The sequence below is a fragment of the Aeromonas sp. 1805 genome (genome assembly GCF_013085525.1).
Classification (GTDB): Bacteria; Pseudomonadota; Gammaproteobacteria; order Enterobacterales; family Aeromonadaceae; genus Aeromonas; species Aeromonas hydrophila.
In genome coordinates this window covers 2,317,501-2,431,802 of record NZ_CP038515.1, presented here as the reverse complement: position 1 = coordinate 2,431,802, position 114,302 = coordinate 2,317,501, and the positions used below count along the sequence as shown (strand labels likewise).

General features: G+C 62.7%; 101 protein-coding genes, 2 tRNA genes and 2 rRNA genes (2 of these 105 only partly in view). 42 read left to right on the top strand and 63 right to left on the bottom strand.

From position 1 onward, the window contains the following. Nucleotides 1-244, bottom strand: the 5' portion of a protein-coding gene (locus E5E96_RS11545; protein WP_024946196.1) for an FxsA family protein. It extends 233 nt beyond the left edge of the window; 244 of the gene's 477 nt are visible here — the first part of the coding sequence; its start codon is at nt 242-244; its stop codon lies beyond the left edge, outside the window. 449 nt (nt 245-693) lie between these two features. Here E5E96_RS11545 and aspA point away from each other — a divergent pair, with 449 nt between their 5' ends. The 3 genes from aspA to E5E96_RS11530 all read left to right on the top strand — a co-directional run bounded on the left by aspA (nt 694) and on the right by E5E96_RS11530 (nt 4,875). Then, nucleotides 694-2,136: an aspartate ammonia-lyase gene (gene aspA / locus E5E96_RS11540; protein WP_016349560.1), complete on the top strand. Its 1,443-nt coding sequence runs from the start codon at nt 694-696 to the stop codon at nt 2,134-2,136. Nucleotides 2,137-2,263: 127 nt separating this feature from the next. Beyond that, nucleotides 2,264-3,583, top strand: coding sequence for an anaerobic C4-dicarboxylate transporter (locus E5E96_RS11535; RefSeq protein ID WP_011704800.1), 1,320 nt, complete (start codon nt 2,264-2,266; stop codon nt 3,581-3,583). Between the two features lie 200 nt (nt 3,584-3,783). Further along, on the top strand, nt 3,784-4,875 hold the full coding sequence (locus E5E96_RS11530) for a porin (RefSeq protein ID WP_016349559.1): 1,092 nt from the start codon (nt 3,784-3,786) through the stop codon (nt 4,873-4,875). Between the two features lie 64 nt (nt 4,876-4,939). Here the strand turns inward: E5E96_RS11530 and mdtH are convergent, their stop codons facing one another. Further along, complete coding sequence (gene mdtH, locus E5E96_RS11525; RefSeq protein ID WP_011704798.1) at nt 4,940-6,133, bottom strand: multidrug efflux MFS transporter MdtH; 1,194 nt, start codon at nt 6,131-6,133, stop codon at nt 4,940-4,942. A 208-nt stretch (nt 6,134-6,341) separates the two neighbouring features. Between mdtH and E5E96_RS11520 the strand changes: the two genes are divergently transcribed. Further along, entirely contained in the window at nt 6,342-7,241 is a 900-nt protein-coding gene (locus E5E96_RS11520) for a LysR family transcriptional regulator (protein ID WP_024946193.1), read from the top strand. Between the two features lie 52 nt (nt 7,242-7,293). Here the strand turns inward: E5E96_RS11520 and E5E96_RS11515 are convergent, their stop codons facing one another. After that, nucleotides 7,294-9,063 (bottom strand): M4 family metallopeptidase, encoded by a 1,770-nt coding sequence (locus tag E5E96_RS11515; protein WP_171282190.1) that lies wholly within the window; start codon nt 9,061-9,063, stop codon nt 7,294-7,296. Nucleotides 9,064-9,414: 351 nt separating this feature from the next. Here E5E96_RS11515 and E5E96_RS11510 point away from each other — a divergent pair, with 351 nt between their 5' ends. Both E5E96_RS11510 and rimJ read left to right on the top strand, forming a co-directional pair. Beyond that, nucleotides 9,415-9,969: a GNAT family N-acetyltransferase gene (locus E5E96_RS11510; protein ID WP_017410624.1), complete on the top strand. Its 555-nt coding sequence runs from the start codon at nt 9,415-9,417 to the stop codon at nt 9,967-9,969. After that, on the top strand, nt 9,969-10,520 hold the full coding sequence (gene rimJ / locus E5E96_RS11505; RefSeq protein ID WP_024946191.1) for a ribosomal protein S5-alanine N-acetyltransferase: 552 nt from the start codon (nt 9,969-9,971) through the stop codon (nt 10,518-10,520). Before E5E96_RS11510 ends, rimJ begins: the two co-directional genes overlap by 1 nt. Nucleotides 10,521-10,621: 101 nt before the next feature. Here the strand turns inward: rimJ and E5E96_RS11500 are convergent, their stop codons facing one another. The 3 genes from E5E96_RS11500 to E5E96_RS11490 form a co-directional block, all read right to left on the bottom strand. Beyond that, nucleotides 10,622-10,867, bottom strand: coding sequence for a hypothetical protein (locus E5E96_RS11500; RefSeq protein WP_005309486.1), 246 nt, complete (start codon nt 10,865-10,867; stop codon nt 10,622-10,624). A gap of 309 nt (nt 10,868-11,176) precedes the next feature. Continuing rightward, nucleotides 11,177-12,226 (bottom strand): oxidoreductase, encoded by a 1,050-nt coding sequence (locus tag E5E96_RS11495; protein ID WP_171282189.1) that lies wholly within the window; start codon nt 12,224-12,226, stop codon nt 11,177-11,179. Between the two features lie 108 nt (nt 12,227-12,334). Beyond that, the gene (locus E5E96_RS11490; protein ID WP_024946189.1) at nt 12,335-13,498 is read right to left on the bottom strand and encodes a multidrug effflux MFS transporter; all 1,164 of its coding nucleotides are present in this window, start codon (nt 13,496-13,498) and stop codon (nt 12,335-12,337) included. A gap of 222 nt (nt 13,499-13,720) precedes the next feature. Here E5E96_RS11490 and E5E96_RS11485 point away from each other — a divergent pair, with 222 nt between their 5' ends. Then, nucleotides 13,721-14,317 carry an XTP/dITP diphosphatase gene (locus E5E96_RS11485; protein ID WP_011704791.1) on the top strand — a complete coding sequence of 199 codons (597 nt, stop codon included), beginning with the start codon at nt 13,721-13,723 and terminating at the stop codon, nt 14,315-14,317. Between the two features lie 134 nt (nt 14,318-14,451). Next, nucleotides 14,452-15,597, top strand: coding sequence for a radical SAM family heme chaperone HemW (gene hemW / locus E5E96_RS11480; RefSeq protein ID WP_171282188.1), 1,146 nt, complete (start codon nt 14,452-14,454; stop codon nt 15,595-15,597). Nucleotides 15,598-15,822: 225 nt separating this feature from the next. Here hemW and E5E96_RS11475 read toward each other — a convergent pair whose 3' ends face one another. The 3 genes from E5E96_RS11475 to zntR form a co-directional block, all read right to left on the bottom strand. Next, on the bottom strand, nt 15,823-16,041 hold the full coding sequence (locus tag E5E96_RS11475) for an alternative ribosome-rescue factor A (protein WP_017410628.1): 219 nt from the start codon (nt 16,039-16,041) through the stop codon (nt 15,823-15,825). Between the two features lie 127 nt (nt 16,042-16,168). Then, nucleotides 16,169-16,705 (bottom strand): dihydrofolate reductase family protein, encoded by a 537-nt coding sequence (locus tag E5E96_RS11470; RefSeq protein WP_171282187.1) that lies wholly within the window; start codon nt 16,703-16,705, stop codon nt 16,169-16,171. After that, nucleotides 16,695-17,132: a Zn(2+)-responsive transcriptional regulator gene (zntR, locus tag E5E96_RS11465; RefSeq protein ID WP_005309469.1), complete on the bottom strand. Its 438-nt coding sequence runs from the start codon at nt 17,130-17,132 to the stop codon at nt 16,695-16,697. Before zntR ends, E5E96_RS11470 begins: the two co-directional genes overlap by 11 nt. A 411-nt stretch (nt 17,133-17,543) precedes the next feature. Here zntR and purH point away from each other — a divergent pair, with 411 nt between their 5' ends. The 5 genes from purH (at nt 17,544) to E5E96_RS11440 (ending at nt 24,560) form a co-directional block, all read left to right on the top strand. After that, nucleotides 17,544-19,136 (top strand): bifunctional phosphoribosylaminoimidazolecarboxamide formyltransferase/IMP cyclohydrolase, encoded by a 1,593-nt coding sequence (gene purH, locus E5E96_RS11460; protein ID WP_011704787.1) that lies wholly within the window; start codon nt 17,544-17,546, stop codon nt 19,134-19,136. A 110-nt stretch (nt 19,137-19,246) separates the two neighbouring features. Further along, entirely contained in the window at nt 19,247-20,536 is a 1,290-nt protein-coding gene (gene purD, locus E5E96_RS11455) for a phosphoribosylamine--glycine ligase (protein ID WP_101150534.1), read from the top strand. A 263-nt stretch (nt 20,537-20,799) separates the two neighbouring features. After that, a complete protein-coding gene (locus E5E96_RS11450; protein WP_011704785.1) occupies nt 20,800-21,174 on the top strand; it encodes a cytochrome b562 in 375 nt (124 codons plus the stop codon). After that, complete coding sequence (locus E5E96_RS11445) at nt 21,155-21,709, top strand: cytochrome b/b6 domain-containing protein (RefSeq protein WP_043165776.1); 555 nt, start codon at nt 21,155-21,157, stop codon at nt 21,707-21,709. The genes E5E96_RS11450 and E5E96_RS11445 overlap by 20 nt, the downstream gene beginning before the upstream one ends. Nucleotides 21,710-21,983: 274 nt before the next feature. Beyond that, a complete protein-coding gene (locus tag E5E96_RS11440; protein ID WP_171282186.1) occupies nt 21,984-24,560 on the top strand; it encodes an alpha amylase C-terminal domain-containing protein in 2,577 nt (858 codons plus the stop codon). 461 nt (nt 24,561-25,021) lie between these two features. On the opposite strand, the gene E5E96_RS11435 is transcribed toward E5E96_RS11440, so the two are convergent. The 5 genes from E5E96_RS11435 to rpsU all read right to left on the bottom strand — a co-directional run bounded on the left by E5E96_RS11435 (nt 25,022) and on the right by rpsU (nt 29,923). Further along, nucleotides 25,022-25,098, bottom strand: a tRNA-Ile gene (locus E5E96_RS11435). Between the two features lie 195 nt (nt 25,099-25,293). Next, nucleotides 25,294-27,189 (bottom strand): RNA polymerase sigma factor RpoD, encoded by a 1,896-nt coding sequence (gene rpoD, locus E5E96_RS11430; protein ID WP_263642045.1) that lies wholly within the window; start codon nt 27,187-27,189, stop codon nt 25,294-25,296. A 183-nt stretch (nt 27,190-27,372) separates the two neighbouring features. Continuing rightward, nucleotides 27,373-29,160, bottom strand: coding sequence for a DNA primase (dnaG, locus tag E5E96_RS11425; protein ID WP_024946181.1), 1,788 nt, complete (start codon nt 29,158-29,160; stop codon nt 27,373-27,375). 88 nt (nt 29,161-29,248) lie between these two features. Then, a complete protein-coding gene (locus E5E96_RS11420; RefSeq protein WP_016349543.1) occupies nt 29,249-29,692 on the bottom strand; it encodes a GatB/YqeY domain-containing protein in 444 nt (147 codons plus the stop codon). Between the two features lie 15 nt (nt 29,693-29,707). Then, on the bottom strand, nt 29,708-29,923 hold the full coding sequence (rpsU, locus tag E5E96_RS11415) for a 30S ribosomal protein S21 (RefSeq protein WP_005309452.1): 216 nt from the start codon (nt 29,921-29,923) through the stop codon (nt 29,708-29,710). Between the two features lie 179 nt (nt 29,924-30,102). On the opposite strand from rpsU, the gene tsaD reads away from it, so the two are divergent. Then, nucleotides 30,103-31,116: a tRNA (adenosine(37)-N6)-threonylcarbamoyltransferase complex transferase subunit TsaD gene (gene tsaD / locus E5E96_RS11410; protein WP_024946180.1), complete on the top strand. Its 1,014-nt coding sequence runs from the start codon at nt 30,103-30,105 to the stop codon at nt 31,114-31,116. 84 nt (nt 31,117-31,200) lie between these two features. On the opposite strand, the gene rpoS is transcribed toward tsaD, so the two are convergent. The 14 genes from rpoS to rlmD all read right to left on the bottom strand — a co-directional run bounded on the left by rpoS (nt 31,201) and on the right by rlmD (nt 45,812). Beyond that, nucleotides 31,201-32,184, bottom strand: coding sequence for an RNA polymerase sigma factor RpoS (gene rpoS, locus E5E96_RS11405; RefSeq protein WP_011704778.1), 984 nt, complete (start codon nt 32,182-32,184; stop codon nt 31,201-31,203). Nucleotides 32,185-32,231: 47 nt separating this feature from the next. Then, nucleotides 32,232-33,272 carry a peptidoglycan DD-metalloendopeptidase family protein gene (locus tag E5E96_RS11400; protein ID WP_029302383.1) on the bottom strand — a complete coding sequence of 347 codons (1,041 nt, stop codon included), beginning with the start codon at nt 33,270-33,272 and terminating at the stop codon, nt 32,232-32,234. A 10-nt stretch (nt 33,273-33,282) separates the two neighbouring features. Continuing rightward, nucleotides 33,283-33,864 (bottom strand): YqaA family protein, encoded by a 582-nt coding sequence (locus tag E5E96_RS11395; RefSeq protein WP_016349540.1) that lies wholly within the window; start codon nt 33,862-33,864, stop codon nt 33,283-33,285. After that, nucleotides 33,861-34,478: a protein-L-isoaspartate(D-aspartate) O-methyltransferase gene (locus E5E96_RS11390; RefSeq protein WP_011704775.1), complete on the bottom strand. Its 618-nt coding sequence runs from the start codon at nt 34,476-34,478 to the stop codon at nt 33,861-33,863. The genes E5E96_RS11395 and E5E96_RS11390 overlap by 4 nt, the downstream gene beginning before the upstream one ends. Nucleotides 34,479-34,482: 4 nt before the next feature. Continuing rightward, entirely contained in the window at nt 34,483-35,229 is a 747-nt protein-coding gene (gene surE / locus E5E96_RS11385; RefSeq protein WP_017410638.1) for a 5'/3'-nucleotidase SurE, read from the bottom strand. After that, nucleotides 35,210-36,268 carry a tRNA pseudouridine(13) synthase TruD gene (truD, locus tag E5E96_RS11380; RefSeq protein ID WP_029302384.1) on the bottom strand — a complete coding sequence of 353 codons (1,059 nt, stop codon included), beginning with the start codon at nt 36,266-36,268 and terminating at the stop codon, nt 35,210-35,212. Before truD ends, surE begins: the two co-directional genes overlap by 20 nt. Next, complete coding sequence (ispF, locus tag E5E96_RS11375) at nt 36,268-36,744, bottom strand: 2-C-methyl-D-erythritol 2,4-cyclodiphosphate synthase (RefSeq protein ID WP_171282185.1); 477 nt, start codon at nt 36,742-36,744, stop codon at nt 36,268-36,270. The genes truD and ispF overlap by 1 nt, the downstream gene beginning before the upstream one ends. Continuing rightward, entirely contained in the window at nt 36,741-37,472 is a 732-nt protein-coding gene (gene ispD, locus E5E96_RS11370; protein WP_065479379.1) for a 2-C-methyl-D-erythritol 4-phosphate cytidylyltransferase, read from the bottom strand. The genes ispF and ispD overlap by 4 nt, the downstream gene beginning before the upstream one ends. After that, nucleotides 37,465-37,782 (bottom strand): cell division protein FtsB, encoded by a 318-nt coding sequence (ftsB, locus tag E5E96_RS11365; protein WP_011704770.1) that lies wholly within the window; start codon nt 37,780-37,782, stop codon nt 37,465-37,467. The genes ispD and ftsB overlap by 8 nt, the downstream gene beginning before the upstream one ends. Nucleotides 37,783-37,960: 178 nt before the next feature. Further along, on the bottom strand, nt 37,961-39,262 hold the full coding sequence (gene eno, locus E5E96_RS11360; RefSeq protein WP_011704769.1) for a phosphopyruvate hydratase: 1,302 nt from the start codon (nt 39,260-39,262) through the stop codon (nt 37,961-37,963). An 89-nt stretch (nt 39,263-39,351) separates the two neighbouring features. Further along, nucleotides 39,352-40,989, bottom strand: coding sequence for a glutamine hydrolyzing CTP synthase (pyrG, locus tag E5E96_RS11355; protein ID WP_017410643.1), 1,638 nt, complete (start codon nt 40,987-40,989; stop codon nt 39,352-39,354). 141 nt (nt 40,990-41,130) lie between these two features. Further along, nucleotides 41,131-41,928 carry a nucleoside triphosphate pyrophosphohydrolase gene (gene mazG, locus E5E96_RS11350; RefSeq protein WP_011704767.1) on the bottom strand — a complete coding sequence of 266 codons (798 nt, stop codon included), beginning with the start codon at nt 41,926-41,928 and terminating at the stop codon, nt 41,131-41,133. Between the two features lie 84 nt (nt 41,929-42,012). Next, entirely contained in the window at nt 42,013-44,223 is a 2,211-nt protein-coding gene (gene relA / locus E5E96_RS11345) for a GTP diphosphokinase (RefSeq protein WP_016349532.1), read from the bottom strand. Between the two features lie 266 nt (nt 44,224-44,489). Then, nucleotides 44,490-45,812 (bottom strand): 23S rRNA (uracil(1939)-C(5))-methyltransferase RlmD, encoded by a 1,323-nt coding sequence (gene rlmD, locus E5E96_RS11340; protein WP_171282184.1) that lies wholly within the window; start codon nt 45,810-45,812, stop codon nt 44,490-44,492. Nucleotides 45,813-45,965: 153 nt separating this feature from the next. Here rlmD and barA point away from each other — a divergent pair, with 153 nt between their 5' ends. The 3 genes from barA (at nt 45,966) to E5E96_RS11325 (ending at nt 50,153) form a co-directional block, all read left to right on the top strand. Next, nucleotides 45,966-48,677 (top strand): two-component sensor histidine kinase BarA, encoded by a 2,712-nt coding sequence (barA, locus tag E5E96_RS11335; protein ID WP_024946174.1) that lies wholly within the window; start codon nt 45,966-45,968, stop codon nt 48,675-48,677. 72 nt (nt 48,678-48,749) lie between these two features. Further along, nucleotides 48,750-49,229: a DUF1456 family protein gene (locus tag E5E96_RS11330; RefSeq protein ID WP_011704763.1), complete on the top strand. Its 480-nt coding sequence runs from the start codon at nt 48,750-48,752 to the stop codon at nt 49,227-49,229. A gap of 3 nt (nt 49,230-49,232) precedes the next feature. Beyond that, nucleotides 49,233-50,153, top strand: a complete 921-nt coding sequence (locus tag E5E96_RS11325) for an N-acetylmuramoyl-L-alanine amidase (protein ID WP_171282183.1) — start codon at nt 49,233-49,235, stop codon at nt 50,151-50,153. A 69-nt stretch (nt 50,154-50,222) separates the two neighbouring features. Here the strand turns inward: E5E96_RS11325 and E5E96_RS11320 are convergent, their stop codons facing one another. Beyond that, nucleotides 50,223-51,020 (bottom strand): DeoR family transcriptional regulator, encoded by a 798-nt coding sequence (locus E5E96_RS11320; protein WP_005309410.1) that lies wholly within the window; start codon nt 51,018-51,020, stop codon nt 50,223-50,225. A 272-nt stretch (nt 51,021-51,292) separates the two neighbouring features. Here E5E96_RS11320 and kbaZ point away from each other — a divergent pair, with 272 nt between their 5' ends. The 9 genes from kbaZ (at nt 51,293) to ast (ending at nt 60,460) form a co-directional block, all read left to right on the top strand. Next, entirely contained in the window at nt 51,293-52,606 is a 1,314-nt protein-coding gene (kbaZ, locus tag E5E96_RS11315; protein WP_171282182.1) for a tagatose-bisphosphate aldolase subunit KbaZ, read from the top strand. A 12-nt stretch (nt 52,607-52,618) separates the two neighbouring features. Continuing rightward, nucleotides 52,619-53,788: an SIS domain-containing protein gene (locus E5E96_RS11310; protein WP_171282181.1), complete on the top strand. Its 1,170-nt coding sequence runs from the start codon at nt 52,619-52,621 to the stop codon at nt 53,786-53,788. After that, a complete protein-coding gene (gene agaV, locus E5E96_RS11305; RefSeq protein WP_005309404.1) occupies nt 53,788-54,261 on the top strand; it encodes a PTS N-acetylgalactosamine transporter subunit IIB in 474 nt (157 codons plus the stop codon). Before E5E96_RS11310 ends, agaV begins: the two co-directional genes overlap by 1 nt. A 15-nt stretch (nt 54,262-54,276) precedes the next feature. Next, on the top strand, nt 54,277-55,053 hold the full coding sequence (agaW, locus tag E5E96_RS11300; protein ID WP_171282180.1) for a PTS N-acetylgalactosamine transporter subunit IIC: 777 nt from the start codon (nt 54,277-54,279) through the stop codon (nt 55,051-55,053). Then, complete coding sequence (gene agaE, locus E5E96_RS11295) at nt 55,043-55,921, top strand: PTS N-acetylgalactosamine transporter subunit IID (RefSeq protein WP_171282179.1); 879 nt, start codon at nt 55,043-55,045, stop codon at nt 55,919-55,921. The genes agaW and agaE overlap by 11 nt, the downstream gene beginning before the upstream one ends. Before the next feature lie 46 nt (nt 55,922-55,967). Next, nucleotides 55,968-56,402, top strand: coding sequence for a PTS galactosamine/N-acetylgalactosamine transporter subunit IIA (agaF, locus tag E5E96_RS11290; protein WP_171282178.1), 435 nt, complete (start codon nt 55,968-55,970; stop codon nt 56,400-56,402). Beyond that, nucleotides 56,403-57,602 (top strand): N-acetylglucosamine-6-phosphate deacetylase, encoded by a 1,200-nt coding sequence (gene nagA, locus E5E96_RS11285; RefSeq protein ID WP_171282177.1) that lies wholly within the window; start codon nt 56,403-56,405, stop codon nt 57,600-57,602. After that, nucleotides 57,593-58,447: a tagatose bisphosphate family class II aldolase gene (locus tag E5E96_RS11280; protein WP_171282176.1), complete on the top strand. Its 855-nt coding sequence runs from the start codon at nt 57,593-57,595 to the stop codon at nt 58,445-58,447. Before nagA ends, E5E96_RS11280 begins: the two co-directional genes overlap by 10 nt. Before the next feature lie 102 nt (nt 58,448-58,549). Then, a complete protein-coding gene (gene ast / locus E5E96_RS11275) occupies nt 58,550-60,460 on the top strand; it encodes a thermostable cytotonic enterotoxin Ast (protein WP_171282175.1) in 1,911 nt (636 codons plus the stop codon). 84 nt (nt 60,461-60,544) lie between these two features. Here ast and pdxJ read toward each other — a convergent pair whose 3' ends face one another. The 10 genes from pdxJ to rpoE form a co-directional block, all read right to left on the bottom strand. Further along, nucleotides 60,545-61,282, bottom strand: coding sequence for a pyridoxine 5'-phosphate synthase (gene pdxJ / locus E5E96_RS11270; RefSeq protein ID WP_011704752.1), 738 nt, complete (start codon nt 61,280-61,282; stop codon nt 60,545-60,547). A 140-nt stretch (nt 61,283-61,422) separates the two neighbouring features. Continuing rightward, entirely contained in the window at nt 61,423-62,130 is a 708-nt protein-coding gene (gene recO / locus E5E96_RS11265; RefSeq protein WP_017410656.1) for a DNA repair protein RecO, read from the bottom strand. Next, on the bottom strand, nt 62,131-63,030 hold the full coding sequence (era, locus tag E5E96_RS11260) for a GTPase Era (protein WP_011704750.1): 900 nt from the start codon (nt 63,028-63,030) through the stop codon (nt 62,131-62,133). 61 nt (nt 63,031-63,091) lie between these two features. Continuing rightward, nucleotides 63,092-63,763, bottom strand: coding sequence for a ribonuclease III (gene rnc, locus E5E96_RS11255; protein WP_011704749.1), 672 nt, complete (start codon nt 63,761-63,763; stop codon nt 63,092-63,094). Continuing rightward, nucleotides 63,764-64,687, bottom strand: a complete 924-nt coding sequence (gene lepB / locus E5E96_RS11250; protein ID WP_016349520.1) for a signal peptidase I — start codon at nt 64,685-64,687, stop codon at nt 63,764-63,766. Nucleotides 64,688-64,691: 4 nt separating this feature from the next. After that, the gene (gene lepA, locus E5E96_RS11245; RefSeq protein ID WP_016349519.1) at nt 64,692-66,485 is read right to left on the bottom strand and encodes a translation elongation factor 4; all 1,794 of its coding nucleotides are present in this window, start codon (nt 66,483-66,485) and stop codon (nt 64,692-64,694) included. 120 nt (nt 66,486-66,605) lie between these two features. Continuing rightward, entirely contained in the window at nt 66,606-67,067 is a 462-nt protein-coding gene (locus tag E5E96_RS11240; RefSeq protein ID WP_171283228.1) for a SoxR reducing system RseC family protein, read from the bottom strand. A gap of 93 nt (nt 67,068-67,160) precedes the next feature. After that, nucleotides 67,161-68,141 carry a MucB/RseB C-terminal domain-containing protein gene (locus E5E96_RS11235; protein ID WP_016349517.1) on the bottom strand — a complete coding sequence of 327 codons (981 nt, stop codon included), beginning with the start codon at nt 68,139-68,141 and terminating at the stop codon, nt 67,161-67,163. Between the two features lie 19 nt (nt 68,142-68,160). Continuing rightward, on the bottom strand, nt 68,161-68,751 hold the full coding sequence (locus E5E96_RS11230) for an RseA family anti-sigma factor (RefSeq protein ID WP_171282174.1): 591 nt from the start codon (nt 68,749-68,751) through the stop codon (nt 68,161-68,163). A 22-nt stretch (nt 68,752-68,773) separates the two neighbouring features. Further along, nucleotides 68,774-69,355 carry an RNA polymerase sigma factor RpoE gene (rpoE, locus tag E5E96_RS11225; RefSeq protein WP_005309371.1) on the bottom strand — a complete coding sequence of 194 codons (582 nt, stop codon included), beginning with the start codon at nt 69,353-69,355 and terminating at the stop codon, nt 68,774-68,776. Nucleotides 69,356-69,537: 182 nt separating this feature from the next. On the opposite strand from rpoE, the gene nadB reads away from it, so the two are divergent. After that, nucleotides 69,538-71,145 (top strand): L-aspartate oxidase, encoded by a 1,608-nt coding sequence (nadB, locus tag E5E96_RS11220; RefSeq protein WP_171282173.1) that lies wholly within the window; start codon nt 69,538-69,540, stop codon nt 71,143-71,145. Between the two features lie 78 nt (nt 71,146-71,223). Here the strand turns inward: nadB and E5E96_RS11215 are convergent, their stop codons facing one another. Further along, nucleotides 71,224-71,601 (bottom strand): protein YgfX, encoded by a 378-nt coding sequence (locus E5E96_RS11215; RefSeq protein ID WP_171280164.1) that lies wholly within the window; start codon nt 71,599-71,601, stop codon nt 71,224-71,226. A gap of 19 nt (nt 71,602-71,620) precedes the next feature. Next, nucleotides 71,621-71,890, bottom strand: coding sequence for a succinate dehydrogenase assembly factor 2 (locus E5E96_RS11210; protein ID WP_011704741.1), 270 nt, complete (start codon nt 71,888-71,890; stop codon nt 71,621-71,623). 113 nt (nt 71,891-72,003) lie between these two features. Between E5E96_RS11210 and ygfZ the strand changes: the two genes are divergently transcribed. Further along, nucleotides 72,004-72,909 carry a tRNA-modifying protein YgfZ gene (ygfZ, locus tag E5E96_RS11205; protein WP_043165812.1) on the top strand — a complete coding sequence of 302 codons (906 nt, stop codon included), beginning with the start codon at nt 72,004-72,006 and terminating at the stop codon, nt 72,907-72,909. A 13-nt stretch (nt 72,910-72,922) separates the two neighbouring features. Here ygfZ and E5E96_RS11200 read toward each other — a convergent pair whose 3' ends face one another. Next, complete coding sequence (locus E5E96_RS11200) at nt 72,923-73,801, bottom strand: LysR family transcriptional regulator (protein WP_011704739.1); 879 nt, start codon at nt 73,799-73,801, stop codon at nt 72,923-72,925. 124 nt (nt 73,802-73,925) lie between these two features. Here E5E96_RS11200 and E5E96_RS11195 point away from each other — a divergent pair, with 124 nt between their 5' ends. After that, nucleotides 73,926-74,363, top strand: coding sequence for a PACE efflux transporter (locus E5E96_RS11195; RefSeq protein WP_011704738.1), 438 nt, complete (start codon nt 73,926-73,928; stop codon nt 74,361-74,363). Nucleotides 74,364-74,458: 95 nt separating this feature from the next. Here the strand turns inward: E5E96_RS11195 and E5E96_RS11190 are convergent, their stop codons facing one another. After that, nucleotides 74,459-74,800: a hypothetical protein gene (locus E5E96_RS11190; protein WP_016349513.1), complete on the bottom strand. Its 342-nt coding sequence runs from the start codon at nt 74,798-74,800 to the stop codon at nt 74,459-74,461. Nucleotides 74,801-74,993: 193 nt separating this feature from the next. On the opposite strand from E5E96_RS11190, the gene cutA reads away from it, so the two are divergent. The 3 genes from cutA (at nt 74,994) to E5E96_RS11175 (ending at nt 77,618) form a co-directional block, all read left to right on the top strand. Further along, nucleotides 74,994-75,311, top strand: a complete 318-nt coding sequence (gene cutA, locus E5E96_RS11185; RefSeq protein WP_039214661.1) for a divalent-cation tolerance protein CutA — start codon at nt 74,994-74,996, stop codon at nt 75,309-75,311. Then, nucleotides 75,308-77,080 (top strand): protein-disulfide reductase DsbD, encoded by a 1,773-nt coding sequence (locus tag E5E96_RS11180; protein WP_171282172.1) that lies wholly within the window; start codon nt 75,308-75,310, stop codon nt 77,078-77,080. Before cutA ends, E5E96_RS11180 begins: the two co-directional genes overlap by 4 nt. Before the next feature lie 124 nt (nt 77,081-77,204). Then, on the top strand, nt 77,205-77,618 hold the full coding sequence (locus tag E5E96_RS11175) for a hypothetical protein (protein ID WP_024946158.1): 414 nt from the start codon (nt 77,205-77,207) through the stop codon (nt 77,616-77,618). Nucleotides 77,619-77,802: 184 nt separating this feature from the next. On the opposite strand, the gene E5E96_RS11170 is transcribed toward E5E96_RS11175, so the two are convergent. The 10 genes from E5E96_RS11170 to E5E96_RS11125 all read right to left on the bottom strand — a co-directional run bounded on the left by E5E96_RS11170 (nt 77,803) and on the right by E5E96_RS11125 (nt 91,124). Next, nucleotides 77,803-79,107 (bottom strand): FAD-binding oxidoreductase, encoded by a 1,305-nt coding sequence (locus tag E5E96_RS11170; RefSeq protein WP_171282171.1) that lies wholly within the window; start codon nt 79,105-79,107, stop codon nt 77,803-77,805. Between the two features lie 220 nt (nt 79,108-79,327). Beyond that, a complete protein-coding gene (gene fbaA, locus E5E96_RS11165; RefSeq protein WP_024946156.1) occupies nt 79,328-80,407 on the bottom strand; it encodes a class II fructose-bisphosphate aldolase in 1,080 nt (359 codons plus the stop codon). A 116-nt stretch (nt 80,408-80,523) separates the two neighbouring features. Continuing rightward, nucleotides 80,524-81,687 (bottom strand): phosphoglycerate kinase, encoded by a 1,164-nt coding sequence (locus E5E96_RS11160; RefSeq protein WP_011704731.1) that lies wholly within the window; start codon nt 81,685-81,687, stop codon nt 80,524-80,526. A 62-nt stretch (nt 81,688-81,749) separates the two neighbouring features. After that, complete coding sequence (gene epd / locus E5E96_RS11155; RefSeq protein WP_010635047.1) at nt 81,750-82,760, bottom strand: erythrose-4-phosphate dehydrogenase; 1,011 nt, start codon at nt 82,758-82,760, stop codon at nt 81,750-81,752. Between the two features lie 49 nt (nt 82,761-82,809). Beyond that, nucleotides 82,810-83,739, bottom strand: coding sequence for an ROK family protein (locus tag E5E96_RS11150; RefSeq protein WP_171282170.1), 930 nt, complete (start codon nt 83,737-83,739; stop codon nt 82,810-82,812). A 181-nt stretch (nt 83,740-83,920) separates the two neighbouring features. Then, nucleotides 83,921-84,988 carry a uroporphyrinogen decarboxylase gene (hemE, locus tag E5E96_RS11145; protein ID WP_041217975.1) on the bottom strand — a complete coding sequence of 356 codons (1,068 nt, stop codon included), beginning with the start codon at nt 84,986-84,988 and terminating at the stop codon, nt 83,921-83,923. Nucleotides 84,989-85,130: 142 nt separating this feature from the next. Beyond that, entirely contained in the window at nt 85,131-85,910 is a 780-nt protein-coding gene (gene nudC, locus E5E96_RS11140; protein WP_171282169.1) for an NAD(+) diphosphatase, read from the bottom strand. A 200-nt stretch (nt 85,911-86,110) separates the two neighbouring features. Then, nucleotides 86,111-89,275, bottom strand: coding sequence for a bifunctional proline dehydrogenase/L-glutamate gamma-semialdehyde dehydrogenase PutA (putA, locus tag E5E96_RS11135; RefSeq protein WP_171282168.1), 3,165 nt, complete (start codon nt 89,273-89,275; stop codon nt 86,111-86,113). Between the two features lie 269 nt (nt 89,276-89,544). Next, nucleotides 89,545-90,150 carry a TIGR04211 family SH3 domain-containing protein gene (locus E5E96_RS11130; RefSeq protein ID WP_011704726.1) on the bottom strand — a complete coding sequence of 202 codons (606 nt, stop codon included), beginning with the start codon at nt 90,148-90,150 and terminating at the stop codon, nt 89,545-89,547. Nucleotides 90,151-90,302: 152 nt separating this feature from the next. Beyond that, nucleotides 90,303-91,124, bottom strand: coding sequence for a potassium channel family protein (locus E5E96_RS11125; protein ID WP_011704725.1), 822 nt, complete (start codon nt 91,122-91,124; stop codon nt 90,303-90,305). Between the two features lie 31 nt (nt 91,125-91,155). On the opposite strand from E5E96_RS11125, the gene E5E96_RS11120 reads away from it, so the two are divergent. From E5E96_RS11120 to glnE, 3 genes are all read left to right on the top strand, one after another. Continuing rightward, nucleotides 91,156-92,406, top strand: a complete 1,251-nt coding sequence (locus tag E5E96_RS11120; RefSeq protein ID WP_029302409.1) for a methyl-accepting chemotaxis protein — start codon at nt 91,156-91,158, stop codon at nt 92,404-92,406. A gap of 76 nt (nt 92,407-92,482) precedes the next feature. Beyond that, nucleotides 92,483-92,923 carry a GNAT family N-acetyltransferase gene (locus E5E96_RS11115; protein WP_029305142.1) on the top strand — a complete coding sequence of 147 codons (441 nt, stop codon included), beginning with the start codon at nt 92,483-92,485 and terminating at the stop codon, nt 92,921-92,923. Nucleotides 92,924-93,053: 130 nt separating this feature from the next. Then, nucleotides 93,054-95,927 carry a bifunctional [glutamate--ammonia ligase]-adenylyl-L-tyrosine phosphorylase/[glutamate--ammonia-ligase] adenylyltransferase gene (gene glnE, locus E5E96_RS11110; RefSeq protein ID WP_171282167.1) on the top strand — a complete coding sequence of 958 codons (2,874 nt, stop codon included), beginning with the start codon at nt 93,054-93,056 and terminating at the stop codon, nt 95,925-95,927. A 50-nt stretch (nt 95,928-95,977) separates the two neighbouring features. Here the strand turns inward: glnE and E5E96_RS11105 are convergent, their stop codons facing one another. The 4 genes from E5E96_RS11105 to E5E96_RS11090 all read right to left on the bottom strand — a co-directional run bounded on the left by E5E96_RS11105 (nt 95,978) and on the right by E5E96_RS11090 (nt 101,990). Further along, nucleotides 95,978-96,712, bottom strand: coding sequence for an SDR family oxidoreductase (locus tag E5E96_RS11105; protein ID WP_171282166.1), 735 nt, complete (start codon nt 96,710-96,712; stop codon nt 95,978-95,980). A gap of 55 nt (nt 96,713-96,767) precedes the next feature. Further along, complete coding sequence (locus E5E96_RS11100; RefSeq protein ID WP_171282165.1) at nt 96,768-97,304, bottom strand: N-acetyltransferase; 537 nt, start codon at nt 97,302-97,304, stop codon at nt 96,768-96,770. A gap of 175 nt (nt 97,305-97,479) precedes the next feature. Continuing rightward, entirely contained in the window at nt 97,480-99,639 is a 2,160-nt protein-coding gene (locus E5E96_RS11095; protein WP_171282164.1) for an AsmA family protein, read from the bottom strand. A 203-nt stretch (nt 99,640-99,842) separates the two neighbouring features. Then, on the bottom strand, nt 99,843-101,990 hold the full coding sequence (locus E5E96_RS11090; RefSeq protein WP_171282163.1) for a prolyl oligopeptidase family protein: 2,148 nt from the start codon (nt 101,988-101,990) through the stop codon (nt 99,843-99,845). Between the two features lie 235 nt (nt 101,991-102,225). Here E5E96_RS11090 and E5E96_RS11085 point away from each other — a divergent pair, with 235 nt between their 5' ends. The 5 genes from E5E96_RS11085 (at nt 102,226) to E5E96_RS11065 (ending at nt 106,442) form a co-directional block, all read left to right on the top strand. Continuing rightward, complete coding sequence (locus tag E5E96_RS11085; protein WP_171282162.1) at nt 102,226-103,437, top strand: threonine synthase; 1,212 nt, start codon at nt 102,226-102,228, stop codon at nt 103,435-103,437. Continuing rightward, nucleotides 103,434-104,099: an amino acid ABC transporter permease gene (locus E5E96_RS11080; protein ID WP_171282161.1), complete on the top strand. Its 666-nt coding sequence runs from the start codon at nt 103,434-103,436 to the stop codon at nt 104,097-104,099. The genes E5E96_RS11085 and E5E96_RS11080 overlap by 4 nt, the downstream gene beginning before the upstream one ends. A gap of 89 nt (nt 104,100-104,188) precedes the next feature. Then, on the top strand, nt 104,189-104,851 hold the full coding sequence (locus tag E5E96_RS11075) for an amino acid ABC transporter permease (protein ID WP_171282160.1): 663 nt from the start codon (nt 104,189-104,191) through the stop codon (nt 104,849-104,851). Beyond that, entirely contained in the window at nt 104,848-105,609 is a 762-nt protein-coding gene (locus E5E96_RS11070) for an amino acid ABC transporter ATP-binding protein (protein ID WP_085734623.1), read from the top strand. Before E5E96_RS11075 ends, E5E96_RS11070 begins: the two co-directional genes overlap by 4 nt. After that, nucleotides 105,606-106,442 carry a transporter substrate-binding domain-containing protein gene (locus E5E96_RS11065; protein ID WP_171282159.1) on the top strand — a complete coding sequence of 279 codons (837 nt, stop codon included), beginning with the start codon at nt 105,606-105,608 and terminating at the stop codon, nt 106,440-106,442. Before E5E96_RS11070 ends, E5E96_RS11065 begins: the two co-directional genes overlap by 4 nt. Nucleotides 106,443-106,746: 304 nt before the next feature. On the opposite strand, the gene E5E96_RS11060 is transcribed toward E5E96_RS11065, so the two are convergent. Together E5E96_RS11060 and E5E96_RS11055 are read right to left on the bottom strand one after the other, a co-directional pair. After that, nucleotides 106,747-108,693: a MacB family efflux pump subunit gene (locus tag E5E96_RS11060; protein WP_171282158.1), complete on the bottom strand. Its 1,947-nt coding sequence runs from the start codon at nt 108,691-108,693 to the stop codon at nt 106,747-106,749. 2 nt (nt 108,694-108,695) lie between these two features. Next, nucleotides 108,696-109,856 (bottom strand): efflux RND transporter periplasmic adaptor subunit, encoded by a 1,161-nt coding sequence (locus E5E96_RS11055; protein ID WP_171282157.1) that lies wholly within the window; start codon nt 109,854-109,856, stop codon nt 108,696-108,698. A gap of 161 nt (nt 109,857-110,017) precedes the next feature. Between E5E96_RS11055 and E5E96_RS11050 the strand changes: the two genes are divergently transcribed. Beyond that, nucleotides 110,018-110,698, top strand: a complete 681-nt coding sequence (locus E5E96_RS11050; protein ID WP_171282156.1) for a response regulator transcription factor — start codon at nt 110,018-110,020, stop codon at nt 110,696-110,698. After that, on the top strand, nt 110,695-111,978 hold the full coding sequence (locus E5E96_RS11045) for an ATP-binding protein (RefSeq protein WP_171282155.1): 1,284 nt from the start codon (nt 110,695-110,697) through the stop codon (nt 111,976-111,978). The genes E5E96_RS11050 and E5E96_RS11045 overlap by 4 nt, the downstream gene beginning before the upstream one ends. Nucleotides 111,979-112,007: 29 nt before the next feature. On the opposite strand, the gene E5E96_RS11040 is transcribed toward E5E96_RS11045, so the two are convergent. The 4 genes from E5E96_RS11040 to E5E96_RS11025 form a co-directional block, all read right to left on the bottom strand. Continuing rightward, a complete protein-coding gene (locus tag E5E96_RS11040) occupies nt 112,008-112,508 on the bottom strand; it encodes an NUDIX domain-containing protein (protein ID WP_065479486.1) in 501 nt (166 codons plus the stop codon). 357 nt (nt 112,509-112,865) lie between these two features. After that, nucleotides 112,866-112,942, bottom strand: a tRNA-Asp gene (locus E5E96_RS11035). Between the two features lie 97 nt (nt 112,943-113,039). Then, nucleotides 113,040-113,154 (bottom strand): 5S ribosomal RNA (gene rrf / locus E5E96_RS11030). 108 nt (nt 113,155-113,262) lie between these two features. Next, nucleotides 113,263-114,302, bottom strand: a 23S ribosomal RNA gene (locus E5E96_RS11025); it runs 1,849 nt beyond the window's last position.

Here is a 114,302-nt window from a genome sequence, read left to right as displayed (position 1 = left end):
GACCGGCCAGCGCCAGCATCATGCCCCCCATCACCTCACGTCCCGGCATCTCCCCCTGCTGCATCTTCTGCTGCGCGTTGAACAGGGTCTTGATCCCTTCGCTGCGCACCAGCGAGGAGCCCAGCACCGCCGTCAGAATGAGCAAGCCGACGGTCGGCAAGGCACCGATCACGGAGCCGACTTCGATCATTACGGTGAGCTCAAGCACCACCAGACCGACCAACAATAGAAACAACTTGCCCATAACAACCTCAGTGCGGATGAATGTGAATGAACCGCTGGCAAAGTGCGACAACCGCTGATGCCGTTGCCAACCCGCCATGGTATCGGTTCCTGTTGATTAAAATGGGGGGTGACGCGCATTTTTCAAGTCCACAGGGTGACGAGGCGCCGGATCCACAGAAAAACCGGCTTGCCAGACTGTGATTGAAGTCATTGTTCTGTCAAAGTAAATCGGTTGATTGCAATATCTGTTTAATGACCACAAGTTATTTGAGGTTGTCTCAAATTTAGTGATCCAGGTCTAATATCAGATACCTCAATTGGGGTAATATCGACGCCAGTAATTAAGGGAGCAAAAAAGCCCCCAACCGCCCCACTCGATGTGTGGTGCTTCAGGATGAACCGTGCGTAAGGAACTCGCGACCACTCGGTGAGGATCGTTTCCATTTATCTGATTTCTGAGGCATTACAATGAGCGACATCAAGAACGTCCGCATTGAAGAAGACCTGCTGGGCACCAAAGAAGTTTCCAACGATCTCTACTACGGTGTGCATACCCTGCGCGCCGTTGAGAACTTCAAGATCAGCACTCAGAAGATTTCTGACGTTCCGGAATTCGTCCGCGGCATGGTACTGACCAAGAAGGCCGCCGCCCTGGCGAACGGCGAACTGGGTACCATCCGTCCTGAAATTGCTGACAAGATCGTAGAAGCCTGCGACCTGATGCTGAACACCGGCAAATGCTTCGACCAGTTCCCGGTCGACGTTTACCAGGGTGGTGCCGGCACCTCCGTCAACATGAACACCAACGAAGTACTGGCCAACATCGCCCTCGAAATCATGGGTCTGGCCAAGGGCCGTTACGACGTCATCAACCCCAATGACCACGTCAACAAGTGCCAGTCCACCAACGATGCCTACCCCACCGGTTTCCGCGTGGCCGTGGTCAACAGCACCGACACCACCCTGCACGCACTGGAAGCACTGATCGCCGCCTTCGATGCCAAGGCCGCCGAGTTCAAGGGCATCCTGAAGATGGGTCGTACCCAGCTGCAAGATGCGGTGCCGATGACCCTGGGTCAGGAGTTCCACGCCTTCGCCGTGACCCTGCGCGAAGAGATCAAATCCATCAAGCGTTGCCAGGAGCTGCTGCTGGAAGTGAACCTGGGCGCCACCGCCATCGGTACCGGCCTGAACACCCCGCCCGAGTACTCAGCCCTGGCCATCAAGCGCCTGGCCGAGATCACCGGTCGTGCCTATGTTCCGGCGGAAGATCTGATCGAAGCGACCTCCGACTGCGGCGCCTACGTGATGCTGCACGGCGCCATCAAGCGCCTGGCCATGAAGATGTCCAAGATCTGTAACGACCTGCGTCTGCTCTCCTCCGGCCCGCGCACTGCCCTGAAGGAAATCAACCTGCCGGAAATGCAGGCTGGCTCCTCCATCATGCCGGCCAAGGTCAACCCGGTCATTCCGGAAGTGGTCAACCAGTCCTGCTTCAAGGTATTCGGCAACGACGTCACCATCACCTTCGCCGCCGAAGCCGGTCAGCTGCAGCTGAACGTCATGGAGCCGGTGATCGGTCAGGCGATGTTCGAATCCCTGAGCCTGATGGAAAAAGCCTGCATCTCCCTGCGCGAGAAGTGCGTGGAAGGCATCACCGCCAACCCGGAAATCTGCATGAACCACGTGCTGAACTCCATCGGCATCGTGACCTACCTGAACCCCTTCATCGGCCACCACGAAGGCGACATCGTCGGCAAGATCTGTGCCCAGACCGGCAAGAACGTCCGTGAAGTCGTGCTGGAGCGCGGCCTGCTGACCGCCGAGCAGCTGGATGAAATTCTCTCCATCGAGAACCTGATGAACCCGCAATACAAAGCCAAGCGTTATACCCGCGAAGCCACCGTATAAGCGAGCAAATGGGCCGGGTTTATCCCGGCCCATAAAGTCAGTTCCCGATAGGTCTTGCCCAGCCCCATCGGGAATTGGCTTTTCTGCCAAATAAAACCTAAAAAAACTGGAAAATGGAGTGTTCGCTATGATTGGAATCGAGTTACTTGTCGTGCTCGCCGCTATCTATCTGGGGGCCCGGATAGGCAGCATCGGCATCGGCTTTGCCGGTGGTTTGGGGGTACTGGTACTGACCTGGGGTCTGGGGATGCCAATTCCCAGCGACCAGCTGGTCACCTACATCCCCTGGGACGTGATCATGATCATCGCGTCCGTCATCTGTGCCATTGCCTGTATGCAACTGGCCGGTGGCATGGACTATCTGGTCTCCCTGGCCGAGAAAGCCCTGCGCAAGAACCCCAAATACATCACCTTCGCCGCGCCGGTCGTCACCTATCTGATGACCATGCTGGCCGGTACCGGTCACACCGCCTTCTCCACCCTGCCGGTGATCGCCGAAGTGGCCAAGGAACAGGGCATTCGTCCGTCCCGTCCGCTCTCCATCGCCGTCATCGCCTCCCAGATCGCCATCACCGCCTCGCCCATCTCCGCGGCCGTGGTTGCCTTCTCCGGCATGCTTGAGCCGTTTGGCGTGGATTACCTGACCCTGCTGGCCATCTGCATCCCCTCCACCTTCATCGCCTGCATCCTCGGAGCCTTCGTCGCCAACATGCTGGGCAAGCCGCTCGACCAGGACGAAGTCTACCTGGAGCGCAAGGCCAAGGGGCTGATCAAGCTGCGCGGCACCACCAAGCTGGAGCTCAAGCCTTACGCCAAGGTGTCGGTCTGGATCTTCATCGCCGCCATCGTGGCCGTGATGGCCTACGCCACCGCCATCTCCGGTAAAGTGGGCCTGATCGCCAACCCGCCGATCCCCCGTGATGGCGCCATCATGGGCATCATGCTGGCCGCGGCCACCATCATGACCCTGGTCTGCAAGCTGGACGCCACCCAGGTCACCAACATGCCGACCTTCAAGTCCGGCATGTCCGCCTGTATCTGCGTGCTGGGCGTGGCCTGGCTGGGCAACGTCTTCGTGAAAGGCAACATGGACACCATCCAGCTGATCGCTGGCGACCTGCTCAACCAGTACTCCTGGCTGCTGGCCGTGGTGCTGTTCTTCGCCGCCATGCTGCTCTACTCACAAGGCGCCACCACCAAGGCCCTGATGCCGGCCGCTCTGGCACTGGGTGTCAGCCCGCTGACCGCCATCGCCTCCTTCGCCGCCGTGAGCGCCCTGTTCGTGCTGCCGACCTACCCGACCCTGCTGGCCGCGGTCGAAATGGATGACACCGGCTCTACCCGTATCGGCAAGGCGGTATTCAATCACCCCTTCTTCGTACCGGGCGTTGCCACCATCGCCATCGCCGTGGCGCTGGGCTTCTTCTTCGGTGGCATGATGCTCTAACCAGCATTTAATTCCACAAATACGCAAACGGCCCTGTCAGGGCCGTTTTTTATGCCTGCTTTTCAGGTCAAATCATTAATTAATCCTTGTGCGCTTCAGTTTCTATCAAGGTTCGCAGATCTACTCTGGGGCATCGGAACAGAAACCGATCAACAGGGCCGAGCACAGGTCCGACAGTGTTTACACCAGAGGAACGAACAATGAAAAAGACAGCATTGACCATGGCCATCTCCAGCGTGCTGCTGGCCGGTGGTGCGCAAGCCGCTACCGTCTACAACCAGAACGACACCAAACTCGACATCGGTGGTCGCGCTCAAGGCATGTACTACGGCACTGATGACAACGGTTCTGAAGGTGACCAGAGCTACCTGCGTCTGCATGTTGCCGGCGAAACCAAGATCGACAACGAGCTGACCGCGTTCGGCTTCGCTGAATACAACCTGCCGGTCTCCGGCTCCGACAACGACGAGCTGCGTTATGCCTACGCCGGCATCAAGCACGATCGTTTCGGTGCCTTCAGCTACGGCCGTCAGGATGGTCTGTTCACCAAAGCCGTGAACAACTACACCGACGTGCTGCCAGAGTGGGGTGGTGACGGTCTGGGCAAAGACACCGAAATATTCGGTACCGGTCGTACCAACGGCCTGGCCCAGTACATCTACACCTATCAGGGCCTGACCCTGGGTGCCCAGTTCACCGGCAACAACGATCCGCAGAACGCCGATCGCTCCAATCTGACTGGCACCAACAGCACCTGGAATCCGAAGGGTTCCGCTGAAGGCTTCGCCGTGTCCGCCAACTATGACTTCGACATGGGCCTGAGCCTGGGTACCGCCTACAACCAGGCTGGCAAGACCGACGAGCAGGCCGCCAACGCCGCCTTCGGTGGTGACCGCGACGCCAAGCTGTACGGTGTCGGTGCCAAGTACGCCGTCGGCGACCTCTACCTGGCTGCCACCTACTCCCACGGTGAAGACCACATGTACGTCAGCACCTTCAACGGCTACGCCGAGAAGATGGATGGCTACGAAGCCGTCGCCCAGTACGCCTTCGGCAAGTTCAAGCCGTCCCTGGCCTACCTGCGTACCGACGTGAAGGACAACGCTCGCGGCATCGATGACACCGCCACCGAGTACGTTTCCATCGGTGCCTGGTACAACTTCACCGACAACTTCAACGCCTACGTTGATTACAAGATCAACCTGCTGGACAACGTCAACGGTACCCACACCAACTCGCTGGGCAAGAACACCGACGACGTGGTCGCCGTGGCCCTGCAGTACAACTTCTAAGTCTTCCCTGAATTGCCTACTGTATTTTTTACCGGCCGCCCAGCGGCCGGTTTTTTATTGCCCGTCAGATGTTGACCCGCGCCAGACTCGGCTCGCGGTGAAAGCAGTTCACCAGCAGCAACAGCGTCGTCACCCCGACCGTGCCCAGCACCAGCCAGGGTAACCAGGGCTGGCCTTGCAGCATGGCGTAGTCATGCAGCGCACCGCCCCCCACGTAACCCGTCATGCCCCCCAGCGCCAGCCCCAGCCGGCTGAAGCCCATGTAGCTGCCACGTGCCCCCGGCTGCGCGAGCTTGGTCATCAGCGTCTCCCGCGCCGGTTCGGCGATGACGATCCCCAGATAGAAGCAGGCCAGCAGCATGAACACCGCAGGCAGAGTGTTGGCAAACGCCACCAGCCCGATGCCCGTGGTCATCAGCAGCACCCCGGCCATCAAGCGGCTCTCCAGCTTGAAGTGGCGCTCGCCATAGCGCGCCAGCGGATAGAGCAGCGCCAGCGAGATGGCTGTCTCCAGGGTATACATCCAGCCCACCGCTGTGGTGGTGCCTGCCATCTGCTTGACCAGGATGGGGAAGATCAGCATCACCTGGACCCAGAGAGCGTAGTAGCCGCTCAGGATCAGCACCAGCCGGCAGAACGCCTTGTCCGCCAGCACCTGGCCGAGACCGGCGCGGATCGGGGTCGGCCGCACCGAGAGCTTGTAGGCAGGCAGGATCAGCAGGTTGCACAGGGCGGCGCAGACAAACAGGCCGGCCCCCAGCAGGCAGACATATTCGAAGTCGAAGTTGAGCAGCCAGCTGCCGAGCAGGGCCCCCACCACGGCGCCGGCGCTCTCCAGCATCATCAGCAACGAGATGTAGCGCCCCCGCTGACGGGGCCGGGTGAATTTGATCACCAGTGCGGCGCGGGGTGGATCGAACAGACAGCCTCCCAGTCCCGAGATGACGCAGGAGAGGATCAGCTCCAGCCCGCTCTGGGCATAGGCCAGGCTGGCAAATCCCGCCGCCCGCAGCAGCATGCCGCCCACGATGAGCGGCCGCGCGCCGAACTTGTCCGCCAGCGAGCCACCCAAAATGCCCAGCCCCTGCTGGGTCAGCTGGCGCAATCCCAGCGCCAGCCCCACCACCCCGGCCGCCCAGCCGAGTTGATCCACGAAGCGCAGGCTGATCATGGGCATCACCACGAAGAACCCCAGGATCACCAACAGGGAATCCAACGCCAAAAACCACCGCCCCAACCGCCTCGCCCGCTCCACCATGACTACCCGTCCCCTGCTTTTCTGATGACATGCCGATTAATTCGTCTCATCGCCCGAATGACGCCGTCACCAAACGGGCTCAAGGTGCAACAAGCCCCTGAACCGATATGGCAATATGCCAAAGCACAACGATTGATACTGCTATTCTGGAAGGACGCCAGATATAGTGGTAGCCGACAACTGGCTATATTTTATATTGGATTATGTTATGGCTATGACCCTCGACGATCTGCAATTGCTGCTGGATGTGGTCAATCGCGGCAGCTTCAGCAAGGCGGCCGCCGTGCGCGGCTGGTCACAACCCATGGTGAGCCAGCGGATCGCCGTGCTGGAACAGGATCTGGGCCAGCCCCTGTTTCGCCGACATCGGCGCGGCGCCACCCCCACCCCGGCCTGCGAGCAGTTTCTGCCGGCCGCGAGTGCGGCACTGAGCGCGCTGGAAGGGGGTCGCCTGGCGATGCAGGGAGCGCCGGCGCTACCGCGCATCCGGCTGGCCTGCCTGCCCTCCCTGACGACCGTGGTATTCGGCCCCCTGCTGCTGGCACTGGTCGACGAGACCTTCGAGATCCGCTGCAACACGGATCACTCCGGCATCATCATGCAGGAGCTGCTGACCGGCGAGACCGACGTCGGCTTCATCCTCAAGTGTCCGGCCATCGCCGGCATCCAGCTCGAGCTGCTCTATCGCTCCCCCATCATAGCGGTGGCCTGCGCCACCCATCCGCTGGCCGGGCGGCAGGGCCTGACCCTGCAGGACATCGCCAACGAACGGCTGGCCCCCCAGCAGTGGGGCACCGGCTGCGACGAGCTGATCCTGCAGTTGCGCCTGCTGCGCCAGGTGGCAAGCCCGCTGCACGCCATCCAGCCCGCCAGCGCGGCGCGGGAGCTGGCGCTGGAGCACGGCTTCATCACCCTGATGCCGGCGCTCGCCATCGCTAGGGATCTGGAGTTCGGCCGGCTGGTGCAGCTGGACGTGGTGGATCTGCCGCCGGATCACTGGGATGTGATGATGGCCTGGCGCAGCGGCAAACGGCCCAATCCCGCCAAGGAGCGGGTACTGGAGGCCGCCCGTACCCTGGCCCGGCGCTGGGCGGGTAAATCCGCATAAAAAAAGCGCCGGACAAGTCCGGCGCTCCCTATCTATTTGCAGTGGCTCAGGCTCAGTAACTGGCCTTGAGGATCACCCCCGAGAAGGCGCTGTAGGCGCTCAGCTGCACGTTCCAGGTCCCCGCCTTGGGCGAGTTCAGGGTGCAGGTCTCGGCGTTGCCACTCTTGTACGGGCGGCAATCATAGCTGCTGCTGGTCGGCACGCTGCCGAACTTCACATAGAGGTCTGCATCGCCGGTACCGCCGCTGCTGGCGATCACCAGCTGGCTCTTGCCGGCCGGCACGTCGATGGTGAAGTTCAGCTTGCCACCCTTGGCAGCGGAGAGACCGCTCACCGGCACCCCGTTTTGCAGCACGCTACCCGGCTGCGGCGTGGTACCGCCACAGGAGGCATTGACCCCCACAGTGGTAAAGGCTGCCGCCACGTCGGTCACGCTGTAGCCCAGATCGGTGGCGGCCTTGGTCACCCCGCAAGCGCCCTGATCGAAGGTGGTGTTGGCGCCCCAGTAGAGGCGGTTGGCCAGCACGAACACTTCGAAGGCCTTGCGGGTGTTCCAGCCGCTGGTGTTGGCCAGCAGGTAGAAGGCGCGGTTGTAGACACCTGAGCTGTGGTGTACGTCGATGCCATCGTAGTAGTCGCTGGCATGGCCGATGGAGCTGCCGTCCCGGGTCGGATCCTCGAAGTAGCGCAGCGAGCCGTTGCCCTTGAAGATCTGGGCGCCCACCAGCCAGTCGTTGCTGCCCTTCATGAAGTTCTCGGCCGCTTCCCCCGCCATGTCGGAGAAGGCCTCGTTGATGCCGCCCGACTGACCGGAGTAGACCAGCCCGGAGTTCTGCTCGGTAAAGCCGTGGCTCACCTCGTGGGCCGCCACGTCCAGGCTCACCAGCGGATAGAAGGTGGTGGCGCCGTCACCGAAGGTCATCTGGCTGCCGTCCCAGAAGGCATTCTCGTAGTTGCGGCTGTAGTGCACCCGCATCTTCAGCTTGAAGGTCAACGGCGCCGTGTTGTACCAGTTGCGGTACATGTCGAACACCACGTTGCCGAAGTAGTGGGCGTCGTTGAGCGGCGAGTAGGCGCCGTTGATCTCCTTGACCGTGTTCTCCGGGCAGGTGAACTGATGAATGGCGCCGCCCGTGGTGGCGTGATTCATGTTGAGGGTGTCCACGTTCGGGCTGGTCATCCGGCAGTTGTCGTCCACCAGCAGCGGTCCGAAGTCGGCGCCGTAGAAATACTTGCCGGTCTTGACGTTGCCACCTGGGCCGGTGGCGTCCTTGTGGTTGATCCCTTCCCAGCGCTTGAGCTCGCTGCCGTTCTGGGCATCGATCACCACGAAGGGGCGGCTCGGCTCGTCGCTCGCCGCCAACCAGGAGACCAGATAGACCAGGCGGGCCTGACCGGACTCATCCTGCATCACGAACAGCTTGACCCGCTCGTTGCTGCCCTTGGCCCCGGCCCGCGCCTTGCTGGCGGCATCGGCCGGCGACAGGGCGGCGGTCGGACTGGCCACGTCGGCATCGATCTGGCGCAGGATCTGGCCGGAGACCTGGCTTATCTGCCCGCCGAGGGACTGCTCGGCCACCAGCACCTGGCCCCAGACCGGGATCCCGTGCCAGGTCTGCTCATAACGCACCCGCTGCTGACCGTTGGGCAGCTTGACCGCCCGCACCTGACGAAACTCGCCATCCCCTGCCAGCGCGCTTACCCCGGCAGCGCCGCTCGGCGCTCCCTGAATGCCCGCGACCTGATGCACATCCACCTGTTCTGCAGCCAGCGCTGCGCTTCCCCAGCAGGCCAATACCACGGCCAAATAGACTTTGTTCATCCGTCTTTTCCTTAAGTCGATGAAGATTACACGTCGGGTCCGTTGCCCGGCGCTCCTACACTAGTTGGCACGTTCAAGATTGCTGCCTGTCATATGTGACAGAGCAGCACAAACCCATAGCAGGATCTGCTGTTGCCCCTGTTTGGTAGCGTGAGAAAAGATCAAAATGGCGAATAACACCAAAAAAAGCCGAACAATGGCCAGGCGCTTTCTGGCCGCCACCAATCGCCCCTCCATATGGGGATGGCGGGGCGCAAGAACAGATGGAAAACCCTTGGCGTACAAGGGGTTGATTGGCTACATTGGCGGTTTGGCGGCCCGCTTCGGGCCCTGACTGGAGGGGAGGTACGGATGTTTTCATGGCAACTGGACGACGAGCTGGCGCTGCTGTTCCTGCAGCCCGACATGGCCAGTGAACTCTTTGCCCTGTGTCGGGAGAACCGCGACTACCTGACCCAGTGGCTGCCCTGGCCGCCCTACATTCAGCAGCCCGCCGACAGCGCCACCTTCATCCGCCACGCCATCGAGAAGTTTGCCCGCGGCGAGGGGCTGACCACCGCCATCGAGTATCAGGGAGAAGTGGTCGGCGTCATCGGCTACAACCAGATCGACCGAGCGCTGGCCAAGGTCAGCATCGGCTACTGGCTGGCCGAGCGCTGGCAGGGCAACGGCATCATCACCCGCGCCTGCCAGGCCCTGATCCATCACGCCTTCGAGGAGATGGGGATGGAGAAGGTGGAGATCAGCGCCGCCACCGACAACGAGCCCAGCCGGGCCGTCTGCGAGCGCCTCGGCATGCAGCAGGAGGGGATCACCCGCCGTGCCGAGCGGCTGGCCGACCGTATCGTGGATCACGTTCACTACAGCCTGCTGCGCGATGAGTGGCTCAGGCAGAGGGATCACTGATGGCGCTGCCACACCTGTGCACGGCCCGCTGCCAGCTCACCATACTGCCCCCCGAACGGGCCGATCTGATGCTGGATTTCTATCTGCGCAACCGCGCCCACCTCGCCCCCTGGGAGCCCAGCCGGGACGAGAGCTTCTACACCCTGAGCCACTGGCACGGCCGGCTGCGCGACAGCTATGGCCAGTTTTTCAATGGCAGCGGGGTGCATCTGGTGGCACTCGATCCCCATGGTGAGCAGGTGATCGCCACCTGCAACTTCACCAACATCCTGATGGGCGCCTTCAAGGCCTGCCATCTGGGTTACGCCATCGACCAGGCTCACCAGGGGCAGGGGCTGATGCAGGAGATCGTCGAGGCCGGCATCGACTACCTGTTCCGGGAACATGGCCTGCATCGCATCATGGCCGGCTACATGCCGTCGAATCTGCGCAGCGGCGCCCTGCTCGAGCGGCTCGGCTTCGAGCGGGAGGGGTACGCCAAAGACTACCTGATGATCAACGGCCGCTGGGAGGATCATATCCTCACCGCGCGCCTCAACCCGGCGCTCTAGTCGATTCTCTTGCCGGCGAGGATCCCGTCAAAGGCGGGGAACGGGCATAAAAAACGGGCCCGAAGTTGCCTTCGGGCCCGTTCTTCAGATGAGGTGCAGGCTTAGTTGGCCTTGGCATCGCTCACTGCGGCTTCTGCCTTGGTGGCTACGTCAGCGGCAGCCTTCTCAACGGTTGCAGTCGCTTCGGAAGCGGCCTTCTCTACGGTAGAGGTGGCTTCGCTAGCGGCTTTCTCAACAGTTGCAGCAACGTCGGCGGCCGGAGTAGCGGCCGGAGCGGCGGCTTCTTCTTTCTGACCACAAGCGGTCAACATCAGACCCAGGATACCGGCTACCAGTACTTTGTTCATGTGCATACCCTCAGAAAAATATGGAGAGATGGTTGGTACAACCATCACAGTGCGTCCTTTCACCCGGTGAAAAACCCATATACCGGGAGCCAAGAGGCGCGCGAAATATATCCCCATACGCGCCCAATGAAAACGAGTATCACAATGATATTTTCTCGTTGGCTGGATGAAAAGAACTACTACAACGACAAACATTAATACAAAACACTGTAAACGGCGCAGCTTTGTACAATAAAACGCCACAGGCCCCGTGGTTGCTGGCAATAAACGGCTATTGCATTGTGCCAGCAACCACGCGCGGACTGCGCCTCAATCAGACAGGATCTGACAAGCCAGTCGTTTCCCCTCGCGGGCGCTGTCGCGGGCCAGGTCCAGCAGCGCCATCACCGCCAGCGCCTCGCCGGCCGGCACCGGGTTCGCCCCCTCCCCACGGATGGCGGCGCAGACACCGCGATAGTAGGCGCCGTAGTCCCCCGCCTCGCCGGCCACGCTCTGCTGCTGCAGCTGACCGTCGCGGATCCGGCTGAGCTGGCCGGGTTCGTTGTCCACTCCCCAGTCTGCCGCCGGCGGCCGCTTGCCTAGCTTGAGCTGCTCCTCCTGCACATCCATGCCGAACTTGATGAAGGAGCCCTCGCTGCCGTGGATGACGAAACGCGGCATGGTGGCCGACACCAGGCAGCTGCCGTGCAGCACGACCCGCATCTCGCCATAGCCGAGCACCACGTGGAAGTAGTCATCCGCCAGGGCACCGGGGCGCTGCTGGGCCAGATCCGCCTGCAGCCAGTCCGGCTGACCGAACAGCTGGAGCGACTGATCGAGGATGTGGGGGCCGAGATCGAACCAGAGGCCGGAACCCGGACCGCCCGCCTCGCGCCAGCGCTGGCGCACCTCGGGACGATAGCGATCGAAGTGGGATTCGAACTGGGCAACCTGACCGAGCGCCCCCTCCGCCAGCAGGCGGCGTACGGTGAGAAAGTCACCGTCCCAGCGCCGGTTGTGGAAGATGCTGAGCAGCCGCTGCTGCTTCTCCGCCAGCTCGACCAGCGCCTTCGCCTCGGCCAGATCCAGGGCGAACGGCTTGTCGATCACCACGTGCTTGCCGGCCAGCAGGGCCTCACGGGCGATGGGGGCATGGGTGTCGTTGGGTGTGGCGATCACCACCAGGTCGACCGACGGGTCCGCCAGTACCTCGGCCAGCGAACCGACCCGGCAACCGGGCAGCTCGCTCTGCACCTTGGCGGCATCGCGGCTCACCACCCAGCCGAGGGAGAGCCCGGGCGTGCTGGTCAGAAACGGGGCGTGAAAGGTTTGGCCTGCAAAGCCGTAGCCCACCAGGGCGGCATTGATTGTGTGGCTCATCCGGTTTTCTCCACGGGTAGCTGTGTCACGGGGCGCAGGCAAACCCTTGCCTGCCAAATAGAGAAGGGGGCCCAAGGCCCCCTGAGTGTGCCCATCAGAGCACAGGATTTATTGCAAACACAAGCGCCGGCCCTGGCGGGTCATCAGCATCAGCAGGGGGGGCAGCAGCAGCCACATGTGCAGCGCCAGCTGGCTGAGCGGATCGTGCATCAGCACGCCGATGAAGCCCACCAGCGCACCGGAGCCGCTCATCTGGAACAGACCGAGCAGGGCGGCGGCGGTGCCGGCGCAGTGGCCGAACGGTGCCAGCGCCATGCCGGCGGCCGCGCCCAGGATCATGGCAAAGCCGATGCTGGAGAGGAATACCGGGCCCATCATGGCCAGCGGATGCTCGATGTGCATGGCCAGGGTCAAGGCGATGGCGGAGAGCAGCAGCACCAGCAGGCCGATGCGCAGGGTGCGTCTTGGCCCCACTCTGGCGATGAAACGGGGCGCCAGGAAGCAGGCCAGGATGTTGAGTGCCGCGTTGGCGGTGAACCAGTAGCTGAAGCCGCTCATGTCCAGCCCCAGCTTCACCATCAGCTGCACAGGCGCCGCAGTGACATAGGCCAGGATCACCGCCATCGCCAGCATGCACAGCGTCGCGTTGAACAGGAAGCTCGGGGAGCGCAGCACCGGGCTGTAGCGCGACCAGCTGATGAGCGGGCCGCTGCTGCTGGTCTCTTCCGGACGGGTCTCCGGCATCCGCCACAGCAGCCAGCTACCGACGATGACCGCATAACCGGCCATGAACCAGAAGTTGGCCGACCAGCCCGCCTTGGCGGTGAGCCAGCCACCGAGCAAGGGGGCCAGCGCCGGAATAAAGCAGATGGCACCGTTCAGGTAGGAGATCATCTGACCGCTCTTCTTGGGGCCGTAGCTGTCACGCACCACCGAGAAGGCAGCCACCGAGGTGGCACAGGCGCCAAAACCCTGCAGCACCCGCGCCAGCATCAGCTCACCCAGGCTCGCGGCAAAGCCGGCACCCAGGGCGCTCAGACCGTAGAGCAGCACACCGCCAAGGGCGATGGGCTTGCGGCCGTAGCGATCGGCCAGCGGCCCCACCAGCAGTTGTCCCAGTCCCATGCTGAACAGGAACCAGGTGATGGTGCCCTGCATCAGGGTCACCTCGGCCCCCAGCTGCTCGGCCATCTGCGGAATGGCGGGCAGGTAGATGTCGATGGCCAGCGGACTGAACAGCACCAGTAGGACAAGCAAAAGAATCAATGGCATCAGTCACCTCGTGGCATGGGGAAAATAGATTGGGGCGCGAGTCTACTGGCTCACAGTAATGAATTGAAATGGTATTTAATCACTTCTGTTATTCCATTCAGGAAACATTCATTTTATCCACATCTTGGTCTGGCCCCGGCGAGGGTGATCCAGGGCAATTGGCGCTTTTCCTGGGCGCCAGCCCCGCATAGAATGCGCAGATTATTTTTGCGGAGGTGCTCGATGAACAAGCTTGTCCTGGCAACAGGGAACCAGAAAAAGGTGAAGGAATTGGCCGCCATGCTGGCCGATATGAAGATCCAGGTGATCCCACAGAGCGAGTTTGCGGTCTCCGATGCCGAAGAAACCGGCACCACCTTCGTCGAGAATGCCATCATCAAGGCCCGCCACGCCGCCCGCATCACCGGCCTGCCGGCGGTTGCCGACGACTCCGGCCTGGAAGTGGATCTGCTGCACGGCCGTCCCGGCGTCTACTCCGCCCGCTTTGCCGGTGAAGGTGCCAGCGACAAGGACAACATCGACAAGCTGCTGGGCGAGCTGAAAGGCGCCCCCGAGTATCTCAAGAGCGCCCGTTTCTGGTGCGTGCTGGTTTACATGCGCCACGCCGACGATCCCACCCCCATCATCTGCCAGGCCAGCTGGGAAGGGATGATCATCGACGAGCCGCGCGGCCAGCACGGCTTCGGCTATGACCCTGTGTTCTTCGTGCCCGATCACGACTGCACCTCGGCCCAGATGCCGGCCGAGCTCAAGAACCAGCTCAGCCATCGCGGCCAGGCGCTGGCCAAGCTGAAAGCGGCCCTGGCGGCGGTCAACTAAAGCGCTGTCTCCCGCCGCGTTGTCATCTACAATGGGGGCCGTCGGCCCCCGTTTCGTTCGCGGCGCCCCGGCCCGTTGTCATCGACGACAAGGGCAACCCGACCCCTGATGATTTTTTGAATACTGGAAACCCCATGCTGCAACTGCCGCCCCTCTCCCTCTATATCCACGTGCCCTGGTGTGTCCAGAAGTGCCCCTACTGCGACTTCAACTCCCATGCCCAGAAGGGGGAGCTGCCCCACCTCGAGTACGTGGCCGCCCTGCTGGAGGATCTGGAGCAAGACCTGCACTGGGCCCAGGGGCGCCCCCTCTCCTCCATCTTCATCGGTGGCGGCACGCCGAGTCTGCTCTCCGTGGAGGCCATGCAGGCGCTGCTGGACGGGGTGCGTGCGCGCATCGAACTCACCGCGGACTGCGAGATCACCATGGAGGCCAACCCGGGCACGGTGGAGGCGGACAAGTTCGCCGGCTTCCAGCGGGCCGGCATCAACCGCATCTCCATCGGGGTGCAGAGTTTCCAGCAGGAGAAGCTGACCCGGCTCGGCCGCATTCACGGCCCGGAAGAGGCGCGCAAGGCCGCCGCACTGGCTCACGCCATCAAACTGCCCACCTTCAACCTGGATCTGATGCACGGCCTGCCGGATCAGAGCCTGGCGGACGCACTCTCGGATCTGCAGCAGGCCATCGACTGCGCGCCGCCGCACCTCTCCTGGTATCAGCTCACCATAGAGCCGAACACGGCGTTTGCCTCCAAGCCGCCCACCCTGCCGGAGGATGACACCCTGTGGGACATCTACGAGCAGGGCCACGCCATGCTCACCGCCCACGGCTATCAGCAGTACGAGATCTCGGCCTATGCCAAGGCGGGCTACCAGTGTCGCCACAACCTCAACTACTGGCGCTTCGGCGACTATCTGGGGATCGGCTGCGGCGCCCACGGCAAGGTGACGGATCTCGCCAACCAGCAGATCCTGCGCACCGCCAAGGTGAAGCACCCGAAAGGTTATCTGGACCCGAGCCGCCCCTATCTGGACGAACAGTGGCAAGTGAGTGCGGACGATCTGCCGCTCGAGTACTTCATGAACCGGTTCAGATTGTTTGAACCGGCCCCCAAGGCGGAGTTCAAGGCCTACACCGGGCTGCCGCTGGAGCGGGTAGAGACCATGCTGACCATCGCCCAGAGCAAGGAGCTGATCGAAGATCTCGGCGACAGCTGGCAGCTCACGTCCCTCGGCCATCGCTATCTCAACGTGCTGCTCGAGCTCTTTATGGACGAGTGAGGTAACCGCCTTTCACCAGATGAAACACAAGCGGGGCGCCATGAGCGCCCCGCTTGTTTTGGTTCCAAGAACCTGTTCACGGTCTGTCGCGAGAGGCTGTCAGCAAGGTGAAGAGCAGCGCAGGAACCGGAGTGTGTAAGTACACATGAGGATTCCGAGCAGCACATGAGCCTTGATCACGGCCTCGCAGCAAGATCGTGGACAGGTTCCAAAGCAGGAACCCGCTCAGCAGCAGACGCGTACCATCTGCTGTTGACCGGGCTCCCACCGCTTGCCGTGCTTGGCCTTGCGCTGATAGCTGCCCTTGCCTTTCTTGCTCGGTTCGACCCGGGCCTGGAACAGGGGAGAGGTCACCAGTGCCTTGAGGTGGTTGTCCTGAATGATGCCGCGCTGATGTTCGCAGGCGGGCTCGGTGGTGACCCGGGTCACCTTCTTCTTGGCCATATCGGCTCCTTGATGCAGTTGTGTGTTTGCCCATCGCGCCAGCCACCACAGTTCCGGGACTGGCGGCGAAAAAACGTGCCGATTGTGCGCCTCTCCCGGCCCGCCTGCAAGGGGGCTGGCGGGATCCTCAGGCCGATTGGTAGACGACCCGCACCAGCCCGCTCGGCAGCACGCTGCTCGACACCGGTACCAGCGCGCCGGGCAACGGCCCTGCAAACAGCGGCACCCCGTCCCCCAGGGTGACCGGTACCCAGAACAGGATCAGCTCGTCCACCAGCGCGGCCTGCAGCCCCTGCCTGACCACCTCGCCGCCATCCAGATAAAGATGGCGGCTGCCCGCCTGCCACAGCTCGTCCAGCACCTGCGCCAGCGCCCCCTGCCGGAAGGAGACGAGCTCACGGGGAGCGGCGGGTCTGTGGGTCAATACCACCACCGGCTTGTCACCATAAAACCACTCGGGAAAGCCGAGCACAGTATCGTAGCTGTTGCGCCCCATCAGCAGGGTATCAACGCTCGCCATCAGTGCGCTGTAGCCGGTCTCTTCCTGGGAGTCGCCGTTGTAGGGCTCAAGCCAGGCCAGATCGCCCCCCTCCCCGGCAATGAAGCCGTCGAGGGAGAGGGCAAGAAAGGCGGATACCCGGGGCCGGCGCAGCTCAGTGCTCATGGTCGTGGTGCTCATGACGGGAGGGGGCGCCGGACTCCAGCGTCTCGAGGATGGCGCAGTGCTCCGCCGAGCGCGGACCGCCGCAGCAGATGTTGGAGAGCTCGCGCAGGTTGTCGCGAAAACGGGTCAGCTCGACGATCTTCTGCTCCACCTGTTCGAGCTTGGTGTCGGCCACCGCCTTCACCTCCTGACAGGTGACCTTGGCCTTGTTGGTATCGAGATCCAGCAATTCGCCGATGTCGGCCAACGAGAACCCCACCGACTTGGCGCGGATGATGAACTCCAGCCGTCGCTTGTCCTGCTCGCCATAGAGGCGATAGCCGGACTCGTTGCGAATGCCTGGCGAGATGAGACCATTCTTCTCGTAAAAACGCAGGGTATCCGCCTTCACCCCGCACGCCTTGGCCAGCTCCCCGATCCGATACATGCCTTTTCTCCCGTTGAATTTGCCACACAGCCACAACCGGCCCCCACTATCGCCCCTTTGCCCGGCGATTGCCAGCTGGCAGCGGGAAAGAGGACGCGGCCACCCTTTTGCCATCAAGAGACTGAAAAGACAAACGTTTCACAAAAACCAACCAGAAAACGTTTAACACCGCACCGGACAAGGCTTTGTCACTTTAAAAAATCCACCACGGGTCACATTTTTTGTGTAGAATACGCGCCCACAAGAGAGCGTCGCGTCAAGCGGGCATTTCCTAAAACGCTTTTGCCTGTCGGCAGGTTTTTCAGGCGAGAGCGGTTTGCGAAATCCCCCACTTCCATTTATTTGGGGACTCTCTGTGTTGAGCCTCGCCTCCCATGGAACGGTCCCCGTTATGCTGAGGACGATAGTGTGATGGAACAAGCTCGACCCATTCGCCGTGCACTGCTGAGTGTGTCTGACAAGACTGGCATCCTGGAATTTGCCAAGGCACTCAACGAACGTGGCGTGGCCCTGCTCTCCACCGGCGGTACCGCCAAGCTGCTGGCCGACGCCGGTCTGCCGGTGACTGAGGTCTCCGATTACACGGGATTCCCTGAAATGATGGATGGCCGGGTCAAGACCCTGCATCCCAAAGTCCACGGCGGCATTCTCGGCCGGCGCGAGCAAGACGACGCCATCATGGCTCAGCACGCTATCTCCCCCATCGACATGGTCGTGGTCAACCTCTATCCCTTCGCCGCGACCGTCGCCAAGCCCGGTTGTACCCTGGCAGATGCGGTCGAGAACATCGACATCGGCGGCCCGACCATGGTTCGCTCCGCCGCCAAGAACCACAAAGATGTGGCCATCGTGGTCAAGGCTGCCGACTATGACCGCGTCATCCGCGAGATGGATGGCAACGGCAACAGCCTGAAACTGGCGACCCGTTTCGATCTGGCCATTGCTGCCTTCGAACACACCGCCGCCTACGACGGCATGATCGCCAACTACTTCGGCACCATGGTTCCCTCTTACGGTGACAACAAGGAGGGTGACGAAGAGTCCCGCTTCCCGCGCACCTTCAACAGCCAGTTCATCAAGAAGCAGGACATGCGCTACGGCGAGAACAGCCACCAGGCCGCCGCCTTTTATGCCGAGGAGCAGGCCGCACCGGGCTCGGTGGCAAGCGCCATCCAGCTGCAGGGCAAGGCCCTCTCCTACAACAACATCGCCGATACCGACGCGGCGCTGGAGTGCGTCAAAGAGTTCGACCAGCCGGCCTGCGTCATCGTCAAGCACGCCAATCCGTGCGGCGTGGCCATTGGCAGCGACCTGCTGAGTGCCTACGAGCGCGCCTGGCAGACCGACCCCACCTCCGCGTTTGGCGGCATCATCGCCTTCAACCGTGAACTGGATGGCGCCACCGCCAAGGCCATCGTCGAGCGTCAGTTCGTCGAGGTGATCATCGCCCCCACCGTCAGCCAGGCGGCCCGCGACGCGGTCGCCGCCAAGCAGAACGTGCGGCTGCTCGAGTGCGGTCAGTGGACCGCGCCGGCGCAAGGCTTCGACTTCAAGCGCGTCAATGGCGGCCTGCTGGTGCAGGAGCGCGACCTTGGCATGGTGACGCTCGGGGATCTGACCGTGGTCAGCAAGCGTCAGCCCACCGAGGCCGAACTGAATGACCTGCTGTTCTGCTGGAAGGTGGCCAAGTTCGTCAAATCCAACGCCATCGTCTATGCCAAAGACGGCCAGACCATCGGCGTCGGCGCCGGCCAGATGAGCCGCGTCTACTCGGCCAAGATCGCCGGCATCAAGGCCGAGGATGAAGGGCTGACCGTGGCGGGCTCCGTCATGGCTTCCGATGCCTTCTTCCCGTTCCGCGACGGCATCGACGCCGCAGCGGCCGCCGGCATCTCCTGCGTCATCCAGCCCGGTGGCTCGATGCGCGACCAGGAGGTGATCGACGCCGCCGACGAACACGGCATGTGCATGCTGTTCACCAACATGCGCCACTTCCGTCACTGATGGATCAGGGCCGCCGTCGGCGGCCCTTTTGTTGTCTCTTTTCACCTGGCTATTTTCACCGGCGCAGGCTTTTGGCCCGCCAGTGACCCCGAATAGAAGCGAGCGATACGATGAAAGTACTGATCATTGGCAACGGCGGCCGTGAACACGCCCTGGCCTGGAAGGCCAAGCAATCCCCCCTGGTGACCCGGGTCTTCGTCGCCCCCGGCAATGCCGGCACCGCCCATGAAGGGAGCATCGAGAACGTGGCCATCTCCGCCACCGACATCCCGGCCCTGCTGGCGTTTGCCAAGGAGCAGCGCATCGGTCTGACCATCGTCGGGCCGGAAGCGCCGCTGGTGAAAGGGGTGGTCGATGCGTTCCGCGCCGAGGGGCTGGCCATCTTCGGCCCGACCGCCGCCGCCGCCCAGCTGGAAGGCTCCAAGGCGTTTGCCAAGGATTTTCTGGCCCGCCACGCCATCCCGACCGCCGAGTACCAGAACTTCACCGAGGTGGAGCCGGCGCTGGCCTACCTGCGCGAGAAGGGCGCCCCCATCGTCATCAAGGCTGACGGCCTGGCCGCCGGCAAGGGGGTCATCGTTGCCATGACCCTGAGCGAAGCGGAAGAGGCGGTCCGCGACATGCTCTCCGGCAACGCCTTTGGCGACGCCGGGGCCCGGGTGGTGATCGAGGAGTTTCTGGACGGGGAAGAGGCGAGCTTCATCGTCATGGTGGACGGCGAGCACGTGCTGCCGATGGCCACCAGCCAGGATCACAAGCGAGTCGGTGATGGCGATACCGGCCTCAACACCGGCGGCATGGGCGCCTACTCCCCCGCCCCCGTGGTCACGGCCGACGTGCACCGCAAAGTGATGGAGCAGGTGATCATGCCGACCGTGCGCGGCATGGCGGCCGAGGGCAACGTCTACACCGGTTTCCTCTACGCCGGTCTGATGATCGACGGCCAGGGCAATCCTAAGGTGATCGAGTTCAACTGCCGCTTCGGCGATCCCGAAACCCAGCCCATCATGCTGCGCATGCGCTCCGATCTGGTGGAGCTCTGCCTGGCTGCCTGTGCCGGCAAGCTGGATCAGGTCGACGCCATCTATGACCCCCGCGTCGCCATCGGTGTGGTGCTGGCGGCGGGCGGCTACCCCGGCGACTACCAGCAGGGCAAGCCCATCAGCGGCCTGCCGGTGGAAGAGGCGAGCGGCGAGAAGGTATTCCACGCCGGCTCGCAGCTGGAAGGCGATACCGTGGTGACCGCCGGTGGCCGCGTGCTGTGCGCCACTGCCCTCGGCCACAGCGTAGCCGAGGCACAAAAGCGGGCCTATCAGCTGGCAGGTCGCATCAAGTGGGACGGCGTCTTCTACCGTCACGACATCGGCTGGCGCGCCATCGAGCGTGAACAGCAGCAGTAATCAACAGGGCCCGCAAGGGCCCTCTCTTCATCTGACGTTATCTCGCTGTCACGCAGCCGGCACATGGTTCGAATGGCCTGGTTCGCTTGGCTCAGCAACTTCCTTACATCTCCCCCTTCCCTGTTACCCTTTGTGACAAAAAACAGCAATATTCACAAACAGTTCACGCACTGTCATGGCATCATGCCTGTGATGAATCCAAACACGGGTTCATAAGAAGCCACTTAGAATCGATAAGCATGTCGTTTAAATAAGGAAATCCCATGTTGAAAACTGTTCGCCCCCTGTTGCTGCCCCTGATGTTTGGCCTGATGACCCTGCCCGCCATGGCCGGTGAGCTGGAACAGCCGATGAAGAAGATCGGCTTCAACTACAAGCAGGCGGTCAAGGCCGACGATGCCGCCACCATGGAAAAATACATCAACGAGATGAAGGCGCAGTTCGACATCGCCAAGCAGAAGAACATGCCGGCCGCCAAGAAAGAGAAGTTCCTGGAAGGCATGAACGAAGTACAGACCGAACTGGATGCCAGCCTGGCAGCCCTCAAGGCGGGTGACGAAGCCAAGGCGCGCGAGCACCTGGCCAAGGTCAACGACCTGAAGAAGGAGTACCACAAATATGCCAAGCAAAAAGGCTGATCCCTTTCACTGGGATAGTCTGGTCCGCCTCACCCACTGGGGTGTGGCGGCCATCTGTATCGGCAACCTCTGGCTCAACGAGGCGGGCGAGGAGTGGCACGAGCGGCTGGGTTACCTGGCCATCGCCCTGATCAGCCTGCGCCTGGCGTGGGGGCTCTCGTTTGCCAAGGGCCATGCCCGGTTGCGAGCCCTCATCCCAAGCCGGGAAGATTTTCGCCAGCAAGCGGTGGAGCTGCGTGAGCGCACGCCACCGGCCCCCGGTCACCACGGCAGCGGCAAGCTGGCGGTCTGGACACTCTGGCTGCTGATCCTGGCCACCGCCGGCACCGGCTGGTTCCAGAATACCGAGATGGGGTTCGAGCTGGGAGCGGACGACTGGCACGTCTGGTGTACCTGGGCCCTGCAGGGCATGATAGCGCTGCACCTGCTGGCCATCCTGTTCACCTCCTGGCGCCAGCGCAGCAATCTGGTGAAACGCATGTTGCCAAGGCGCCGTGACAAGGCCCGGGCCTTGCCGCAGGAATCCGACGCCTGAATACTCATGGGGCCCTGCTGGGCCCCTGTTCACTGCTCTGCCACTCCCCTGAGCCCACACTACCTGCCTGTCCCCAGCTCTTGCCCTCTCTTTCGCCACTTGCATCGCTAGGGGCCATGAAAGCATTTTCATTCACATTTCTTAATTAATTCAGGCTGTTCGATTTTCAACCACGGCGATTTCATGAATGCTACTGAGCTGAACGAGGTTGTTCGTTGTCCGTTCGACTACACGACAGTGATATGTCAATAACAAGATCGAAGGGAAAATCGTCATGCACAGCACACTGCTTCGAACCGCCCTGCTGACGGCGGCACTCGGCTCTTTCAGCCACACTGCCACCGCCGAAGGGGTCATGGTTCACCTGTTCCAATGGAAGTTCAACGACATCGCCAACGAGTGCGAAACCGTGCTCGGGCCCAAGGGGTTCGGGGGCGTCCAGATCACCCCGCCGGCCGAGCACAAGCTGGGCAGCCAGGTCTGGTGGACCGTCTATCAACCCGTCAGCTTCAAGAATTTCAACAGCTTCGGTGGTAGCGAGGCGGAACTCAGAAGCATGATCGCCCGCTGCAACGCAGCCGGGGTCAAGGTCTATGCCGACGCCGTCTTCAACCAGCTGGCATCGGGCTCAGGCACCGCCACCGGTGGCGGCAGCTACAACGCGGGACAATACCAGTATCCCCAGTTCGGCTACAACGACTTCCACCACAGCGGCGACATCACCAACTACGGCGACAGCAACAACGTCTGGAATGGCGCCCTCTACGGTATGCCGGATCTCAATACCGGCTCTCCCTACGTGCAGGATCAGATCGCCACCTACATGAAGACCCTGCTCGGCTGGGGCGTGGCGGGCTTTCGTATCGATGCGGCCAAACACATGGCCCCGACCGACGTGAAGGCCATCCTCGACAAGGCGGGCGGCCCCAGGGCCTACCTGGAGGTGATCGGCGCAGGCGGGGAGTCCCCCGACATCCAGCCCGGGCGCTACACCTACATCGATACCGTCACCGACTTCAAATACGGCACCGATCTCGCCGCCAACTTCAACGGCCAGATCAAGAACCTCAAGACGCTGGGCGAGAGCTGGGGCCTGCTCCCCTCCGCTAAGGCCTTCGTCTTCGTGGTCAACCACGACCGCGAACGCGGCCACGGTGGAGGTGGCATGCTCACCTTCATGAGCGGTGCTCGCTACGATCTGGCCAACACCTTCATGATGGCCTGGCCCTATGGCTGGAAGCAGGTGATGTCGGGCTATCGCTTCGAAAACATGAGCACCTATGAAACCGACAAGGGGGCACCGGGCAGCACACCTTGCACGGACAGCCAGTGGAACTGCGAACAGCGCCGGCCGACCATCATGAACATGGCCCTGTTCCACAACCGGACAGAAGGCCAACCGGTCAGCAACTGGTGGGACAACGGCAACAACCAGATCGCTTTCGGCCGCGGTGACAAGGGCTTCGTCGCCATCAACAACGAGAGCGGCAGCCTGGTGGCCTCGCTGCAGACCGCGCTGCCGGCCGGCGAGTACTGCAACCTGCTGGGGGGCAACGACTACTGCAGCGGCGGCTATGTCACCGTCGACGGCAGTGGCAAGGCCAGCCTGAATGTGCCCGGCATGAAGGCGGCCGCCATCATCGCCGGTTGCACCAAGGCCAGCCCCTGCGGTGGTTCCGCCCTGCCGGGCGCCAAGTTCAGCAGCATGAACCTGCGCGGTACCCACAACGCCTGGGGCAATACCCCCATGACCGTCGATGCCAACCGTGTCTGGTCAGCCACCCTCACCCTGACCGGCAACGGTGATGCCACCGGCGCCCAGCGCTTCAAGTTCGACGTCTTCGGCAATTGGGCCGAAAACTACGGCGACAACGAAGGGGATGGCATCGCCGACAAGGGCAGCAGCAAGGACATTTTGGTCAGCGGGGCGGGCAGCTACCGCATCACCCTGAACGAAAGCGATCTGCGTTATACGGTCACCCCCCTCACCAGCAACCAGGCGCCGGTGGCCGCCCTCTCTCCCAAGACACTCAGCGTCAAGGCGGGTGAGAGCGTGGTGTTCGATGCCTCCGCCTCCCGCGACGACGGGGGTGTGGTGAGCTACAGCTGGTCCAGCGGTGGCACCGCCGCCACGGAGACGGTCCGGTTCGATACCCCGGGCACCCATACCGTGACGGTCACCGTGACCGATGCAGAAGGGTTGACCGCCAGTGCCAGCGCTACCGTGACCGTCACCGACGACAACGGCACCTACGCTAGCGTGCTGCCCACCCTGAATTTTCGTGGCACTCCCAATGCCTGGGGCTCCCTTGCCATGACGCTGGTCGCCGACAATCAGTGGGAAGCCTTGGTCACCTTCGATGGTCAGGCAAACCAGCGCTTCAAGTTCGACGTCAAGGGGGACTGGAGCAAGAACTATGGTGACATCAACAAGGATGGGGTGGCCGAACTGGCCGGCAGTGACATCCTGACCTCGGTCACCGGCCAGTACCGGGTACGCTTCAACGATCAGACCCTGCAATACAGCCTGACCCCGGTCAGCGTCGGCTACGCGAAGAACTTCGCCAGCCTGAACATTCGCGGCACCACCAACAACTGGGGGGCCACCCCCATGTCGCTGGTAGGCGATCACCTCTGGCAGGCCAGCGTCACCTTCACCGGTAGCGGCGATGGCAACGGCGGTCAGCGCTTCAAGTTCGACGTCAAGGGCGATTGGACCCAGAACTACGGCGACACCAACAGGGACGGTGTGGCCGAGCTGGCCGGCGCCGACATCACCACGGCTGTGGTCGGTGTCTATGTGGTGCGCTTCAACGACCAGACGCTGGCCTATAGTCTGAACGCCCAGTAAGGCTCAATACGCTCGGTCACCAGACCCTGAAGCACTGAACCAGGCTTCCCACCATCGGCGGGAGGCCTTTTTTATGGCGTCATGCCACCGCTCCAGCCGGCAGCTCAGCAGGCTGATGACCTGGCACCATGCCCAGGCTCATCTCAAACCATGCCCCCTCAACGCCGAGAAAAGGCACAATCAAGGTTACAGCGCATCGCACGCAAGCCGAACAGCATGATCACATGACCAGCCTGCCCGGCAGACTTGAGCGAGAGGTTAAGGCTATCCCTTACTCTTGCAGAAGGCCGCCACAGCGAGACTCTGCGATGCCTCACTGTGCGAAACCTTGTCCGGTTCTGGTTGTTTGTATTGCGCTATAGGCCGCACTATGGGCCGTACCATGAAGCGCATGCCCAGGGCCGGCGCCGGTGAACGACAGAAACGACAAAGCCGCTCAAGAGAGCGGCTTTGTCTGAAAATGGTGGCCCCTGGGGGACTTGAACCCACGACCAATCGATTATGAGTCGACTGCTCTGACCAACTGAGCTAAGGGGCCATTGATACTGGTTTGCGGCGTGGATTATAGGGGATGGCGGATACCCCGTCCATAGGCATATCAACCACTTGGCGAGATTTCATCCATATTCAAGCGGTTCCGTGACTCATCTTCACGCCCCCGTCATCACGGATAAAACAAAGCCCCGCATGGCGGGGCTTTTTGACAGCGGTTACGGGTTGACCCCGTCCGGGATTACTCGTCCAGGAAGCTGCGCAGTACTTCGGAGCGGCTCGGATGGCGCAGCTTGCGCAGCGCCTTGGCTTCGATTTGACGAATACGCTCACGGGTAACGTCGAACTGCTTGCCCACTTCCTCGAGGGTGTGGTCAGTGTTCATGTCGATACCGAAGCGCATGCGCAGTACCTTGGCCTCGCGGGCGGTCAAGCCGGCCAGCACTTCGCGGGTGGCGTTGCGCAGGCTCTCGCTGGTAGCAGCATCCGCTGGCAAAGCCAGGGTGGTATCTTCGATGAAGTCGCCCAAGTGGGAATCTTCATCATCACCGATGGGCGTCTCCATGGAGATGGGCTCTTTGGCGATCTTCAATACCTTGCGGATCTTGTCTTCCGGCATGCCCATGCGCATGGCCAGCTCTTCCGGGTTCGGTTCACGACCCATCTCCTGCAGCATCTGACGGGAGATACGGTTGAGCTTGTTGATGGTCTCGATCATGTGTACCGGGATACGGATGGTACGGGCCTGATCCGCGATGGAGCGGGTAATGGCCTGACGGATCCACCAGGTTGCATAGGTCGAGAACTTGTAGCCACGACGGTATTCAAACTTGTCTACCGCCTTCATCAGACCGATGTTGCCCTCCTGGATCAGATCCAGGAACTGCAGACCACGGTTGGTGTACTTCTTGGCGATAGAGATAACCAGACGCAGGTTGGCCTCGACCATCTCTTTCTTGGCGCGGCGGGCCTTGGCCTCACCGATGCTCATGCGACGGTTGATGTCCTTGATCTGGGCGATGGACAGACCGGTCTCTTCCTCGATCTGCTGCAGCTTGCCGATGGCGCGCAGCACATCTTCGTCCATCTCGACCAGCCGCGGTGACCAGGCCTTGCCGGCCTGCTTCTGGTACTCGAACCAGGCAGTTTCGCACTCGTTGTTGGTGAAGGCCGCGACGAAGGTCTTCTTCGGCATCTTGGCCTGCTCAACACAGAGTTTCATGATGATGCGTTCCTGCACGCGGACCCGCTCCATCATCTCGCGCATGTTGTTGACCAGGCGATCGAACTGCTTGGGCATCAGGCGGAATTGACGGAATACATCGGCCAGCTGGGCAATCGCAGCCTGAGTATCTTCGTGTGCACGACCATTCTGCTGAATGGAGAGACGAGTTACTTCGTACTGGGCGCGCAGATCACCGAACTTCTCGCGAGCGACTTCCGGATCCGGACCACCGTCGCCATCATCGTCGGAGTCATCACCATCACCGTCTTCGTCTTCGTCTTCGTCTTCATCTTCGTCAGCCAGATCTTCTTCGCTGAGCTCGGAGCCGATGTGAGTGGCGGTCGGGGCGACGTCATCGGTCTCGTTGGGATCGATGAAGCCGGAAATGATGTCGGACAGACGCAGCTGTTCCGCTTCGTATTTGTCGTATTGCTCAAGCAGATAGGTAATCGCTTCCGGGTACTCGGCGACGGAGCTTTGTACCTGGTTGATACCGTCTTCGATGCGCTTGGCGATGTCGATTTCGCCTTCGCGAGTCAACAGTTCGACGGTACCCATTTCCCGCATGTACATGCGGACGGGATCGGTCGTACGACCAATCTCGGATTCAACAGATGCCAGTGCCTGGGCCGCTGCTTCGGCAGCGTCCTCATCGGCGGTACCACCTTCAGCCATGATAAGGTCATCGGCATCCGGGGCGTTTTCCACCACTTGGATGCCCATGTCGTTGATCATCTGGATGATGTCTTCGATCTGGTCAGAGTCGACAATGTCTTGCGGGAGGTGATCGTTCACCTCGGCATAGGTCAGGTAGCCCTGTTCTTTACCTTTGGCAACGAGGAGTTTAAGCTGAGACTGCGGGGTTTGCTCCATAGAACTCATCCGGTTGGTGTTGCTAGGTTGCGCGTACAGTGCGCTGCTGCGCAAATAGCCAATTCTAATAGAAAACCGCCAGACATGCTATGTCTGGTTGCGGCGTCGGTCATGAGAAACCCCTGCCCGCAGTATTGTCGGGGCCAGGCGGTTATAAAATGTTTGCTTTTAATCCCGTCGATTCGGGCAACGGTATTCATATTGGGGTTAATCACTCAAATATCAAGCCCCACTCTCATTTCTTTTCTCAATTTGCACCTCTCTGATCAGCATCATCAGCTCTTGAGTTTCCTCAGAGCTTAGCCCTTCCTGCGCCACCTTGGCCTGCAATTCCTCGATGCGCTGCTTCAGGAACAGGTTGATGAAACCGACGAAAGTATCCTGCAATTCTCCCAGAATATCCGGCTCCTGGTCGAGTTTTACCTCTTCAAACAGATCGTGCATCGCCAGTTGCGCCAGGATCTCTCCCTCTTTGGTGCCACGCCAGTGCTCCAGCAGGATGCCCGTCGTGACCCCGGGCTGAGTCAGGATCTGTTGATGCAACTGCAGCAAGAATCGGATGCCCTGCAGGCGCAGTCCAGCTAGTTCAGGCATGGCCGGCAGCTCGGCCGTGATCGCCGGATACTGCACCATCAGTGCCAGCGCCCGGCGCAGCGGTGTCAGCTTGGCCGCCTTGGGCTTGTTGACCTCGGCCTTCGGCTGACTGTTGCGGGCAAACAGTTCGGCGATCCGCTGCTTGTTCTCGCCCCAACGCATCATGCTGGAGAGGCGGGTGATCAACCCTTCACGTGTGAAACCTTCCGGGACTCGCCGGATCAGCTCGGCGGCCTTGTTGGCCACTTCAAACTTGCCAGCCTCACCGGAAAGTGCCGCATCGCGCCCGAGGCGCTCAAACATGAAGTCGGCGAACGGCTGGGCCTGGTCGAGCAGAGCTTCAAATCCCTCCTTGCCGATCTGACGCACCAGCGAGTCGGGATCCTCACCATCTGGCAAAAAGACGAACTTGAGTTCACGGCCGTCCTGCAGGTGGGAGAGCGCGTTGTCCAGCGCCCGCCAGGCCGCTTCCCGACCGGCGTTGTCGCCGTCGTAGCAGCAGACGACCTCGGCCGTGGTGCGAAACAGGGTATGGATATGGTCGCTGGTGGTCGCGGTACCCAGTGCCGCCACCGCATAATCGATGTCGTACTGGCCAAGCGCCACCACATCCATATAGCCTTCCACCACCAGGATCCGGCGCGGATCCTTGTGTGCCTGTTTGACCTCGTAAAGGCCGAACAACTCCCGCCCCTTGTGGAAGATGGGTGTTTCCGGCGAGTTCAGGTACTTGGGCGTCCCCTCCCCCAGCACCCGGCCACCAAAACCGATGACCCGGCCACGCTTGTCACGGATCGGGAACATGATGCGATCGCGAAAGCGATCATAACTGCCGGGCCCGCTGTCACGAGTGATCAGCATGCCGCCCGAGATGAGCAACTGCTCGTGCTCCCGGCTGGCACCAAAGCGCCGACGCACCTGATCCCAATCGGCAGGGGCATACCCAATGTTGAAACGCTTGACCACTTCACCGGTCAGACCGCGCCCCTTCAGGTATTCCACCGCCTGCGGTGCGTTCTTGAGATTGCTCTCGTAGAAACGGGCAATCTGGTTCATCAGCTCGAACAGATCCTTGCTGACCGCTGGTTGGCTGCTGCTCGCCCCACCGGCTGTCTGCTCACGAGGGACCTGCATGCCGTGCAGGCTGGCAAGCTCTTCAATGGCATCGGGAAATTCGAGCCCGTCATACTCCATGACAAAGCCGATGGCATTGCCGTGAGCGCCACAGCCGAAGCAGTGATAGAACTGCTTCTCCTGACTGACAGTAAAAGAGGGGCTTTTTTCGTTATGAAAAGGGCAGCAAGCCTGGTAGTTCTTACCGGCTTTCTTCAGCCGCACCCGCGAGTCGATCAACTCGACGATATCGGTGCGTACGAGCAGATCATCGATGAAGGATTGTGGGATCCTGCCTGCCATAACCGTCCTGTTTCATTGCATAGAAAATAAAAAAGCCGCGCATTCCCAGGGAAGCACGGCTTCTTTGACCAAACAAGAGAGTTGCCTGTTACGCCAAGCGGGTTTTCACCTGAGCACTGACGGCGCCGACATCGGCACGCCCCTGAATTTTCGGCTTCAAGACAGCCATGACTTTGCCCATGTCAGCCATGACGGCAGCACCACTTTCAGCGATGGCTTGCTCAATCAGTGCGGCAATTTCGGCTGCAGTCAGCTGTTGCGGCAGGAACTCCTGCAACACAACGATCTCTGCGGACTCTTTGTCGGCAAGATCCTGGCGACCGGCAGCTTCAAATTGACTGATGGAATCACGACGCTGTTTGACCATTTTGGTGACCACAGCGAGGATATCCTGATCATTGAGCTCAACACGGGTATCAACTTCACGTTGCTTGATTTCAGCCATCAACAAACGGATCGCTCCCAAGCGAGCCTTGTCTTTGGCAAGCATGGCGAGTTTTTGTTGATCCTTGAGTTGATCCTTCAGCGACACGGCATGAACCCTTGATTAGTACAGGCGGATACGACGTGCGTTTTCGCGGGACAGCTTCTTGGCGTGACGCTTAACGGCAGACGCTTTGGCACGCTTGCGAATGGTAGTCGGCTTCTCGTAGAACTCACGGCTACGAACTTCGGACAGGATACCGGCTTTTTCGCAAGAACGCTTGAAGCGACGCAGAGCAACGTCAAACGGCTCATTTTCACGGACTTTGATTACTGGCATGTGCCTTTCACCTCAGTGATAAATTGTTAGCTGACCTTCAATCGATCAGCATGTCTTAAAATGGTGCGAAATTATACTCTGGACAGGGAATGAAAGTAAACCCGCAGAGATCGCTCTGGTTTAAAAAACCCGCGAAGGTTACCATAGCCGTCTCATTTTAGCAGTGAAATTTTTTAGCAATGCGTGTATTGGGCATAGAGACATCCTGTGACGAAACCGGGATCGCGATCTTCGACGATCAAAAAGGGATCCTTTCCCACCAGTTGTATAGCCAGGTCAAGCTGCATGCGGACTACGGCGGCGTTGTTCCAGAGCTGGCCAGCCGGGATCACGTCCGCAAGACGATCCCCTTGATCCAGGCCGCGTTGCGAGAGGCGGGACTGGGCAAGGACGACATCGACGGCATAGCCTACACCGCAGGTCCGGGCCTGGTTGGCGCCATTCTGGTGGGGGCCACCATAGGCCGCTCGCTGGCGATGGCCTGGAACAAGCCGGCCATTGCCGTGCACCACATGGAAGGCCACCTGCTGGCACCCATGCTGGAAGAGCGAGCCCCCGAGTTTCCCTTCGTGGCGCTGCTGGTCTCCGGCGGCCACTCCATGCTGGTTCGGGTCGATGGTATCGGCAGCTATCAACTGCTGGGCGAGTCGATCGATGATGCTGCCGGCGAGGCGTTTGACAAGACGGCCAAGCTGATGGGATTGGATTACCCAGGTGGCCCCCTGCTCTCCCGGCTGGCCGAGAAGGGCACCACTGGGCGCTTCACCTTCCCGCGTCCCATGACCGACCGCCCCGGGCTCGACATGAGCTTCTCCGGCCTCAAGACCTTCGCCGCCAACACCATCGCCGCCAACGGTGATGATGAACAGACCCGCGCCGATATCGCCCGAGCGTTTGAAGACGCGGTAGTCGACACCCTGGCCATCAAGTGTCGCCGTGCCTTGAAGGAGACCGGCCTCAATCGCCTGGTGGTGGCCGGCGGCGTCAGCGCCAACCGTCATCTGCGCGCCCAGCTGGCAGAGTTGATGGAGAGCCTCAAGGGGGAAGTGTTCTACCCGCGCACCGAATACTGCACCGACAATGGCGCCATGATCGCCTATGCCGGCATGCAGCGCCTGAAAGCCGGGGTGTTCGAGCCACTGGCAGTCAAGGCTGTACCACGCTGGCCGCTGGACACCCTGGATCCGGTTTGATCCAGCGGATCCAGTCAGCATGAAAAAGGGGCCTTTGGCCCCTTTTGGTTTTGCTTGGTAAGCATCTTCACTCACTAGCAACCCTTAGTTGGTACGGAACAGCGCCTCGATGGAGAGCCCCTGCCCCAGCAGGATCTCCCGCAAGCGGCGCAGCCCTTCTACCTGAATCTGGCGAACCCGCTCGCGGGTCAGCCCAATCTCGGCGCCCACGTCTTCCAGTGTCGCCGGCTCATAGCCGAGTAGACCGAAGCGACGGGCCAGTACCTCGCGTTGTTTGGGGTTCAGCTCCTCCAGCCAGTGCACGATGCTGGCGCGCATGTCGTCATCCTGGGACTCCAGCTCAGGCCCCATGCCGCGCTCGTCGGAGAGCACATCCAGCAGCGCCTTGTCGCGATCGCCACCGATGGGGGTATCGACCGAGGTGATCTTCTCGTTGAGCTTGAGCATGCGATTCACATCGTCTACCGAGCGATCCAGCGCGAAGGCGATATCTTCCGCCGTCGGTTCATGATCGAGCCGATGGGAGAGTTCGCGGGCGGTGCGCAGATAGACGTTCAGCTCCTTGACCACATGAATGGGCAGACGAATGGTACGGGTCTGATTCATGATGGCCCGCTCTATGGTCTGACGGATCCACCAGGTGGCATAGGTAGAGAAACGGAAACCGCGCTCGGGATCGAATTTCTCGACTGCGCGGATGAGGCCGAGGTTGCCCTCTTCGATAAGATCGAGCAGCACTAGGCCGCGATTGTTGTAGCGACGGGCGATCTTGACCACCAGTCGCAAATTGGACTCGATCATGCGCTTGCGGGCGGCTTTGTCACCTCGCAAGGCACGACGGGCGTAATAGACTTCTTCTTCGGCGGTGAGCAGAGGGGAGAAGCCAATCTCCCCGAGATAGAGCTGGGTGGCGTCCATCACCTTGTTCAGTTCAGGCGCCATCAGTTCATCGGAAATCGTCTCTTCGGCCTCGGCCGCGACTTCCTGAACTTCTTCCTCTTCGTGGGTCTCCAGCTCTTCGTCGAACTCTAACTCTGCATCCTGCATAACCAGTTGTTCTTGGCTCATGGCGTGTCTCCCTGACCGGCACCAGAGTAAGACTTAACTCTCTGGGTCTAACGCTTTGGCAAATGGCTCATCGGGTTAATCGACTTGCCTCTGTACCGGATTTCAAAGTGCAACCGCACATCCGGCGCGTCCGTGCTACCCATGTTGGCAATGACTGATCCGCCTTTGACGCTGTCCCCTTCCTTCACTCGCAACTCGTCGTTGTGGGCGTAAGCAGAGAGGTAGTCATCATCATGCTTGAGAATGATCAGCTTGCCATAACCCCTCAGTGCGCTACCGGCATAGACGACTTTGCCGCCGCTCGCCGCGTAGATGGGTTGCCCCTTCTGACCGGCGATATCTATGCCCTTGTTACCCTGTTCTGCAACAGAGAAACCTTCGACGATCCGGCCCTTGGTAGGCCAGTGCCAAGATAGCTTGCTGTAGGAATTGTCTGATTTTTGTTCTTTTACCTGAGCGTATTCTTTTGAAGATGGCTGAGCAATCGTTTTCTGTTTGATAAATGGAGTGGTCGTACCTGAGGTCGCTGGCGCCAGGGGTTTGGGGCCGGAGCTCTGGGTCACCACCGGGCGAGTCGCCGCCACCATCTGACCACTGCCGCTGCTGGCGGACTGTACATTCAGCACCTGCCCGACCTGGAGGGCAAAGGGTGCCTGCAGATTGTTGCTTTGTGCCAGAGTCTGATTCGACATGCCAAACTGGCGGCCAATGCTGCTCAGCGTATCCCCTGGACGGACCTGATAGGTACCTGCACTGCGCGCAACGGCCATAGTGCTGCCGGAGGCATCGAGCCGGATCTGTTGGCCCGGATAGATGTTGTAGGGGGGGCTGATGCCGTTGAGACTGGCCAGCGAGGGCACGTCATTGCCCGAATTGAAGGCGATGGAGTAGAGGGTGTCCCCTTTTTTCACCGTGTAGCTGTTGCCCTGAATGGCGGGCTGGGCAGCCATCTGGCGAGCCGGAATGGTAGAGACGAGACCATCATTGCCCAATCCTTGTACCGGAGCAGCAGTCTTACTGGAAGAGCAAGCGAGCAGCAGCCATGACAACACGACGACACTGCTTCCTTGCCAAACACGCGAACGCATAGTGGATCCTTTAACGACTAAACCAGAAATAGGCCACAACGGCCAAACCAATACAGAGCCAACCCAGCACATCCACATAGTGCATCAGCTTGCGCTCCATCTTCTCGCCACCCCAGCGCATCAGGCCTGCCACCAGGAAAAAGCGCATGCCACGCCCGATCAGCGAGGTCACGATGAAGGGCAGCAGTGCCATTTGCAACAGGCCGGCCGTCACGGTAAACACCTTGTAGGGGATCGGCGTGAAACTGGCAATAAAAATCACCCAGATGCCCCACTGCTCGAACCATTGCCGAGCCAGGGCAATCTTGTCTTCATAACCCACCGAGACTACCAGCGGCTGGACCACCGGCTCCCACAGGGCATAACCGAGCAGATAGCCGAACAGCGCGCCCAGCACGGAGAACAGGGTCGCCAATGCGGCGTAGTGCCAGGCCTTGTGCGGTCTGGCCAGCGCCATGGGGGCCAGCATTACGTCCACCGGAATGGGCCAGAACACCGACTCGATGAAGGCGGTGATCGCCAGATACCAGGGGGCATACTTGTGGCGTGCCCACTGCATCACCAGCACATAGAGGCGGGAAAACAACTTCACTCGACATCTCCGTCAATCAGGGGGACGAAACGGACCGGCTCCAGGATCCGGCTGGTCAGCTGGGAGCCCGACCGTTCGATCAGCTGCAGGGTCTGCTGGCTGTCCCCCACCGGCAACACCAGCCGGCCGCCGTCGGCCAGCTGGTCGGTGAGGGCCGTCGGCACCTCGCTGGCGGCAGCAGTGACCAGAATGGCGTCGAAGGGCCCCTTGTTGGGCCAGCCCAACCAACCATTGCCGTGCTTGGCGGAGACATTGTGCAGATCGAGCTGACGCAGCCGGCGCCGGGCCTGGAACTGCAGCGACTTGATCCGCTCCACCGTATAGACGTGCTCCACCAGATGAGCCAGCACCGCCGTCTGATAACCCGAGCCAGTGCCGATCTCCAGCACATGGGCCGGATCGTTCTGGATCAGCAGCTCGGTCATCCGCGCCACCATGTAGGGTTGCGAGATGGTCTGACCGTGGCCGATGGGTAACGCCGTATTGTCCCAGGCCTTGTGGGCCATGGCTTCATCCACGAACAGCTGGCGCGGCACCTTGGCAATCGCCGCGAGTACGCGGAAATCGCGAATGTCCTGCGCGATCAGCTGGTTTAACAGGCGCTGTACTATCACACCTTCATCCCTGCAGGTCCAACCAAGCCCCCAGCCCCGCCAGACTGCTGTAGGCAGTCATATCGATGGTCAGGGGGGTGATCGAGACGTAGCCCTGCTCGATGGCGGCGAAATCCGTGCCTTCGCCCGCATCTTGCTGGCTGCCGGGGGGGCCAATCCAGTAGATAGGCTGACCACGGGGATCCTCGCTGCATATGACCGACTCCGCCCGGTGGCGGTTGCCAAGGCGCGTAACCCTGATCCCCTTGATCTGGTCGAGGGGCAGGTCCGGCACATTGACGTTGAGGATCTGATCGGCGGGCAGCGGGTGCACCATCATACCCTTCACCAGCTGGGCGGCGTAGTGGGCCGCCGTGGCGAAATGGGTCTTGCCTACCAGCGAGATGGCCAGCGAGGGGAAGCCGAGGTGGCGTCCCTCGGTTGCCGCCGCCACCGTGCCCGAGTAGATCACGTCATCCCCCAGGTTGGCACCGTGGTTGATGCCGGCCACCACCATGTCAGGCTCCGGGCGCACCAGCTCGTTGACCGCCAGGTGCACGCAGTCGGTCGGCGTTCCCTTCACCGCATGATATCCGGTTTCGGCGATGCGGGTGACCCGCAGCGGCACTTCCAGCGTCAGGGAATGACTCGCCCCGCTGCGATTACGATCCGGCGCCACCACGATGACCTCGCCACAGGCAGCCAGCGCCTCACTAAGGGCTCTTATGCCCTCCGCATGCACACCGTCATCATTACTGACCAGAATTCTCATCGGACTGATTCCTGAAACCATGATCGGCCTCTTCGGCCTGCATTAACTCGCGCACCACGCTGGTGGCAAACGCCCCGGCCGGCAGGAAGAACGACAGGGTCAGCACGGCACCCTCCAGCTGCCAGCTCATGGCTTGCGGCTTGAGCAGCAGCGGGCGGCGGTCCTGTTCCAGCCCGGCTTTCTCCAGGCCATCACACCAATCGTGATAGGGGGCCAGCACGCTCTGCTCGAACTCGGCGGCTGCCCCCTGGCTGGCCAACCGGCCACGGCCCCACTGGGGCGCGGTGAGCTGCACGTCGCCTGAGGCGAGACGCACCGCCAGCTCAGGGGTCACGCCCTCTTCGCTGAAGATGGAGTGGCTGCCCTTGAGCATCACACAGTCGCCGGCCAGCAGCTGATGGGCCAATCCCTGCTCGATGCGGGCACTGACGATGGCATTGAACAGCATGCTGCGGGCAGCGGAGAGATAGAGGGAGCGCTTGTTGCGATCCTTGATCCGCTTGCCGGCGAACATCGCCTTGGCCGCCTCCAGATTGTTGCCGCCCCGGCCAAAACGCTGCTCGCCGTAATAGTTGGGCACCCCCTGCTCCGCGATGGCCTGCAGGCGAGATTCCAGACCGTCGGCCTGCTCCAACCCGGTGAGGCGCAGGATGAAGTGGTTGCCCTTGAGATAGCCGACCCGCAGCTTCTTGTTGTGGCGCTTCACCTGCAGGATCTGGATGCTGTCACTCTCGATGACGGAGAGATCAGGTTCTGCCTTGCCCGGCAGATGAATGCCGAACCACTGCTCGGTCACCGCGTGGCGATCTTTCAGCCCGGCCCAGGTCACCGCATTGCGGTTGACCCCGGCCGCATCGGCCAGCAGGCCAGCCACCCAGGCGGTATTCTCCCCGGTTTTACGCACCCGGACGAAGATGTGTTCCCCCTCGCCGCAGGGTTCAAACCCGAGATCTTCATTGACCACGAAATCGGCGGCTTGCGCCTTGAGGATGCCACGGGCAGTCGGCGCCCCGTGCAGATAGGCAAGTTGTTCCAGCATTATTGTTTCACCAGTAAGACGACGGCTTCGGTGGCGATCCCTTCCTTGCGCCCCGTGAATCCCAGCTGTTCGGTGGTGGTCGCCTTGACGTTCACCCGGTTCAAATCACATTGCAGATCGGCGGCCAGCACGGCGCACATGGCTTCGATATGCGGCGCCATCTTGGGCGCCTGGGCAATGATGGTCACATCCAGGTTGCCGATGGCATAGCCCGACTGCCGCACCCGGGCAAACACGTCTCGCAGCAGGATGCGGCTGTCGATCCCCTTGAACTCGGCCGCAGTGTCGGGAAAGTGACGGCCGATATCGCCGGCACCGATGGCGCCGAGCAGCGCATCGCTCACCGCGTGCAGCACCACGTCACCATCGGAGTGAGCCAGCAGGCCCTGCTCATACGGCACCGCCACCCCGCCCAGCATGCAGGGGCCAACCCCACCAAACTTGTGTACATCAAAACCATGTCCAATCCGGATCATGCCAGCTCCTCTGTGGGTGAATCGGGTTGCGCCGGCTGGCGCGCGTTCTGTTGCTGCAAATAGAGCCCCGCCAGAGAGAGATCCTCCGGCCGGGTCACCTTGATATTGTCGGCTCGTCCTTCCACCATCCGCACCGTGAAACCGGCACGCTCCATGGCGGAGGCCTCGTCGGTGATGGTGGCCCCCAGCGCCAGTCCCTCTTCCAGTGCCCGCAGCAGAGGACGGGTGGGAAACATCTGGGGGGTCAGGGCATGCCAGAGCTGCTCGCGATCGACGGTGGCGAGGATGTTGCCCGCCCCGTCGGATCGCTTCATGGTGTCGCGCACCCGGCTGCCGAGGATGGCGCCATCACAGGCCATGGCGGTGGCAATCAGGGCATCGAGATCGCCGTGGGTCAGACAGGGGCGGGCGGCGTCGTGCACCAGCACCCACTCCCCTGCGGCCACGTGCAACGCGTTGAGCACGGAAAAGGCCCGCTCGGCGCCCCCTTCCACTCGCAGGATCCTCGGATCGGCGGCCACGGCCAGGGCGTCGAACCAGCGGTCATGGGGAGCCAGCGCCACGATCACCTGAGCGATGGCCGGGTGGGAGAGCAGCCGGGTCAGGGTATGTTCCAGAATGGTTCGACCCGCCAGCTGCAGATACTGTTTGGGGCACTCGGCCCCCATTCGGCTGCCGATACCCGCGGCCGGGACGATGGCGGTCAGCCCGGGGCGGAGATCAGTCATCGTAGGCTGCGTCCCCGGAGCTGGAACCCTTGTCTTTGTCCTTGGGGATGATCCGATAGAAGGTCTCGCCCTGCTTGATGTAGCCAAGATCGTTGCGCGACAGCTCCTCGATGGCTTCCAGGCCCGAGGTCAGATCGTCGATCTCGCGATAAATCAGGTTGTTGCGATCCTTGAGTACCAGATTGTCCTGCTGCTGCCGGGTGATGGCATCGGACAGCTCATGATAGTCAGACAGGCCGTTCTTCCCCAGCCAGAGGTCATATTGAAGCCCCCCCAACAGGAGAAGCAGGATAAGAGTGAGTAGCCGCATGCACTGAGTCTCCTTCAAGCGGCCTAGTTTCCCATATTCGCAGGCAAGACAAAAGAAAGCCTGTGCCCCGGATGGGTTGGGCCGGAATAAAAAATGCAGAAACCCGCCGTGGCGGCGGCAGAAACGAAAAAGCCCCGCCGATTGGCGGGGCTTTGCAAAGCGTGGAAGCAGGCGAAAATTAAGCCTGGTTCTTCACTTCTTTCAGACCACGGAACGGAGCCTTGGCACCCAGCGCTTCTTCGATACGGATCAGCTGGTTGTACTTGGCAACACGGTCAGAACGGCTCATGGAACCGGTCTTGATCTGGCCAGCAGCGGTACCAACAGCCAGGTCGGCGATGGTCGCGTCTTCGGTCTCACCGGAGCGGTGGGAGATGACAGCAGTGTAGCCAGCGTCTTTGGCCATCTTGATGGCAGCCAGAGTTTCGGTCAGGGAACCGATCTGGTTGAACTTGATCAGGATGGAATTGGCGATGCCGTTGTCGATACCGCGCTTCAGGATCTTGGTGTTGGTTACGAACAGGTCGTCACCCACGATCTGGATTTTCTTGCCCAGTTCAGCAGTCTGGTAAGCGAAACCGTCCCAGTCAGATTCGTCCAGGCCATCTTCGATGGAGACGATCGGGAACTTGGTGGTCAGGTCAGCCAGGAAGTCGGAGAAACCGTTGGAGGTGAAGACACGACCTTCGCCTTTCAGGTTGTACTCTTTCTTCTCTGCGTCGTAGAACTCGGAAGCAGCGCAGTCCATGGCCAGGGTGATGTCGGTGCCCAGTTTGTAACCGGCAGCGGCAACGGCTTCGGCGATCACTTCCAGCGCTTCGGCGTTGGATTTCAGGTTCGGAGCAAAACCACCTTCGTCACCCACGGCAGTGTTGTAGCCCTTGGACTTCAGCACTTTGGCCAGGTTGTGGAACACTTCAGCGCCCATGCGGACAGCTTCTTTCAGGGTCTTGGCGCCAACCGGCTGGATCATGAACTCCTGGATGTCGACGTTGTTGTCGGCGTGCTCACCACCGTTGATGATGTTCATCATCGGCAGCGGCATGGAGTAGACACCCGGGGTGCCGTTCAGCTCGGCGATGTGGGCGTACAGCGGCATGCCTTTGGCAGCAGCGGCAGCTTTGGCGTTGGCCAGGGAAACAGCCAGGATGGCGTTGGCGCCGAACTTGGATTTGTTCTCGGTACCGTCGAGGTCGATCATGATCTGGTCGACAGTGGCCTGGTCCTTGGCATCTTTACCCAGCAGAGCTTGAGCGATCGGGCCGTTTACGGCTTCGAGGGCTTTCAGCACGCCTTTACCCAGGAAACGGCTCTTGTCGCCGTCACGCAGTTCCAGCGCTTCGCGGGAACCGGTGGACGCGCCAGACGGAGCGGCTGCCATACCAACAAAACCACCTTCCAGGTGAACTTCGGCCTCAACGGTCGGGTTACCACGGGAGTCGATGATTTCACGACCGATCACTTTAACGATCTTGGACATGTGTATTTCCTCAGGTTTCGTAAAAAAACAACAAAAATATGCCAAAAAAAGCGGCTGCGGCACAGGGCCCCAACCGCATTTATTTTCAATTACTTCAGATTACGCTTCTGATACTCGCCTGCCGCCTTCACAAAACCGGCGAACAGGGCGTGGCCATCACGGGGAGTCGAGGTGAACTCCGGGTGGAACTGCGCGGCCACGAACCAAGGGTGATCCGGGATCTCGATAATTTCCACCAACTTCTTGTCGGCGGAGAGACCGGTCACTTTCAGGCCTGCTGCTTCAATCTGCGGCAGCAACTTGTTGTTCACTTCATAACGGTGACGGTGGCGCTCGTAAATGGTCGGGCTACCGTACATCTGGCGCACCTTGGAACCTTCGACCAGGTGGCAGAGCTGGGAACCCAGACGCATGGTACCGCCCAGATCGGACTTCTCGGTACGAGTCTCGACGTTGCCTTCGTCATCCACCCACTCGGTGATGAGACCCACCACCGGATAGGCACAATCCTTCTTGAACTCGGAAGAGTGAGCCCCTTCCATGCCCGCCACGTTGCGGGCGAATTCGATCATGGCAACCTGCATGCCGAGGCAGATACCCAGGTAGGGGATCTTGTTCTCGCGAGCATACTGGGCCGCCTGAATTTTACCTTCCACGCCGCGCTCACCAAAGCCACCCGGTACCAGGATCGCGTCCAGGCCTTCCAGCAGCTCGGCGCCACGGGTCTCGATGTCCTGGGAGTCGATGTACTTGATGTTGACGGACAGACGGGTCTTCAGGCCACCGTGCTTGAGCGCCTCGTTGACGGACTTGTAGGCATCCGGCAGAGATACGTACTTGCCGACCATGCCGATGGTCACTTCTGCGGTCGGGTTGGCCTCTTCATAGATGACCTGTTCCCACTCGGCCAGATCGGCCTCCTTGCACTCCAGACCGAAACGCTCGGTGAAGTAGGAGTCCAGATTCTGGGACTTGAGCAGTGCCGGGATCTTGTAGATGGAGTCGACGTCTTTCATGGAGATGACGGCGCGCTCCGGCACGTTGCAGAACAGGGCGATCTTGGCGCGCTCAACGGCCGGAATGGCACGGTCGGAGCGGCAGATCAGCACGTCTGGCTGGATACCGATGGAGAGCAGCTCTTTGACGGAGTGCTGGGTCGGCTTGGTCTTCACTTCACCGGCGGCAGCCAGGTAAGGAACCAGCGTCAGGTGCATGAACATGGCATTGTTGCGGCCCACTTCGGCAGCCAGCTGACGAATGGCCTCGAGGAACGGCAGGGACTCGATATCGCCCACGGTACCGCCCACTTCGACGATGGCAACCTGATGGCCTTCGGCACCGGCAATCACCCGCTCCTTGATGGCGTTGGTGATGTGCGGGATCACCTGAATGGTGGCGCCCAGATAGTCACCACGGCGCTCTTTGCGCAGCACGTCTGCATAGATGCGGCCGGTGGTGAAGTTGTTGCGGCGGGTCATCTTGGTGCGGATGAAACGCTCGTAGTGGCCCAAGTCCAGATCGGTCTCGGCCCCGTCCTCGGTTACGAACACTTCACCGTGCTGGGTCGGGCTCATGGTGCCCGGATCCACGTTGATATAGGGGTCCAGTTTCATGATGGTCACATCCAGACCACGGGCTTCCAGAATGGCTGCCAGAGAAGCTGCGGCAATGCCTTTGCCGAGGGATGAAACAACGCCACCAGTTACAAAAATATATTTTGTCGTCATGCTGAACCTGAAAGAAGTTTAGGGAATTTTAAGGGGTGCTTCGGGGATGAAGCAGGACGGGGAAACAGTATACCAAAACCCCCTCTCCCAAACAATGAACAAAAATCTATCAGGCTCCCGGCGCCCCCATCTTGCGCCAAATCAACTTTGTTCGGTTTCCTTGGCCCTGTCCCAGGCGGCATCGAGCTTTTCCAGCGAACAATCGCTCACTTTCAGCCCTTCTGCGGCGATAAACTGCTCAACCTGACGAAACCGGCGTTCGAACTTGGCGTTGGCGCCCCGCAATACCTGCTCCGGATCCTTGCCCAGATGGCGCACCAGATTGACGGTGGCGAACAAGAGATCGCCGAGCTCATCGCTCACCCGCGCTTCGTCCACGTCGGCCATCAGCGCCTCTTCCATCACCTCGTCGATCTCCTCGTGGATCTTGTCCACCACCGGGCCGAGGGTCTTCCAGTCGAAGCCGACAGTGGCGCAGCGCTTCTGGATCTTGGCTGCGCGGGTCAGGGCCGGCAGCGAGAGGGGGATGTCGTCAAGCACGCTCTCCTTGTCGAGCGCGGCCCGCTCCTTGGCTTTTTCTGCCTCCCAGTTCACCTTTACCGCCTGCTCGTCGCCAAGGTCGGCATCAGAGAAAACGTGGGGATGGCGGCGGATCAGCTTCTCGCTCACCGTATCGACGATATCGGCGAAATCGAACAGCCCCTGTTCCTTGCCGAGCTGCGCATAGAACACCACCTGAAACAGCAGATCGCCCAGTTCACCCTTTAATCCGTCCCAATCCTGGGTTTCGATGGCATCGGCTACCTCGTAGGCCTCCTCCAGGGTGTGCGGCACTATGGTCTGGAAGCTCTGCTTCAGATCCCAGGGGCAACCCCCGTTCGGGTCGCGCAATCTGGCCATGATGTCGAGCAGTTGAGGCAGGTCGTAACGTTGGGACATGGGATATTCGCTTCTTGATTCGTAACGCAGGGGAAAAACAGTGACCGACCTGGCGGTCGGTCACGAGTTGGTTGTTGATGACAATCAGAGGCGCTTGGCGCTGATCACGTCGTTGAGCTGACTGAGCTTGGCCAACGCCCGGTTGAAAGCGTTGATGTTGTAAATCTCCAGCTCCATGTCGATCTCGGCGGTCTGCTCGCGCACGTTGGAGCGCGAACGCACCCCCATCACGTTGATCTTCTCGTTGGCCAGCACGGTGGTGATGTCGCGCAGCAGACCGGAGCGGTCGTTGGAGAGGATGCGGATGGTGAGGCCGTAGCCGCCGGAGTAGTTCTCCCCCCACACCGCGTCGATCAGCCGCTCCGGGTTGCGACGGGAGAGCTCTTTGAGCTGCTCGCAATCCTCGCGGTGGATGGAGACGCCACGACCCATGGTGATGAAGCCCTGGATGCCGTCCCCCGGAATGGGCTGGCAGCAACGGGCGATATGGGTCATCAGGTTGCCGACCCCTTCCACCACTATGTGATCCTTGGGCTTGGGCCGGAACGGCACGTTGGCCTTCTGCTCCAGCTTCTCCAGCAGGCGGCGATCTTCCTCTTCCGCCGTCGGCTTGTTGTAGCGGGTGTCCAGATAGTTCAGCAGCTGGTTGATGCGGATGTCGCCGCTGCCGATGCCGGCCAGCAGATCTTCCAGCTCGTCGGCATGGAAGCGCTCCAGCACCACCTTGTCCACCTTGGAGAGGGTCAGGTTGTGCCTGTCGAGCTCCTTCTCCAGCAGCTCCTTGCCGGCGGCGATGTTCTTGTCCCGATCCAGCTTTCTGAACCAGGTGGCCACCTTGGCCCGCGCCCGGCTGGAGCGCAGGAAGCCGGAGTTGGGGTTCATCCAGTCGCGGCTCGGGTTCGGCTCCTTCTGGGTGATCACCTCCACCTGATCGCCGGTCTGCAGCGCATAGGTGAACGGCACGATGCGGCCGTCGATCTTGGCGCCGATGCAGCGGTGGCCGATCATGCTGTGCACGTGATAGGCAAAGTCAAGCGGGGTGGCGCCCGCCGGCAGATCGATGACATCCCCTTTCGGGGTGAAGACGTAGACCCTGTCCTCGAACACCTGACTGCGCAGATCCTCGAGCAGGGAGCCGCTCTCGGAGAGATCCTCCTGCCAGGCGAGCAGCTTGCGCAGCCACTCGATCTTGTCTTCGAAGGTGTTGGCCTTGCCGCCGGCCTGAGCCCCTTCCTTGTAGCGCCAGTGCGCCGCCACGCCGAGCTCGGCATCCTGGTGCATCTGGTCGGTACGGATCTGGATCTCCACCGTCTTGCCCTCAGGCCCCACCACGACTGTGTGGATAGACTGATAGCCGTTGGGTTTGGGGTTGGCGACGTAGTCGTCAAACTCGCGGGGGATGTGGTGGAAGTGGGTGTGGACGATGCCGAGCGCCGCATAGCAATCCTGCAGCCGCTTGGTCACCACCCGCACCGCCCGCACGTCGAACAGTTCGTTGAATTCGAGGTGCTTCTTCTGCATCTTGCGCCAGATGCTGTAGATGTGTTTCGGCCGGCCGTAGACCTCGGCCTCGACCCCCGCCTCTTTCAGGGCATCGCGCAGGGACTGCACGAATTCGCGGATGTAGCGCTCCCGATCGAGCCGTTTCTCGTCGAGCTGCTTGGCGATCTGCTTGTAGGTATCCGGGTGCAGGTAGCGGAAGGCGAGATCCTCGAGCTCCCACTTGAGCTGACCGATGCCGAGCCGGTTGGCCAGCGGCGCGTAGATGTTGGTGATCTCCTGGGCCATCAACACCCGGGTCTCTTCATCCGCCTTCTTCGCTTCCCGCAGGCAGGCGATCCGCTCCGCCAGCTTGATCACCACGGCGCGCACATCCTCGACCATGGCGAGCAGCATGCGGCGCACGTTGTCGACCTGTTCCGGCGAGGTTTCACTGCGGTGCAGGGTCTGCAGGGAGCGGATGGCCTCCATCTCCAGCACCCCTTCCACCAGCTTGGCGATCTTGGGGCCGAAGTCCTCGTCCATCCGCTCCTGGCTGATGAGACCGGCTTCGACGAAGGGGTAGATGATGGCGGCCTTGAGGGTGCCGAGATCCATGCTGAGCATCAGCAGGATGCCCACCATCTCGACCCCGCGTACCAGCAGGCGGTTGGTGAGCGCTTCGTCACCGAGCGTCAGACAGTACTGGTAGACGGTTCGCAGCTGATCCTTGTCACTGTCACTCAGGGTGAGCGAGCTGACCCACTCCTCCAGGGTGAAGTTGTCTTTCAAATGAATATCGCGAACCGCAACCATGGTATCAATCCTTTAAATTATTGGGCCGAAGGCTGTCGCCCCCTCCCCCTCATGAGAATGCCTCAAATGGGGATATGCGGAAATTTTTTCAAGGCATATTGTCAAGAAAGACAATAGAGTTCTCCGCCAGCCCCTGCCGATTTACGAGGGTCTAGATTACCCCAATCATGGCCGCCCAGACAGCGTTATGGACCGGGCAGATGCCACGCAACCTGGCGAGCCCACGCCCCTTCGGCCATAGCGTTTCATCTGCCCCGCGGCGCCCGTTACTTGCGCTCGAACAGCGCCATGGACTCCAGATGGCCGGTGTGGGGGAACATGTCGAGCATGCCGAGGCGCACCAGCCGGTAACCCCCTTTCACCAGCACCTGGCTGTCGCGCGCCAGGGTGACCGGATTACAGGAAACGTAGACCACCCGTCTGGGTGAAAGTTTCACGACGTGCTCCATCACCTCGAACGCTCCGGGACGGGCCGGATCCAGCAACACCAGATCGAAGCCTTCCCGGGCCCAGGACATGCCGGCGATGTCGCCGCTCAAGTCCGCCTTGTAAAAACGGGCATTGTTGATGCCGTTGCGACGGGCGTTCTCTTCGGCGCGCGCCACCATGGCCAGCTCCCCTTCTACCCCCACCACTTCGCGAGCCTGACGGGCCAGCGGCAGGGTGAAGTTGCCGATGCCGCAGAACAGATCGAGCACCTTGTCATCCTTGCCCGCCTCCAGCCAGGAGAGCGCCTGCTCCACCATGCGCTGGTTGACCGGCGCGTTGACCTGAATGAAGTCACCAGGAGCGAATGCAAGAGACAGGCCATCCAGCGAGTAGGAGGGGGCACACTGCTGGTGCAGCGGCTCAATCTGCTCGTCGGCCGCCTGCAGATAGAGGTCGATCCCCTGTGTCTTGGCAAACTCGATCAGTTGCGCCCGATCCGCCTCGGTCGGCCGACCGGTATGGCGCAGCAGCATCAGGATCCCTTGCTCGGCCTGGATAAGCTCCGCATGGCCCAGCTCGCGCTGGCTCTTGAGACGGTTGAGACACTCGCGCAGCGGGCTGATCAGCACGGAGAGCGGCTCGGCCAGCACCGGGCAACCGCCGATCTCCACCAGATCGTTCGACTGGCGACGACGAAAGCCCACCCGGGTGCAGCGGCCGTTCTTGTCGAACTTGATGGCCAGCCGGCAGACCCGACGATAAGCGCGGGACTCTCCACCCAGCACGGGTTCGAGCGCCGGAGGCTGGATGTTGCCGAGCCGCTCGAACAGGCTGACCAAACCGGCCTCCTTGGCGGCGCGTTGATCCGCTTCAGCCAGGTGCTGGGCACTGCAGCCGCCGCACTCGCGGTAGTGGCTGCAGAAGGGGGCGATGCGATTGGCCGCCGGGGTCACCACCTGTTGTAGGGCGGCGTGGGCATACTGCTTCTTGTCTTCGAGGATGCGGGCCTTGACCTGCTCACCGGGCAGCGCCCCTTCGATGAAGATCGCCTTGCCCTGGTGGCGGCCGATCCCGACGCAGTGGTGATCCAGGCTGTCTACCGTAAATTCAATGCGTTGGGGCTGGGTGGATTTCTTTTGGGGCTTGAAAAACTGGGCCATAAAACTTGGTGCCTATAGGTGGCTATGTCATGATTGTGGAATCTGCAGCAGGCTATTGTCCCACAAGAATAATAGTATGACCAAATACGGCCTGTGGGCCCGCTCCCGCTCGTTTACGCCATTGCCAACCCTGCTCATCGGGGGACCATCCGCATGACCAAATACGGCCTTCGGGCGCGTGTGCTGGCCTTTACCATCTTGCCGACCCTGATCATCGGCGGCCTGATGGCCGGCTATTTCACTTTCCACCGCTATCAGCAGCTGGAAAACAACCTCATCGATCAGGGTATCAACATCATAGAGCCGCTGGCCATCGCCAGCGAATACGGGATGACCCAGCACAGCCGCGAGTCGCTCAAGCGGCTGATCGGCCTCACCCACCGCAAGAACTCGCCGCTCATCAAGTCCATCGCCGTCTTCACCCAGGACAACCAGCTGTTCGTGACGTCCAACTACCACAGGGACTTCACCCGGCTGCGGCTGCCGGACGGCAGCCAGATCCCCGAGCTCACCAGCGTCACCCTCTATGGCGATGACATCATACTGCGCACCCCGATCCAGGCCGAGACCAGCATGGACGGCTTCCCGCTGCCGAGTGACGTGGAGCCGCCGATGATCGGCTACATCTCCATGCAGATGACCACCGACCGGGCCATGATCCTGCAATACCGCGACACCTTCTTCGCGGTGATCATGGTGCTCATCGGCATCGCCTTCAGTACCCTGTTTGGCTTCAGGCTGGTCAAGAGCGTGACCCAGCCCATCACCGACATGGTGCAGGCGGTGCACAAGATCAGGGAGGGGCGGCTCGATACCCGGGTCAGCGGTCAGCTCACCGGCGAGCTGGACATGCTGAAAAACGGCATCAACGCCATGGCCAAGGCGCTCTCGGAATACCACGAGGAGATGCAGCAGAACATTGATCAGGCCACCTCCGACTTGCGCGAGACGCTGGAGCAGATCGAGATCCAGAACGTCGAGCTCGACATGGCCAAGAAGCGGGCGCAGGAGGCGGCGCGGGTCAAGTCGGAGTTCCTCGCCAACATGTCCCACGAGCTGCGCACCCCGCTCAACGGAGTCATCGGCTTTACCCGCCAGCTGCTCAAGACCAGCCTGACCCCGAGCCAGACCGACTACATGCAGACCATCGAGAAGTCGGCCCGCAACCTGCTCGGCATCATCAACGACATCCTCGACTTCTCCAAGCTGGAGGCGGGCAAGCTGCAGCTGGAGCACATCCCGTTCAGCCTGCGCGACACCCTCAACGAGACCATGCACCTGCTCGGCCCCAGCGCCCACGACAAGCAGCTGGAGCTCTCCCTGCAGGTGGATGCCGAGGTGCCGGACTACCTCACCGGCGACCCCATGCGCCTGCAGCAGGTGCTGACCAACCTCACCGGCAACGCCATCAAGTTCACCGAGCACGGCAACGTGGATGTGCGCATCGAACAGATCGGCAGTGCCAGCGGCAGCAAGGTGCGGCTCAACGTGCTGATCCGCGACACCGGCATCGGCATCTCGGAAGAGCAGCAGCGCCAGCTGTTCCAGGCCTTCAACCAGGCCGACTCCTCCATCTCCCGCCGCTATGGCGGCACCGGCCTCGGTCTCGTCATCACCCAGAAGCTGGTGCAGCAGATGGGTGGCCAGATCCGGTTCGAATCGGAGCTCGGCAAGGGATCTGTCTTCTCCTTCAGCCTGGATCTGGAGGTCTCTCCCCTGCCCCAGACCGACAAGCTGCCGCTGGATCGCATCCAGGGCAAGCGGGTCTGGCTGCTAGAGCCGGATCCCTTCAGCCACTCGGCCCTCTGCGCCCTGCTGGCGGAGTGGCAGCTGGAGGTGCAATCCCTCGCCAGCGACGCCCCCTGGCCCGAAATGAGCAGCCAGGACATGGTGATCATCGGCAGCGGCACCCAGCACAGCCCGCAGCAGGTGGTGGCGCGCCTCGACGGGCTGGATCGCCAGCAGAACACCATAGTGCTGCTCAGCAGCCACGAGCCTTCCCTCTACGAGGCCATGCTGGCCCACGGCGCCCAGCACTGCCTCTCCAAACCCATCAACCATCGCAAGCTGCTGCACGCCCTGCTCTCCCCCGAGGCGGTCCGCAGCGCTCCGCTGCCGACCCCTTCCCCGCGCAGCGTGCAGGAGATCAAGGTGCTGGCGGTGGACGACAACGCCGCCAACCTCAAGCTCATCGCCGCCATGCTCAAGGAGATGGTGAGCCAGGTGGTGGTGTGCAAGAACGGCAAGGAGGCGGTCCGACTGGCCCAGAGCCAGCCGTTCGACATCATCTTCATGGATATCCAGATGCCGATCATGGACGGCATCAGCGCCACCCAGGCGATTCGCAGCCAGTCGCTCAACACCGAGACCCCCATCGTCGCGGTCACCGCCCACGCCATTCCCGGCGAGCGGGAGCGGCTGATCCGCCAGGGCATGGACGACTACCTGGCCAAGCCCATCGACGAGGCCATGCTGGCCAAGCTCATCACCGACTTCGCCCATCGTCGCCACCAGAATCACGCCAGCCAACAGATTGACTGGGCGCTGGCAGTGCGCCAGGCGGCGGGCAAGCTGGATCTGGCCAAAGAGATGCTGACCATGCTGATGGCCAGTTTCGACGAGGTGGATCCGGTGCTGGAGGCGGCGCTTGCCGGCCAGGTGGAGGATAGCGAGGTGCTGGCCCAGCTCCATCGCCTCAACGGCGGCTGCGCCTATTCCGGCGTCCCCGGCCTGCAGCGGCTGCTCTCCCAGCTGGAACAGCAGCTGCGCGACGGGGTGCCGGTGGCCGAACTCGAGCCCGAGCTGCTGGAGCTGCAGGATGCGATGGAGCAGGTACGCCAGGAGGCGCCACGCTATCTATCCTGAACCGGGCAACCCGCTTTTTCTGACGCGGGCCCCGCCAGATGGTAAAGTTGCGCCGTTTCCACAGGAGTCGACATGACCAACAACGATATTTTGCGCCGCCTGCGCTACGCCCTCAGCATCAGCAACGACCAGATGGTCGACATGTTTGCCAAGGGCAACCTGACCGTCACCCATGCCCAGCTGCACGGCTGGCTGATCAAAGAGGCGGAGGAAGGGGAAGAGCAGGAAGCGGGCTTTGCCGCCTGTCCGGATTCGGCCCTGAGCCAGTTCCTCGACGGCTTCATCCTGGTGCGCCGCGGCGCACGGGAAGATGCACCGGCCCAGGTGATCCCGAACCGGATCAACAACAACATGATCCTGCGCAAGCTGCGCATCGGCCTCAACTTCAAGGAAGAGGACATGCTGGGCACCCTCAAGCTGGCCCACTTCAACCTCTCCAAGTCCGAGCTGAGCGCCCTGTTCCGTTCACGGGACCACAAGCACTATCAGGACTGCGGGGATCAGATCCTGCGCAACTTCCTCATCGGTCTCACCGCCAAGTATCGCGGCTGAACCATGGGCCGGCGTCTGCACTCACCGTCATCCCGCCAGCAGGCGGCCGGTGGGTGGCGCCGGCCATGGCAACTGGGTATTCACCTCCCGGGCACTCCTCGCCGCTGGTTTGCGCTCTGCCTCGCCCTGCTGCTCTGCGCCTGCCAGCCCGCCCCCTATCGGCTCAACCACGACTATCAGAGCGCCAGCCAGAACGAGCGCATCGCCTTTCTGATCCTGCACTACACGGACGAAGACGATGGCCACTCCCTGCGCCTGCTGACCGAGCCGGCCCATCAGGTGAGCGCCCACTACCTGATCCCGCGCGATACCGATGAGCAGCCGCTGCCGGTCTACCAGCTGGTGCCCGACAGCCAGCGCGCCTGGCATGCCGGCCGCAGTCGCTGGCATCAATATGCGGGGCTCAACGCCAGCTCGCTCGGCATCGAAATCGTCAACCTCGGCTATCCGCCAGAAGATGAGCTGCTACCCGCCCACCAGCGGCGCTGGCAGCCCTACACCCAGGCACAGATAGCCGCCCTCGGTGCCCTCACCCGCAAGCTGGTCGAGCGCTACCAGATCCCCCCCACCCAGGTGCTGGCTCACAGCGATGTCGCCCCCGAGCGCAAGCAGGATCCCGGCCCCCACTTCCCCTGGCGCGAGCTGGCCCTGCACTACGGGGTGGGAGCCTGGCCAGACGAAACCCGGCTGGCCGAATTGCGCCAGCAGCCGGCTCCGGCCTGGGATGCCCTCGGCTGGCAGCAAAGACTGGCCCACTACGGCTACGGCGTCGCCCCGAGCGGCAACTGGGACGAGCAGAGCCGCGCCGCCCTGCGCGCCTTCCAGCTCCACTTTCGGCCCGCCCTGGTCAGCGGTGAACCAGATGCCGAGAGCCAGGCCATCCTCACCGCCCTGCTCGAGCGTTATTTTCCCGAGCAACGCTGAGCTTCGCCCCCGACCACGAAAGAGGGACGCCGCGGCGTCCCTCTTTCTCATTCTCAGTCGAGTGTCGGCTCAGGCCTCCACCAGCAGCACCTCTATCCCGGCCTGGCGCAGACCGGCCAGGGTCTCGGCCGCAATGGCGTCGTCGGTGATCAGGGTGTGGATGCGCCGGGTATCGATGATCTTGTGCAGGCTCAGCCGGCCAAACTTGCTGGAGTCGGTCACGACGATGATCCGCTCGGCCACGTGGCACATGCAGCGATTGAGCCTGGCCTCGTCTTCATGATGGGTGCTGACGCCGCGCTCCAGATCGATGCCATCCACCCCGAGAAACAGCAGATCGAAGTGATAGTTCTGCAGGGAGAGATCCGCCTGGGCGCCGTAGAAGGAGAGCGACTTGCGGCGCAGGTGGCCGCCCGTCATCAGCAGTTCCACCCCTTCCGCCTCCAGCAGGGCATTCGCCACGTTCATGCCGTTGGTCATCACCACTATCTCCTGGTGATCGCGCAGGTGACGCGCCACCTCCAGGGTGGTGGTGCCCGAGTCGAGAATGAGGCGACAACCCGGCTGCACCAGGCTCGCCGCCATGGCGCCGATGCGCTGTTTGACCGGGGTGTTGAGCACGCTCTTGTCGGCGATGGTGCGCTCGGCCACCGGCTGGCCGGATTCACACAACAGGGCGCCGCCGTAGGCGCGCACCGCCACCCCCTGTTTCTCCAGAAATGCCAGATCGTTGCGGATGGTGACGGTGGAGACCTGATAGTGGCCGGCCAGCTCGTTGACCTGAACGCTGCCATTGCTGCGCAGCTGCTGAATGATGCGCTCCCGTCGCTCGCTGGTGCCGAGCACGCTCTTTTCGGTGATTTGCATAGTCTCTCTGCCGGAGTCCTGTGGTGAAAGTAGAGCTTTCACTTCGTTACGTTTCCCTATTAACACTCAGCCTCGATGGCAAATCAAGCTTTCATTGAATTGAAAAGTGCCGTCAGACTCCCTAAAACAGCCACAATGCTTTCGATTCATTTCTTTTTGTGATCTTGCTCAAGATGTGAACACGCTTTTATTTCGTTTCGAACGCCGTACGCCTAGGGTAAAGAAAGAAATCGAAAGCAAAGCATCTTGTTCAGGCCAAGAGGAAGAGGGAAATGAAATCAATGCTGGATCTGGTCGCACAACACAAGCAGGGGGAGCAGGTCGGGATCTACGCCGTCTGCTCCGCCCATCCGCTGGTACTGGAGGCGGCCCTGCGACTGGCGGCACAAGGGGATCAGCTGCTGCTGGTCGAGGCCACCTCCAATCAGGTGGATCAATTTGGCGGCTACACCGGCATGACGCCGGCCGACTTTCGCGACCTGCTGCACCGGCTCGCCGCCGAGTGCGACTTTCCCGTGCAGCGGCTGGTACTGGGTGGGGATCACCTCGGCCCCAACCGCTGGCAGAGCGAGCCCGCCGCACAGGCCATGGCCCACGCCGAGGATCTCATCGCCAGCTATGTCGCGGCCGGCTTCAAGAAGATCCACCTCGACTGCAGCATGTCCTGCCAGGGGGATCCGGTGCCGCTGACCGACGAGCTGGTGGCGGCGCGCGCCGCCCGGCTGGCAAACGTGGCCGAGCAGACCGCCATCCGGCAGTTTGGCCACAGCGACCTGGTCTATGTGATTGGCACCGAAGTGCCGGTACCGGGCGGCGCCCACGAAGAGCTGGCCGAGCTGGCGGTCACCACACCGGAGGCGGCGCGCCACACCCTGGCCGCCCACCAGCAGGCCTTCGAGCAGGTCGGACTGGCCCAGATCTGGCCGCGGGTGATCGGTCTGGTGGTACAGCCCGGCGTGGAGTTCGACCACACCCACGTCATCGACTACCGTCCCGAGCGGGCTGCTCCCTTGAGCCGGATGATCGAGGCCTATCCCCATCTGGTGTTCGAGGCCCACTCCACCGATTACCAGACCCCGGACGCCTACCGCCAGCTGGTGCGCGATCACTTCGCCATCCTCAAGGTCGGCCCCGCCCTCACCTTCGCCCTGCGCGAGGCGCTGTTTGCCCTTGCCGCCATCGAGGAGGAGCTGGTGGTGGCCAAGGCCTGTTCGGGCCTGCGCCAGGTGCTGGAAGAGACCATGCTGGATCGCCCCGACTTCTGGCGCAGCCACTATCAGGGCAGCCCCAACGAGTGCCGGCTGGCCCGCGGCTACAGCTATTCCGATCGCATTCGCTACTACTGGCCCGACAGCCGGGTCGACGACTGTTACGCCCGGCTGCTGGCCAACCTGGCCGCCGAACCCATTCCCCTGCCGCTGCTCAGCCAGCACCTGCCGCTGCAATACCGCAAGGTGCGCCAGGGCACGCTGTCGCCCCGGGTTCACGACCTCATTCTCGATCAGGTGCAGGAGGTGCTGCGCCAATACGCAGCGGCCTGCAGCGCCGTCCCCGCCAGCCACTCCCGGCTGACCCCGGTTGTATAAGGAGTTGTAGAGATGATCCTTGGTTATCCAGAAGAGACGCTGCGGTCGGCCAACGGCCTGGCCACCGCCCGTGAAATTCGCCAGCAACCCGCCACCTGGCGGGAGACCCTCACCATGGTGGAGGAGTGCCGCGCCACCATAGAGCGCTTCCTGCTGCCCCTGCTGTCGCGGGGCAACCTGCGGGTGATCCTGACCGGAGCCGGCACCTCCGCCTTTGCCGGCCGCGCCCTCGCCCCCTATCTCAGTGCCCGCCTCAACGGCCGCTTCGAGGCGATCGCCACCACCGACATCGTCACCGATCCGGGCGAATACCTGGCACAGGACTGCCCGACCCTGCTCATCTCCTTCGCCCGCTCCGGCAACAGCCCGGAGAGCGTGGCGGCGGTCGAGCTGGCCAGCCAGCTGCTGAGTGAGTGCCACCACCTGGTGCTGACCTGCAACGGTGAGGGGGAGCTCTATCGCCGCTGCCAGAAGGATGCTCGCTCCCTGGCGCTGCTGATGCCGCCCCAGACCCACGACCGCAGCTTTGCCATGACCAGCAGCCTGACCAGCATGATGCTGAGCTGCCTGGCGGTGTTCCTGCCGCGCCAGTTCAACCCGATCGCCAGCCAGCAGCTTATCGCGCTGGGGGACGCCATCCTGCCCCAGGCCGAACTGAAGGTGCCCGAGTGGGATCGACCGCTGCCGGAGCGGGTCATCTACCTTGGCAGCGGCAGCCTGCAGGGGGTGGCCCAGGAGGCGGCCCTCAAGCTGCTGGAGCTCACCGCCGGCCAGGTGATGGCCATGCACGACTCCCCCACCGGCTTTCGCCACGGGCCCAAGTCGGCCATCAATCGGCAGACCCTGATCGTGCTGATGGTGTCCAACGATCCCTATACCCGCCTGTACGACCTGGACCTGCTCGGCGAGTTGCGCCAGGACGGCCATGCCGCCCGGGTGGTCGCCCTGGCCGACCGGCCGGATCCGCTCATCAGCGCCGGCGAACACATCTATCTGCCCACCCCCCTCAACGGTGACGACGCCGAGCTGGCGCTCTGCTACCTGCTCTACGCCCAGTACTACGCCTTTCACACCGCGCTGGTGCTGGGCATCACCCCGGACAACCCCTGCCCGAGCGGGCGGGTCAACCGGGTCGTGCAGGGGGTCAACATCTATTCGTTCAACCAGCAAGGAGGCGTCTGATGCCGAACATAGTACTGAGCCGTATCGACGAGCGCCTGATCCACGGTCAGGTCGGCGTGCAATGGGTCGGCTTCGCCGGCGCCAATCTGGTGCTGGTGGCCAACGACGAAGTCGCAGAGGACCCCATCCAGCAGAACCTGATGGAGATGGTGCTGGCGGAGGGCATCGCAGTGCGCTTCTGGCCCCTGCAGAAGGTGATCGACAACATTGGCAAGGCCGCCGATCGCCAGAAAATCCTGCTGGTGTGCAAGAGTCCGGCGGACTTTCGCACCCTGGTGGAGGGCGGGGTGCCCATCCCCCGCATCAACGTCGGCAACATGCACTACGCCGACGGCAAGCGTCAGATCCACAAGACGGTGTCGGTGGACGAGTCGGACATAGCGGCGTTTCGCGCCCTGCAGGACGCCCACGTCGCCTGCTTTGTCCAGGGGGTGCCGACCGAACCGGCACAGGACATTTTCAACCTCATCTGATTAAGGACAATTGTGATGGAAATCAGTTTGTTGCAAGGGCTCTTGCTGGGCATGCTGGCGTTCTTCGCCGGGCTTGACCTGTTCAACGGCCTGACCCACTTCCACCGGCCCGTGGTACTGGGCCCGCTGGTGGGCCTGATCCTCGGCGACCTGCCCACCGGCATTCTGGTGGGCGGCACCCTGGAGCTGGTCTGGATGGGGCTGGCCCCGCTGGCAGGCGCCCAGCCGCCCAACGTCATCATCGGCACCATAGTCGGCGCCACCTTCGCCATCACCACCGGGGTCAAGCCGGATGTGGCGGTCGGGGTCGCGGTGCCGTTCGCGGTGGCGGTGCAGATGGGGATCACCTTCCTCTTCTCGGTGATGTCGGGGGTCATGTCCCGCTGTGACCGGATGGCGGAACAGGGGGATGTGCGCGGCATCGAGCGGGTCAACTACCTGGCGCTGTTGGCGCTCGGCTCCTTCTACTTCCTGTGCGCCTTCCTGCCCACCTACTTCGGGGCCGAACACGCCAAGACCGCCATCGATGTGCTGCCCGCCCGTCTCATCGACGGCCTCGGTGTCGCCGGCGGCATCATGCCCGCCATCGGCTTCGCCGTGCTGCTCAAGATCATGATGAAGAACGTCTACATCCCCTACTTCATCCTCGGTTTTGTTGCCGCCGCCTGGCTCAAGCTGCCGGTGCTGGCCATCGCCGCGGCCGCCCTGGCCATGGCTCTGATCGATTTCATGCGCAAGGACCCAGCGCCACAAGCCCGCTCCATCCAGGAGGAAACTGAAGATGGCATCTAACAACACCGCCACCCGGCTGGCCCAGGCGGCCGAGCCGCAACCGACCCGCACCGTCTCCGACGACGTCTACGAAGATCAGCACCTCGGGGCCGAGCTGACCCGCCAGGACATCAACCGCTTCGCCTGGCGTTCCCTACTGCTGCAGGCCTCCTTCAACTACGAGCGGATGCAGGCCTCCGGCTGGCTTTACGGCCTGCTGCCGGCACTGCAAAAGATCCACACCAACCCCAAGGATCTCTCCCGGGCGATGAAGGGCCACATGGGCTTCTTCAACACCCACCCCTTCCTGGTCACCTTCGTGATGGGGATAGTGCTAGCGATGGAGCGCTCCAAGCAGAACGTCAACAGCATCCAGAGCACCAAGATCGCGGTCGGTGCCCCGCTCGGTGGGATCGGCGATGCCATGTTCTGGCTCACCCTGCTGCCCATCTGCGGCGGCATCGGCGCCGACCTGGCGCTGCAAGGCTCCATCATGGGGGCTGTGGTCTTCTTCCTGCTGTTCAACCTGGTGCACTTCGGCCTGCGCTTCGGGCTGGCGCACTACGCCTACCGCATGGGGGTGGCTGCCATTCCGCTCATCAAGGCCAACACCCGCAAGGTGGGCCATGCCGCCTCCATCGTCGGCATGACGGTGATCGGTGCCCTGGTCGCCACCTATGTGCGGCTCGGCACCACCCTGGAGATCACTGCCGGCGATGCGGTGGTGAAGCTGCAGGCGGACGTGCTCGATAAGCTGATGCCCGCCTTCCTGCCGCTCCTCTACACCCTGGCCATGTATGGGCTGATCCGCCGCGGCTGGAGCCCGCTGCGCCTCATCGTCATCACGGTCGTACTCGGCATCGTCGGCAAGTTTGCAGGCTTCCTCTAATCCGGTGCCGGCACCAGGCCGGCCCTCTGCTGTAAAGGAACAGGTTATGTTGGGCATCATCATTTGCGGACACGGCGGCTTCGCCAGCGGCATGGAACAGGCCATGCTGCAGATCCTCGGCGAGCAGGAGGCGGTGGTCGCCATCGACTTTCCCGAGTCCTCCACCACGGCCCTGCTGCAGGATCTGTGCGAAACCGCCCTGACTCAGGTTGAGCGAGAGGATGGGGTGGTCTTTCTGACCGACCTGCTGGGGGGAACCCCGTTTCGGGTCGCCTCCACCCTGGCGCTGCGCCAGCCCGGGCGAGAGGTGGTCACCGGCACCAATCTGCAGCTGCTGCTGGAGATGGTGATGGAGCGCGGCGAGCTGACCCCGTCCCAGTTTCGTGAACAGGCGCTGTGCTGCGGTCATCGCGGCCTCACCAGCCTGGTGGACGAGCTGGCGCGCGAGCGGGCCGAGACCCTGGCCGAGGAGGGGATCTAGATGGCAGAGCGGATCCGCGCCCGTCGCCTGCTGACCGAGCAGGGCTGGCTGACACACCAGGTACTGACCCATGAGGGCGGCGTCATCACCGCCATCGACCCCATCCCGGCCGACGACCCGGTGCGGGAGGTCGAGCTGCTGGTGCCCGCCCTCATCGATGGCCACGTGCACGGCGGGGCCGGCGTCGACGTGATGGACGAGGAAGCCGGCGTGCTGGCCCGGCTTTCCCTCGCCAAGGCGGCGGAAGGGGTAGGCGCCTTCCTCGCCACCACGGTCACCGCCCCGCTACCCGCCATCACGCGCGCCCTGAGCCGGGTCGCCGATGCCATGGAGAGCGGCATGCCGGGCGCCCAGCTGCTCGGCAGCTATCTGGAGGGCCCCTACTTCACCCCCGACAACAAGGGCGCCCACGATCCTGCCCTGTTCCGGGAACTCGACCTGGCCGAGCTGGCACAGCTGCAGCGCCAGGCGCGCGGCACCCTGAAGGTCGTCGCCCTCGCCCCCGAGAAGGCCAACGCCCTGGCGGCCATCTGCCACCTCAAGGCGGCCGGCATCCGGGTGATGCTGGGTCACTCCGCCGCCGACCATGACACCACCATGGCGGCACTGGCGGCGGGGGCCTCCGGGCTGGTGCACTGTTTCAACGGCATGCGCGGCCTGCACCACAGAGAACCCGGCATGGTCGGCGCGGGGCTGGTGCACCCCGATGCCTGGCTGGAGCTCATCGCCGACGGCCACCACGTCCATCCGAGCGTGCTCAGACTCTGTCACTGCTGCGCCAGGGATCGCCTGCTGCTCATCACGGATGCCATGCGCGCCGCCGGCATGCCGGACGGTCACTACCTGCTCGGCGACTACTGGGTGGAGATGAAGGACGGGGTGGTGCGCACCGACACCGGCGGCCTGGCGGGCAGCACCCTCACCCTGCTCGGCGCCGTGCGCAACATGGTGCAGCTGGCCGGCGTACCGCTGGCGGAGGCCATCCGCATGGCTTCGCTGGCACCGGCCCGGATGCTGGGGATGGCACATCGCCTCGGCTCGCTGGCCGTCGGCAAGCAGGCCAATCTGCTCGCCCTGACCGCGGAACTCAATCAACAACACATCTGGGTGGCGGGCCGGGAGATCCTCCCCGCCCCAACCCCGCTCTCTTTCCCTGAAGCTGGTGCCCGCCAGGGTGCCAAGGAGTCCTCATGTATCTGATCTCGTCCCACGAAATGCTCAAAGATGCCCAGCGCCGCGGCTATGCGGTGCCTGCCTTCAACATCCACAACCTGGAGACCGTCGAGGTGGTGGCCCGCACCGCCGCCAAGCTGAACTCCCCGGTGATCCTGGCGGCCACGCCGGGCACCTACCGCCACGCCGGGGTCGAGTACCTGGTCTCCATCTGCGCCTCGGCAGCCCACCAGTACCGCATTCCACTGGTACTGCATCTGGACCACCACGAGGACGAGCAGGATATCCACTACAAGGTCGAGGCCGGCATCCACTCCGCCATGATCGACGCCTCCCACCTCTCGTTCGAGGAGAACGTCGCCAAGGTGCAGCGGGTCGTTACCTTCTGCCACCGCATGGGGGCGAGCGTGGAGGCTGAGCTGGGCCAGCTCGGCGGCCAGGAGGATGACCTCATCGTGGACGCCGCCAACGCCCATCTGACCGACCCGGACAAGGCGGCCGAGTTCGTGGCGCGCACCGGCATCGACTCCCTGGCCGTCGCCATCGGCACGGCCCACGGCCTCTACAAGGAGGAGCCGCGCCTCGACTTCGAGCGCCTCGCCGCCATCCGGGCCAGGGTCGCGGTGCCGCTGGTGCTGCACGGCGCCTCCGGCATTCCTGACCGGGACGTGCGCCGCTGTATCGAGCTCGGTGTGTGCAAGGTCAACGTGGCCACCGAGCTCAAGATCGCCTTCTCCGACGCCATGAAGGCCTTCCTGGCCTCCCACCCCGACGCCAGCGACCCGCGCCAGTATCTGGTACCCGCCATGGCCGCCATGGAGGAGGTGGTGGCCGCCAAGATCCACATGTGCATGAGCGACGGCAAGCTGTAATCCCAAAGGCGGGCCCGCTGCGGCGGGCCCGCCTCCATCCCGGTATCACAGGCGAGGTTCTGCCGACTCACACCTCACTCACATCAACATGTGGAGACAACCATGCACGCACGTACCGCCATGACGCTGCTGCTCATGCTGACCCCCTTCGCCCAGGCCGAAACCCTGTCGCTGGAGGGTGACCAGTACCGTATCAAGGTCGAGACCGATGCCGGCAAGTTCCGGGAGCTGACCTTCACCAATACCGCCAACGGCGATCTCATTCGCTCAGACAACCTGTTCGACATCAAGGGGACGGATGATCGGCTGACCCCCTCCGCCGATTTCAAGGTCACCGCATTTACCAAGAGCGACGACCGGATCGAGATGGCGTTGGAAAATGCCGACTTCGTGGTCAAGAGCGCCATCCGGCTGGGCCGGGACAAGCGCTACGCCAGCATCGACTTTGCCCTCGACACCCTCAAGAACGGCAAAAAGATCAACGGCTTCTCCATGCTTCCCTTTCACTCCCAGGCACCGTTTGTCTATGGCGCCATCAACAGCTCGCCCATCGTCAGCGACAGCTTCTTCATTACCCCCCAGAATCCGCTGGTCAATACCCGGGCCTACGAGGGTGGCGTCAGCCAGCTGATCCCGCTCAAGCTGCCGCTCGCCCAGGGCAAGCCGCTCAGCTATCGCACCTATGTCGGCACCTTTGGCGAGGGTCAGCTCAGGCGCGACTTCAACCGCTTCCTCAACGAGGCCCGCGATCGCCCCTACGCCCCCTACCTGCATTACAACTCCTGGCTCGACATCGGCTTCTTCAATCCCTACACGGAGGCCGAGGCACTCAAGCGCATCGATCAGTTCGGCGAGGCGCTGATCAGCCGGCGCGGCGTGCCCATGAACGGCTTTCTGTTTGACGATGGCTGGGACGATCGACTAGGCAACTGGGGTTTCAGCAAGGATTTCCCCAACGGCTTCAGCAAGCTCAAGCGCGCGGCCGAACGCTACCATGCCCAGCTCGGGATCTGGCTCTCCCCCTGGGGTGGCTACAACAAGCCAAGGGATGAGCGGGTCTCCCATGCCGCCGAGTTCGGCTATGAGCTGAGCGATGGCAAGTTCGCCCTCTCCGGCCCGGTCTACTACCAGAACTTCCACCAGAAGGTGATATCCCTCATCAAGGATCAGGGGGTCACCCACTTCAAGTTCGACGGGACCGGCAATGCGGACAAGCTGATCGAGGGGAGCCGCTTCACCAGCGACTTCGATGCCGCCATCCACCTGATTGCAGATGCGCGGGCCGCCAATCCGAAGGTGTTCATCAACCTGACCACCGGCACCACCGCCTCCCCTGCCTGGCTGTTCTTTGCCGATTCGATCTGGCGCGGCGGCGATGACATCAACTTCTACGGACCCGGCTCCAGGGTGCAGCAGTGGATCACCTACCGGGATGCCGAGACCTATCGCTCCATCGTCAAGAACGGCCCCCTGTTCCCGCTCAACTCCCTGATGCTGCACGGGCTGGTCTATGCCAAACAGGCCAAGCATCTGGATCGGCAGTCACCGCAGGACTTCGCCGATCAGGCCTGGAGCTACTTCGCCACCGGCACCCAGTTGCAGGAGCTCTATCTCACGCCGGAACTGTTGAGCGGCCAGGACTGGGACCTGCTGGCCAAGGCGGCTCTCTGGTCGCAGCAGAACCAGGCCGTGCTGTTCGACAGCCACTGGATCGGCGGCGACCCCACCCTGCTGGCGGTGTATGGCTGGGCGGCCTGGAGTCCGAGCCGCGCCTTCATCACCCTGCGCAACCCCTCCAGCCAGCCGCAGACATTCCTGCTGGAGCCTCAGCGCCAGCTGGAGATCCCGGCGGGCGAGGCCACCCGCTTCACGGTGCAGCCCCGCTACGGCAGCAATGCCAGCGTGCCGGCCACCCTCGATGCCCCCCGCCTCATCACCCTGGCGCCGCTGGAGCTCATCACCCTAGAGCTGACCCCGGCGGGAGCCAAACCCGCGGCTGCGAAAAAGTCCTGACCCAGACCAAGTTTGAGCTGACAAAAAGGGACGCCGTGGCGTCCCTTTTTCTTCGTGCCGCGGGGCTCAGCCCCTGCCGACAGCTCAGATCCCCTGACGGGCTTCCTGCATCAGCAGGCGCATGTCGCTGACCGCCTTGGCCAGGCCGTCGAAGGCGGCGCGGCCGATGATGGCGTGGCCGATGTTGAGCTCATAGAGCTCGGGGATGGCGGCGATGGCCTTGACGTTGTGGTAGTGCAGGCCGTGGCCGGCATTGACCTTCAAGCCCTTGCCGGCGGCGTAGGAGGCACCGGCGGCGATGCGCTTGAACTCGGCATTGCGCTCGGCATCCGTGGTGGCATCGGCGTAACGGCCGGTATGGATCTCGATGAAGGGGGCACCGCTCTCGGCGGCGGCATCGATCTGCAGCGGATCCGCATCGATGAAGAGGGATACCTGAGCACCCACAGCAGAGAGGCGGGCCACGGCGTCAGTCACCTTGTCCAGCTGGCCGGCCACGTCCAGACCCCCCTCGGTGGTCACCTCGGTGCGCTTCTCCGGCACCAGGCAGACGAAGTGGGGCTGGATGCGGCAGGCGATGCCGATCATCTCTTCGGTCACCGCCATCTCCAGGTTCATTCTGGTCTGGATGGTCTGGCGCAGGATCTCCACGTCACGGTCGGTGATGTGACGGCGATCTTCGCGCAGGTGCACAGTGATGCCATCGGCACCGGCCTGCTCGGCCACGAAGGCGGCCTGTACCGGATCCGGGTACTGGGTACCGCGGGCGTTGCGCAGGGTAGCGATGTGATCGATATTCACACCCAGATAGATTTCACTCATTGAGGACTCCTTGAAACTCTTCATCTGTTGACTGCGCGGCTACCGCGCGGATATCCGTATATCAGCTTGTAGGTTCGATTAGCGCAGCGTAATCGGACCCAGGTAACATGCTTGCCATGTCGGGTAACGTCGAAAAGTGGTTAACCCAGACTGCTTCGTCGCTTCAAAAACAGCTCCCGGCTCTTCAACTGCCGCCGCCCCAGATAGGGCTGCAGTGCCAGCCGGCTGAAACGCTTGGCCGCCTGCAGCAGGGGCGGACTGTCGAAGCGCCCCTCGGCAAAGGCCAGCAGGTGCGCGCCGAGAAACAGGGTACGGGGATCCGGCGCCCGCTCGCAAGCGACAAAGCCCAATTCACGCTCGAAGCCGTAGAGCAGCTCGGGCTGGATCGGCGACTCGTCGTCGGCGGCATATTCGAAGTCCACCGCGTAGCCGAGCGCCTGCAGCAGCAGGAATTCGAAGCGGCGCAGCGGCAGCTCCGGTGTCTCGCCGTCGGCCAGCGCCATGATGGCGCGGGCATAGGCGTCAAACACTTCCGGGAAAGGGGTGTGGGCTTCCAGCAGGTAGTAGACCAGCTCGTTGAGATAGAGGCCGTAGAAGAGGCGATCGCCGCCGAGCCGCAGGGAGTGATCCGGGCACTCCACCTGGGTGAGATTCTTGAGATCGCCCTTGCCGCGCCAGGCGATGGTAAGCAGGGTAAAGGGTTGCAACAGCCCCTTCAGAGGCGAGCGTGGCCCGCGGGAACCGCGAGCCACCAGAGTAAAACGGCCACTATCCTGGGTGAAAACCTCGACCAGCTGGCTGGTCTCCCGATAGGGCCGACTGTGGATGACGAAAGCCGGGGTCAGCAATCAGTCGTCACCGTAGCCGAGACTGCGCAGGGCGCGCTCGTCGTCAGCCCAACCGGATTTGACCTTGACCCACAGCTCCAGGTGCACCTTGTTCTGGAACAGCCGCTCCATGTCGAGGCGCGCCTCGGTGCCGATGGTCTTGATCTTCTCGCCCTTGTTGCCGATGACCATCTTCTTCTGGCCATCGCGCTCCACCAGAATGAGGCCATGGATATGGTAGAGACCGTTCTCTTCCACCTTGAAGCGCTCGATCTCCACCGTCACCGAGTAGGGCAGCTCCTCACCGGTGAAGCGCATCAGCTTCTCGCGAATGATCTCGGAGGCCATGAAGCGGGAGGAGCGGTCGGTCACGTAGTCTTCCGGGAAGAAGTGGACGTTCTCCGGCAGCAGATCCTTGGCCCACTCGCGGATCTTCTCCACGTTGGTGCCCTTCTCGGCACTGATGGGCAGGATGTGGGCGAAGTTCATCTGCTGGCCCAACCACTCGAGGTGCGGCAGCAGATCCTCTTTCTCTTTGACGTTGTCGATCTTGTTGACCGCCAGCACCACCGGGCACTTGAGGTGGCGCAGCTTGCCCAGCACCATCTCGTCGTCCTTGGTCCAGTGAGTCCCGTCGACCATGAACACCACCATGGCCACGTCCCCCAGCGAACTGGTGGCGGCGCGGTTCATCAGGCGGTTGATGGCCCGTTTCTCTTCGATGTGCAGACCCGGCGTGTCGACATAGATGGTCTGGTAGTTCTCCTCGGTGTCGATCCCCAGGATCCGGTGACGGGTGGTCTGGGGCTTCTTCGAGGTGATGCTGACCTTCTGGCCAAGCAGCTTGTTGAGCAGGGTGGACTTGCCCACGTTGGGGCGGCCCACGATGGCGACAAAGCCGCAGTAAGTGGTATCTGTCATGCCAGTGTTTCCAATGCCTGTTGTGTCAAAAGACCGCGCCTTGTTGAATGGGTAGTATCTGTCATGACAGTTTTTCCAATGCTTGCTGCGCAGCGGCCTGTTCGGCCTTGCGACGGCTGGTGCCGACCCCGACCAGCGGACCATCCAGGCCTTCCACGTCACACTGGACGGTGAACTCCTGGTTGTGGGCTTCGCCCTTGACGTTGGTCACTGTGTAGGTCGGCAGGGATTTGCGGCTTCCCTGCAGAATTTCTTGCAGACGGGTCTTGGGATCCTTCTGCTCTATGCCCGGCTTGATCTCGTCCAGGCGGCTGGCGTACCAGCCCAGCAGCAGTGTCCGTACCGTCTCAAGATTGGTATCCAGATAGACGGCACCGATCACCGCCTCGACCGTGTCGGCCAGAATCGATTCACGGCGAAAACCGCCGCTTTTCAGCTCACCCGGTCCCAGGATCAGGTGATCCCCGAGGTCGAACTCCCGGCCCAGTTCGGCCAGGGTCTTCTCGCGCACCAGGGTGGCGCGCATGCGGCTGAGATCCCCTTCCGCCGCCTGCGGGAAGCGGTGGAAGAGATCATCGGCAATCACCAGACTCAAAATGGAGTCACCCAGAAATTCCAGTCGCTCGTTGTGACGGGAACCGGCGCTGCGGTGAGTCAGCGCCCGGGTCAGCAGTTCTTGATCCTGAAAGACATGCCCGAGACGGGACTGCAGTCTGTTCATCTTGATATTCATTTACTTGATTCCGCCAATGCGGTTGAAGCGCACCCCTGTCGGTACCCAGCTTGGCAGCAGGGAGCCTTCTTCGCGCTCGAATTCAAAACTTATCCAGATAGCGACCGCCTTGCCGACCAGGTTCTGCTCGGGCACGAAGCCCCAGAAACGACTGTCGGTACTGTTGTCACGGTTGTCACCCATCACGAAGTACTGGCCTTCCGGCACCACCCATTCGTCTGGGTAGGTACCGGGCTGGCGGTAGTAACGGCCGACCATATCGGGCATCAGCGGGTTGCGCAGGGTCTCGTGAGACACCTCGCCCAGCTGCTCGGTATAGCGGTCAAGCGGGATCCCCATCTGGGTAAATTCACCCCTTTGTTCAAACTTGACGTCGAGCTTCTGGAAGCCCGGGCACGTTTTCCCTTCCTGCTCATCGCACTTGGGCCGGATCATCAGCTCCTTGTTGCGATAGATGACCCGATCCCCCGGCATGCCGACTACGCGCTTGATGTAGTCCACCCGGGTATCCAGCGGATACTTGAACACCACCACGTCGCCGCGTTTGGGCTCACCGGTCTCGAGGAACTTGGTGTTGGTCACCGGATCCTTGAGGCCATAGGCAAACTTCTCCACCAGGATGAAGTCGCCCACCAACAGGGTGGGCATCATAGAGCCCGACGGGATCTGGAACGGTTCAAAGATGAACGAACGCAAGATCAGCACCAGCGTGATGACCGGGAATACCCCGGCGGTCTGTTCGATCCAGACCGGCACCGGCGCCACCTTGGCCAGGGTTTTCTCGTCCAGATGGGCGCCGCCGTGGGCACGGGCCACGGCAATCTTGGCGGCCCGCTGCTTGGACCAGATCATCTTGTCCAGACACCAGATAACACCGGTGATCGCGCAGACCACCACCAGGATCAGGGAAAACGTGCTTGCCATCCTATTAGTCCTTTCCGACGTGGAGAATTGCGAGGAAAGCTTCCTGCGGCACGTCGACACGGCCCAGAGACTTCATCCGCTTCTTACCTTCTTTCTGCTTGTTCAGCAGCTTCTTCTTCCGGCTCACGTCACCACCGTAACACTTGGCGGTCACGTCCTTGCGCAGCGCCTTGACGGTACTGCGAGCGATGATCTGGTTGCCGATGGCAGCCTGGATGGCGATATCGAACATCTGGCGCGGGATCAGCTCGCGCATCTTCTCCACCACCTGGCGACCGCGGTACTGGGCGTTCTCCTTGTGGGTGATGATGGCCAAGGCGTCGACCCGCTCGCCGTTGATCATGATGTCCAGACGGACCATGTCGGAGGTCTCGAAGCGCTTGAAGCCGTAGTCCAGCGAGGCATAGCCACGGCTGGTGGACTTCAGGCGGTCGAAGAAATCGAGCACCACTTCCGCCATCGGGATCTCGTAGGTCAGAGCCACCTGCTTGCCGTGGTAGACCATGTTGGTCTGCACGCCGCGCTTCTCGATACAAAGGGTGATCACGTTGCCCATGTACTCCTGCGGCAGCAGGATGTGACACTCGGCGATCGGCTCGCGCATCTCCTTGATGCTGGTGATGGCGGGCATCTGGGCCGGGCTGTCGATGTGGATGGTAGTACCGTCGGTCAGCTCGATCTCGTAGACCACGGTCGGCGCCGTGGTGATCAGATCCAGATCGTATTCACGCTCCAGCCGCTCCTGGATGATCTCCATGTGCAGCATGCCGAGGAAGCCGCAACGGAAGCCGAAGCCCAGCGCGGTGGAGCTCTCCGGTTCGAAGAACAGGGAAGCATCGTTCAGGGAGAGCTTGTCGAGGGCGTCACGGAACGACTCGTAGTCATCGCTGGAGATGGGGAACAGACCCGCATACACCTGCGGTTTCACTTTCTTGAAGCCAGCCAGCGCCTTCTCGGCACCGTTCTTGGCCTGGGTCAGGGTATCGCCCACCGGCGCGCCGTGGATGTCCTTGATACCGCAGACAACCCAACCTACCTCGCCGCAACCCAGCCCCATGGTGTCCACCTGCTTGGGCGTGAAGATACCGATACGATCGACACCCCACACCTGACCGGTGCTCATCACCTTGATCTTGTCGTTCTTCTTGAGAGAACCGTTCTTGATCCGCACCAGCGACACGACGCCCAGATAGGAGTCGAACCAGGAGTCGATGATCAGCGCCTGCAGCGGCGCATCCGGATCACCTTCCGGCGCCGGGATCCGGGCCACGATCTCTTCCAGCACCAGGTCAACACCCAGGCCGGTCTTGGCGGAGCAGCGCACCGCATCGACCGCGTCGATGCCGACGATGTCTTCGATCTCTTCGGCAACCCGCTCCGGCTCGGCAGCCGGCAGGTCGATCTTGTTCAGCACTGGCACCACTTCCAGATCCATTTCCATGGCGGTATAGCAGTTGGCCAGAGTCTGTGCCTCAACCCCCTGGCCGGCATCCACCACCAGCAGCGCCCCTTCACAGGCCGCCAACGAGCGGGAGACCTCGTAGGAGAAATCCACGTGGCCAGGGGTGTCGATAAAGTTCAGCTGGTAGGTGTTACCGTCTTGTGCCTGGTAGTTCAGGGTCACACTCTGTGCTTTGATGGTAATGCCGCGCTCGCGCTCCAGGTCCATGGAGTCAAGCACCTGAGCCTGCATCTCGCGGTCGGACAGGCCGCCACAAGTCTGGATCAGACGGTCCGACAGGGTCGATTTACCGTGGTCGATGTGCGCAATAATCGAAAAGTTACGAATGTGTTTCATCGAGCAAGAATCACTCAAAATTAGGTTAGGGCCGGATATGGAGGCAGGATTTTACTGGATAACCCGGTCGACGGCCAATCTTTAGTCGACGAAGCACCAGAAATACAGGCCTGGACAGTGTCAGGAGAGGTGGCGGGTAGGCAGAACCACACCCAGCATGCGGGGACCATAAACCCCCTGATCGAGCCGGTTGGAAAAGTAACGAACCAGTGAAAATCCGATAAGGCCGCCCAGCAGGCAACTGAGGATGGTGACCCCCTCCCCGGCCGACAGCAAGGGAGCCAGCCAGAGTTGCCCCAGCAGGGCTCCCGCCAGCAGACAGAACAGCGGCAGCACGTAGACCAGCGCCGCCCCCTGCAGAATGCTCGCCTGGGGGATGCCGAGCCTCACTTGCTGGCCGACGCTCACCTCGATGGTGAGCGCCACCCGCAGCCGCTGCGCCTGCAACGGAAACGCCTTGGCTACCGTGCCGGTGCCGCAGTTGGACTGTTGATGACAACCGCTGCAGGCGGAGCGCCGTTCGCACTCCACCCAGGCATGTTGTCCATCAATGGCCACTACGGTTGCCAGCTCTTCGCTCATTCCACTCACAAGACGGTTCCACATTAACTAGACAGAGATTGACCCAATCTGAACATGACTGCCCGGATTGGGCAAGCAACAGTGCATCGGCAACTACTGGACGGTCTCATTGCGGGCCAGCGGTTGCACCGACTCGGCGATGCGTTTGGCGGTATCGGCCGGCACTTCCCCCACCACGGTGATCTCGACCCCCACGTCATTGACATAACTCACCAGCGAGGTGGCACCCTGGCGGATCAACTGCTGGCGCACCGCCTGCTTGGGATCGACCCGGGCAACGTAGACCGAGAGATCCACCAGCCCGTCGGAGAGCATCATGTAATCCACCGGCAGGCTGGTGGTCACCAGCTGATGCCGATCCCGCGAGAGCACTTTGAACCCCTCCGGCAACCAGGTCAGGTGCCAGTTCAGCTGCTGCTGTGGCGCCGGGTAAGCGTCTTCCAGTGCCAGCGCCTGAGGCAGCTTGCTGCCAGCCAGCTTCACCAGCCAGGGCGCCGGGGCAGGCAGCCTGTCCAGATCCACCCCCAGCACCTGTTCAACCAGATTGCCTTCCCGATCCACCATGTCCACCCGCACCAGCAGGTGGCTCTGCTCGTCGATCCAGAGCACGAAACCGTACTTGTCGGCCTCTTTGGGCACCAGCCGCACTACCTGAGCCACCAACCCGGCCGCCCGGCTGCGACCGGCCAGCACGGGGTCATAGCTCTCCAGCACCCGTGGCAGCGGCATCCTGACCAGGCTCGCCCACACACCTGGGAAGCGGGCGCCCTTGAGAGTGTAGGGTTCGTGGGTATTTTCGAAGAAGGTGTACTCATCCTGGCGCTGCAGATACTCGATGGTCTTGCCATCGAGATAGCTGAGGTGGGCCACCTCCTTGCCATCGATCACGCCATGGCTGAAGCGGATGGGTTCGAGGCGCCCCTGCCGGGCCTTGACCATGGACAATTCAAAATTCTGTTGCGAGACGGCACTCTGCATCTGCTGCAACAAGGCCTCGGCCGACTTGTCGTCGGCCGAGGCCTTGGCACTGATCAGCAGGAGAGAGGCCAGCAAAATACGGCTGGACTGGCGCACGTTCTGATCCCTAAATCCGTTATTCCTGAATCTGCTTGTCTTGCAGCAGACGCTGTTGCAACTGGTGGTCACGCAGGAAAGCATTGATGCGCTCGCGCTGCTCCTGCATCTGCTGCTCGCTCAGCCCTTGCTGACGGGCAGTGGCCCGGTTGCCATCCTGCGGGTAGTGCACGCTCACCGGTGAGGCACTGCCACCAACGGGGATAGTGTTGAGTACCGGGTTGGTCGGCAGACCATCCTGCCCCTGATACTGCTGCACCCCGAAGATGACGGCGGCAGCGACCGAGGCGGCGATGGCGTATTGCCCCATCTGCTGGCCGGCACGGCGCAGAAACGGCACGACCTTGGCGGTACCCGGCTGCGGTGCGGCAGGTTTGCTCTCCACCGGCTTGGGCGCCAGGATGGTGGGTTCATCTTCCAGCGCAGCCATGATGCTGTCGCTCAGATCCAGTTGCAGATTGACCGGCAGGTCCCCCCGCATGGCATCACCGATCAGGTGGTAACGAGACCAGGTGTCTTGCAGAGCCGGATCCGTTCCCAGCTCGTTCAGAACCTCAACATCGCTCAAGTCACCGTCCATCAGGGCCGAGAGTTGCTCTTTAGTTGCCATAAGTTAACCTGTCTTTCCCCAGTTAATTCTCGATCAGAGGTTGCAGCTTTTTATCGATTGCTTCCCTCGCCCGGAAGATGCGGGATCTCACCGTACCCACCGGACAATCCATGATTTCGGCAATCTCTTCGTAGCTCAGCCCTTCCAGTTCGCGAAGGGTGATAGCTGTCCTCAAGTCTTCCGGCAAAGCTTCTATGGCAGAAAACACGGTGCGCTTGATCTCGTCGGTCAGCGTCAGGTTTTCCGGGGTAGCCACCTCTTGCAAGGCTTCGCCACCGCCATAGTATTCTGCCTCTTCCGCCTCTACGTCACTGCTGGGCGGCCTGCGCCCTTGAGAGGTCAGATAATTTTTGGCCGTATTCACGGCGATCCGGTACAACCAGGTGTAAAACGCGCTCTCGCCACGGAATGTCGGCAGCGCACGGTAGGCTTTGATGAATGCCTCCTGCGCCACATCCGGTACATCGCCCGGGTTGTTGACATACCTGGCCACCAGGTTGACCACCTTGTGCTGGTATTTTTTTACCAACAGGTTGAATGCATTTTTATCGCCACGCTGGACCCGTTCAACCAGCTGTTCGTCCAGTAGATTCTGGTCGCTCATCAGAGCCGTAAAACCCCCATCAGGTTATCGTTTTTCTTTTCCGGCCCTTCCTAAGCGCACAAGTTCAGACAGGAGGAATCAGGGAAAGTTCGCTTGCATTGAAAAAAATGTGACGCAGGCTGCATCACCACCCTCGCTTGGGCTACCATGGTGCCAGTTCTTAATCCAGGCCAATGATACTTATGAAAGCAAGTGTTGAATACCTTTGCGACGTACTGATCATTGGCAGCGGTGCCGCCGGTTTGTCTCTCGCGTTGCGATTGGCAGACCAGGCCAAAGTCCTGGTTCTGAGCAAGGGGCCCATCAGTGAAGGGGCCACTTTCTATGCGCAAGGAGGCATCGCTGCCGTGTTCGACGAGACCGACAGCATCGAATCCCACGTGAGCGACACGCTCAACGCCGGGGCCGGGTTGTGTGACCCGGCCGTGGTGGAGTTCACCGCCCGCAACGCCCGCGAGTCCATCCAGTGGCTGATCCAGCAGGGAGTCCCCTTCGATCAGGAGGAGGACGCCGAGGGCGAATCCCACTATCACCTGACCCGCGAAGGGGGCCACAGCCATCGCCGCATCTTCCACGCGGCGGATGCCACTGGCAAGGCGGTACAGCTCACCCTGATCGATCAGGTGCGCGCTCACCCCAATATCCAGCTGATGGAGCGTTTCAACGCGGTCGACCTCATCACCACCCGCAAGCTGGGTCTGCCCGGCAACCGGGTGCTCGGCGCCTATGTCTGGAACCGCAACGCAGAGCAGGTCGAGGTGATCCGCGCCCGCTTCGTGGCACTGGCCACCGGCGGCGCCTCCAAGGTGTATCAGTACACCTCCAACCCGGACGTCAGCTCAGGTGACGGCATCGCCATGGCGTGGCGCGCCGGCTGCCGGGTGGCGAACCTGGAGTTCAACCAGTTCCACCCCACCAGCCTGTTCCACCCCGATGACCCCAACTTCCTGCTGACCGAAGCGTTGCGTGGCGAGGGGGCCTACCTGCGCCGTCCCGACGGCAGCCGCTTCATGCCGGAGTTTGACGAGCGGGCCGAGCTGGCGCCACGGGACATAGTCGCCCGCGCCATCGACCACGAGATGAAGCGGCTCGGCGCCGACTGCATGTATCTGGACATCAGCCACAAGCCGGCCGACTTCATCATCAAGCACTTCCCGACCATCCACGAGCGCTGCCTCGCGGTCGGCATCGACATCACCAGGGAGGCGATGCCCATCGTCCCTGCCGCCCATTACACCTGCGGCGGCGTGATGATCGACAACAACGGCCAGACCGACATCCCCGGCCTCTACGCCATCGGCGAGGTGACCTACACCGGCCTGCACGGCGCCAACCGGATGGCCTCCAACTCCCTGCTCGAATGCGTGGTCTATGCCCATCAGGCGGGGGCCGACATTCTGGCCAAGCTGCCGATGAGCGTGGAGCCGCCCCGTCTGCCGGTGTGGGACGAGAGCAAGGTGGAAGATTCGGACGAACTGGTGGTGATCCAGCACAACTGGCACGAGCTGCGGCTGATGATGTGGGACTACGTGGGGATAGTGCGTACCAACAAACGCCTGGCCCGCGCCAAACGCCGCATCGACCTGCTCAAGCAGGAGGTGCAGGAGTACTACGCCCACTTCCGGGTCTCCAACAACCTGCTGGAGCTGCGCAACCTGCTGCAGGTGGCCGAACTCATCGTCAACTGCGCCCTGCAACGCAAGGAGTCGCGCGGCCTGCACTACAACCTGGACTACCCGGACATGCAGCCGGACTCCAAGCCGACCGTGCTGACGCCAGAGCGGGACTAACTTCTGCAGCAAGCAATAAGAAGCAATATCCAGATGACCTCGCTCCGGCGGGGTCATCTGTTTTATGGGGAAGAGAGCTTAGCGGGTCGGCTGGGAGAAGTGGATGGCGCGGGCCAGCGTACGGTAATGAGCTGGCGACAGCGCATCGCTGAACAGCCAGAGCCGGATGGCGGGACGCTCCGCCGTCACCAGTTGCAGCCAGAGTACCCCGGGCCAGATGCGGCTGCCGGTCCCCAGCAGATAACGACGACCCTGCCAGGTGAGCCACTGCCCATCCCACTCCAGCACACCGCTCATCCGGCTGGCGCCAAGCCAGGCGTGCCACAACCCCAACCCCCAGCAGGGCAGCAACAGAGCCCACTGCCAGCCGTGGATCAGGGCGGCCAGCGGCCACAGGATCAGCAGAAACAGCGACAACAGCAGCAGGCGCTGCTGCCTGGAGACGGTGACGGGCATCGACACCCGTACGGGCAGATCAGCGCTGGCGATCGTGGCGGGCCTGATTGCGCTCCAGGATCAGCGGGATCATGGCGGCAAACGCGGGGTCTTCCGGCACGCCGTGGCCCATGCTCCAGCGGAACAGCTCCGGATCCTCGCACTCCAGCAGGCGGATGAAGGTTTGCTGCTCCGCCTCGCTCAGACCGTCGAACTCGTGTTCGAAGAAAGGCATAAAGATCACATCCAGCTCGAGCATGCCACGGCGGCAGGCCCACTTCAGGCGGGATTTTTCAATTGGGCTCAACATGGAACTCTCCTTACAAAGACCCGGCGATGGTAACAGCTGGATTTTCCGGCTGACAAACATTCCTTACGTCTTTACCATGCAGGTCACATACTTTCTGTCTCTGGAATGCCATCGTGAGCCTGCCAACCCTTCCCGCCGAGCCAACCCTGTTCCCTCTGACCGATCTGGCCATCACCAGCCTGAGCGGCCAGGATCGCGCCAAATACCTGCAGGGTCAGGTCACCTGTGACGTCAACGCCTTGCAGCCGGGCCAGCACACCCTGGGTGGCCACTGCGATCCCAAGGGCAAGCTGTGGAGCGATTTTCGCCTGCTCTGCCTGAGCGATCGCCTGCTGATGCTGACCAAGCCGTCGGTGCTGGCCCGCCAGCTGCCCGAGCTCAAGAAGTTCGCCATCTTTGCCAAGGTCGAGATCAGCGAAAATCACGGCCAGGCGGTCGGCGTGGCCGGTCAGGGGACCGATGGCTGGATCGCAGGGCAATACGGCCTGCAGCAGAGTGGCCTCATCGAGGGTGGCATGGCGGTGCGAGTCGAGGCCGATCGCTGGCTGCTGGTCAGCGAACAGCCGCTGGCGCTGACCCTGCCAAGCGGCCCCGAGTCGCTCTGGTGGGGACTGGAGATCAAGGCCGGCATCCCCCATCTGGAGGCAGTGCATCAGGGTGAGTACATTCCCCAGATGCTCAACCTGCAGGCGCTCGATGGCATCAGCTTCACCAAGGGCTGCTACATGGGGCAGGAGACGGTGGCCCGCGCCAAGTATCGTGGCGCCAACAACCGCGCCCTGTTCGTGCTGAGCGGCACCGCCACTACGCCGGTTGCCAGCGGTGACACCCTGGAGATCCAGCTCGGTGACAACTGGCGCCGCAGCGGCATGGTACTCAACGCCTGGCAGCAGGATGGTGAGCTGTGGCTCACCGCCGTGCTGCCCAAGGACACCGAAGCCGACGCCCGCTTCCGGCTCAAGCAGGAAGAGGGCTCAAGCCTGAGCCTGCAGCCCCTCCCCTATCAGCTGACCGAGTAAGCGAAGAGCCCTGCTAGCGTGCCCGCGCCAGCAGGGCCTCCTTCAGCCAGCGCCCCGCCTGCCCGAGCGGGCGGGCGCGATGCCACTGCAGCTCCAGTGCCAGCTCCGGCTGGGTAATGAAGTCCGGCTTGAGCACCACCACCTCGCCCCGGGCCAACGGCCGGTGCAGCAGAAAATCGGGCACCGCCGCCCAGCCCAGCCCCAGTTTGACCAGCTCGAGTACCCCCAGATCCCCCTCGACCCACCACACCTGCGCCGACAGGCGGAAGCGATGACGCTCAGTCCCTTCCCGCCGCCCTGTCACCATCAACTGGCGCGCCCCCTGCAGATCGCTCTCCCGCAGCGGTGCCTTGTGGGCCAGCGGATGCTCGGGGGAGACCACCAACGGCATGGGCACGCCCCCCAGCGAGCGGGCGACGATCTCCCGCTGCGGGTGCTCCTTCTGATAGCTGATGCCGAGCTGGGCGCGGCCGCTGGTCAGCATCTCGGTGAGATCCTCCATCAACGGAAACAACAGCTCCAGCTCCACCGTCGGGTAGCGGGTGGCGAATCCCTCCAGCACGGAGCCGAGCCAGGGCAGGTGGGAGTCATCGTCGATGGCCAGCGTCAGGCGCGACTCGACGCCGGTGGCCAGCTCGCCGGCGATGGCCTGCAGTCGCTCGCTCTGGGCCAGCAAAATACCGGCCTCCTGGCTGATGCGCACGCCCGCCTCGGTCAGCACCGGATAGCGGCCGCTGCGATCGAACAGCTCGAGCCCCAGATCTATCTCCAGATTGGCGATGGCGGTGCTGACCACCGACTGCGCCTTGCCCAGCTGGCGCGCCGCCGCCGAAAAGGAGCCGGCCTGTGCGGCGGCCAGCAATACCCTGAGTTGTTCCAACGATGGATTCATCGTTCTGCTCCTGCAAATGCGGTCACCTATCTATTTTAGCGATGGATACCAACGTGAAACTATCAACAAATAGGGATAGATTGCCAACCAGTCAGTCAACATACCTGTTTAAAGAGAGGAATTTATGCGTACCCGCAACGACCGTATCCGCCATGCCATCGGCTTTGAAGTGATAGGTCTGCTCATCGCCGCCCCCCTGGCCAGCTGGGTCACAGGTATCGAGCTCAGCCACATGGGGCCGCTGGCCATCCTGTTCTCGGTGCTGGCCACCGTCTGGAACTATGTCTACAACATCGGCTTCGACAAGCTGCTGCTCAAGTACCAGGGTCACCCGCACAAGACCTTGTGGCAACGCGTAGTCCATGCGTTCGGTTTTGAAGGGGGCTTCATGGCGCTGACCCTGCCGGTCATCGCCTGGTGGCTGGATCTTGCCCTGCTGGCGGCACTGGCGCTCAACATCGGCTTCGTGACCTTCTATCTGGTCTACGCCTTCATCTACAACTGGAGCTATGACAAGGTGTACCCGATCCCGGGCCAGTGGCAGCAGAACGCACTGGGTTGAACGACGGCAAAAAACGGCAGGAAAAACGAGGCACCATCATGCAAGGGGCATGATGGTGCTGGGGGAGGACAAGCCCGGCGGGCCTGCCGCGGCGTTCAGGCTTGTGCCTTCAGCTCTTCGGTCGGGGCCTCTGCCTCGGCCGACTCCTGCGTCAGCATGGCCTCGATGTCGCTCTGGTACTGGGTCAGCAGTCGCTGGGCCGCGACCATGTCACCCTTGTGCAGGCGCTCGAACAGATGGTGCTGCACCACGCCGTTGAGATACTCCACCGTGACCGGTTGCTCGAGGGTATCCAGCAACTCCTCTTTTTCCAGCTCGGCATTGATTTCATCGGCACTGGTACGCAGCAGACCGGCCAGTTGCACCAACATACGGCGCTCACCTTCGCGCAACAGGCTCAACATGCGGTTTCTCTGCTGCTCATTCTGTTGGGTCATACATTTCCTTACGTCGAATGGGAACAAGCCCGCTCATTCTGCCTTGTCGCTCTGACAGCGTCTATCTCATGCCCCCCACTTATTTTCATGTCGCAGCCGCAAAGTGCGCCAGATGCTATTTGACCCGTCGCTAGGTATAGTAGCCACTGGTTTACGGGCGCCGAGCCGCCCCGATCGGACGAGATATTTCACCATGACCGACACCATTCTGGTGCTTTGCACCTGCCCGGATGAGGCCAGTGCCGACCTCATCTGCGCACAACTGCTGAACCAGCGGCTGGCGGCCTGCATCAATCAGCTGCCCGGCCTCACCTCCGTCTATCGCTGGCAGGGTCAGATCGAACGGGCCACGGAGATCCAGCTCATCATCAAGTCGCACGCCGCCCTGTTCGAGCCGCTGCGCCAGTGCATTCTTGCTCATCACCCCTATGAGGTGCCGGAGATCCTGGCGCTGCCCACAAGCCAGGGCCACCAGCCCTATCTCGACTGGATAAAACAGGAAACCTCATGACTCCGTCTCGCCTGCTCTTTCCCCTGCTGTTGCTCTGTGCCCTGCTGGCCGGCCTGGGCTCACTGCCGGCCCGCGCCAGCAGCACGGATCTGCTGAGCGCCCTTGGCATCGAAGCCAGCGCCCAGCCAAAATTTCTGAAAGTGGACGAGGCGTTCGTCCTCGAGAGCGAACAGCAGGGCAATCAGCTGCTGCTGCGCCTGCGCATCGCCGACGACTACTACCTCTACCGCCACAGCTTCCGCTTCAAGGGGGAAAACCTCGCCTTCGAGGAACCGGTGCTGCCCGCCGGCACCGAGCATGAAGATGACTTCTTCGGCAAGACCCAGGTCTATTACCGGGAGGTGCAGATCCCCGTCACCCTGACCGAGGCCGGCCAGCAGGCCAGCCTCAAGATCAGCTATCAGGGCTGTACCGACGGCCTCTGCTATCCCCCCACCGACAAGCTGATCAGCATCCAGCCGCTCACCGCCCAACAGAGCGAGCAACCTGACCAGCCCACACCGGCCAGCAGCCAGCAGGATCAGCTGGCGGCCGCCCTCGGCAGCCAGGGCTTCTGGCTCAGCGTCGCCGCCTTTTTCGCGCTGGGGCTCGGCCTCGCCTTCACCCCCTGCGTCTTCCCCATGTATCCCATCCTGACCGGCATCATAGCCGGGGCGGGTCATAGCCTCTCCACCCGCCGCGCCTTCCTGCTCTCCTTCGTCTACGTGCAGGGGATGGCGATGACCTATACCCTGCTCGGGCTGGTGGTGGCGTCGGCAGGCTTGAAATTCCAGGCCGCGTTGCAGCACCCCTACGTCTTGATCGGCCTCTCGGTGATGTTCGTGCTGCTGGCGCTCTCCATGTTCGGGCTCTACACCCTGCAACTGCCGAGTAGCCTGCAGACCCGGCTGTCCGGCCTCTCCAACCGCCAGCAGGGCGGCTCGGTGCTCGGAGTCGGCATCATGGGGATGATCTCCGGTCTGGTCTGCTCCCCCTGCACCACGGCGCCGCTCTCGGGAGCGCTGATCTACGTGGCCCAGAGCGGCGATCTCTGGCTCGGCGGCGCGGCTCTCTACGCCCTCTCGCTCGGCATGGGGTTGCCGCTGCTGCTGCTCGGCACCTCGGGCGGCAAGCTGCTGCCCAAGGCGGGCGCCTGGATGGACGTGATCAAACAGCTGTTCGGATTTGCACTGCTGGCGGTGCCCATCCTGCTGCTCTCGAGGCTCTGGAGCGATCAGGTCACCACCCTGGCCTGGCTCGGCTGGGGGCTGCTGCTGTGCGGCTACCTCTATCATCACAACCAGCATCAGGGCCATTCGGTGGGTCGCAGCCTGCGCGGCTTCGTACTGCTGCTGGCCATGATCAGCGCCGTGGTGGTGGGCAAGGACCTGCTGCTGCCGCCCCAGGGGGCCAGCGCAGCCGCTCAGACCGAGACGCCAGCCTTCATTCGCATCAAGACGCTGGACGATCTCAAGACCCAGCTGGCCGCCGCCCGCGGCAAGCCGGTGCTGCTCGATCTCTATGCCGACTGGTGTGTGGCCTGCAAGGAATTCGAACACAAGACCTTCAGCGACCCCGCCGTGCGCGAGCGGTTCGGCCAGATGGTGCTGCTGCAGGCGGACGTCACCGCCAACGACGATGCCGATGTGGAGCTGCTCAACGGCCTCAACGTACTGGGGCTGCCGACCCTCATCTTCTTCGACCGCGCCGGCAACGAGGTGAGCGGCCAGCGGGTCACCGGCTTTATGGGGCCCGCCGAATTTCTCGGCCAGCTGGACAAGCTGCGCTGAGGCCGGGTGGCCCCTGCAACCGTGCGGGCCTCCGGTTTGACCGCCATTTTTCCGGCAATCCCTTGTATATGATCGACAGCGTGGCAATATTTGCGCTTTCCCGTCTCGTTCGTCCGGAGTTTTGATGAAAAAGTGGTTCATCCCCCTGCTGGCCCTCTGGCTGTATGGCTGTTACGCAGGTCCAGGTGAAGAGGCAATCCGGACCCAGGTCACCGCCAAACTGCAGGCAGACACCGACGCCAATCTGTTCGAGATCAGTGACTTCGCCATCCTGGACAAGGAAGAGCGCATGGAGGGGGTCTATCTGGTCAAGGTGAGCTACCAGCTCCACTTCAAGCAGGGCATGGAACAGCTGCAGGTGCTGCACGACGAGGATCTGGTCTATGACAGGGTCGGTCCCTTCCAGCAGGAGATGGGACTGATGGAGCTGGAACGCAAATACGGCGAGTTCGAGGCGGGCCAGGTGCTGCCGCAGCAGGCCGAAGTGTGGATGATGAAAACCGAGCAGGGCTGGCGTCTGGCCGAGCCTGCGCACTGAGCTTAGCCAGCCAGAATACCCAGGCTGACTCAGGCCTGGGTATCCGCCCTATCCCCTCGCTAGCCGGCGCGCAGCCCCGTTCAACACACGGGGTGGGCGGACGCTGATTGTTTGACTGCTCCAGCCAAATAGCAGTATCAATCCGACCAACCACCACGCCGTGGCGCACCAGATCCAGCGCCCCTCAAAACATATCCTTGAAGCGGTACCAGAGCATGCCGAGCGCCAGTAATGGCGAGCGCAGCGCCGGGCCACCGGGGAAGGTCATGTGGGGCACGCTGCCAAACAGATCGAAACCCCGGCTCTCCCCCTTGATCGCCTCCGCCACCAGCTTGCCCGCCATGTGCGTGGCATTGAGACCGTGGCCGGAATAGGCCTGGGCATAGAAGACGTTGGGCTGCTCCGGCAGACGGCCGATCTGGGGCAGCCGGTTGGCCCCGATGCCTATCATGCCGCCCCACTGGAATTCGATGGCGGTATCCGCCAGCTCGGGAAACACCCGCAGCAGCTTGGGCAGCATGAAGGCCTTGATGTCGCGAGGATCCCGGCCCGAATAGTTGCAGGCACCGCCAAACAGCAGCCGGCCGTCGGCGGAGAGGCGGTAGTAGTCGAGCGCCACGTTCTGATCGCACACCGCCATGTTCTGCGGCAGCAGGCGCTGGCGCAGCCGCTTCTCCAGCACCTCGGTGGCGAGGATGTAGGAGCCCGCCGGCAGCACCTTGCCCCCCAGCTCGGGGTTGAGGTCGTTGAGATAGGCGTTGCAGCCGATCACCAGGTAGTCGGCACTGACCCGGCCGTGGGCGGTGGTGACCTGCAGCCGATCGCCATAGTCGATGTGCACCACTCTGGACTGCTCAAACAGGGCCACACCCAGGCTGGCCGCCGCACGCGCCTCACCGAGCGCCAAGTTGAGAGGGTGCAGATGGCCGGAGCCCATGTCGATCATGCCGCCGATATAGCGATCCGAGCCCACCACACTGTGAATATCCTCCCGTGCCACCAGCTTCACCTCATGCCGGTAGCCGAGACTCGCCAGATGCGCCGCCTCCTCTGCAAACCCGGCCAGATGGCGCTGACGGGTGGCGAGATCGCAGTAGCCCCAGCGCAGGTCGCAGTCGATGTTGAAGCGCTCGATCCGCTCGCGCACCAGCTCGACCGCCTCCAGCCCCATCAGGTCGAGATCGCGCACACCCTCGTCACCAATCCAGCGGGCGAACTGGCTGGTGTCGTGACCGATACCGCGAATGAGCTGACCGCCGTTGCGCCCGGAGGCGCCCCAGCCGATGCGGTTGGCCTCCAGCAACACCACCTTGTAACCGGCTTCGGCCAGATTGATGGCGGTGTTGAGCCCGGTAAAACCGCCGCCGATGATGCAGACCTCGGCATTCAGTTCGCCACTGAGTTCAGGCCACTGCTGATTGTCGTTACGGGTGGCCGCGTAATAGGAGGCCACGTGCTCCTGATGGGGGTAGTGCTTTCCTGCCTGCATGCTCAGCATCCTGCCTTGATAGCGTTGCGTTTACTAAAATAAACGGCCTGTCATCGATAATACTCAGCCACCCGCCACCAATCCAGCCCGCAGGGATCACAGAAATGCAAAAGGTGCCTCGAAAGACACCTTGCTCACGTCCGCTGGCGACCCCGCCATGCTGCAATGCAAAAGGCGCCCCGCAGGGCGCCTTTTCATGCAATCAAACTACCGTAACGAATTACAGTACGTCGATGGCGTTCAGGTCGGAGAAAGCCTTCTCCAGACGAGCGATCATGGTAGTCTGGCCGGCACGCAGCCATACACGCGGATCGTAGAACTTCTTGTTCGGCTTGTCGGCGCCTTCCGGGTTGCCCAGCTGACCTTGCAGGTAGGCTTCGTTCTTCTTGTAGAAGCCCAGAATGCCTTCCCAGGTCGCCCACTGGGTGTCGGTGTCGATGTTCATCTTCACCACGCCGTAGGAGATGGACTCGCGGATCTCTTCCAGAGTGGAACCTGAACCACCGTGGAATACGAAGTCCAGGGACTTGGCCGGCAGACCGAACTTCTCGGAAACGTACTTCTGGGAAGCATCCAGGATGGACGGGGTCAGCTTGACGTTACCCGGCTTGTAAACACCGTGTACGTTGCCGAAGGAGGCAGCGATGGTGAAGCGCGGGCTGATCTTGGACAGACGCTCGTAGGCGTAGGCCACGTCTTCCGGCTGGGTGTACAGGGCGGACTGGTCCATGTGGCTGTTGTCCACACCGTCTTCTTCGCCACCGGTGCAACCCAGTTCCAGCTCCAGAGTCATGTTCATCTTGGCCATGCGGGTCAGGTACTCGCAGCAGATGTCGATGTTCTCTTCCAGAGACTCTTCGGACAGATCCAGCATGTGGGAGGAGAACAGCGGCTTGCCGGTTTCGGCAAAGTGCTTCTCGCCCGCGTCCAGCAGACCGTCGATCCACGGCAGCAGCTTCTTGGCAGCGTGGTCGGTGTGCAGGATGACCGGTACACCGTAGGCTTCGGCAACGGCGTGAACGTGCTTGGCACCGGAGATGGCACCGATGATGGCAGCTTGCTGGCCTTCCAGTTTCAGACCCTTACCGGCGGTGAACACGGCACCACCGTTGGAGAACTGAACGATAACCGGTGCTTTCACCTTGGCGGCAGCTTCCAGTACGGCGTTGACGGAGTCGGTACCGACGCAGTTGACGGCCGGCAGAGCGAAGCCGTTCTCTTTCGCAATGGCGAACACTTTCTGAACGTCATCACCAGTGATCACGCCGGGTTTTACGAAGTCGAAAATTTTCTTAGACATGTTTAATCGTCCTGTTCTCGTATGCCGTTAATAAAAAATGGGGGGTTCATCATGAACCGGCACAGCGGGCACATGATAAACGAAACGGGAGGCTTTTGCCCCCCGTCTCGGGTCAATTAGGCTTTGGCGCGCTGTTCCAGAATCGCAACAGCCGGCAGTACCTTGCCTTCCACGAACTCCAGGAAGGCGCCGCCGCCGGTGGAGATGTAGGAGACCTTGTCGGCAATGCCGAACTTGTCGATGGCAGCCAGGGTGTCACCACCGCCAGCGATGGAGAAGGCCGGAGAAGCAGCGATGGCTTCGGCGATCACCTTGGTGCCTTCAGCGAACTGGTCGAACTCGAACACGCCGACCGGGCCGTTCCACAGGATGGTCTTGGCGTTCATGATGATGTCGGCCAGGGCCTTGGCAGAGTCAGGGCCGATGTCGAAGATCATGTCGCCGTCGGTCACATCAGCGACGGACTTGATGGTGGCCGGGGTGGACTCGGAGAACTCGGCACCCACAACCACGTCGGTGGTCACCGGGATGTTGGTTTCGGCAGCCAGTTTCTTGGCGGTGTCGATCAGGTCGTGCTCGCACAGGGACTTGCCGACGTTGTGACCGGCAGCAGCGATGAAGGTGTTGGCGATGCCACCACCGACCACCAGCTGGTCAGCGATCTTGGAGAGGGATTCCAGTACGGTCAGCTTGGTGGAGACCTTGGAGCCACCCACGATGGCAACCATCGGGCGCTCAGGCTTCAGCATGGCTTTGCCCAGGGCTTCCAGTTCACCCGCCAGCAGCGGGCCGGCACAGGCGACCGGTGCAAACTGGGCCACACCGTAGGTGGAGCCTTCGGCGCGGTGAGCAGTACCGAACGCATCCATTACAAAGACGTCACACAGGGCGGCGTATTTTTTGGCCAGCTCTTCGGTGTTCTTCTTCTCGCCTTTGTTGAAGCGGCAGTTTTCCAGCACAACCAGCTCACCGGCGGCGACTTCTACGCCATCCAGGTAGTCTTTGGCCAGACGAACCGGGCAGGACAGTGCGTCTTTCAGATAGTTGACAACCGGAGCCAGGGAGAATTCTTCGTTGTATTCACCCTCGGTCGGACGACCCAGGTGGGAGGTGATCATCAGCTTGGCGCCCTTTTCCAGAGCCAGCTTGATGGTCGGCAGAGTCGCCACGATACGTGCATCGGAGGTGACCTTGCCGTCTTTTACCGGCACGTTCAGGTCAGCACGGATCAGAACGCGTTTGCCCGCCAGATCCAGGTCAGTCATCTTGATAACAGACATATTCAGTCCTCTATATTTTCAGGTAATGTTAAAAACAGTAACCTTGCGCCCGGTGCAGGCTCTCAGCCTGCGGCCATCATGGCCCGGGTGGTATCCAGCATGCGGTTGGCGAAGCCCCATTCGTTATCACACCACATCAACATCTTGACGAGGTTGGCATCGCTGACCCGGGTCTGGGTACCATCAATGATGCAGGAGTGAGCATCATGATTAAAGTCTACGGAGACCAGTGGCTCTTCCGTGTAATCCAGAATACCGCTTAATGTACCTCTGGATGCCCGTTGCAGGGCTTGATTTACGTCAGTAACCGTCACTTTTTTACGAACAGTAATACTGAGATCCATTGCCGTTACATTGATGGTCGGTACCCGTACCGCGATCGCCTCGAACTTGCCGGCGAAGTGGGGGAGGATCCGCTCCAACCCCTTGGCCAGCTTGGTATCCACCGGGATGATGGACTGGCTGGCAGCGCGGGTTCGACGCAAGTCGCTGTGGTAGGCATCGATGACTTGCTGATCATGCATGGCCGAATGAATTGTCGTAATAGTACCACAATTTATCTCGAATTCTCGATGCAATGTTTCGATGACGGGGACCACGCAGTTGGTGGTGCAGGAGGCGTTGGAGACGATCCGCTCGCGCCCGGTCAGCACCTGATGGTTGACCCCGTAGACGATGGTGGCGTCCACGTCCGCCTCGGCCGGATGGGAGAACAACACCTTGCCCGCCCCCGCCGCCAGATGCAGCTCGGCATCGGCCCGCGAGCCGAACACCCCGGTGCAGTCCAGCACCACGTCCACCCCCAGCGCCCGCCACGGCAAGCGCGACGGATCCCGCTCGGCGAACAGGGAGATGAGATCCTCCCCCACCAGCATGCTGTTGCCGGCCAGCTGCACCGGATGGTGGAAGCGACCGTGACTGGTGTCGAAGCGGGTCAGGTGCACCATGGCCTCGGGGGCGGCCAGCTCGTTGATGGCCACTATCTTGATGTTCTTGTCGCGGCCGCTCTCGTAGAGGGCCCGCAGCACGTTGCGGCCGATCCGCCCGTACCCGTTGATGGCAATCTTGATCATGAAAACTCTGGGTCCTTAGCTGGGACAAAGGGACAAGCGGATGGCTGACTCACGACAGCAGGGCATCCTGAAATTCACCGCGGGCCAGCAGTGCCGCCCCGAATACCCCGGCGCTGTCCCCCAGGGCTGGAGCAATAATGGGGGTGGCGAAGCGGGGATTAAAGAGGAAGGGCAAAATAGTCTCCCGTCCCACACTGTACAGGCTCTGCACGTTGCCGACCCCGCCGCCGATGACGATCACATCCGGATCCAGAATGTTGACCACGTTGGCCAGCGCCTGGCCAAACAGCAGATGCAGCCGGTCGATGGTGAGCTTGGCCACGTGGTCGTGAGCCGTCGCCGCCGCTATCTTGGCCAGCGAGAGGTGACGCTTGGCCTTGGCCTCGTACCAGGCCTCCAGCGCCGGGCCGCTGATGAAGGTCTCGACGCAGCCGCGCTTGCCGCAGTAGCACTCGGGGCCGTCGGGGGAGAGCACGTTGTGGCCCCACTCGCCGGCGATGCCGTGGTGGCCGTTGAGGATGCGGCCGTTGATGACGATGCCGGAGCCCACTCCGGTACCCATGATGATGCCGAACACTACCTTGGCATCAGGGTGATGCTGGCGCACCGCCCCCAGATGGGTTTCCGCCAGCGCGAAGCAGTTGGCGTCGTTGGCGATCAGCACCGGCACGCCGAGCCGGCGCTCCAGATCTTCCTTGAACGGCTTGCCGTTGAGCTCGGTGGTGTTGCAGTTCTTCATCAGGCCGGTTTGCGGATCCCGCGCCCCCGGCGTCCCCATGCCGATGAGGGTCGGCCGCTGACAGATCTTGTCGGCGCACTCTGCCACCAGTTTGGCGATCTGGCTGATCATGTGCTCATAACCGCCGGCACGCTCGGTGGGAATGCGATGGCGCAGCAGCACCTCGTCCCCTTCCAGTACCACGCATTCGCACTTGGTACCGCCAAGGTCGATACCCCAATCCAACAACCTGTTGCTCATCCTGCCTCCAGCCATGACCTTAGGGCGTCAGGCCCGGGGTGCACCTTGCCGTGCCCGCCTGCCGTCGATCGCCCGCTACCGGGTTGCAGTGTAACCCGAGCGGCGGTCAGGATGCAGCCCCCGCCGCAGGCAGCAAAACGGGGCCCGCAGGCCCCGTTGTTCACTGTGCTGTCAACGGCGCTCAGCGGCCGTGGTACTGGGCGGACAGCTCGTGTACCGCGTTGACGAACACGCCGGCATGCTCCGGGTTCACATCCTGATGGATGCCGTGACCCAGGTTGAAAACGTGGCCGTTGCCGTGGCCGAAACCGGCCAGGATGGAGGCGACCTCTTCACGGATGCGGGCCGGGCTGGCGTAGAGCATGGAAGGATCCATGTTGCCCTGCAGCGCCACCTTGTCGCCGACCCGGCGCTTGGCGTCCGCGATGTCGGTGGTCCAGTCCAGACCCAGCGCATCGCAACCGGTGGCGGCGATCTGCTCCAGCCACTGGCCACCGTTCTTGGTGAACAGGGTGACCGGCACGCGGCGACCGTCGTGCTCGCGAATGAGGCCGTCGACGATCTTGTGCATGTACTGCAGAGAGAAATCGCGGTAGTCGCGCGGGGTGAGCACGCCGCCCCAGGTGTCGAACACCATGACCGCCTGGGCACCCGCCTTGATCTGGGCGTTGAGATAGCTAATCACGCTGTCGGCCAGCTTGTCGAGCAGCAGGTGCAGGGTCTGCGGCTCTGCATACATCATCTGCTTGATCTTGGTGAACGCCTTGGAGCTGCCTCCCTCCACCATGTAGGTGGCCAGGGTCCAGGGGCTGCCGGAGAAGCCGATGAGCGGCACTTCGCCCTTGAGCTCGCGGCGGATGGTGCGCACCGCGTTCATCACGTAGCCGAGTTCATCTTCCGGATCCGGCACCGGCAGCGCCTGCACATCGGCCATGGAGGTGATCGGACGCTCGAAGCGCGGGCCTTCACCCTGCTCGAAATAGAGACCGAGACCCATGGCATCGGGCACGGTGAGGATGTCGGAGAAGAGGATGGCGGCATCGAGTGGATAGCGGCGCAGCGGCTGCAGGGTGACTTCACAAGCCAGCTCGGCGTTGCGGCACAGGGACATGAAATCCCCCGCCTGGGCGCGCGTGGCCTTGTATTCCGGCAGATAGCGGCCAGCCTGGCGCATCATCCATACCGGCGTCATGTCCACTTCCTGGCGCAGCAGGGCACGCAGGTAACGATCGTTCTTCAGCTCTTTCATCCCAGTTCCTGAGTCATATCCAGCATAAAATGGCGGATATGATACCACTTTGTGCGCGGTGGGGGGCGGCTCAAACGCCTGCCGCCGCCGTTGGAGTGCAAAGATGTGAAGGGGCGCAAACAAGCGCCCCTCTTTGCATCCCTCAGGCTTGGTCGCCGAGGCTGAGCGCGATCAGCCGCCGCGCTATGGTGCCGTGGGGCGGCAGCCTTGGCAGCCCGTCGGCCTCGAAGAAATCGGCCGCCACCAGCTCTTCGTCCTGCACCCGGATCTCGCCACTCTCATAATCGGCGGTGAAGCCCATCATCAGGCTGTGGGGAAACGGCCAGGGCTGGCTCGCCACGTAACGCACGTTGCGCACCCGGATGCCGCTCTCCTCGAACACCTCCCGCGCCACGCACTGCTCGAGGTTCTCCCCCGCCTCCACGAAGCCGGCCAGCACCGTATACATGGGATCTTCCGCCTGATAATGACGGCGGTGGGCCGCCAGCAAGATGGCGGGCCCCTTGCGCACCGCCACGATAATGCAGGGGGAGATGCGCGGATAGACGACGTGGCCATGGCGGCACCCTTGCGCCCACTCCCCCGCCTTCGGGCTCATGGGGGCGCCGCACTCGCCGCAGAAGCGGTGGGTGCGGCGAAAGGTGGCGAGTTGCCAGGCACGGCCGGCCAGCTGAAAACCCGTTTCATCCCCGACCACCATCAGCTGGCGCAAGGGAGTCAGGGTCGCGGTGTCAACCTCTTCCCCCAGATCCAGCAGCAGGCAGGGCAGTCCGTCCCACTCGTCAAAGCGCTCAAAGGCGGCATGCTGCAAGTGGCTGGGCAGACAGGCACGGAGGCCTTGTGGAATGCGCCCCTGGTCATCCAGCAGGACGAGGTGATCGCCCCCCAGCACGAACCAGCGGGCCTGTTCGGTTAATGGCATAGATGCAGCACTCTTTGTTGTGACGTCGGTCGGAATGCACGCCCGTGGCTGGGCGGCGGTGACGGATGAAAGCGACAACCGGCCACCATATTAAGACGCGGCAAGCCGGGTGGCGACCCCAAGATGGCGGCTTTTCAACGCTCATGAGAACGCCCATGAAAAAGGCCGCCCGCAGGCGGCCTGATGTCGGACACGGTAGATCAGGCGTCGCCCATCGCCAGCAGGGAGGCGTTGCCGCCCACCGCCGTGGTGTTGATGGTGCGGGTCTTCTCGGTAATGAAACGGCTCAGGTAATGAGGGCCGCCCGCCTTCGGACCGGTGCCGGAGAGGCCCTGCCCGCCGAACGGCTGCACCCCGACCATGGCGCCGATCTGGTTGCGGTTGATGTAGACGTTGCCCACGTTGATGCGGCTCGCCAGCTCCTCGGCATGGGATTCGTTGCGGCTGTGGATCCCCAGCGTCAGGCCGTAACCGGTACCGTTGATATCGCTGATCACCTTGTCCAGATCCCGGGCGGCGTAGCGCACCACGTGCAGGATGGGGCCAAACTGCTCGCGGGTCAGCTCGCGGATGGAGCCGATCTCCAGCGCGGTCGGCTGCACGAAGTGGCCCCCCAGGGTCACGGCCGGCATCGGTGCCTGGGCGATCAGGCGGGCACGCGGGATCATGTGCACCAGGTGCGCATCCAGCCCGACCTTGGCCTCGGCGTCGATGACCGGGCCCACGTCGGTGTTGTGCTCGGCCGGGTTGCCCACTTTGAGCTCCTGCAGGGCACCGGTCAAAATCTCCAGCACCCGCGGCGCGATCTCTTCCTGCAGGTAGAGCACCCGCAGGGCGGAGCAGCGCTGGCCGGCACTCTGGAAGGCGGCGCTCACCACGTCGCGCACCACCTGCTCCGGCAGGGCGGTCGAGTCGACGATCATGGCGTTCTGACCGCCGGTCTCGGCGATGAGCGGCAGGATAGCGCCATCGCGCTGGGCCAGGGTCATGTTGATGAGCTTGGCGGTCTCGGTGGAGCCGGTGAAGCAGACGCCGCCGATGCGGGCATCCGCCGTCAGCTTGGCACCGACGGTGGCACCGTCACCCGGCAGCAGTTGCAACACGTCGCCCGGAATGCCGGCCTGATGGGCCAGGGTCACTGCCAGGTGGGCGATGAGACCGGTCTGCTCGGCAGGCTTGGCGATGACGGTGTTGCCGGTAGCCAGCGCCGCGGCGACCTGTCCTAGGAAAATCGCCAGCGGAAAGTTCCACGGACTAATGCAGACGAACACGCCACGCCCCTGCAGGAACAACTCGTTCATCTCGCCGGTGTAACCCGGCAGCAGGGTGGCCTGCCCCATCAGGCTGCGGGCCTGCACCGCGTAGTAGCGGCAGAAGTCCACCGCCTCGCGCACCTCGTCGATGCCATCCTGCAGCAGCTTGCCCGCCTCGCGGGTACAGAGGGAGATGAACTGCTCGCGGTTCGCTTCCAGCAGATCCGCCAGCTTCTCCAGCGCCGCGGCACGCTCGCTCACCGGGGTCTCGCGCCAGCGCGGGAAGGCGGCATGGGCCGAGGCCAGCGCCTGCTCCACCGCCTGTTCGTCGGCCCAGTGGATCTTGCCGACGGTCAGGCTAACATCCTGCGGGCTCAGCACCACGCGGGCCTCGTTGCGCTTGAGGGTCTCGCCATCGACGATGGGGCCCGCCAGCCACTGCTTGCTCTCCAGCTCCTTCAGCTTGGCGAAGAAGGGGCGCTGGATGGAGACGATGTTCATGTTGACGCCGCTGGAGTTCTTGCGGTCGCTGAACAGGTTCACCGGCTGCGGAATGCGATCGTTGGCCAGGCTGGAGTAGCGCTTGAGGGTACGCAGCGGGTGCTCGGCCAGGGAGTCGACCGGGGTGTTGGGGTCCACCAGCTTGTGGACGAAGGAGGTGTTGGCCCCGTTCTCCAGCAGGCGACGCACCAGGTAGGGCAGCAGATCCTTGTGGGCACCCACCGGCGCATAGATGCGGCAGTGCAGGCCGGGATGTTCGTTCAGTACGGCGTTGTGCAGCTCCTCCCCCATGCCGTGCAGACGCTGGAACTCGAACTGGCGATCGCCAGCCATCTCCAGAATGCTGACCACGGTATTGGCGTTGTGGGTGGCGAACTGGGGCGAGATGAAGCCGCGGGTCGGCTCGCTCAGCAGGTAGCGGGCGCAAGCAAGGTAGGAGATGTCGGTACCCGCCTTGCGGGTAAACAGCGGATAGCCTGGCAGGCCGGCCTGCTGGGCATATTTCAGCTCGCTGTCCCAGTAGGCGCCTTTTACCAAGCGAACCGGAATGAGATCTCCCTGCTCGCGGGCCAGTCCGGTCAACCAGCAGAGCACCGGCAGGGCGCGCTTGGAGTAGGCCTGCACCACCATGCCGAGCTTGCCCCAGCCGCGGTTGGCATCGGAGCGATAGAGCTGCTCGAACAAATCGAGAGAGAGCTCGAGGCGGTCCATCTCTTCGGCGTCGATGCTGATGGCCACATCCTTGTCGCGGGCCAGCCGTACCAGTCCCACCAGTCGCTCGCACATCTCGCCGAGCACCCGCTCGCGGTTGGCCACGTCATAGCGCGGATGCAGCGCCGACAGCTTGATGGAGATGGAGGGGGCCGGGCCGCCGTCGCTGATGCGCTCGTTGCCCACCGCCTCGATGGCGCGCTGGTAGTCACCGAAATACTTGTCGGCATCGGCCAGGGTCAGGGCGGACTCCCCCAGCATGTCGTAGGTGTGGGTGTAACCCTTCTCGCGGGACTTGCGGCTCGCCTTGAGGGCTTCCTTCATGTCGCGCCCCAGCACGAACTGCTTGCCCATGATCTTCATGGCGGCGTACATGGCGGAGCGCACCACCGGCTCCCCCAGCTTGTTGACCATGCGGCCCAGCAGGTTGGCCGGGTTGCCGTCCAGCTTCTTGTCCAGCTTGATGATCTTGCCGGTCAGCATCAGCCCCCAGGTGGAGGCGTTCACCAGGGTGGAGTCGCTCTTGCGAAAATGGGACGACCAGTTGGCGCCGGAGAGCTTGTCCTTGATCAGGGCATCGGCGGTCTCGGCATCGGGAATGCGCAGCAGCGCCTCCGCCAGGCACATCAGGATGATCCCCTCCTGGGTATCCAGGCTGTACTCCTGCAAGAAGGCGTCGATGCCGTCGCCGGAGCCGCTCTCCTTGCGCACCTTGGTCACCAGGGTGCGAGCACGCTGGGTCACCCGTTCCAGCGAGGCGCCGTCCCCCGGCAGCATGGCCGACAGCTCGGCCAGATAGGCATTTTCATCCACCACGTAGTTCTGGGTGATGGCTTCGCGCAGGGCGGCCAGATCGGAGGGTACATAGTCAGCGGCAAGCACTTGGGTAGCTTTGAACATATGGGGTCTTCCTGTACGCCCTAGGGCTGATATCGACGAAGGCGGCCGTGCCGCCGAAACGCCGATAATGTATACAATATCGACCCATAGATGAAATGAAATTGTTGCCTGTTATTAACAAAGATCGCTGATTGGCTCATATGGCGCACTATATCGGCGCCATATGCTAACCAGGTAAAATCCATCGCCTCATTTTGTATACAATTTTTCTCAAGGCAAAAAAGAAGGGTCGCCATGGCGACCCTTCACTCTGCTTCCGACAGCCGTTGTCAGTTCATCCAGCGATCGCCGCGGCTGCGACGACGGGGCAGCATGGGCAAAAGGATGCCGAGCAGGATGCCGCCACCCACCATGGCACCACCGCGGATGAACCAGTCCATCTGCATGTCGTGCTCCTGGTTGTCGTAGCTCTGGGTCAGGGCGTCGTTCTGCTCTTTGAGATTGCCCATCTCCTCGCTCTGGCTGGCCAGCTGAGCCTTCAGGCTGGCGATCTCCTTGCTCTGCTCGGCGATCTTGCCATCCTTCTCGGTGAAGCGTTTCTCGTTGTCACCGTTGAGGTTCAGCAAGCGGGCCTTGGCCTCTTCCAGCTCTTTTTGCACCTGGGGCAGCCGTTCGCGCAGGCTGATCTCTCCCTGCAGCTCGCTGCTCTTGATCCAGCCTTCACGGCCACGACCATCCACCACCTGGGTGAAACCGGCTTCGTTGTTCACTGCCTTGACGTCCAGCGGCTCACCCGCCTTGACGCTGCCAAGGATCCGGTACTGGGTACCCGGACCATTGTGAATAAAGGTAAAGATGTTGTCTGAAACATAACGGGTATCGGCCAGTGCCTGTTGGGCACACAAGCAGATCAGGATCCCGAGAAGGGCGCGCATGGTCGATCGGTTCTCTTCGTTTGGTTAGGTGACTGGCGAATGTTAAGCCGCCTGCGGGTCAAAGGACAAGCAAAGAAAAGTGGCGCCCCCCGAGCTGAGAGCTGGCTCGCAACTTGTCTGCGCCGCGACGCGACCATTCCGGACGCCGCTGCCTATTTCTGTTTCAGTGCCTTCACCTCGTCCCGCAGGGCACGCAGCTCCTGCAACAACAGATCCTGCTGCGCACTCTGGTGATGGCGCCACTTCTCCAGCTCACCATCCCCCCGCCCCGGCTGCAGAAACAGGCTGGCCATGAAACCGCTGATGGCGCCGAACAGGCCGACCCCGAACAGGATCAGCAGGCTGGCGACGAAACGCCCTTGCTCCGTCTTGGGCACCAGATCGCCGTACCCCACGGTCGACAGGGTCACCAGCGTCCACCAGAACGCATCGTAGGGGGTCTGGATCTGGCTGCCGGGCTGGCCCGATTCGATCAGATACATGACCCCGGAACCGACCCCCAGCAGCAGGAAGAACAGGAACAGAATGCCGGAGAGGGTGGTCTCGTTGCGCTCGCGACGAAACATGGCCCAGAGATCCGGGTGCTCCTTGAACAGCTGATAGACCCGCCACAGCTGCAGCAGACGGGCCCAGCGCAGCTGTTCCACCATCGGCAGGCTGCCCGGCAGATAGAACCAGTTGGCCTTGAAGAAGGCCATCCGGTCGGAGGCGCGGGCCCAGCCATAGGCGAAGTGGGCGAGGAAGAAGTAGCAGATCAGGCTGTCGACGTCATAGAACAGCTGCAGGGTCTGGGGGGTGAGCTGGGCATGCCCCCACCAGCGGGCCGTGACCAGCAAAACCGAGATCACCGACAGAAACGCCATCAGCAGATCCATAGCGCGCAGATGAGTTAAGTGATGTCGCATACATTTTCCCACTTTAGGCACGGTGCGAATTAATAAAAAGGAAGATAATGCCGATAGTCCTGAGGACAAAGGAAAACCGGTCATTAAAAGGAGAAATATTATGCAGTTAAACCCGCTGGAGAGGCGAATGAGCAATATCCGGCTGGTACCCAAAGTGGTACTGCTCATGGTGTTCAGTACTGTGCTGCTGCTGGTCAAGCTCTGGTTCGACGCCAGCAATCTGGAAACCACCCTGCTCAGCGAAGGCATCGCGCCCGACAAGGCGGACACTATCGCCAACAGCCTGCTCTGGACCGGGTTGATGGAGACCGCCATCATGGGGCTGCTGTTCGTGGTGCTGCTGCTGACCGGCTCGCGCCTGATGGTCAAGCAGGTGCACTATCTGGTGGGCCTGCTGGAGCGCTTCGCCCGCAAGGATCTGAGCCACCGGGTGCTGCTCAAGTCCCGTGACGAGTTCGGTGACATCGCCAAGGCGGTGGCCCACTCCCAGGAGAACCTCAAGGAGGTGTTCGGCACCCAGCGCGTCGCCTGCAAGGAGCTCAACGACATCGCCTCCCAGGTCACCCTTTGCATGGAGGAGGCCAACGAGGCCATCAGCGAGGAGTTCACCCAGATTGAGCAGCTGGCCAGCGCCATGAGCCAGATGGTGGGTGCCATTCGCGAGGTGGCCGCCCATGCGGAGCAGGCCTCCCACGCCACTGCCGAGACCAGCCTGCTGGCCGAGGAGGGCAGCCGCTGCGTGGCCGCCACCGTCAACACCATAGACACCCTCTCCGGCAACATTCAGCGCTCCTCCACCGTGGTCAATCAGGTGGAACAGGGGGTCGAGCAGATCGGCTCCGTCGTGGATACCATTCGCGGCATCTCGGAGCAGACCAACCTGCTGGCGCTCAACGCCGCCATCGAAGCCGCCCGCGCCGGTGAGGCCGGCCGCGGCTTCGCGGTGGTTGCGTCCGAGGTGCGCGAACTGGCCAACCGGGCCCAGGCCGCCACCGTCGAGATCCAGAAGATGATCGAGCAGCTGCAGGGCAACGCCCGCCAGGCCGCCGAACTGATGGCCCAGAGCGTGCAGCAGGCCGACAAGGGGGTGGAGCAGGTGACCCAGGCCGGTGACCAGCTCGCCACCATAGTGCAGCGGGTACAGGGGGTGGCCGACATGAACCGCCAGATCGCCGCCGCCTCCGAGCAGCAGAGCTCGGTGGCCGAGGAGATGAGCGGCAACCTGGAGCAGGTCAAGCAGGTGGTGGAGGGCTCCGTCGTGGTGCTGCGCGAGCTGCAGGAGGCCTCCGAACTGGTGGAGCGCCACAGCCAGACCCTGGATACCCATATCCAGGCCTTCAAGCTGGCCTGACTTTCACGCCGCAATCTGGTTAGACTGGAAGGCCCCACGAGGGGCCTTTCTTTTTTCATCGCGGCAAGGAGCCAGGATGCAGACCACAGAACTTGCGCTTGAAATCAGCGCCGACAAGGGACGGCTCGACGTGCCGCTGATCCACCGCTTCTTGTCTGAAGAGGCCTACTGGTGTCGCGGCATTCCCCTTGCCACCCTGCAGCGGGCCATCAACCATTCGCTCTGCTTTGGCGGCTACCTCGGCGCTCAGCAGGTCGCCTTCGCCCGGGTCATCACAGACAAGGCCACCTTCGGCTATCTGGCCGACGTATTTGTCCTGCCTGAGCATCGCGGCCGCGGCTACAGCAAGGCGCTGGTGGCGGCCATGCTCGACCATCCAGAGTTGCAGGGATTGCGCCGCCTCTCCCTCGCCACCTCCGACGCCCACGGCCTCTACGCCGGTTTCGGCTTCGTGCCGCCCGCCAGCCCCGGCAGCCTGATGGAGATCTACCACCCCGATATCTACCAGCGCACCTGAATCACTGGCTGCCGATAATTCCCGCCGGATCATGCTTCTCGCCCCTGCGCTGTGACGCGGGGGCCCGACAGTGCTAGATTGGCAGCCAGCTTTTTATCCGGCAGTTTCGTTAATCACAAGGACGGCAACCGTGGCCCAGCACTCTCCCTCTTTCTCCGCCTTCTCCCCCCTGCTGCAGGAGCTGGCCCAGCGCCACTGGCAACGGCTGATTGAACTGGCCCCCGACTATGGCAACCAGCCCGAGCCGGTGCGCCAGACCCTGCTGACCCTGCTCGGCCTCTCCGATTTTGTCGCCGATTCCCTCTTCAAACAGCCGGAGTTGCTGACCGAGCTGCTCGCCTCCGGAGATCTGGAGCGCTCCGAACGCTGGCCCGCCTACCAGCACGATCTGACCGCCCTGCTGGCCGAGGTGGACGACGAGGAGGCGCTCAAGCGCATCCTGCGCCAGTTCCGTCGCAGCCGCATGCTGGTGATCGCCTGGCGCGAGCTGCTGGGTCACGCGGCAGTGGAAGAGAGCTTTGTCCATCTCACCAGACTGGCGGATGCGCTGATCTGCGCGACCCGCGACTGGCTCTACGCCAAGCAGTGCGGCGAGCTGGGCACACCCATGGATGGCGACGGCAACCCGCAGCCGCTGCTGATCCTCGGCATGGGCAAGCTGGGAGGCGGCGAGCTCAACTTCAGTTCCGACATCGACCTTATCTTCACCTTCCCCGAGAACGGCTACACGGTCGGTGGGCGGCGCGAGCTCGCCAACCAGCAATTCTTCATCAAGCTGGGCCAGCGCATCATCAACGCCCTGCACCAGAGCACGGTCGACGGCCAGGTGTTTCGGGTCGACATGCGGCTGCGCCCCTTTGGCGACGCGGGGCCGCTCGCCATCTCGTTTGCCGCCATGGAGGATTACTACCAGCACCACGGCCGCAACTGGGAGCGCTACGCCATGGTCAAGGCGCGGGTGCTGGGGCCCCAGTGCGAACACGCGGTGGAGCTGGCCGAGATGCTGCGCCCCTTCGTGTTTCGCCGCTATATCGACTTCGGCGTCATCGACGGCCTGCGCCAGATGAAGGCGATGATCGCCGCCGAGGTACGCCGCAAGGGGCTGGAGGGCAACATCAAGCTGGGGGCCGGCGGCATTCGCGAGGTGGAGTTCATCGCCCAGGCGCTGCAACTTATTCGCGGTGGGCGTGAGCCGGCGCTGCGGGTGCGCCATCTGCCGGAGGCGCTGGCCGCCATCGCCCAGTGCGGCGCCCTCGAATCCGCCCATTGCGACCGCCTGCTGACGGCCTACCGCTTCCTGCGCCGGGTCGAGAACATATTGCAGGAGATCGGCGATCAGCAGACCCAGACCCTGCCCACCGAGGAGCGGGATCGCCAGCGGCTCGTCGCCGCCCTCGGCTTTGCTGACTGGGGCGCCTTCATGGCTCATCTGGATGAAGAGATGGCGGCCGTCCATCAGGAGTTTGCCGCAGTTGTTGGCGAAGAGAAGGAGGCCCCCGCTCATCTGGAACAGCTCTGGCTCGATCTGTGGCGCACCGAGCTCGACGCCGCCGAGCTGGAGCAACTGCTGACTGCGCAGGGTGTGGCCGAGCCCGCCTCGCTCTGCGCCGCCCTGCTGCGTTTCAAGGAGGAGTACAAACGCCGTCAGGTGGGCCCGCAGGGGCGCATCGCGCTGGACTGGCTGATGCCGGAGCTGCTGCGACTGGTGGTCGCCAGCGAGCAACCCGCCCGCCTGTTCGAGCGGGTGTGCGAGCTGCTGACCCGCATCTTCACCCGCAGCGCCTATCTGCAGCTGCTGGCGGAAAACCCGGGCGCCCTGCGCCAGCTGGTGCGGCTGTGTGACGCCAGCCATCTGGTAAGCGAACAGCTGGCCCGCTACCCTATCCTGCTGGACGAGCTGCTCGATCCCCAGCACCTCTACCACCCCACCCCGCTCGATCAGTACAAACCCCAGCTGCGCCAGTTCCTGCTGCGCATCCCCGAAGAGGACGTGGAGCAGCAGATGGAGGCGCTGCGCCAGTTCAAGCAGGTGCAGTTGCTGCGCATCGTGGCGGCCGACATCGCCGGCGCCCTGCCGCTGATGAAGGTGAGCGACCACCTCACCTGGCTGGCGGAGGCGATCACCGAAGAGGTGGTCAATCAGGCCTGGGCCCAGATGAGCGAACGCTACGGGGTGCCACCCGAGGTGGCGGTGAGCGGCCAGCGCGGCTTTGCGGTGGTGGCCTACGGCAAGCTGGGCGGCATCGAGCTGGGCTACGGCTCGGATCTGGATCTGGTGTTCCTGCACGGCGGCGACCCCAACAGCTACACCGACGGGCGCAAGCCCATCGATAGCCGCCAGTTCTACCTGCGTCTCGCCCAGCGGATCCTGCACCTGTTCAGTACCCGCACCCCCTCCGGCATCCTCTACGAGATCGACATGCGGCTGCGCCCCTCCGGCGATTCAGGCCTGCTGGTCTCGTCGCTGTCGGCCTACGAGCTGTATCAGCAAAACGAGGCCTGGACCTGGGAGCATCAGGCGCTGGTGCGGGCCCGTCCCATCTATGGCGATGAGGCGGTGATCGCCGAGTTTGCCCGCATCCGCCGCGCCGTGCTGGCCAAGGAGCGCGAGCTGCCGACCCTGGCCCGCGAGGTGCGCGAGATGCGCCACAAGATGAGGGATCACCTGCTCAAGGCGGGTGCCGGCGAGTTCGATCTCAAGCAGTCCCCCGGCGGCATGGTGGACATCGAGTTCATCGCTCAGTACCTGGTGCTGGCCCACGCCTGCGGCGAACCCGAGGCGCTCACCCGCTGGTCCGATAACGTGCGCATCTTCGATGAGTGCGTGCTGGCGGGGGTGCTCACCCTGGAGCAGGCGGAGGGGCTCAAGCACGCCTATCTGGAGATCCGCAACCTCGGCCATCGCCTCAACCTCTCCGAGGTCTCCCGCAAGGTGGGGGACGACAGGCTGCTGCCGGAGCGCGGCCATGTGCTGGCGGTCTGGCAACAGCTGCTGGGGGAATAAACCGAAGGGGCGCCTAGGCGCCCCTTGTTGTATCTATTATCGGGTCGGGGTCAGCGCCCGCCGGCCACGTCGATGAAGGTGCCGGTGACGTAGGAAGCCCCATCAGACAGCAGCCAGGCGATGGCGGCAGCCACCTCGGCCGGCTGACCGCCCCGTTGCAGCGGGATCTGCCCCTTCACCCGGTCGACCCGAGCGGGTTCGCCGCCGTCGGCATGCATCTCGGTGTAGATAAAACCCGGACGCACCCCGTTGACCCGGATCCCCTGGGCCGCCACCTCCAGCGACAGCCCCCTGGTCAGCACGTCGACGGCACCCTTGGCGGCGGCATAGTCCACGTACTCCCCCGCCGAACCCAGCCGGGCGGCGGCCGAGGAGACATTGACGATAGCGCCCCCCGCCGTCATCCGGCGCACCGCCTCGCGGCAGCAGAGAAAGCAGCTGGTGACATTGGTGGTCAGGGTCTGGTTGATGCGCTCGGCGCTCATCTCCAGCACCCGCATCTGCGGCTGCAACCTGCCGGCATTGTTGACCAGATGGGTGACGGGGCCAAGCCGCGCGTCCATCTCCTCGAACAGACGCACCACCTCGGCCTCCACCCCGACATCGGCCTGCACCGCGATGCAGCGGACCGGATGGTGGGCCAGGATCTCGGCCACCAGCGCCTCGGCACTGGCCTGGTCATGGCGATAGTTGAGGCACAGATGATAGCCCTGCCCCGCCAGATGGCGGGCGGTGGCGGCGCCAATGCCTCTGCCGCCGCCGGTGATCAGCACCCGTTTGTTCATGGACCCTCCTGGTCGTGTGGCGCATGGTGGCATTGCGAGATGGATGGCAACCGCGTCAGGCCGGGCCGTGATCCATCACAGTCTCCACCAGCACCTTGTTGAAGCGCCGATAGCCCTGCTCATCGAGCGGGGCCGGATAGCTCAGCACCCGCAGCGCATGGCCTTGATAATCCGGCTGATAGGGCGGGTGCACGTGATCATGCTCGTTCAGGCAAAAACCCAGCGACTGGTAGAAGCGCAGCCGGCGCTGGGCAATCTCGTCCTCTGGCGGGTCTATCTCCAGGATGACCGGGCGCCCCGCCGTCTCGCAGAAGGCGGCAAGCAGGCGTGAGCCGTGGTTCTGGCCGCGCAGGGCCGGGTTGATGGCCAGGTGTTCAATGTAGATCTGCTCGCCGCAGTCCCACCAGAAGATGAAGCCGAGCAGCTGCTCGCCCTGATAAAAGAGCTGACAGTGAAAGCGGGAGTCTCCCATTTTGAGCTCTTGATGCTGCGGCTGGCGCTGTTCGTAGCGGGGAAAGCTGCTGCCGTAGATCTGCCAGACCAGCGGCCAGTCCGGATGGGATGTCTCTCTTGCGATTTCACTTCGACTCATTCATCTGCTCCTTGGTAAAACCACAGTGATACCATCTTTGTCCGGCCCAAACACCCCTCTCTTTCGCTACCGATGCCGGCTGCATCGAGTTTCCATGTCTTGCCCAAGCGCAGCCAAAAATGCACAGAGCCCGCACGGGGCGGGCTCTGCATGGCGATAACGCGAAAGGCCGGGGCTATTTGAACAAGCCCTTGAGCAGCTGGTCGGCCACCCCCTTCACTCCTTCGTTGTCTGCCTTGTCACCCAGCAGCTTCTTGAGACCGCGCTCGGCCTCCTTGCGAGCCTTCTCCTCCAGCAGCTTGTTGTTGCTGAGCAATTCCTTCACGTCGAGCCGGTAGCTCGGCGCCTGCCAGTGGCCGCCGATGCGCACCGGTATGGTGATGTCCTTGAGCTCGTCCACGCTCTTGCCCCCCTGCCCCTTGCTGCTCTCCACCACGGAGGTGAGGAACAGGAAGTCGAGGGTCTCCGGCACCAGGGCTGTCTGGCCCTGCCCCTTCACCCGCAGGGCGGGGGCAAACAGCTGGATGTCGTCGCTCCTGGCTACCCCGTCGGCAATCCGGAAGCTGGCGGTGAGCGCGCTGAAGTCGGTCTTGCGCACCTCCTTCACCTGATCCGCCCCCTTGCCGGTCAGGGTGGCTCGCGCCTCGCGGATCATCTCCGCCAGGTTGATGCCGTGCAGGGCTCCGTCGCTCAGCCTGAGGCTCACCTTGCCCTGCATCCGACTGCGCAGCGCCTGCTCGGAGAGTCCTGAGCCCTGCGCCTCGACCTCCAGATCCCCCTTGCCTTCCAGCAAGTCGGTCTGGGCCAGGGTCTGCAGCAGTGGCCGCACATCGACCCCTTGCACCCACTTGTGTACCTGATAGCGGGCCGGCTGCTGACGGGCATCGAGCACGCCGCTGGCTGTCACCTGACCACCGGTCACCCCGGCGCTGAACTGCTTGAGGGTGAGCTGTCCACCGGCCAGGGCCAGTTGCAGATCGACGGCGCTCAGATCCAGCCCCTTCAGTCGCAAGCTGCCCAGTTGCAGCCGGCCAGCCAGATCCACCACCTTGAGGGCGGTAAGATCCGGTTCGGCCGTGGAGAGCGCCTTGGCGGCGGGCACGGCGGTCTGCGCCTGTGCTCCGGCCGGCGCTGCGGCGCCCGAGGTGGCGGTCGCAGGCGCCGCCTTGGCCGGCTGACCGAGCCAACTGTCGAGATCCAGCTTCTCCCCCTTGAGGTCGAACCCTACCCTGGGCACGGCACCCAGCTGCACACTGCCGTTGCCGCTCAGCAGGGCCTCATCCACCCCCATCACCAGGTTGCTGAGGGTAACGGCCTGTTTGCCCAGCTCGGCGCGGGCAAAGCCCGCCAGCTTCACCTGCATCTGCGGGCGCGGCAGGGCATCGCCGCTCAGCTTGGCGGCCAGCACGGCATCCGATATCTCCAGCAGTTGCCGATTCTCGTCGAGCCGCGCCTTGAGGGTTCCTTCCAGGGTGCCGGCCAGGGTCTGCTTGTCCGCCGTCCCTTGGGCCCCTTGCAGGCTCAGGGTCAAACTGCTCCACTCCCCCAGTGCCAGCCGGTCGGCCTTGAGGGAGAAGACATCCAGCCGCTGGGTCGGTTCGCTCAGGCTCCCCGCCAGTGCAACGTCTTTCAGCTCGCTGCGGCTGGCATCGGGCGCCAGCTTGAGCTGGGCCGACCCCTTGAGATCAAACGCCAGCTCCCCCTGGGCTCCCTTGGCGGCCAGGGTCACCGGCACCCACTGATCCACCGCCAGCTGGCCCAGGTTCAGGTCCAGCTGTTCGAGGCGCGAGACGGTGCCGTTGCGATCGTCCTGCAGCAGGGCGCTGGCCTGCTGCAGCTCCACCCCTTGCAGGCTGATCTGCCAGGGCTGCTTGTCACTGGCGGGCGGGGGCGTCGTTGCGGCGGGCTCGGAGGTCGTCGCCTCCCCCTTGGGCTCGGCGGAGGCCTTGAGCAGATCGCTCAGGTTGGAGCTGCCGTCAGCCTTGGTCTGGATAAACAGATGGGCGCCGCTCAGGGTCACCTTGCCGATCTCAAGCTTGTGGGAGAGCAGCGGCAACAGGCCCACCGAGGCCTCCCCGCGCGTGAAACGCACCAGGTCAGGCTCGGCAAAACCGGCGGGGTTGCGCAGCGCCACCTGCTCGAGGGAGAGGCCGAGGCTTGGCCAGAAACGCCAGCCGATCGCCCCCTCCATTACCAGCTCGCGACCGGTGCTCTTGCGCACCTGTTCCACCAGCTGGGGCTTGAACTGGTTGGGATCGATGAGGGACACCAGGGCGGCGATGGCCACCACGGCCGCCAGCGCCAACCCCAGCAGGATGTAGATGATCTTCTTCACGATGGACTCCTTGAATGCGGATCTTGTTGCTGACTATACCACCGGGGGGATGACAGATGGGGCCCGTCTGCCAAAACGGGCCAGCGGCGAGACAGGGATGGTCGCAGCGAGTGCTGCCAGCGCAACCCTTCCAACGCGCGGCAATGAAAAGGGCCCCGCAGGGCCCTGATGATAGTGGATGGCTGGCGCCCGTCTCGCCCGGATCAAGGCTGACGCGGCAACTGCTGATAGCCCATCTCGTACAGGGTGAAGGCATAGATGTCCGCACTCTGCTCGATAAGCTTGGTCACCGGCGTGCCAGCCCCGTGCCCGGCATTGGTCTCGATGCGGATGAGCTGGGGATGGGGGCCGGCATTGTCGGCCTGCAGGGTGGCGGCAAACTTGAAGGAGTGGGCCGGCACCACCCGATCGTCGTGATCCGCCGTGGTCACCAGGGTCGAGGGGTAGCTGACCCCGGCCCGGACGTTGTGCAGGGGCGAGTAGCCCTTCAGGTAGTCGAACATCGCCTCGCTGTCGGCGCTGGTGCCGTAGTCATAGGCCCAGCCCGCCCCGGCGGTGAAGGTGTGGTAGCGCAACATGTCGAGCACCCCCACCGCCGGCAGGGCGACCCGCATCAGATCCGGCCGCTGGGTCATCACAGCCCCCACCAGCAGACCGCCGTTGGAACCACCACGGATCGCCAGCCGATCGGTGCGGGTGTAGCCCTCGGCCTTGAGATACTCGGCCGCCGCGATGAAGTCGTCGAACACGTTCTGCTTGTTCATCCTGGTGCCTGCCAGGTGCCAGGCCTGGCCGTACTCGCCGCCCCCGCGCAGGTTGGCCACCGCATAGACGCCCCCCAGATCCAGCCAGTTGGCCACCGACACGCTGAAGCTCGGAGTCAGGCTCACGTCGAAGCCGCCGTAGCCGTAGAGGATGGTCGGGTTGCTGCCATCGAGTTTCAGCCCCTTGCGGTAGCTGATGATCAGCGGCACCCGGGTGCCGTCCTTGCTCTGGTAGAAGCGCTGCTCGGAGACGTAATCCTCCGGCTTGAACGGCGCCGCCGAGGCGCGATAGAGGCTGATGGCGCCGCTCTTTGGCTCGAACCGGTAGAGCGTGGGCGGCTGGGCATAGTTCTCGAAGCCGAAGTAGAGGGCGGGATCATCGTGCTTGCCGTTGAAGCCGCTGACGCTGCCGAGGCCGGGCAGCGCCACCTCGCGCACCCGCTTGCCCTCATAGTCGAACTGCTCGACCCGGGCGGTGGCATCCACCATGTACTCGGCGAACAGATAGCCGCTGCCGCTGTGCACCGTCAGCACCTGCTGGCGCTCGGGGATGAGATCGCGCCAGCGGGCCGGCCCCGGGTTGGCGGCATCCACCGTCACCAGCCGGCGGTTGGGGGCGTCCCGGTTGGTCAGCAGGTAAAGGGTGCTGCCCTGGTTGTCCACCAGGCTCACGTCCGCATCCAGATCTCCCTGCACCGTCAGCAGTGGCGCGTTCTCCTGGCTCAGATCCTTCACATAGAGGCGGTTGCCGGAGGTGGAGTTCGCCGCCGAGATGAGCAGGAAGCGGTCATCTTCGGTGACGGTCGCCCCCACGTAGCGGTGGTGCTGGGCCGGGATGGCACCGAACACCAGCCGGTCATCCTCCTGCGCCGTGCCGAGCCGGTGGAAATAGACCTTATGCTGATCGGTCTTGGCCGACAGCTCGCTGCCATCCGGCTTGTCGTAGCTCGAGTAGAAGAAGCCCTCGTTGCCAAGCCAGCTGATGCCGCTGAACTTCACGTCCTTGAGGGGCGCCTCCAGCGGCTGCTTGCTCTCTACATCCATCAGGTGGATCTCGCGCCAGTCGCTGCCCGCCAGCGACAAGGAGTAGGCCAGGATGCGGCCATCGCGGGAGAAGCTCAGCTGATCCAGCGCCGTGGTGCCGTCGGGGCTGAGGGTATTGGGATCGAGGAACACCTCGGCCGGCTTGCCCTCCTGCTGGCGCCACAGCACGTTCTGGTTCTGCAGGCCGTCATTCTTGAAGAAGTAGTGGTAACGCCCCTCGCGAAACGGCGCCCCCTCCTTGGCGTAGTTCCAGGAGGCGGCCAGCTTCTCCTTGATGGCGGCGCGATACGGGATCTGTGCCAGGTAGTCCCGGGTCACGGCGTTCTGGGCCTTGACCCAGGCCTCGGTCTCGGGGCTGCGATCATCCTCCAGCCAGCGATAGGGGTCGGCCACGGCCTGGCCGAAGTAGTGATCCACCTGCTCACCCTCACGGGTGACGGGGTAGTGAAGGCGCGCTTTCCCTGACATGGCATCCTCTTTGGTTGACTGGCCACTGCATGCACACAGCAGTGACAGGGCCAGCAGGCTGACAATGGCTCGCATCGATGCGGCTCCCTGCGATTTCGGGTGAAGCGGGCAGGTTAGCAAAGAGTGCCGGACGGCCCAACCCCCCAGCGAGTGAACACGCGACATGAGCGGGAAGCCGCCACAACCCTGACCAATCGGAGTCATATGAATTTTTTCGCTTAGGTTTGCCAGTTTATTTTGTTTGTTATCCGGCACTTGGGTCACAGGATGGAATAAGCGACTGACCATCTCGACTCATTCAGGATAAAGCATGCCGTACAGCTACCTATCACATCTGCGTTGCAGCAAGACCGGCGAGATTGTGGATGCCGATCAGCCCCAGCAGCTGAGCCCGGTCGGCGCCCCCTTGCTGGCCAGCTACGACTTCGAGGCTCTGAAGCAGGCCTGGCATCCGGCCGCCCTGCTGGGTCGTCCCGCCAGCCTGTGGCGCTACCACGAGCTGCTGCCGGTACGCGACCCCGCCCAGGTGGTCACCCTGGGGGAAGGCTTCACCCCGCTGTTGCCGCTGCCACGCCTCGGCAAGCAGGTCGGCATTCCGGATCTCTGGATGAAGGATGAGAGCCTCACCCCCACCGGCTCCTTCAAGGCCCGCGGTGCCGCGGTCGGCGTCTCCCGCGCCCGCGAACTCGGCGTCACCCACTTCGCCATGCCCACCAACGGCAACGCCGGCGCGGCTTGGGCACTCTACGGCGCCCGCGCCGGCTTGCGCAGCACCATAGTCCAGCCCCAGGCGGCCCCTGCCATCACCCGGCTGGAGAGCGCCCTGGCCGGTGCCCGCCTCTATCTGGTGGACGGCCTCATCAGCGACGCCGGTCGCCAGGTGGCCGAGGCGGTGGCGCAGCAGGGGCTGTTTGATGCCTCCACTCTCAAGGAGCCCTATCGCATCGAGGGCAAGAAGACCATGGGGTTTGAAATCGCCGAGCAGCTCGGCTGGACCCTGCCGGACGTCATCCTCTACCCCACCGGCGGCGGAGTCGGCCTCATCGGCATCTACAAGGCGCTGCGGGAATTGCAGGAGCTGGGCTGGGTGCAGGGACCGCTGCCGCGCCTGGTGGCGGTGCAGGCGAGCGGCTGCGCGCCCATCGTTCAGGCCTGGCAGCAGGGGGAGCGCGAGTCGCGCTTCTGGCCCGACTCCCAGACCCTGGCGTTCGGCATCAACGTGCCCAAGGCGCTGGGGGATTTTCTGGTGCTGGACGCCCTCTATCGCACCGAGGGCTGCGCCGTCGCGGTGGAAGATGGCACCATCCAGCGCGAGCTGCGTCAGCTCGCCTCTCAGGAGGGCTGCTTCATCTGCCCGGAAGGGGCGGCCGCCTTCGCCGCCGCCCGCCAGCTGCGCGAAGCGGGCTGGATCCAGGGGGGCGAGCGGGTGGTGGTGCTCAACACCGGCGCCGGCATCAAGTACCCGGACGCCATCACGGTCGTGCCCCAGCGGCTGCGCCGCGACGGGAGGATCCCGGCATGAGCTTCGACTGGTCCTTTGTTCTCACCACCCTGCCGGCGTTTGGCCAATCGGTCTGGGTCACCTTGCAGCTCGGCGCCATCGTGATCCTCACCTCGCTCGCCGTGGCGCTGCTCAATGTGACGCTGCAAAGCCTGCACAAGCCCTGGCTGAACGGGGTGATCCGCGCCTATGTGGAGCTGGCCCGCAACACGCCGCTCTTGATCCAGCTGTTCTTTCTCTACTTCGGGCTGCCGGCGCTCGGCCTGTCGCTGTCCGGCTTTGCCACGGCGGTGATCGCCATGACCTTCCTCGGCGGTGGCTACCTGACCGAGGCGCTGCGGGCGGACATTCAGGCGGTCCCCCCCAGCCAGCTGGAGGCGGGGAGAGCCATCGGCCTCTCCCGCTGGCAACTGCTGCGCCACGTGCAGCTGCCCCAGGCCTGGCTCGCCAGCCTGCCGGCGCTGTTTGCCAACTTCATCTTTCTGCTCAAAGAGACCACGGTGGCCTCGGCGGTGGCGGTGCCGGAGCTGCTCTACACCACCAAGAACTACATCGCCCTCTACTACAAGACCTACGAGATGCTGGCGGTGCTGACCTTGATGTGCGTGCTGATCTTTCTGCCGCTGTCCCTTGCCCTGCGCGTTGTTGAAAGGAGGCTGCAACATGGTCAGTTCGGTCATTGAATCGCTGATGCAGGCGAGGATCCCGATGTGGGCACTTACCTTCCTGCTGCCACCGTTCGTCACCCATACACCAGAAAGGAGGGACCATTATGGCCAGTCCGGTCACTGAGCAGCTGACGCAGGCGCTGCCGCTGCTGGCGGTGGGCGCGGGTCAAACCCTCGCCATCTCGCTGCTCGCCATCCTGTTCGCCACCCTGGGCGGAGTCGGTTACGGCGTGCTGGCGCAACAGGGAGGCCGGTTGGTGCGGGGGCTGCTGCGAGTTTATCTGGAGCTGTTTCGGGTGGTGCCCGTGCTGGTGTGGCTCTACCTCTTCTTCTTCGGGCTGCCGATCTTCTTTGGCGTAGACATCTCGGCCTTCTGGTGCGCCGTGCTGGTGCTGGCCCTCTGGGGCGCCAGCGAGGTGGGGGAAGTGGTACGCGGCGGCCTGGGCTCCCTCGCCCGCGGCCAGCAGGAGGCCGGCCTGGCGCTCGGGCTCTCCCGCTGGCAGCTCTATCGCCACGTGTTGCTGCCCCAGGCGCTGCAACGGCTGACGCCACCGACCATCAACATCTACACCCGCATCATCAAGACCAGCTCGCTGGCGGTGCTCATCGGGGTGGTGGAGGTGATCAAGGTGGGCCAGCAGATCATCGAGCGCACCTATGGCTCGTTGCTCATCTACGGTCTGCTGTTCCTGTTCTTTTTTCTGGTCTGCTATCCGCTCTCGCTCGCCTCGCGCCGGCTGGAGCAACAATGGGGTAATGCGGTATGACACCTCTGCTTGAGCTCAATGCTGTCAGCAAACAATTCGGCCAAAACCGGGTACTGGACGAGGTCAGCCTCACGGTGCACGCCGGGGAAGTGATCGTCATCCTGGGGCCGAGCGGCTGCGGCAAGAGCACCTTGCTGCGCACTCTCAACGGGCTCGAACCCATTCAGGGGGGCGACATTCGCTTCGATGGAGAGCGGCTGGATGCCAGCACCGACTGGCAGCGGCTGCGCCAGCGCATCGGCATGGTATTCCAGAGCTATCACCTGTTCCCCAACCTGACGGTGCTGGAGAACGTGCTGCTCGGCCCTCTGCAGGTGCAAAAACGAGAGCGGCAGGAGGCCCTGCTGCAGGCAGAACAACTGCTGACCCGCATCGGCCTGTGGGAGCGGCGCCATGACTATCCACGCCAACTCTCCGGCGGCCAGCAGCAGCGGATCGCCATCGTGCGGGCCCTATGCATGAACCCCCAGGTGATGCTGTTTGACGAGGTAACCGCTGCGCTGGATCCCGAGATGGTGCAGGAGGTGCTGGAGGTGATCCGGGATCTCGCCGGCAGCGGCATGACCCTGCTCATCGTCACCCACGAGCTGGCGTTCGCCCAGGCGGTGGCGGATCGCATCGTCTTCATGGACGGCGGCCACATCCTGGAGCAGGCCGCGCCCCATCAATTTTTCGAGAACCCGCGCAGCCAGCGTGCCCGCCAGTTCCTCGCCAAGTTTTCTTATACAAATGTCATCAAACGAAAGGAGTCAGCATGAAAAAAATCACCTCGGTTCTGTTCAGTGCCTTGTTGGGACTGGGTCTCGCCAGCGGCGCCGCCCATGCGGCGGACGGTTCCCTCGACAAGATCAAGGCCCGCGACAAGCTCATCGTCGGCGTCTTCACCGACAAGCCACCGTTTGGCTACGTGGACGAGAAGGGCAACTACGTCGGCTTTGACACCGACCTGGGTCGCCGTTTCGCCAAGGATCTGCTGGGAGACGAGAACAAGGTCGAGTTCGTGGCGGTGGAGCCCGCCAGTCGCATCCCCTTCCTGCAAAGCGACAAGGTGGATCTCATCCTCGCCAACATGACGGTGACCCCGGAGCGGCGCGAGGTGGTGGATTTCACCAACCCGAACCTGCGAGTGGCGGTACAGGTGCTGGTGCCACAAGGGAGTCCGGCCAAGAAACTGGATGATCTGGCCAGCAAGACCCTGATCGTCACCACCGGCACCACGGCCGACATCTGGCTGACCCGCAACCACCCGGACTGGAAGGTGCTCAAGTTCGAGAAGAACACCGAATCCCTGCAGGCGCTGGCCCAGGGCCGTGGCGACGCCTATGCCCAGGACAACCTGGTGCTGTTCAGCTGGGCCAAGGAGAACCCGGGCTATCGGGTGCTGCCCGAGAAGCTGGGCTCGGAAGACCCCATCGCCCCGGCGGTGAAGAAGGGCAATATCGAGCTGCGTGACTGGGTCAACGACCGCCTCGCCAAGCTGGGGGAAGAGAAGTACCTGCTGAAACTCTACGACCAGTATGTGCGCGACAAACTGAGCGCCGATACCGATCCCAACGACGTGATAGTGGAAGGAGGCAAGTGGCAGGGCTGAGCCTGCCAGAAGTGCTGAGAGTGTGATGTGTGTGAAATCTTGGTTCCGTTGGTCCGCAAACCGCAAGGTTTGACCTTTCAGGCGTCCCCCTCGGGTGGCGCCTTTTTTTCGCATGAGAAAAAGAACCGGGCCAGGGGCCCGGTTGAAAACCCGCGCAGAGCAGGCTGTGTCACGTCGATGACACGGTTCAGGCTGCCGGACTGGCACAGGGTGCCGTCCGGCCAACTCGCCAGGCCACCGAGGCGGGATGAGCCCTCGGCAACGCCGGCGAATGGGGTGGCGCCGCGGGCGCCGAAGAGGGTGCCTACTCCCGCTCCAGTGCGTGGATGGGGTCCATCCGCGCCGCCCGCCGCGCCGGGAAGAAGCCAAACAGCACGCCGATGAGGCTCGAGCAGAAGAAGGCCATCAGCACGGCGTCCAGGGAGTAGCTCAGGCTGAACTGGCTGCTGAAATGCGCGAACAAGACGCCGACCAGCAGGGAGAGCAGCACCCCGGCCGCCCCGCCCAGCAGGCAGACCAGCACCGCCTCGATCAAGAACTGCTGCAGTATGTCGCCGGTTCTGGCACCCACTGCCATCCGCACGCCGATCTCGCGGGTGCGCTCGCTCACCGATACCAGCATGATGTTCATCACTCCGATGCCCCCCACCACCAGGGAGATGAGCGCAATCATGGCGATCAGCAGGGTCAGGGTGGCATTGGTGCTGGTGATCGCCTGGCGGATGCTGTCGGTGTTGAGCACGAAGAAATCCTGAGCGCCGTGCCGTTCACGCAGCAAGCGATTGATGCCATCCTCGGCGGCGGCCAGCGCCACCTCGTCCTGCACCCGCACGCTGATGCTGCGCAGGTGGCTCTGGCCCAGCATCCGCGTCATGGCCGTGGTGTGGGGGATCCAGACATTGAGGTTCTCGTCGCTGCCAAAGCCGCTCTGGTTGCGGGCCACCACCCCGATCACCCGGCACGGCAGGCTCCCCAGCAGGATCACCTGACCGAGCGGCGACTCCCCCACACCGAACAGGCGCGCCAGGCTGTTCTCGTCGATCACCACCTCCTGCGCCAGAGCGGTCACGCTGGCGGCATCGAACAGCATGCCCTGCAGCAATCGATAGCCGCGCACCTGGAAGAACTGCTCCCCCACCCCGTTCACCGAACCCAGCACCGCCTGGCTGCCCCGGCGCAGGGTGACGCTGGTGGCCAGACTGGGAGTCACGCTGTGCACATAGTCGAGCCCGGCGAGGGCCTCGGCATCCTCCACCCTGAGGGTCTGGACCGCCTCGGCCCGCCGATCACCGAAGCCGCTGCCGGGGAAGATCTCCAGGGTGCTGGTGCCCATGGCATTGATGTTGGCCAGCACCTGCTGCTGGGAGCCGCGCCCCAGCGCCACCACCGACACCACGGCGGCGATGCCGATGATGATGCCGAGCATGGTGAGAAAGGTGCGCATGCGCTGGGCCTGCATGGCCAGCAGCGCCATCTTGAAGGCGGCGCCGAGCCGCCCGGCCAGACCGCCGCGTCCCTCGGTGTCTGTACGGGGAGTGGTTGGCGCAGGGGACGGCGGTGTCGGCTTGCGACGCCGGTCGGCCACCACCTCGCCATCTTTGAGTTCGATGATCCGCTCGGCCTGTTCGGCAATCGCCATGTCGTGGGTCACCAGCACCAGCGTGTGGCCCTGCCGATGGAGCGCGCCCAGGATGCCGAGTACCTCGGCCCCGCTCTGGCTGTCGAGGGCGCCGGTCGGCTCGTCCGCCAGGATCACCTGACCACCGTTGATGAGCGCGCGGGCTATGCTGACCCGCTGCTGCTGGCCGCCGGAGAGCTGGCTCGGCTTGTAGTCGAGCCGGCTGCCGAGCCCGAGCCGCTGCAGCAGGATCTCGGCCCTCGCCTTGCGCGCATCGCCAGCCAACCCGGCATAGAGCGCAGGCAGCGCCACGTTGTCGCGGGCACTGAGGTCCCCCAGCAGGTGGTAGCGCTGAAAGATGAAGCCGAAGTACTCGCGGCGCAGGGTCGCCAGCGCATCGGCCGTCAGCCGGCCCGTCTCCCGCCCGGCCACCCGATAGCTACCCTCGCTCGACTGATCGAGGCAGCCCAGAATATTGAGCAGGGTCGATTTGCCGGAGCCGGAGGCGCCGACGATGGCCACCATCTCGCCCCGCGCTATGATCAGATCGATCCCCTTGAGCACCTCGACGCGCCGCTCCCCGTCACCAAAATGGCGGCGGATCCCGCTCAGTTGCAGCAGTGGTTCCCTCATGGTCACATCCCCATCGGCGGGCCCATTCGCCCGCTCTGCTGGCGCTGGGCCGTCAACTGACTCACCACCACGGCCTCCCCGGCGGTCAACCCCGCCAGGATCTGGGCATCCACCTTGTTGTTGAGGCCTACCTTCACCGGCCGCCATTGTGGGCGGCCGGCCTCATCCACCACCTGCACTCTATCACCGCTCAGGGCGATGGCCGGGATCACCAGGGCGTTGCGCTCGGTCGCCAGCACTATGTGCACCTGGGCCGTCATGCCGATACGCAGGGCCCCTTCAGGGTTCTCCACCTCAAACAGACCGTGGTAGTAGACGGCCGTGCTGGTCGAACTGCTGCTGGTCGTGTCGTCGTTGATGGTGTCGGGGGCGGGCTCGATGGCGCGCAGACGGGCCTGGTAACGCTGCTCGGGCGCCCCCAGCACGGTGAAATAGCTGGGCAGGCCGGCCTTCACCTTGATCACGTCCGCCTCCGAGATCTGCGCCTCCACCGTCATGGTGTCGAGCCGCGCCACCTTCACCATGGTCGGGGTACTCTGCACCGCATTGACCGTCTGCCCCTGCTCCACCGGGATCGCCACTATGGTGCCCGCCATGGGGGAGACGATGCGGGTGTAACCCAGATTCACTTTGGCGGTGTCGACCGCGATGCGGGCCTGCACCGCCTGCGCCGTCAGCGCCCGGATGTCGGCGCGGGTCGCCGTCAGGGTCGCCTCCGCACTGTCGTAGTCGGCCTGACTGCCCAATCCCCGATCCAGCACCTTGCGCTGGCGCTCGAAGGCCAGCTGGTTGTTGCGCAGAGTTGCCCGGCGCGAGGCCAGCTGGGCCTGCACGTTGTCGAGGGCTGCGTCGGCATCCTTGAGGGCGTTCTGCTGGGTGAGATCGTCGATCTCGACCAGCAGATCGCCCTGCTTCACCTCATCCCCCAGCGCCACGTGCAGCGCCTTGATCTGCCCCGACACCTGCGCCCCCACGCTCACCAGCTTCTGGGCCTGCAGGGTGCCGTCGGCCAGCACGCTCTGCTCCAGATCCCGCCGCTCGACCGGGGCCGTGATGTAAGAGGCGGTTGGTGCCGCGGCGGAGGGCAGCAGCAGCCAGCCAGCACCGACCAGCACCAGGGCGGGCAGCAGCAGGCGAACAACGAGGAGACGGGCACGGGCCATCGCGGATATCCTTGGCTGAAACAGAGGGTGAAACAGACCCGGGCAATCTACTCCAATGTCCGGTTAAGCCTCTTGCAGGGCAGTGTAAGGATTGCGTAAAAGCAGCTGTCAGGCGGAGACGGACACGGGAAAATGGCGCCAACCCGAGACGGAGAAGAGCAATGAAGATCCTGCTGGTGGACGATGATCTGGAGCTTGGCACCATGCTGAGCGAATACCTGGCTGGCGAAGGCTTTGCCACCACCCACGTGCTGACCGGCAAGAGCGGCGTGCAGCACGCCCTCTCCGGCAACTATGCCGCCGTGGTGCTCGACATCATGCTGCCCGATCTGAATGGCAGCGAGGTGCTGCGCCACATCCGTCGCGACAGCCGGATCCCAGTCATCATGCTCACCGCCAAGGGGGACAACATCGATCGGGTGATCGGGCTGGAGATGGGGGCCGATGATTATGTGCCCAAGCCCTGCTACCCGCGGGAACTGGTGGCCAGGCTGAGGGCAGTGCTGCGCCGGGTCGAGCCTGCCCCCGCCCATCCGGGCAAAGAACTGGGTCTGCGTCTTGGCGAGCTGGTGCTCTCCCCCGCCAGCCGTCAGTGTCACTGGCAGGCGCAGCCGCTGGAGTTGACCGCCACCGAGTTCAACCTGCTGGAACTGCTGTTGCGCTCGCCGGAGCGGGTGGTCAGCAAGGATGAGCTCTCCCTGCACGGGCTTGGCCGCCCGCGCGAGCCCTATGATCGCAGCGTCGACGTGCACATCTGCAATATCCGCCAGAAGCTGCAAGCCCTGGCGGGCGAAGCCGTCGGCATCGAGACGGTGCGCAGCATAGGATACCGGCTGGCATGATCCTCAAGGGGCGCCTGTTCTGGAAGATCCTGTTCGGCTTCTGGTTCACCATCATCATGATGAGCCAGCTGCTGTGGGTGGCGTTCAGCCTCTATCGCCACGAGGGGCCGCCGGAGCAGCGGATGGCCAACCAGCTGGCCGAGCGTCAACTGGCAGCCGCCGCCAGCCTGTTGCAGCGGCAGGGACCGGCTGCGGTTGCGACCCTGCAGGCCAGCTGGCCGGCCCGGGAGCGAAGGCTGCTGCAACTTGAAGCGGTCGCAGCGGAGCCATCCACAACACAGGGCGGCCGCATCTTGCTGGGAGCCGATGGCCGGCACTATCGGCTCGACTACGACAGTGCCGGCCTGCAGCTGTTGCTGGCACCGCCCCAGCCCCGCCGCAACTGGCTCAACATGCCACCGCCCATGTGGTGGATCGGCGGACTCGGCGGTCTCTTCTTCAGCGCCCTGCTCGCCTGGCACCTGACCCGCCCCATGAACCGCTTCCGGCAGGGATTCGAGCGCCTCGCCCAGGGGGATCTGGCAGTGCGCCTCTACCCCGCCATGCGGCGGCGCCACGACGAGATCAGCGATGCAGCCCGCGACTTCGATGCCATGGCCGAGCGGTTGCAACTGTTGGTGGAGAGCCGCGAGCAGCTGCTGCACGACGTCTCCCACGAGCTGCGCTCCCCCCTTGCCAGGCTGCAGCTGGCCATCGGCCTGGCCCAGCAGGATCCGGCCAGGATCGAGGGATCCCTCGCGCGGATCCAGCTCGAGACCCAGCGCATGGACAAGATGATCGGCGAGCTGCTGACCCTCACCCGCGCCGGCCATGGTGAGCACGACGGCGAGGAGTATTACGATCTGCTGGGGCTGGTCGACGCCGTGGTGAGCGACGCCCGCTACGAGGCGCAGCACATGGGCGTCGAGATCAAAACCTGGGTGGATGAGACCCGGGAATACACGGTCTGCGGACAGGCGGAGCTGATCCGCCGGGCCCTCGACAACGTGCTGCGCAATGCCTTGCGCTTCTCGCAAGCGGGCCAGACTATCCGCCTGACCCTGATGCGGCAGGGTGACGAATTCATCGTCGAGGTGGCGGATCAGGGGATGGGGGTGGATGAGAGCAAGCTCTCCAGCATCTTCGATCCCTTCGTGCGGATCGGCTCCCCCGCTGCTGGCAAGGGTTATGGGCTGGGCCTTGCCATTACCCGCAAGGCCATACTGGCCCAGGGCGGACGGGTCGAGGCCAGAAACGGTGAAGAGGGCGGCCTGATCGTCACCCTTCACTTGCCGGGCTAGCTGCTCCGCCCTGTCATTACTGCTATCGGTTAGCCCCGCAGCCGCTGCAATTGACTGATGGCAGCGCCGGTAGAGCGAAAGGCAAACTCGGCAGGGGCAAGGCCGGCCAGCTTGCGCCACTCACAGGCGGCCACATCGTCGGCCGCTACCACAGCAGGCTTGTCTGCCAACTCCAGCAGAAAGACGGTGTCGCAGGTGTGATAGGTCACCTCGTCATAGGGATAGACGTTGGCATAGGAGCCCAGGTAGCGCGGCGTCTCCCCCGTCAGATCCAGTCCCAGTTCCTCCTTGAGCTCCCTTACCAAGGCTTCCTCCAGCGATTCGCCTGGATCGACGAAGCCGCCCGGCAGATCCAGCAAGCCCCGGCCGGGATCACGGGCCCGCACCGCGACCAGCAGCTCGTCCTGCCAGCACAGCGCCACCATCACGGCCGACGCCACATTCTGGAAATAGTGAAAACCACAGCCACAGGCGAACTCTTTCTCGCTGCGCTGTTGCAGCGATCCGGAACCACAACGCGGACAAAACATAGGGGGACTCCTATCTGACACCAAAGGCGCATTGTATGCCGAACCCCACCCCCGATGGAAAGGGTTGGGGCACAACGCCCATAGCGTGATAAATCAGCAAGATATAAAAGAGGGAGAGGAGGCACTTCGGGGAAAGTAAAACGAAAAGAAGCCCAGTCTTTCGACTGGGCTTCTTAAGTAGTGGCGGAGCGGACGGGGAGACGGACAGGGTCCGGCTCAAGCACAAAGGACAACAGACAGGGACCGAGTTGCCAGTGGCAAGTCGCAGCCCTCTCTGTGGTCCTTTGTTTCCTTATTTCATTCGCCAAAACCAGATAGCAAAAAGGCCTTCCCATTCAGGAAGGCCTTTCAAATTAGTGGCGGAGCGGACGGGACTCGAACCCGCGACCCCCGGCGTGACAGGCCGGTATTCTAACCGACTGAACTACCGCTCCGCTGTCTGGTTAGCTTTTTGCTAAATTGTCTGCCGCTTCATTGAGGTGTCATCCTCTCGGCCAACGTCGTGATGTGCACGGCGCTGTTTAATTGGGTGCCTGGCAGTGTCCTACTCTCGCATGGCGAATGCCACACTACCATCGGCGCTACCGCGTTTCACTTCTGAGTTCGGCAAGGGATCAGGTGGTTCCACGGCGCTATGGCCGCCAGGCAAATTCTTCAATCTGAGAAAGCTGACGTGAATAACGACCTGGTCATTATCACTGAATAAGTAGTTCGTTCATTCGCTACAAGGCCCAGAACACTTCTTGGGTGTTGTATGGTTAAGCCTCACGGGTAATTAGTATGGGTTAGCTCAACACGTCGCCGCGCTTACACACCCCACCTATCAACGTTGTGGTCTCCAACGGCCCTTTAGGACCCTCAAGGGGTCAGGGATGACTCATCTCAGGGCTCGCTTCCCGCTTAGATGCTTTCAGCGGTTATCGATTCCGAACTTAGCTACCGGGCAGTGCCACTGGCGTGACAACCCGAACACCAGAGGTTCGTTCACTCCGGTCCTCTCGTACTAGGAGCAACTCCCTTCAATCATCCAACGCCCACGGCAGATAGGGACCGAACTGTCTCACGACGTTCTGAACCCAGCTCGCGTACCACTTTAAATGGCGAACAGCCATACCCTTGGGACCGACTTCAGCCCCAGGATGTGATGAGCCGACATCGAGGTGCCAAACACCGCCGTCGATATGAACTCTTGGGCGGTATCAGCCTGTTATCCCCGGAGTACCTTTTATCCGTTGAGCGATGGCCCTTCCATTCAGAACCACCGGATCACTATGACCTACTTTCGTACCTGCTCGACCTGTCCGTCTCGCAGTTAAGCTGGCTTATGCCATTGCACTAACCTCCTGATGTCCGACCAGGATTAGCCAACCTTCGTGCTCCTCCGTTACTCTTTGGGAGGAGACCGCCCCAGTCAAACTACCCACCAGGCACTGTCCGCGACCCGGATTCACGGGCCTGCGTTAGAACATCAAACATACAAGGGTGGTATTTCAAGGACGGCTCCAGCGCAACTGGCGTCACGCCTTCAAAGCCTCCCACCTATCCTACACATGTAGGTTCAATGTTCAGTGCCAAGCTGTAGTAAAGGTTCACGGGGTCTTTCCGTCTAGCCGCGGGTACACCGCATCTTCACGGCGAATTCGATTTCACTGAGTCTCGGGTGGAGACAGCATGGCCATGGTTACACCATTCGTGCAGGTCGGAACTTACCCGACAAGGAATTTCGCTACCTTAGGACCGTTATAGTTACGGCCGCCGTTTACCGGGGCTTCGATCAAGAGCTTCGCTTGCGCT

What these genes read in the sequence shown, in the direction of transcription:
- E5E96_RS11065 (WP_171282159.1), top strand. Translation starts at nt 105,606, where the DNA reads ATGAAAAAAATCACCTCGGTTCTGTTCAGTGCCTTGTTGGGACTGGGT.
- E5E96_RS11520 (WP_024946193.1), top strand. Translation starts at nt 6,342, where the DNA reads ATGGCTATGACCCTCGACGATCTGCAATTGCTGCTGGATGTGGTCAAT.
- E5E96_RS11400 (WP_029302383.1), bottom strand. Translation starts at nt 33,272, where the DNA reads ATGCGTTCGCGTGTTTGGCAAGGAAGCAGTGTCGTCGTGTTGTCATGG.
- E5E96_RS11195 (WP_011704738.1), top strand. Translation starts at nt 73,926, where the DNA reads ATGCGTACCCGCAACGACCGTATCCGCCATGCCATCGGCTTTGAAGTG.
- E5E96_RS11280 (WP_171282176.1), top strand. Translation starts at nt 57,593, where the DNA reads ATGTATCTGATCTCGTCCCACGAAATGCTCAAAGATGCCCAGCGCCGC.
- nagA (WP_171282177.1), top strand. Translation starts at nt 56,403, where the DNA reads ATGGCAGAGCGGATCCGCGCCCGTCGCCTGCTGACCGAGCAGGGCTGG.
- E5E96_RS11490 (WP_024946189.1), bottom strand. Translation starts at nt 13,498, where the DNA reads ATGCCATTGATTCTTTTGCTTGTCCTACTGGTGCTGTTCAGTCCGCTG.
- rlmD (WP_171282184.1), bottom strand. Translation starts at nt 45,812, where the DNA reads ATGGCCCAGTTTTTCAAGCCCCAAAAGAAATCCACCCAGCCCCAACGC.
- E5E96_RS11500 (WP_005309486.1), bottom strand. Translation starts at nt 10,867, where the DNA reads ATGAACAAAGTACTGGTAGCCGGTATCCTGGGTCTGATGTTGACCGCT.
- mdtH (WP_011704798.1), bottom strand. Translation starts at nt 6,133, where the DNA reads ATGGTGGAGCGGGCGAGGCGGTTGGGGCGGTGGTTTTTGGCGTTGGAT.
- mazG (WP_011704767.1), bottom strand. Translation starts at nt 41,928, where the DNA reads ATGTCCCAACGTTACGACCTGCCTCAACTGCTCGACATCATGGCCAGA.
- E5E96_RS11535 (WP_011704800.1), top strand. Translation starts at nt 2,264, where the DNA reads ATGATTGGAATCGAGTTACTTGTCGTGCTCGCCGCTATCTATCTGGGG.
- rpsU (WP_005309452.1), bottom strand. Translation starts at nt 29,923, where the DNA reads ATGCCAGTAATCAAAGTCCGTGAAAATGAGCCGTTTGACGTTGCTCTG.
- rimJ (WP_024946191.1), top strand. Translation starts at nt 9,969, where the DNA reads ATGGCGCTGCCACACCTGTGCACGGCCCGCTGCCAGCTCACCATACTG.
- epd (WP_010635047.1), bottom strand. Translation starts at nt 82,760, where the DNA reads ATGATCAAGATTGCCATCAACGGGTACGGGCGGATCGGCCGCAACGTG.
- rpoS (WP_011704778.1), bottom strand. Translation starts at nt 32,184, where the DNA reads ATGAGCCAAGAACAACTGGTTATGCAGGATGCAGAGTTAGAGTTCGAC.
- E5E96_RS11310 (WP_171282181.1), top strand. Translation starts at nt 52,619, where the DNA reads ATGATCCTTGGTTATCCAGAAGAGACGCTGCGGTCGGCCAACGGCCTG.
- E5E96_RS11180 (WP_171282172.1), top strand. Translation starts at nt 75,308, where the DNA reads ATGACTCCGTCTCGCCTGCTCTTTCCCCTGCTGTTGCTCTGTGCCCTG.
- pyrG (WP_017410643.1), bottom strand. Translation starts at nt 40,989, where the DNA reads ATGACGACAAAATATATTTTTGTAACTGGTGGCGTTGTTTCATCCCTC.
- E5E96_RS11050 (WP_171282156.1), top strand. Translation starts at nt 110,018, where the DNA reads ATGAAGATCCTGCTGGTGGACGATGATCTGGAGCTTGGCACCATGCTG.
- ftsB (WP_011704770.1), bottom strand. Translation starts at nt 37,782, where the DNA reads ATGCGGCTACTCACTCTTATCCTGCTTCTCCTGTTGGGGGGGCTTCAA.
- fbaA (WP_024946156.1), bottom strand. Translation starts at nt 80,407, where the DNA reads ATGTCTAAGAAAATTTTCGACTTCGTAAAACCCGGCGTGATCACTGGT.
- zntR (WP_005309469.1), bottom strand. Translation starts at nt 17,132, where the DNA reads ATGTATCGGATCGGGGAGCTGGCCAAGGCGTGCGGGGTGAAGGCGGAT.
- putA (WP_171282168.1), bottom strand. Translation starts at nt 89,275, where the DNA reads ATGTTCAAAGCTACCCAAGTGCTTGCCGCTGACTATGTACCCTCCGAT.
- E5E96_RS11120 (WP_029302409.1), top strand. Translation starts at nt 91,156, where the DNA reads ATGCAGTTAAACCCGCTGGAGAGGCGAATGAGCAATATCCGGCTGGTA.
- agaV (WP_005309404.1), top strand. Translation starts at nt 53,788, where the DNA reads ATGCCGAACATAGTACTGAGCCGTATCGACGAGCGCCTGATCCACGGT.
- E5E96_RS11330 (WP_011704763.1), top strand. Translation starts at nt 48,750, where the DNA reads ATGACCAACAACGATATTTTGCGCCGCCTGCGCTACGCCCTCAGCATC.
- E5E96_RS11440 (WP_171282186.1), top strand. Translation starts at nt 21,984, where the DNA reads ATGCACAGCACACTGCTTCGAACCGCCCTGCTGACGGCGGCACTCGGC.
- E5E96_RS11160 (WP_011704731.1), bottom strand. Translation starts at nt 81,687, where the DNA reads ATGTCTGTTATCAAGATGACTGACCTGGATCTGGCGGGCAAACGCGTT.
- E5E96_RS11215 (WP_171280164.1), bottom strand. Translation starts at nt 71,601, where the DNA reads ATGCCCGTCACCGTCTCCAGGCAGCAGCGCCTGCTGCTGTTGTCGCTG.
- purH (WP_011704787.1), top strand. Translation starts at nt 17,544, where the DNA reads ATGGAACAAGCTCGACCCATTCGCCGTGCACTGCTGAGTGTGTCTGAC.
- dnaG (WP_024946181.1), bottom strand. Translation starts at nt 29,160, where the DNA reads ATGGCAGGCAGGATCCCACAATCCTTCATCGATGATCTGCTCGTACGC.
- agaE (WP_171282179.1), top strand. Translation starts at nt 55,043, where the DNA reads ATGGCATCTAACAACACCGCCACCCGGCTGGCCCAGGCGGCCGAGCCG.
- pdxJ (WP_011704752.1), bottom strand. Translation starts at nt 61,282, where the DNA reads ATGAGTGAAATCTATCTGGGTGTGAATATCGATCACATCGCTACCCTG.
- E5E96_RS11045 (WP_171282155.1), top strand. Translation starts at nt 110,695, where the DNA reads ATGATCCTCAAGGGGCGCCTGTTCTGGAAGATCCTGTTCGGCTTCTGG.
- E5E96_RS11075 (WP_171282160.1), top strand. Translation starts at nt 104,189, where the DNA reads ATGGCCAGTCCGGTCACTGAGCAGCTGACGCAGGCGCTGCCGCTGCTG.
- E5E96_RS11190 (WP_016349513.1), bottom strand. Translation starts at nt 74,800, where the DNA reads ATGACCCAACAGAATGAGCAGCAGAGAAACCGCATGTTGAGCCTGTTG.
- kbaZ (WP_171282182.1), top strand. Translation starts at nt 51,293, where the DNA reads ATGAAATCAATGCTGGATCTGGTCGCACAACACAAGCAGGGGGAGCAG.
- barA (WP_024946174.1), top strand. Translation starts at nt 45,966, where the DNA reads ATGACCAAATACGGCCTTCGGGCGCGTGTGCTGGCCTTTACCATCTTG.
- cutA (WP_039214661.1), top strand. Translation starts at nt 74,994, where the DNA reads ATGACCGACACCATTCTGGTGCTTTGCACCTGCCCGGATGAGGCCAGT.
- relA (WP_016349532.1), bottom strand. Translation starts at nt 44,223, where the DNA reads ATGGTTGCGGTTCGCGATATTCATTTGAAAGACAACTTCACCCTGGAG.
- agaW (WP_171282180.1), top strand. Translation starts at nt 54,277, where the DNA reads ATGGAAATCAGTTTGTTGCAAGGGCTCTTGCTGGGCATGCTGGCGTTC.
- nadB (WP_171282173.1), top strand. Translation starts at nt 69,538, where the DNA reads ATGAAAGCAAGTGTTGAATACCTTTGCGACGTACTGATCATTGGCAGC.
- E5E96_RS11450 (WP_011704785.1), top strand. Translation starts at nt 20,800, where the DNA reads ATGTTGAAAACTGTTCGCCCCCTGTTGCTGCCCCTGATGTTTGGCCTG.
- E5E96_RS11210 (WP_011704741.1), bottom strand. Translation starts at nt 71,890, where the DNA reads ATGTTGAGCCCAATTGAAAAATCCCGCCTGAAGTGGGCCTGCCGCCGT.
- E5E96_RS11055 (WP_171282157.1), bottom strand. Translation starts at nt 109,856, where the DNA reads ATGGCCCGTGCCCGTCTCCTCGTTGTTCGCCTGCTGCTGCCCGCCCTG.
- E5E96_RS11170 (WP_171282171.1), bottom strand. Translation starts at nt 79,107, where the DNA reads ATGCAGGCAGGAAAGCACTACCCCCATCAGGAGCACGTGGCCTCCTAT.
- E5E96_RS11475 (WP_017410628.1), bottom strand. Translation starts at nt 16,041, where the DNA reads ATGGCCAAGAAGAAGGTGACCCGGGTCACCACCGAGCCCGCCTGCGAA.
- agaF (WP_171282178.1), top strand. Translation starts at nt 55,968, where the DNA reads ATGTTGGGCATCATCATTTGCGGACACGGCGGCTTCGCCAGCGGCATG.
- hemW (WP_171282188.1), top strand. Translation starts at nt 14,452, where the DNA reads ATGCTGCAACTGCCGCCCCTCTCCCTCTATATCCACGTGCCCTGGTGT.
- E5E96_RS11530 (WP_016349559.1), top strand. Translation starts at nt 3,784, where the DNA reads ATGAAAAAGACAGCATTGACCATGGCCATCTCCAGCGTGCTGCTGGCC.
- nudC (WP_171282169.1), bottom strand. Translation starts at nt 85,910, where the DNA reads ATGCCATTAACCGAACAGGCCCGCTGGTTCGTGCTGGGGGGCGATCAC.
- E5E96_RS11230 (WP_171282174.1), bottom strand. Translation starts at nt 68,751, where the DNA reads ATGGCAACTAAAGAGCAACTCTCGGCCCTGATGGACGGTGACTTGAGC.
- E5E96_RS11200 (WP_011704739.1), bottom strand. Translation starts at nt 73,801, where the DNA reads ATGAATCCATCGTTGGAACAACTCAGGGTATTGCTGGCCGCCGCACAG.
- E5E96_RS11105 (WP_171282166.1), bottom strand. Translation starts at nt 96,712, where the DNA reads ATGAACAAACGGGTGCTGATCACCGGCGGCGGCAGAGGCATTGGCGCC.
- E5E96_RS11320 (WP_005309410.1), bottom strand. Translation starts at nt 51,020, where the DNA reads ATGCAAATCACCGAAAAGAGCGTGCTCGGCACCAGCGAGCGACGGGAG.
- hemE (WP_041217975.1), bottom strand. Translation starts at nt 84,988, where the DNA reads ATGAAAGAGCTGAAGAACGATCGTTACCTGCGTGCCCTGCTGCGCCAG.
- ast (WP_171282175.1), top strand. Translation starts at nt 58,550, where the DNA reads ATGCACGCACGTACCGCCATGACGCTGCTGCTCATGCTGACCCCCTTC.
- E5E96_RS11325 (WP_171282183.1), top strand. Translation starts at nt 49,233, where the DNA reads ATGGGCCGGCGTCTGCACTCACCGTCATCCCGCCAGCAGGCGGCCGGT.
- E5E96_RS11130 (WP_011704726.1), bottom strand. Translation starts at nt 90,150, where the DNA reads ATGCGCGCCCTTCTCGGGATCCTGATCTGCTTGTGTGCCCAACAGGCA.
- purD (WP_101150534.1), top strand. Translation starts at nt 19,247, where the DNA reads ATGAAAGTACTGATCATTGGCAACGGCGGCCGTGAACACGCCCTGGCC.
- lepB (WP_016349520.1), bottom strand. Translation starts at nt 64,687, where the DNA reads ATGGCAAGCACGTTTTCCCTGATCCTGGTGGTGGTCTGCGCGATCACC.
- E5E96_RS11115 (WP_029305142.1), top strand. Translation starts at nt 92,483, where the DNA reads ATGCAGACCACAGAACTTGCGCTTGAAATCAGCGCCGACAAGGGACGG.
- eno (WP_011704769.1), bottom strand. Translation starts at nt 39,262, where the DNA reads ATGTCCAAGATCGTTAAAGTGATCGGTCGTGAAATCATCGACTCCCGT.
- E5E96_RS11470 (WP_171282187.1), bottom strand. Translation starts at nt 16,705, where the DNA reads ATGAGCACTGAGCTGCGCCGGCCCCGGGTATCCGCCTTTCTTGCCCTC.
- tsaD (WP_024946180.1), top strand. Translation starts at nt 30,103, where the DNA reads ATGCGTGTATTGGGCATAGAGACATCCTGTGACGAAACCGGGATCGCG.
- era (WP_011704750.1), bottom strand. Translation starts at nt 63,030, where the DNA reads ATGACAGATACCACTTACTGCGGCTTTGTCGCCATCGTGGGCCGCCCC.
- E5E96_RS11070 (WP_085734623.1), top strand. Translation starts at nt 104,848, where the DNA reads ATGACACCTCTGCTTGAGCTCAATGCTGTCAGCAAACAATTCGGCCAA.
- surE (WP_017410638.1), bottom strand. Translation starts at nt 35,229, where the DNA reads ATGAGAATTCTGGTCAGTAATGATGACGGTGTGCATGCGGAGGGCATA.
- rpoE (WP_005309371.1), bottom strand. Translation starts at nt 69,355, where the DNA reads ATGAGCGACCAGAATCTACTGGACGAACAGCTGGTTGAACGGGTCCAG.
- rnc (WP_011704749.1), bottom strand. Translation starts at nt 63,763, where the DNA reads ATGAATATCAAGATGAACAGACTGCAGTCCCGTCTCGGGCATGTCTTT.
- ispF (WP_171282185.1), bottom strand. Translation starts at nt 36,744, where the DNA reads ATGATCCGGATTGGACATGGTTTTGATGTACACAAGTTTGGTGGGGTT.
- aspA (WP_016349560.1), top strand. Translation starts at nt 694, where the DNA reads ATGAGCGACATCAAGAACGTCCGCATTGAAGAAGACCTGCTGGGCACC.
- E5E96_RS11495 (WP_171282189.1), bottom strand. Translation starts at nt 12,226, where the DNA reads ATGAGCCACACAATCAATGCCGCCCTGGTGGGCTACGGCTTTGCAGGC.
- E5E96_RS11100 (WP_171282165.1), bottom strand. Translation starts at nt 97,304, where the DNA reads ATGAGTCGAAGTGAAATCGCAAGAGAGACATCCCATCCGGACTGGCCG.
- E5E96_RS11040 (WP_065479486.1), bottom strand. Translation starts at nt 112,508, where the DNA reads ATGTTTTGTCCGCGTTGTGGTTCCGGATCGCTGCAACAGCGCAGCGAG.
- E5E96_RS11510 (WP_017410624.1), top strand. Translation starts at nt 9,415, where the DNA reads ATGTTTTCATGGCAACTGGACGACGAGCTGGCGCTGCTGTTCCTGCAG.
- E5E96_RS11485 (WP_011704791.1), top strand. Translation starts at nt 13,721, where the DNA reads ATGAACAAGCTTGTCCTGGCAACAGGGAACCAGAAAAAGGTGAAGGAA.
- lepA (WP_016349519.1), bottom strand. Translation starts at nt 66,485, where the DNA reads ATGAAACACATTCGTAACTTTTCGATTATTGCGCACATCGACCACGGT.
- truD (WP_029302384.1), bottom strand. Translation starts at nt 36,268, where the DNA reads ATGCTGGAACAACTTGCCTATCTGCACGGGGCGCCGACTGCCCGTGGC.
- E5E96_RS11080 (WP_171282161.1), top strand. Translation starts at nt 103,434, where the DNA reads ATGAGCTTCGACTGGTCCTTTGTTCTCACCACCCTGCCGGCGTTTGGC.
- E5E96_RS11175 (WP_024946158.1), top strand. Translation starts at nt 77,205, where the DNA reads ATGAAAAAGTGGTTCATCCCCCTGCTGGCCCTCTGGCTGTATGGCTGT.
- E5E96_RS11085 (WP_171282162.1), top strand. Translation starts at nt 102,226, where the DNA reads ATGCCGTACAGCTACCTATCACATCTGCGTTGCAGCAAGACCGGCGAG.
- E5E96_RS11515 (WP_171282190.1), bottom strand. Translation starts at nt 9,063, where the DNA reads ATGAACAAAGTCTATTTGGCCGTGGTATTGGCCTGCTGGGGAAGCGCA.
- E5E96_RS11240 (WP_171283228.1), bottom strand. Translation starts at nt 67,067, where the DNA reads ATGAGCGAAGAGCTGGCAACCGTAGTGGCCATTGATGGACAACATGCC.
- E5E96_RS11445 (WP_043165776.1), top strand. Translation starts at nt 21,155, where the DNA reads ATGCCAAGCAAAAAGGCTGATCCCTTTCACTGGGATAGTCTGGTCCGC.
- E5E96_RS11150 (WP_171282170.1), bottom strand. Translation starts at nt 83,739, where the DNA reads ATGAGCAACAGGTTGTTGGATTGGGGTATCGACCTTGGCGGTACCAAG.
- E5E96_RS11060 (WP_171282158.1), bottom strand. Translation starts at nt 108,693, where the DNA reads ATGAGGGAACCACTGCTGCAACTGAGCGGGATCCGCCGCCATTTTGGT.
- ispD (WP_065479379.1), bottom strand. Translation starts at nt 37,472, where the DNA reads ATGACTGATCTCCGCCCCGGGCTGACCGCCATCGTCCCGGCCGCGGGT.
- E5E96_RS11090 (WP_171282163.1), bottom strand. Translation starts at nt 101,990, where the DNA reads ATGCGAGCCATTGTCAGCCTGCTGGCCCTGTCACTGCTGTGTGCATGC.